Source organism: Sporosarcina sp. FSL W7-1349 (assembly GCF_038003045.1).
GTDB lineage: Bacteria > Bacillota > Bacilli > Bacillales_A > Planococcaceae > Sporosarcina.
This window is the reverse complement of the sequence record NZ_JBBOOK010000001.1, coordinates 1,556,275-1,671,617: the sequence shown is the minus strand read 5'-3', so window position 1 is coordinate 1,671,617 and position 115,343 is coordinate 1,556,275. Positions and strand designations below refer to the sequence as shown.

General features: G+C 48.2%; 105 protein-coding genes and 1 pseudogene (1 of these 106 running past the window's edge). 71 read left to right on the top strand and 35 right to left on the bottom strand.

Annotation, left to right across the window (positions count from 1 at the left end; all coding sequences use genetic code 11):
* The first annotated feature begins 168 nt into the window (after nucleotides 1-168).
* From MKY41_RS08245 to MKY41_RS08210, 8 genes are all read left to right on the top strand, one after another.
* Nucleotides 169-471 (top strand): urease subunit gamma, encoded by a 303-nt coding sequence (locus MKY41_RS08245; RefSeq protein WP_340744576.1) that lies wholly within the window; start codon nucleotides 169-171, stop codon nucleotides 469-471.
* Between the two features lie 23 nt (nucleotides 472-494).
* Nucleotides 495-818 carry an urease subunit beta gene (locus MKY41_RS08240; protein ID WP_340744575.1) on the top strand — a complete coding sequence of 108 codons (324 nt, stop codon included), beginning with the start codon at nucleotides 495-497 and terminating at the stop codon, nucleotides 816-818.
* Nucleotides 815-2,527: an urease subunit alpha gene (ureC, locus tag MKY41_RS08235; protein ID WP_340744574.1), complete on the top strand. Its 1,713-nt coding sequence runs from the start codon at nucleotides 815-817 to the stop codon at nucleotides 2,525-2,527. The genes MKY41_RS08240 and ureC overlap by 4 nt, the downstream gene beginning before the upstream one ends.
* A gap of 10 nt (nucleotides 2,528-2,537) precedes the next feature.
* On the top strand, nucleotides 2,538-2,993 hold the full coding sequence (gene ureE / locus MKY41_RS08230; RefSeq protein WP_340744573.1) for an urease accessory protein UreE: 456 nt from the start codon (nucleotides 2,538-2,540) through the stop codon (nucleotides 2,991-2,993).
* Entirely contained in the window at nucleotides 2,986-3,672 is a 687-nt protein-coding gene (locus MKY41_RS08225; protein ID WP_340744572.1) for an urease accessory protein UreF, read from the top strand. Before ureE ends, MKY41_RS08225 begins: the two co-directional genes overlap by 8 nt.
* 38 nt (nucleotides 3,673-3,710) lie before the next feature.
* On the top strand, nucleotides 3,711-4,322 hold the full coding sequence (ureG, locus tag MKY41_RS08220; protein ID WP_340744571.1) for an urease accessory protein UreG: 612 nt from the start codon (nucleotides 3,711-3,713) through the stop codon (nucleotides 4,320-4,322).
* Nucleotide 4,323: 1 nt separating this feature from the next.
* Entirely contained in the window at nucleotides 4,324-5,154 is an 831-nt protein-coding gene (locus tag MKY41_RS08215) for an urease accessory protein UreD (protein WP_340744570.1), read from the top strand.
* A 280-nt stretch (nucleotides 5,155-5,434) separates the two neighbouring features.
* Complete coding sequence (locus tag MKY41_RS08210) at nucleotides 5,435-5,929, top strand: hypothetical protein (RefSeq protein WP_340744569.1); 495 nt, start codon at nucleotides 5,435-5,437, stop codon at nucleotides 5,927-5,929.
* 63 nt (nucleotides 5,930-5,992) lie between these two features.
* Here the strand turns inward: MKY41_RS08210 and MKY41_RS08205 are convergent, their stop codons facing one another.
* The 7 genes from MKY41_RS08205 to MKY41_RS08175 form a co-directional block, all read right to left on the bottom strand.
* Nucleotides 5,993-7,570, bottom strand: coding sequence for an ABC transporter substrate-binding protein (locus tag MKY41_RS08205; RefSeq protein WP_340744568.1), 1,578 nt, complete (start codon nucleotides 7,568-7,570; stop codon nucleotides 5,993-5,995).
* A complete protein-coding gene (nikE, locus tag MKY41_RS08200) occupies nucleotides 7,567-9,150 on the bottom strand; it encodes an ABC transporter ATP-binding protein (RefSeq protein WP_340744567.1) in 1,584 nt (527 codons plus the stop codon). Before nikE ends, MKY41_RS08205 begins: the two co-directional genes overlap by 4 nt.
* The gene (locus tag MKY41_RS08195; RefSeq protein ID WP_340744566.1) at nucleotides 9,110-9,973 is read right to left on the bottom strand and encodes an ABC transporter permease; all 864 of its coding nucleotides are present in this window, start codon (nucleotides 9,971-9,973) and stop codon (nucleotides 9,110-9,112) included. The genes nikE and MKY41_RS08195 overlap by 41 nt, the downstream gene beginning before the upstream one ends.
* Entirely contained in the window at nucleotides 9,970-10,998 is a 1,029-nt protein-coding gene (locus MKY41_RS08190; protein WP_340744565.1) for an ABC transporter permease, read from the bottom strand. Before MKY41_RS08190 ends, MKY41_RS08195 begins: the two co-directional genes overlap by 4 nt.
* A 52-nt stretch (nucleotides 10,999-11,050) precedes the next feature.
* A complete protein-coding gene (locus tag MKY41_RS08185) occupies nucleotides 11,051-12,523 on the bottom strand; it encodes an MDR family MFS transporter (protein WP_340744564.1) in 1,473 nt (490 codons plus the stop codon).
* Between the two features lie 204 nt (nucleotides 12,524-12,727).
* The gene (locus MKY41_RS08180) at nucleotides 12,728-14,326 is read right to left on the bottom strand and encodes a catalase (RefSeq protein WP_340744563.1); all 1,599 of its coding nucleotides are present in this window, start codon (nucleotides 14,324-14,326) and stop codon (nucleotides 12,728-12,730) included.
* A 183-nt stretch (nucleotides 14,327-14,509) separates the two neighbouring features.
* Nucleotides 14,510-14,653, bottom strand: a complete 144-nt coding sequence (locus MKY41_RS08175; protein ID WP_173426004.1) for a hypothetical protein — start codon at nucleotides 14,651-14,653, stop codon at nucleotides 14,510-14,512.
* Nucleotides 14,654-14,978: 325 nt separating this feature from the next.
* On the opposite strand from MKY41_RS08175, the gene MKY41_RS08170 reads away from it, so the two are divergent.
* The 7 genes from MKY41_RS08170 to MKY41_RS08140 all read left to right on the top strand — a co-directional run bounded on the left by MKY41_RS08170 (nucleotide 14,979) and on the right by MKY41_RS08140 (nucleotide 28,105).
* The gene (locus MKY41_RS08170) at nucleotides 14,979-16,367 is read left to right on the top strand and encodes an aldehyde dehydrogenase (RefSeq protein ID WP_340744562.1); all 1,389 of its coding nucleotides are present in this window, start codon (nucleotides 14,979-14,981) and stop codon (nucleotides 16,365-16,367) included.
* A 173-nt stretch (nucleotides 16,368-16,540) separates the two neighbouring features.
* Nucleotides 16,541-18,025 (top strand): UDP-N-acetylmuramoyl-L-alanyl-D-glutamate--2,6-diaminopimelate ligase, encoded by a 1,485-nt coding sequence (locus MKY41_RS08165; RefSeq protein WP_340744561.1) that lies wholly within the window; start codon nucleotides 16,541-16,543, stop codon nucleotides 18,023-18,025.
* Between the two features lie 996 nt (nucleotides 18,026-19,021).
* Nucleotides 19,022-20,596, top strand: a complete 1,575-nt coding sequence (locus MKY41_RS08160) for a peptide chain release factor 3 (protein WP_340744560.1) — start codon at nucleotides 19,022-19,024, stop codon at nucleotides 20,594-20,596.
* Between the two features lie 299 nt (nucleotides 20,597-20,895).
* A complete protein-coding gene (locus MKY41_RS08155) occupies nucleotides 20,896-23,982 on the top strand; it encodes an efflux RND transporter permease subunit (protein WP_340744559.1) in 3,087 nt (1,028 codons plus the stop codon).
* A gap of 430 nt (nucleotides 23,983-24,412) precedes the next feature.
* Nucleotides 24,413-25,501, top strand: coding sequence for an SDR family oxidoreductase (locus MKY41_RS08150; RefSeq protein WP_340744558.1), 1,089 nt, complete (start codon nucleotides 24,413-24,415; stop codon nucleotides 25,499-25,501).
* A gap of 237 nt (nucleotides 25,502-25,738) precedes the next feature.
* The gene (locus MKY41_RS08145; RefSeq protein ID WP_340744557.1) at nucleotides 25,739-26,494 is read left to right on the top strand and encodes a TerC family protein; all 756 of its coding nucleotides are present in this window, start codon (nucleotides 25,739-25,741) and stop codon (nucleotides 26,492-26,494) included.
* A 261-nt stretch (nucleotides 26,495-26,755) separates the two neighbouring features.
* Nucleotides 26,756-28,105, top strand: coding sequence for a TrkH family potassium uptake protein (locus MKY41_RS08140; protein ID WP_340744556.1), 1,350 nt, complete (start codon nucleotides 26,756-26,758; stop codon nucleotides 28,103-28,105).
* Nucleotides 28,106-28,207: 102 nt separating this feature from the next.
* Here MKY41_RS08140 and MKY41_RS08135 read toward each other — a convergent pair whose 3' ends face one another.
* Nucleotides 28,208-29,965 carry a B12-binding domain-containing radical SAM protein gene (locus MKY41_RS08135; RefSeq protein WP_340744555.1) on the bottom strand — a complete coding sequence of 586 codons (1,758 nt, stop codon included), beginning with the start codon at nucleotides 29,963-29,965 and terminating at the stop codon, nucleotides 28,208-28,210.
* 190 nt (nucleotides 29,966-30,155) lie between these two features.
* Between MKY41_RS08135 and MKY41_RS08130 the strand changes: the two genes are divergently transcribed.
* Together MKY41_RS08130 and MKY41_RS08125 are read left to right on the top strand one after the other, a co-directional pair.
* Nucleotides 30,156-31,583: an ATP-binding protein gene (locus MKY41_RS08130; RefSeq protein WP_340744554.1), complete on the top strand. Its 1,428-nt coding sequence runs from the start codon at nucleotides 30,156-30,158 to the stop codon at nucleotides 31,581-31,583.
* Nucleotides 31,584-31,683: 100 nt separating this feature from the next.
* Nucleotides 31,684-32,124 carry a MarR family winged helix-turn-helix transcriptional regulator gene (locus MKY41_RS08125; protein ID WP_340744553.1) on the top strand — a complete coding sequence of 147 codons (441 nt, stop codon included), beginning with the start codon at nucleotides 31,684-31,686 and terminating at the stop codon, nucleotides 32,122-32,124.
* A gap of 600 nt (nucleotides 32,125-32,724) precedes the next feature.
* Here the strand turns inward: MKY41_RS08125 and MKY41_RS08120 are convergent.
* Nucleotides 32,725-33,396 carry a hypothetical protein gene (locus MKY41_RS08120; protein WP_340744552.1) on the bottom strand — a complete coding sequence of 224 codons (672 nt, stop codon included), beginning with the start codon at nucleotides 33,394-33,396 and terminating at the stop codon, nucleotides 32,725-32,727.
* 47 nt (nucleotides 33,397-33,443) lie between these two features.
* On the bottom strand, nucleotides 33,444-33,632 hold the full coding sequence (locus MKY41_RS08115; protein WP_041073735.1) for a YkvS family protein: 189 nt from the start codon (nucleotides 33,630-33,632) through the stop codon (nucleotides 33,444-33,446).
* A 222-nt stretch (nucleotides 33,633-33,854) separates the two neighbouring features.
* On the opposite strand from MKY41_RS08115, the gene MKY41_RS08110 reads away from it, so the two are divergent.
* The gene (locus tag MKY41_RS08110) at nucleotides 33,855-34,016 is read left to right on the top strand and encodes an aspartyl-phosphate phosphatase Spo0E family protein (RefSeq protein WP_340744551.1); all 162 of its coding nucleotides are present in this window, start codon (nucleotides 33,855-33,857) and stop codon (nucleotides 34,014-34,016) included.
* Nucleotides 34,017-34,319: 303 nt separating this feature from the next.
* Nucleotides 34,320-35,195 carry an NAD(P)-dependent oxidoreductase gene (locus MKY41_RS08105; protein ID WP_340744550.1) on the top strand — a complete coding sequence of 292 codons (876 nt, stop codon included), beginning with the start codon at nucleotides 34,320-34,322 and terminating at the stop codon, nucleotides 35,193-35,195.
* Between the two features lie 39 nt (nucleotides 35,196-35,234).
* On the opposite strand, the gene MKY41_RS08100 is transcribed toward MKY41_RS08105, so the two are convergent.
* Entirely contained in the window at nucleotides 35,235-35,702 is a 468-nt protein-coding gene (locus tag MKY41_RS08100) for a YkyB family protein (RefSeq protein WP_231860307.1), read from the bottom strand.
* Nucleotides 35,703-35,901: 199 nt separating this feature from the next.
* Here MKY41_RS08100 and MKY41_RS08095 point away from each other — a divergent pair, with 199 nt between their 5' ends.
* The 14 genes from MKY41_RS08095 to MKY41_RS08030 all read left to right on the top strand — a co-directional run bounded on the left by MKY41_RS08095 (nucleotide 35,902) and on the right by MKY41_RS08030 (nucleotide 54,473).
* Nucleotides 35,902-37,956, top strand: a complete 2,055-nt coding sequence (locus tag MKY41_RS08095; RefSeq protein WP_340744549.1) for a putative bifunctional diguanylate cyclase/phosphodiesterase — start codon at nucleotides 35,902-35,904, stop codon at nucleotides 37,954-37,956.
* Between the two features lie 165 nt (nucleotides 37,957-38,121).
* Nucleotides 38,122-38,862, top strand: coding sequence for a 2,4-dienoyl-CoA reductase (gene fadH / locus MKY41_RS08090; RefSeq protein ID WP_445683328.1), 741 nt, complete (start codon nucleotides 38,122-38,124; stop codon nucleotides 38,860-38,862).
* 113 nt (nucleotides 38,863-38,975) lie between these two features.
* Entirely contained in the window at nucleotides 38,976-39,212 is a 237-nt protein-coding gene (locus MKY41_RS08085; protein ID WP_340744547.1) for a hypothetical protein, read from the top strand.
* 127 nt (nucleotides 39,213-39,339) lie between these two features.
* Nucleotides 39,340-39,783: a cyclic-di-AMP-binding protein CbpB gene (gene cbpB / locus MKY41_RS08080; RefSeq protein WP_041073738.1), complete on the top strand. Its 444-nt coding sequence runs from the start codon at nucleotides 39,340-39,342 to the stop codon at nucleotides 39,781-39,783.
* A gap of 279 nt (nucleotides 39,784-40,062) precedes the next feature.
* A complete protein-coding gene (locus MKY41_RS08075) occupies nucleotides 40,063-41,553 on the top strand; it encodes an MDR family MFS transporter (RefSeq protein ID WP_340744546.1) in 1,491 nt (496 codons plus the stop codon).
* Nucleotides 41,540-42,433: a LysR family transcriptional regulator gene (locus tag MKY41_RS08070; protein WP_041073741.1), complete on the top strand. Its 894-nt coding sequence runs from the start codon at nucleotides 41,540-41,542 to the stop codon at nucleotides 42,431-42,433. Before MKY41_RS08075 ends, MKY41_RS08070 begins: the two co-directional genes overlap by 14 nt.
* A gap of 120 nt (nucleotides 42,434-42,553) precedes the next feature.
* A complete protein-coding gene (locus MKY41_RS08065; RefSeq protein ID WP_340744545.1) occupies nucleotides 42,554-44,959 on the top strand; it encodes a hypothetical protein in 2,406 nt (801 codons plus the stop codon).
* Entirely contained in the window at nucleotides 44,956-45,885 is a 930-nt protein-coding gene (locus MKY41_RS08060; protein ID WP_340744544.1) for an ABC transporter ATP-binding protein, read from the top strand. Before MKY41_RS08065 ends, MKY41_RS08060 begins: the two co-directional genes overlap by 4 nt.
* A 2-nt stretch (nucleotides 45,886-45,887) precedes the next feature.
* On the top strand, nucleotides 45,888-46,739 hold the full coding sequence (locus MKY41_RS08055; protein ID WP_340744543.1) for an ABC transporter permease: 852 nt from the start codon (nucleotides 45,888-45,890) through the stop codon (nucleotides 46,737-46,739).
* Between the two features lie 15 nt (nucleotides 46,740-46,754).
* Nucleotides 46,755-48,224 carry a hypothetical protein gene (locus MKY41_RS08050; protein WP_340744542.1) on the top strand — a complete coding sequence of 490 codons (1,470 nt, stop codon included), beginning with the start codon at nucleotides 46,755-46,757 and terminating at the stop codon, nucleotides 48,222-48,224.
* Between the two features lie 24 nt (nucleotides 48,225-48,248).
* On the top strand, nucleotides 48,249-49,241 hold the full coding sequence (locus tag MKY41_RS08045; RefSeq protein ID WP_340744541.1) for an AAA family ATPase: 993 nt from the start codon (nucleotides 48,249-48,251) through the stop codon (nucleotides 49,239-49,241).
* Nucleotides 49,241-50,113 carry a DUF58 domain-containing protein gene (locus MKY41_RS08040; protein WP_340744540.1) on the top strand — a complete coding sequence of 291 codons (873 nt, stop codon included), beginning with the start codon at nucleotides 49,241-49,243 and terminating at the stop codon, nucleotides 50,111-50,113. The genes MKY41_RS08045 and MKY41_RS08040 overlap by 1 nt, the downstream gene beginning before the upstream one ends.
* A 15-nt stretch (nucleotides 50,114-50,128) precedes the next feature.
* Entirely contained in the window at nucleotides 50,129-51,886 is a 1,758-nt protein-coding gene (locus MKY41_RS08035; RefSeq protein WP_340744539.1) for a vWA domain-containing protein, read from the top strand.
* Complete coding sequence (locus MKY41_RS08030; RefSeq protein WP_340744538.1) at nucleotides 51,870-54,473, top strand: VWA domain-containing protein; 2,604 nt, start codon at nucleotides 51,870-51,872, stop codon at nucleotides 54,471-54,473. Before MKY41_RS08035 ends, MKY41_RS08030 begins: the two co-directional genes overlap by 17 nt.
* A gap of 503 nt (nucleotides 54,474-54,976) precedes the next feature.
* On the opposite strand, the gene MKY41_RS08025 is transcribed toward MKY41_RS08030, so the two are convergent.
* From MKY41_RS08025 to MKY41_RS07995, 7 genes are all read right to left on the bottom strand, one after another.
* A complete protein-coding gene (locus tag MKY41_RS08025; protein WP_340745658.1) occupies nucleotides 54,977-56,176 on the bottom strand; it encodes an MFS transporter in 1,200 nt (399 codons plus the stop codon).
* Nucleotides 56,177-56,307: 131 nt separating this feature from the next.
* A complete protein-coding gene (locus MKY41_RS08020; protein ID WP_340744537.1) occupies nucleotides 56,308-57,381 on the bottom strand; it encodes an ABC transporter substrate-binding protein in 1,074 nt (357 codons plus the stop codon).
* On the bottom strand, nucleotides 57,378-58,178 hold the full coding sequence (locus MKY41_RS08015) for an ABC transporter permease (RefSeq protein ID WP_340744536.1): 801 nt from the start codon (nucleotides 58,176-58,178) through the stop codon (nucleotides 57,378-57,380). The genes MKY41_RS08020 and MKY41_RS08015 overlap by 4 nt, the downstream gene beginning before the upstream one ends.
* Nucleotides 58,162-58,986: an ABC transporter permease gene (locus MKY41_RS08010; protein WP_340744535.1), complete on the bottom strand. Its 825-nt coding sequence runs from the start codon at nucleotides 58,984-58,986 to the stop codon at nucleotides 58,162-58,164. Before MKY41_RS08010 ends, MKY41_RS08015 begins: the two co-directional genes overlap by 17 nt.
* On the bottom strand, nucleotides 58,976-60,082 hold the full coding sequence (locus tag MKY41_RS08005) for an ABC transporter ATP-binding protein (protein ID WP_340744534.1): 1,107 nt from the start codon (nucleotides 60,080-60,082) through the stop codon (nucleotides 58,976-58,978). The genes MKY41_RS08010 and MKY41_RS08005 overlap by 11 nt, the downstream gene beginning before the upstream one ends.
* Nucleotides 60,083-60,098: 16 nt before the next feature.
* The gene (locus MKY41_RS08000) at nucleotides 60,099-60,641 is read right to left on the bottom strand and encodes a helix-turn-helix domain-containing protein (RefSeq protein ID WP_340744533.1); all 543 of its coding nucleotides are present in this window, start codon (nucleotides 60,639-60,641) and stop codon (nucleotides 60,099-60,101) included.
* Between the two features lie 236 nt (nucleotides 60,642-60,877).
* The gene (locus tag MKY41_RS07995) at nucleotides 60,878-62,326 is read right to left on the bottom strand and encodes a hypothetical protein (protein WP_340744532.1); all 1,449 of its coding nucleotides are present in this window, start codon (nucleotides 62,324-62,326) and stop codon (nucleotides 60,878-60,880) included.
* A gap of 72 nt (nucleotides 62,327-62,398) precedes the next feature.
* On the opposite strand from MKY41_RS07995, the gene MKY41_RS07990 reads away from it, so the two are divergent.
* Nucleotides 62,399-62,719 (top strand): hypothetical protein, encoded by a 321-nt coding sequence (locus MKY41_RS07990; RefSeq protein WP_340744531.1) that lies wholly within the window; start codon nucleotides 62,399-62,401, stop codon nucleotides 62,717-62,719.
* A gap of 155 nt (nucleotides 62,720-62,874) precedes the next feature.
* Here the strand turns inward: MKY41_RS07990 and MKY41_RS20770 are convergent.
* Nucleotides 62,875-63,148 (bottom strand): annotated as a pseudogene (locus MKY41_RS20770) (peroxiredoxin); the annotation flags it as partial.
* Between the two features lie 239 nt (nucleotides 63,149-63,387).
* On the opposite strand from MKY41_RS20770, the gene MKY41_RS07985 reads away from it, so the two are divergent.
* Both MKY41_RS07985 and MKY41_RS07980 read left to right on the top strand, forming a co-directional pair.
* Nucleotides 63,388-63,831 carry a TlpA family protein disulfide reductase gene (locus MKY41_RS07985; RefSeq protein WP_340744530.1) on the top strand — a complete coding sequence of 148 codons (444 nt, stop codon included), beginning with the start codon at nucleotides 63,388-63,390 and terminating at the stop codon, nucleotides 63,829-63,831.
* 440 nt (nucleotides 63,832-64,271) lie between these two features.
* Nucleotides 64,272-64,931: a potassium channel family protein gene (locus tag MKY41_RS07980; protein WP_340744529.1), complete on the top strand. Its 660-nt coding sequence runs from the start codon at nucleotides 64,272-64,274 to the stop codon at nucleotides 64,929-64,931.
* A gap of 64 nt (nucleotides 64,932-64,995) precedes the next feature.
* On the opposite strand, the gene rnjA is transcribed toward MKY41_RS07980, so the two are convergent.
* The 3 genes from rnjA to def form a co-directional block, all read right to left on the bottom strand.
* On the bottom strand, nucleotides 64,996-66,663 hold the full coding sequence (gene rnjA / locus MKY41_RS07975) for a ribonuclease J1 (protein WP_340744528.1): 1,668 nt from the start codon (nucleotides 66,661-66,663) through the stop codon (nucleotides 64,996-64,998).
* 3 nt (nucleotides 66,664-66,666) lie between these two features.
* A complete protein-coding gene (locus tag MKY41_RS07970) occupies nucleotides 66,667-66,876 on the bottom strand; it encodes a DNA-dependent RNA polymerase subunit epsilon (protein WP_041073778.1) in 210 nt (69 codons plus the stop codon).
* Between the two features lie 242 nt (nucleotides 66,877-67,118).
* Complete coding sequence (gene def, locus MKY41_RS07965) at nucleotides 67,119-67,676, bottom strand: peptide deformylase (RefSeq protein ID WP_340744527.1); 558 nt, start codon at nucleotides 67,674-67,676, stop codon at nucleotides 67,119-67,121.
* A 129-nt stretch (nucleotides 67,677-67,805) separates the two neighbouring features.
* On the opposite strand from def, the gene MKY41_RS07960 reads away from it, so the two are divergent.
* The 6 genes from MKY41_RS07960 (at nucleotide 67,806) to MKY41_RS07935 (ending at nucleotide 74,652) form a co-directional block, all read left to right on the top strand.
* Nucleotides 67,806-68,450: a YkyA family protein gene (locus MKY41_RS07960; RefSeq protein ID WP_340744526.1), complete on the top strand. Its 645-nt coding sequence runs from the start codon at nucleotides 67,806-67,808 to the stop codon at nucleotides 68,448-68,450.
* Between the two features lie 268 nt (nucleotides 68,451-68,718).
* The gene (gene pdhA / locus MKY41_RS07955; protein WP_340744525.1) at nucleotides 68,719-69,834 is read left to right on the top strand and encodes a pyruvate dehydrogenase (acetyl-transferring) E1 component subunit alpha; all 1,116 of its coding nucleotides are present in this window, start codon (nucleotides 68,719-68,721) and stop codon (nucleotides 69,832-69,834) included.
* A 3-nt stretch (nucleotides 69,835-69,837) separates the two neighbouring features.
* A complete protein-coding gene (locus tag MKY41_RS07950; RefSeq protein WP_340744524.1) occupies nucleotides 69,838-70,815 on the top strand; it encodes an alpha-ketoacid dehydrogenase subunit beta in 978 nt (325 codons plus the stop codon).
* Nucleotides 70,816-70,852: 37 nt separating this feature from the next.
* Nucleotides 70,853-72,196 carry a dihydrolipoamide acetyltransferase family protein gene (locus tag MKY41_RS07945; RefSeq protein WP_340744523.1) on the top strand — a complete coding sequence of 448 codons (1,344 nt, stop codon included), beginning with the start codon at nucleotides 70,853-70,855 and terminating at the stop codon, nucleotides 72,194-72,196.
* 4 nt (nucleotides 72,197-72,200) lie between these two features.
* Nucleotides 72,201-73,613 carry a dihydrolipoyl dehydrogenase gene (gene lpdA / locus MKY41_RS07940; protein WP_340744522.1) on the top strand — a complete coding sequence of 471 codons (1,413 nt, stop codon included), beginning with the start codon at nucleotides 72,201-72,203 and terminating at the stop codon, nucleotides 73,611-73,613.
* Nucleotides 73,614-73,812: 199 nt separating this feature from the next.
* A complete protein-coding gene (locus MKY41_RS07935) occupies nucleotides 73,813-74,652 on the top strand; it encodes a polysaccharide deacetylase family protein (RefSeq protein ID WP_445683303.1) in 840 nt (279 codons plus the stop codon).
* Between the two features lie 130 nt (nucleotides 74,653-74,782).
* Here the strand turns inward: MKY41_RS07935 and MKY41_RS07930 are convergent, their stop codons facing one another.
* Entirely contained in the window at nucleotides 74,783-76,906 is a 2,124-nt protein-coding gene (locus tag MKY41_RS07930) for a methyl-accepting chemotaxis protein (protein ID WP_340744520.1), read from the bottom strand.
* A 405-nt stretch (nucleotides 76,907-77,311) separates the two neighbouring features.
* On the opposite strand from MKY41_RS07930, the gene MKY41_RS07925 reads away from it, so the two are divergent.
* Nucleotides 77,312-77,590 (top strand): UPF0223 family protein, encoded by a 279-nt coding sequence (locus tag MKY41_RS07925; protein ID WP_340744519.1) that lies wholly within the window; start codon nucleotides 77,312-77,314, stop codon nucleotides 77,588-77,590.
* Nucleotides 77,591-78,000: 410 nt separating this feature from the next.
* Here the strand turns inward: MKY41_RS07925 and MKY41_RS07920 are convergent, their stop codons facing one another.
* Nucleotides 78,001-78,630, bottom strand: coding sequence for a YktB family protein (locus MKY41_RS07920; RefSeq protein ID WP_340744518.1), 630 nt, complete (start codon nucleotides 78,628-78,630; stop codon nucleotides 78,001-78,003).
* A gap of 156 nt (nucleotides 78,631-78,786) precedes the next feature.
* On the opposite strand from MKY41_RS07920, the gene MKY41_RS07915 reads away from it, so the two are divergent.
* Nucleotides 78,787-78,984 (top strand): hypothetical protein, encoded by a 198-nt coding sequence (locus tag MKY41_RS07915; RefSeq protein WP_041073797.1) that lies wholly within the window; start codon nucleotides 78,787-78,789, stop codon nucleotides 78,982-78,984.
* 239 nt (nucleotides 78,985-79,223) lie between these two features.
* Nucleotides 79,224-80,015, top strand: a complete 792-nt coding sequence (locus MKY41_RS07910) for an inositol monophosphatase family protein (protein WP_340744517.1) — start codon at nucleotides 79,224-79,226, stop codon at nucleotides 80,013-80,015.
* Between the two features lie 45 nt (nucleotides 80,016-80,060).
* Here the strand turns inward: MKY41_RS07910 and MKY41_RS07905 are convergent, their stop codons facing one another.
* Complete coding sequence (locus MKY41_RS07905; RefSeq protein ID WP_340744516.1) at nucleotides 80,061-80,246, bottom strand: YlaF family protein; 186 nt, start codon at nucleotides 80,244-80,246, stop codon at nucleotides 80,061-80,063.
* A gap of 101 nt (nucleotides 80,247-80,347) precedes the next feature.
* On the opposite strand from MKY41_RS07905, the gene typA reads away from it, so the two are divergent.
* Together typA and MKY41_RS07895 are read left to right on the top strand one after the other, a co-directional pair.
* Nucleotides 80,348-82,189 carry a translational GTPase TypA gene (gene typA, locus MKY41_RS07900; RefSeq protein WP_340744515.1) on the top strand — a complete coding sequence of 614 codons (1,842 nt, stop codon included), beginning with the start codon at nucleotides 80,348-80,350 and terminating at the stop codon, nucleotides 82,187-82,189.
* A 68-nt stretch (nucleotides 82,190-82,257) separates the two neighbouring features.
* The gene (locus MKY41_RS07895) at nucleotides 82,258-82,593 is read left to right on the top strand and encodes a YlaH-like family protein (RefSeq protein WP_340744514.1); all 336 of its coding nucleotides are present in this window, start codon (nucleotides 82,258-82,260) and stop codon (nucleotides 82,591-82,593) included.
* A gap of 147 nt (nucleotides 82,594-82,740) precedes the next feature.
* On the opposite strand, the gene MKY41_RS07890 is transcribed toward MKY41_RS07895, so the two are convergent.
* Both MKY41_RS07890 and MKY41_RS07885 read right to left on the bottom strand, forming a co-directional pair.
* Nucleotides 82,741-82,944 carry a YlaI family protein gene (locus tag MKY41_RS07890; protein WP_340744513.1) on the bottom strand — a complete coding sequence of 68 codons (204 nt, stop codon included), beginning with the start codon at nucleotides 82,942-82,944 and terminating at the stop codon, nucleotides 82,741-82,743.
* A gap of 13 nt (nucleotides 82,945-82,957) precedes the next feature.
* Nucleotides 82,958-83,458 carry a peptidyl-prolyl cis-trans isomerase gene (locus MKY41_RS07885; RefSeq protein ID WP_340744512.1) on the bottom strand — a complete coding sequence of 167 codons (501 nt, stop codon included), beginning with the start codon at nucleotides 83,456-83,458 and terminating at the stop codon, nucleotides 82,958-82,960.
* A 183-nt stretch (nucleotides 83,459-83,641) separates the two neighbouring features.
* On the opposite strand from MKY41_RS07885, the gene MKY41_RS07880 reads away from it, so the two are divergent.
* The 3 genes from MKY41_RS07880 (at nucleotide 83,642) to pyc (ending at nucleotide 88,753) form a co-directional block, all read left to right on the top strand.
* Nucleotides 83,642-83,923 carry a YlaN family protein gene (locus tag MKY41_RS07880; protein ID WP_340744511.1) on the top strand — a complete coding sequence of 94 codons (282 nt, stop codon included), beginning with the start codon at nucleotides 83,642-83,644 and terminating at the stop codon, nucleotides 83,921-83,923.
* Nucleotides 83,924-84,131: 208 nt separating this feature from the next.
* A complete protein-coding gene (locus MKY41_RS07875; RefSeq protein WP_340744510.1) occupies nucleotides 84,132-85,313 on the top strand; it encodes an FtsW/RodA/SpoVE family cell cycle protein in 1,182 nt (393 codons plus the stop codon).
* The gene (pyc, locus tag MKY41_RS07870; protein WP_340744509.1) at nucleotides 85,313-88,753 is read left to right on the top strand and encodes a pyruvate carboxylase; all 3,441 of its coding nucleotides are present in this window, start codon (nucleotides 85,313-85,315) and stop codon (nucleotides 88,751-88,753) included. Before MKY41_RS07875 ends, pyc begins: the two co-directional genes overlap by 1 nt.
* A 150-nt stretch (nucleotides 88,754-88,903) precedes the next feature.
* Here the strand turns inward: pyc and MKY41_RS07865 are convergent, their stop codons facing one another.
* The gene (locus MKY41_RS07865; protein WP_340744508.1) at nucleotides 88,904-89,818 is read right to left on the bottom strand and encodes a COX15/CtaA family protein; all 915 of its coding nucleotides are present in this window, start codon (nucleotides 89,816-89,818) and stop codon (nucleotides 88,904-88,906) included.
* Nucleotides 89,819-90,211: 393 nt separating this feature from the next.
* On the opposite strand from MKY41_RS07865, the gene cyoE reads away from it, so the two are divergent.
* The 7 genes from cyoE to MKY41_RS07830 all read left to right on the top strand — a co-directional run bounded on the left by cyoE (nucleotide 90,212) and on the right by MKY41_RS07830 (nucleotide 96,741).
* Entirely contained in the window at nucleotides 90,212-91,129 is a 918-nt protein-coding gene (gene cyoE / locus MKY41_RS07860; RefSeq protein ID WP_340744507.1) for a heme o synthase, read from the top strand.
* A gap of 95 nt (nucleotides 91,130-91,224) precedes the next feature.
* Nucleotides 91,225-92,286, top strand: coding sequence for a cytochrome c oxidase subunit II (gene coxB / locus MKY41_RS07855; RefSeq protein WP_340744506.1), 1,062 nt, complete (start codon nucleotides 91,225-91,227; stop codon nucleotides 92,284-92,286).
* Nucleotides 92,287-92,320: 34 nt separating this feature from the next.
* Nucleotides 92,321-94,195: a cytochrome c oxidase subunit I gene (locus tag MKY41_RS07850; RefSeq protein ID WP_340744505.1), complete on the top strand. Its 1,875-nt coding sequence runs from the start codon at nucleotides 92,321-92,323 to the stop codon at nucleotides 94,193-94,195.
* On the top strand, nucleotides 94,195-94,821 hold the full coding sequence (locus MKY41_RS07845) for a cytochrome (ubi)quinol oxidase subunit III (RefSeq protein WP_340744504.1): 627 nt from the start codon (nucleotides 94,195-94,197) through the stop codon (nucleotides 94,819-94,821). Before MKY41_RS07850 ends, MKY41_RS07845 begins: the two co-directional genes overlap by 1 nt.
* Nucleotide 94,822: 1 nt before the next feature.
* Complete coding sequence (locus MKY41_RS07840) at nucleotides 94,823-95,170, top strand: cytochrome C oxidase subunit IV family protein (protein ID WP_340744503.1); 348 nt, start codon at nucleotides 94,823-94,825, stop codon at nucleotides 95,168-95,170.
* 116 nt (nucleotides 95,171-95,286) lie between these two features.
* Entirely contained in the window at nucleotides 95,287-96,264 is a 978-nt protein-coding gene (ctaG, locus tag MKY41_RS07835; protein ID WP_340744502.1) for a cytochrome c oxidase assembly factor CtaG, read from the top strand.
* A gap of 15 nt (nucleotides 96,265-96,279) precedes the next feature.
* The gene (locus MKY41_RS07830; RefSeq protein WP_340744501.1) at nucleotides 96,280-96,741 is read left to right on the top strand and encodes a DUF420 domain-containing protein; all 462 of its coding nucleotides are present in this window, start codon (nucleotides 96,280-96,282) and stop codon (nucleotides 96,739-96,741) included.
* A 42-nt stretch (nucleotides 96,742-96,783) separates the two neighbouring features.
* Here the strand turns inward: MKY41_RS07830 and ytvI are convergent, their stop codons facing one another.
* On the bottom strand, nucleotides 96,784-97,842 hold the full coding sequence (gene ytvI, locus MKY41_RS07825; RefSeq protein ID WP_340744500.1) for a sporulation integral membrane protein YtvI: 1,059 nt from the start codon (nucleotides 97,840-97,842) through the stop codon (nucleotides 96,784-96,786).
* Between the two features lie 141 nt (nucleotides 97,843-97,983).
* Nucleotides 97,984-98,400, bottom strand: coding sequence for a YugN family protein (locus tag MKY41_RS07820; protein WP_340744499.1), 417 nt, complete (start codon nucleotides 98,398-98,400; stop codon nucleotides 97,984-97,986).
* Between the two features lie 358 nt (nucleotides 98,401-98,758).
* Between MKY41_RS07820 and MKY41_RS07815 the strand changes: the two genes are divergently transcribed.
* Nucleotides 98,759-99,835 carry a CAP domain-containing protein gene (locus MKY41_RS07815; protein ID WP_340744498.1) on the top strand — a complete coding sequence of 359 codons (1,077 nt, stop codon included), beginning with the start codon at nucleotides 98,759-98,761 and terminating at the stop codon, nucleotides 99,833-99,835.
* Between the two features lies 1 nt (nucleotide 99,836).
* Here MKY41_RS07815 and MKY41_RS07810 read toward each other — a convergent pair whose 3' ends face one another.
* The gene (locus tag MKY41_RS07810; protein WP_340744497.1) at nucleotides 99,837-100,595 is read right to left on the bottom strand and encodes an amino acid kinase family protein; all 759 of its coding nucleotides are present in this window, start codon (nucleotides 100,593-100,595) and stop codon (nucleotides 99,837-99,839) included.
* Nucleotides 100,596-100,681: 86 nt separating this feature from the next.
* Between MKY41_RS07810 and MKY41_RS07805 the strand changes: the two genes are divergently transcribed.
* On the top strand, nucleotides 100,682-102,118 hold the full coding sequence (locus tag MKY41_RS07805) for a UDP-N-acetylmuramoyl-L-alanyl-D-glutamate--2,6-diaminopimelate ligase (protein ID WP_340744496.1): 1,437 nt from the start codon (nucleotides 100,682-100,684) through the stop codon (nucleotides 102,116-102,118).
* A 90-nt stretch (nucleotides 102,119-102,208) separates the two neighbouring features.
* The gene (locus MKY41_RS07800) at nucleotides 102,209-102,652 is read left to right on the top strand and encodes a YlbF family regulator (protein WP_340744495.1); all 444 of its coding nucleotides are present in this window, start codon (nucleotides 102,209-102,211) and stop codon (nucleotides 102,650-102,652) included.
* Between the two features lie 110 nt (nucleotides 102,653-102,762).
* On the opposite strand, the gene MKY41_RS07795 is transcribed toward MKY41_RS07800, so the two are convergent.
* Nucleotides 102,763-103,674, bottom strand: a complete 912-nt coding sequence (locus MKY41_RS07795) for a glycerophosphodiester phosphodiesterase family protein (RefSeq protein ID WP_340744494.1) — start codon at nucleotides 103,672-103,674, stop codon at nucleotides 102,763-102,765.
* 551 nt (nucleotides 103,675-104,225) lie between these two features.
* On the opposite strand from MKY41_RS07795, the gene MKY41_RS07790 reads away from it, so the two are divergent.
* On the top strand, nucleotides 104,226-104,498 hold the full coding sequence (locus tag MKY41_RS07790) for a YlbG family protein (protein ID WP_340744493.1): 273 nt from the start codon (nucleotides 104,226-104,228) through the stop codon (nucleotides 104,496-104,498).
* Nucleotides 104,499-104,500: 2 nt separating this feature from the next.
* Here the strand turns inward: MKY41_RS07790 and MKY41_RS07785 are convergent, their stop codons facing one another.
* On the bottom strand, nucleotides 104,501-104,887 hold the full coding sequence (locus tag MKY41_RS07785; protein WP_340744492.1) for a DUF7147 family protein: 387 nt from the start codon (nucleotides 104,885-104,887) through the stop codon (nucleotides 104,501-104,503).
* Nucleotides 104,888-104,952: 65 nt separating this feature from the next.
* Between MKY41_RS07785 and MKY41_RS07780 the strand changes: the two genes are divergently transcribed.
* Genes MKY41_RS07780 through coaD form a run of 3 tightly spaced genes read left to right on the top strand, consistent with a single transcriptional unit; the run spans nucleotide 104,953 to nucleotide 107,431 of the window.
* Nucleotides 104,953-106,395, top strand: coding sequence for a hypothetical protein (locus MKY41_RS07780; protein WP_340744491.1), 1,443 nt, complete (start codon nucleotides 104,953-104,955; stop codon nucleotides 106,393-106,395).
* Entirely contained in the window at nucleotides 106,392-106,946 is a 555-nt protein-coding gene (rsmD, locus tag MKY41_RS07775; RefSeq protein ID WP_340744490.1) for a 16S rRNA (guanine(966)-N(2))-methyltransferase RsmD, read from the top strand. The genes MKY41_RS07780 and rsmD overlap by 4 nt, the downstream gene beginning before the upstream one ends.
* Before the next feature lie 2 nt (nucleotides 106,947-106,948).
* The gene (coaD, locus tag MKY41_RS07770) at nucleotides 106,949-107,431 is read left to right on the top strand and encodes a pantetheine-phosphate adenylyltransferase (protein WP_340744489.1); all 483 of its coding nucleotides are present in this window, start codon (nucleotides 106,949-106,951) and stop codon (nucleotides 107,429-107,431) included.
* A 48-nt stretch (nucleotides 107,432-107,479) separates the two neighbouring features.
* Here coaD and MKY41_RS07765 read toward each other — a convergent pair whose 3' ends face one another.
* Entirely contained in the window at nucleotides 107,480-108,367 is an 888-nt protein-coding gene (locus tag MKY41_RS07765) for a hypothetical protein (protein ID WP_340744488.1), read from the bottom strand.
* 240 nt (nucleotides 108,368-108,607) lie between these two features.
* Here MKY41_RS07765 and MKY41_RS07760 point away from each other — a divergent pair, with 240 nt between their 5' ends.
* On the top strand, nucleotides 108,608-109,654 hold the full coding sequence (locus MKY41_RS07760; protein WP_340744487.1) for a SepM family pheromone-processing serine protease: 1,047 nt from the start codon (nucleotides 108,608-108,610) through the stop codon (nucleotides 109,652-109,654).
* Nucleotides 109,655-109,657: 3 nt separating this feature from the next.
* Here the strand turns inward: MKY41_RS07760 and MKY41_RS07755 are convergent, their stop codons facing one another.
* Nucleotides 109,658-110,878, bottom strand: a complete 1,221-nt coding sequence (locus MKY41_RS07755; RefSeq protein WP_340744486.1) for a nucleotidyltransferase — start codon at nucleotides 110,876-110,878, stop codon at nucleotides 109,658-109,660.
* Nucleotides 110,879-111,005: 127 nt separating this feature from the next.
* Between MKY41_RS07755 and MKY41_RS07750 the strand changes: the two genes are divergently transcribed.
* The 6 genes from MKY41_RS07750 to MKY41_RS07725 all read left to right on the top strand — a co-directional run.
* Nucleotides 111,006-111,539 carry a YceD family protein gene (locus tag MKY41_RS07750; protein ID WP_340744485.1) on the top strand — a complete coding sequence of 178 codons (534 nt, stop codon included), beginning with the start codon at nucleotides 111,006-111,008 and terminating at the stop codon, nucleotides 111,537-111,539.
* A gap of 23 nt (nucleotides 111,540-111,562) precedes the next feature.
* On the top strand, nucleotides 111,563-111,736 hold the full coding sequence (gene rpmF / locus MKY41_RS07745; protein ID WP_084212437.1) for a 50S ribosomal protein L32: 174 nt from the start codon (nucleotides 111,563-111,565) through the stop codon (nucleotides 111,734-111,736).
* Nucleotides 111,737-112,244: 508 nt separating this feature from the next.
* A complete protein-coding gene (locus MKY41_RS07740) occupies nucleotides 112,245-113,009 on the top strand; it encodes an enoyl-CoA hydratase/isomerase family protein (RefSeq protein ID WP_340744484.1) in 765 nt (254 codons plus the stop codon).
* 239 nt (nucleotides 113,010-113,248) lie between these two features.
* The gene (locus MKY41_RS07735) at nucleotides 113,249-114,607 is read left to right on the top strand and encodes an acetyl-CoA carboxylase biotin carboxylase subunit (protein WP_340744483.1); all 1,359 of its coding nucleotides are present in this window, start codon (nucleotides 113,249-113,251) and stop codon (nucleotides 114,605-114,607) included.
* Nucleotides 114,607-114,822, top strand: a complete 216-nt coding sequence (locus tag MKY41_RS07730) for a biotin/lipoyl-containing protein (RefSeq protein WP_340744482.1) — start codon at nucleotides 114,607-114,609, stop codon at nucleotides 114,820-114,822. The genes MKY41_RS07735 and MKY41_RS07730 overlap by 1 nt, the downstream gene beginning before the upstream one ends.
* Before the next feature lie 107 nt (nucleotides 114,823-114,929).
* Nucleotides 114,930-115,343: the 5' portion of an acyl-CoA carboxylase subunit beta gene (locus tag MKY41_RS07725; RefSeq protein ID WP_340744481.1), read on the top strand. Its footprint extends 1,137 nt past the window's final position; 414 of the gene's 1,551 nt are visible here — the first part of the coding sequence; the start codon lies at nucleotides 114,930-114,932; its stop codon lies off the right edge, out of view.

The window sequence follows — 115,343 nt, the reverse complement described above, 5'->3', positions numbered from 1 at the left end:
TTTTCTTTTCTTTATCTGTCGCTTATAATAAGATAGCGTTGGAAAAGTCTATTTCCCGGCAATTCGGGGAATACTTTGACAGATTTTCAACACATATTTACAACTCCTGGAAAAAGTCTCGTTGTGGGCTTTTTTTAGTTCGGACAGATTGAATGGAGGTGTTTGGACATGCATTTGCTGCCGCGTGAAGTGGACAAGTTGCTCATCGTTGTAGCGGCTGATTTGGCACGTCGGAGAAAGGACCGGGGCCTCAAGTTGAACCATCCTGAAGCCGTCTCATTGATTACTTACGAAGTGCTGGAAGGGGCCCGGGACGGGAAAACCGTTGCGGAGCTGATGGAATATGGCGCGAACATCCTCTCTCGTGAGGATGTCATGGAAGGCGTGCCGGAGATGATTCCGGACATTCAGGTGGAAGCGACTTTTCCGGACGGGACGAAACTTGTCACCGTTCACCAGCCAATTCGATAATGACTGAGAGGAGGGATGCAGCGATGCATCCAGGACAATACGTTCTGCAAGAGGAAGACATCATCTGTAATGAAGGAAAGGCCGTCTTGATTCTTACTGTGACGAATACCGGTGACCGCCCCATCCAGGTCGGCTCGCATTTTCACTTTTATGAAACGAACCCTGCCCTTCAATTCAACCGGCAAGAAGCGTACGGCAAGCGGCTGAATGTGCCCGCTGGTGCGGCGGTTCGGTTTGAGCCGGGGGATGAAAAGGATATTGAATTGATCGATTTTTCAGGCGAGCGTCGGATCTATGGATTCAACAACAAGGTCGACGGGCCGCTTGATCAGGAGGGTGGATCATGAGCTTCAGAATGACAAGAAAGCAATATGCGGAAATGTTTGGCCCGACGACGGGTGACTCGGTCCGTCTGGCGGATACGAATTTGTATATCCGAATCGAGAAAGATTATACAACATACGGGGAAGAAGTCGTGTTTGGGGGCGGTAAGGTCATCCGAGACGGAATGGGGCAACATCCGCTTGCTACACGCGCGGACGGGACCGCTGACGTTGTCATTACAAACGCGATCATCTTTGACTACACCGGCATCGTCAAGGCAGACTTGGGAATCAAGGATGGACGCATCATCGGTATCGGAAAGGCCGGCAATCCGCTTATCACGAACAATGTCGATATCATTATCGGCGCATCCACAGAGATCATTGCGGGGGAAGGACGGATTGTCACTGCGGGAGCAATTGATACCCATGTTCATTTCATGAATCCGATGCAAGTGCAAGTTGCTTTGTCGTCGGGGACGACTACCCTGATTGGGGGAGGAACGGGTCCGGCAACTGGTTCGAAAGCAACCACCGTTACGCCGGGTGAATGGAATATTCACCGCATGCTAATGGCCGCGGAAGGACTGCCGATCAATGTCGGTTTCACTGGCAAGGGGCACGCAGCGGCAATCGAACCTCTTGCCGAGCAGGTCCGTGCCGGGGTGATTGGCCTTAAAGTACATGAGGACTGGGGTGCCACGAGCTCTTCGCTTGACCATGCCCTGCAGGTTGCGGATGAATACGATGTCCAAGTGGCTCTTCACGCCGATACGCTTAACGAAGCAGGATTCATGGAAGAGACGATGGCTGCGGTCAAGGGACGCGTTCTCCATATGTACCATACAGAAGGGGCCGGCGGTGGACACGCACCCGATTTGATCAAGTCTGCTGGCTATCTGAATATCTTGCCTTCCTCCACAAATCCGACCTTGCCTTATACCGTCAACACGGTCGATGAACACTTGGATATGGTAATGGTCTGCCACCACCTCAATCCTTCCGTACCGGAAGATATCGCATTTGCCGATTCAAGAATACGGCGGGAAACGATTGCGGCCGAGGACATCCTCCAAGATATGGGCGTCTTCAGTATGGTCAGCTCCGACTCGCAGGCGATGGGGCGGTTAGGGGAAGTCACGATCCGGACTTGGCAGGTCGCTGACAAGATGAAGATGCAGCGCGGCCTTCTTCCAGGCGACAGTGAATATGCGGATAATAATCGAGCGAAGCGCTACATTGCAAAATATACGATTAATCCGGCTATCACTCACGGTATAGCCGATCATGTCGGTTCGATTGAAGTCGGCAAGATTGCGGACCTTGTGCTTTGGAATCCTGCCTTCTTTGGCGTCAAGCCTGAAATGGTATTGAAATCCGGTTTTGCCGTGAGTGGATTGATGGGGGATGCGAATGCCTCAATCCCGACACCGCAACCGTACATTATGCGTCCGATGTATGCGCAGTATGGCAAAGCGCTACACGAGAGCTCAATCACATTCATTTCCAAAGCGGCATTTGACGACGGGGTCCATGAAAAACTGGGTCTTCAGAAACGCATCCTTCCGGTCGGCGGCATCCGCAATCTAACAAAGAAGGATATGAAGCTGAACTCGGAAACACCGGATATCACGGTCGATCCGCAAACCTATGAAGTCCACGTCAATGGAGAGCATCTAATATGTGACCCGGTGGACACTGTGCCAATGGGGCAACGATATTTCTTATTCTGAGGTGAATATGATGATCATTGAACAAGTTTTGGCCAATCTGGAGGATTTAGATCCGAAGGAAATTGAAGGCCGGCATATAGAAAAGGTTCTTCTAGAAAGTGACGCGCTTGTCAAGCGCATTCAGCGTGTGAAAACTGACCACGGAACGGAACTGGGCATCCGCCTGAAAGGACAGGGAGACCTGCGGGCGGGGGACGTCCTGCATATGGACGATCGCAATATGATTGTTGTCGATGTGATGACAGACGACTTGCTCGTCATTCGACCGCGTTCCATTGGCGAGATGGGCATGATTGCTCACCAACTTGGCAATCGGCATCTTCCTGCCCAGTTTGAAGGGGATGAAATGCTGGTTCAGTATGATTACCTCGTCGAGGAGCTTTTAGGTCAGCTAGATATCCCGCATGTTCGAGAAAACAGGAAAGTGAAGGAAGCTTTCCGGCATATCGGACATAGCCATGAATAATCGGCTTCTCCCGCTTTTTCAGCTTTGCGACTCGAACCTTCCGACTGGCGCATTCAGCCACTCGTTTGGCCTTGAAACATACATCCAAGCCGGGACTGTAATGGATGCGCCCTCGTTTGAGGAATGGCTAGTGTGCTATGTCCAGGAGCAGCTCGCCTATACGGATGGGCTTGCTTGCCGGATGGCGTATGATGCACTGGAAAGCGGCGAGATGCACAAAATTGGCAGAATCGGCCAGTTGCTCCATATTCAGAACTTGCCGCGGGAAACGCGTCAAGGTACGCGGATGGTAGGGGAACGAATGATGAAGCTGGCAGCGAGTCTGTTCGACCTTTCACTTATTCAGGGATATCAGGAATTGGTCGCTGATCGGCGGACAGTCCCCCATCCGGCCATCGTTTTTACGATCATAGCCCATGAACTCGGCTGCAGTCGGGAGGAAGCTATCCTCTATTATCTTTATTCCTCCATTTCCGGCCTCGTCCAAAATGCCGTGAGGGCGATCCCACTTGGCCAAACGGCAGGACAACATATCTTATACCGGTTCGGGACAGTGCTCCATGAGACCGTTGACAAAATCCTTGGACTTTCAGAAGAGGACTTTGGAATCGTGGCACCTGGCCTCGAGCTCTCACAGATGCAACATGAGCGGGTCAATGTCCGCATTTTCATGTCTTGACAAAACCAAATGTTTTATAGAAAAGGAAGTGTGTTCGTATGGAACCTATTAAAATTGGAGTCGGCGGTCCAGTCGGTGCAGGCAAGACGATGCTCGTCGAGAAGCTGACGCGCCGCCTGCAGGATGACATCAATATGGCGGTCGTGACAAACGATATTTATACAAAAGAGGACGCAAAATTCCTAGTTGCCCACGGCGTACTCGGGGAAGACCGTATCATCGGCGTTGAGACCGGCGGATGTCCGCATACCGCTATCCGGGAAGATGCCTCCATGAACTTTGCGGCAATTGATGAGCTTGTCAGCCGCCATCCAGACGTTGAACTGATTTTCGTTGAAAGCGGCGGAGACAATCTGGCCGCTACATTCAGTCCGGAACTAGTCGATTTTTCGATTTACATCATCGACGTTGCGCAAGGGGAGAAAATTCCACGCAAAGGCGGGCAGGGGATGATCAAATCCGATTTGTTCATCATTAACAAGACCGATCTAGCTCCATTCGTCGGCGCTCGGCTGGAGGTTATGGCAGAAGACACGAAAAAATTCCGAGGGGACAAGCCATTCGTCTTCACGAATTTGAAAACAGAAGAAGGCCTTGATGAAGTGATCGATTGGATCAATCGGCATGCCCTGCTTAAAGGGCTGTCGTGATATGACGAAATGGACAGGGGAGCTTTCTCTTTCCCTCGAAGACCGGGGCGGCAGGACAGTCGCCCGGAATGTCTATTTTCAAGGCGCGTTCAAAGTGATGCGCCCCATTTATCACGATGATTCGGGCATGGTCTGCTATTATCTTTTGAACCCCGGAGGCGGCTATCTCGATGGAGACCGCTATCGGATGGACATCACGGTGGACAGCGGTGCTCGTGTAACGCTGACGACCCAGTCTGCCACCAAAGTATATAAGACCCCGACCGATCATGCGCAACAGGAGACAACGATCACGCTGCGGGCGGGCAGCTATCTGGAATTCCTGCCCGATCCGCTCATCGCTTACCGAGACGCGCACTACCGCCAGAAGAACATCGTTCATATGGAGAAGGGGGCCACTTTCCTCTATACCGATATTTTAACCCCGGGCTGGTCCCCCGACGGAGGCAAATTCACGTATAATACCGTCCAGCTCATAAATGAGATCTACCTGGACGGAGAGCCGGCGATCTTCGATCATATCAAACTCGTTCCCTCCGCCCAGACTGTTAGCGGTCTTGGTTTCATGGAAGGGTATACGCATCTCGGTTCGATGATCGCTGTCGGGGAACAGACGACGGACGAGCTGATCGATGCGCTACATGATCTGCTAGAAAGCACCCGTGGGGAAAAGGAAGTGAAATTTGGGATTTCGCGCCTTGCGGTTCCAGGCTTCAGCATCCGGATCCTCGCCAGCAAGACCGGGCAGATCGAAAAGATGCTGGCTGCTTGCCATCGGAAGATCAGCGAAGAATGGCTCGGTCTTACCCCCGCCTCTTTAAGGAAATATTGAAATGAATCCGGAAGCCGAAATGGCCCCGGATTTTTTTATTGTGTAATTAAAATTATTGACATAAAGACGAAGCATTTTGTATAGAAGTTTTTCCATTTTAGCTTCCTGTCCAGCTGAGAATATCCCGGAATTGATCGGGAAAATGGTTTTGTTTTTCGAGGTGTGGTGTTCTTAGTTGGCCAGTAAATTTCGGAGTAGACGTTCTGCTTTTCATTTGAAAAATAAGTATGATTGCTTTAAGGTGAGGGGAAACATAAATAAGAGAAGGAGGGAACATGCGATGCATGAAAACAATATGCCCGAACCGGTACTTGACAATTTTGAGGTGGAACGGGTCTTCGAGGACCGGCCGCATGCACGTCATGCCTTCACCTTCAGTATCGAAGGCGATGAATACAAGGGCCATTTTCATGACGGCGAAATCCAGTGGCTGCATCCCCATCCCAAGCAACTGATTGGGGAAGATGCTGCCGAAGCGATCGAAACCGCCATTTATAAGCTAATGGAGGAATCAGGCATCCTTATGGAAGTGAAGCACCTCGAAGTAAAGCCTGCATTCGAAGATCGGCTGTATGAGCGTCGGCAATTCACTCTACATGTTCAAGGAGAAGAATTTAAGGGATTGGTCCATCAGGGGGATATCCAATGGTTTCATCCACAGCCTCATCAAAAGATGGAAGAGGAACAGGTCCAGGCACTCGAATCTCAAATCCACGATGAGATCAGCACTTCTTCAGAGCTGGAAGATACGATGCGCATCGATTTAGAAAAATAAATATGATAAAAGCCCGGGGGGACCGTGATACGGATCAATCCCCGGGCTTTTTTGTACTGCGATTCAGTTCTCTTGTTTATCCCACTCCTCGATGTTCCAGAGAACGCCGAAACCGTGATGGCCGAGTGTACGCGTGCTGATGCCGGTCACTTGGTTATTCAATCCGTATAGCGCCTTTAAATAAACGAGGAATGTATACGGCGGGTCTTGTGCCAATTCCTCTTGGAAACGCACATAGAGCTCTTTACGTTCCTCAGGGTCCGTAGCGGTCCGGGCCGCTGTGAGTAACCGGTCCACTTCAGGGTTCCGGTATTTACCGAAATTGTACCGTCCGTCGCCAATCTCGCTGCTATGGAACAGTCGGTAGGTGTGGTCATCGGGATCATATTCACTCCCCCAACCAATGAGTAATGCTTCCTCGCCGTCGTACCGGACCGCATTTTGATCCATCGGCTTCGGTTCGGCAAGGATACCAATCTGCTTGAGCTGCTGGGAGACGACATTGACCAGTGCGACGCGTACCGGATCCTGTGCGGGGGCGACGAGTTCGAATTCGAAGCGCTTCCCGTCTTTCTCCAGAATGCCATCTTCATTTTTCTTCCATCCCGCTTTTTCCAGCAGTTCTTGCGCCTGGTTGTAATCCGGTCCAGTCAATTCCACCTGGGGATTTGCCACCCATGATTTCTGGAGTGGGCCGTATGCTGCTTCTCCTTTCTCCAAAAGGACGCCTTCCACGAGCGCATCCCTATCGACGGCAAGACTGATGGCCTGCCGCACTTTTGGATCCCGGAAAATCTCCAAGTCCAAATTGAACAGGATCGCCCGATAATCGGCAGTCTCTAGTTCATGGATTGCGAATGGATCCGATTCCATTACCGCTTTCAGCTGGGCAGGGGATAGGTGAGCCAGGTCGATTTCTCCCGCTTTCAGCTGCACGAGACGTGTATTGGCATCGGGAATGGCTTTAAAGACAACTTCATCCAGCTTCGGAGTCGGTCCGTAATACTGATTATTCCGCTCGAGAATAATAGTGCCATCGCTTTTCCATTCTTTCAGCTTGAATGGACCGTTTCCGATTGGGTTGCGGTTGAACTCCGTTTCATTCAAGTTTTCACCATCAAGTACATGCTTCGGCACGATGCCGACCTTCAACTTGTCAAGAAGCGGTGGATACGGCCTATGGAGGGTGATCTGCACTTCATGATCGCCTGCTGCCTCCACCTTGGCGATTTCGCCGAATTCACCCGCGATCGGAGTGTTTGTCGAAGGGTCAAGTATTTTTTCCAATGTGAATATCACGTCTTCCGCCGTTACTGGTTCTCCGTCCTGCCAGACAGCGTCTTTCCTCAATTGAAATGTATACGTCAGTTGATCTTCGCTGACGGACCAATTTTCAGCCAGGTCCGGAGTCACTTCATTTTGTTCATTCGGCCTGGTCAACCCTCTGTACAGCAGCGTGTCGATCTCCTGGCTTTCATCAAGAATTGGGTTTACTTTATCGATTTCGGATTCCATACCGTAGACAAGCTGTTTTTTCACAGTTTCCCCCTGATCGGCTGTTTTTCCGCTGCATCCGCTGATTAAGGCGAAGAGTAGCAGGGTTAGGATGCCGACTGTCGATTTCAACAAAAATCTCTTCAACTGTATTCCTCCTGTATAGTAATATCATTCGTTACTTTTCCGCCTGGTATATGCGCTAGTAGACTTTGGGTGAAAGGCTGTCTGGACAAACTCAGTTCCGCGGCCGGTTGTTCATCCACGATTCGGCCATTCTGGATGACGTATATCCTGCTGCACAGGGCCAGGGCCACCCGAATATCATGTGTGATGAACAGGACGGACAGGGCATCCTGCTCACAGAGCGATCGAACAAGGTTTATCATCTTGGCCTGCGTACTCATATCCAAGCTGGCAAACGGTTCGTCAAGGACGAGGAGCTCCGGCTGGACAGCGAGCGCCCTCGCTAATGCAATCCGCTGACGCATGCCACCCGACAGTTCATGTGGATACTTCTGTGCCGTCTCTGGAGGAAGACCTACTTTTTCAAGGAGCGCTTCGATCGCTTGCTGCCGCGTCCGCACATCGACTCTCCTATATTCCAGCCCTTCTCCGACAAGTCGACCCGCTGTCCAGCCGGGGTTGAATGAAGCGGCGGGATCTTGATGTACCCATTGCACTCCATCTGGCCATTTATTTGTTCCTTGCCAGTGGATATGGCCTTCTGAGCAAGGTTCCAGTCCGAGAAGGAGCCGGGAAAGGGTGCTTTTACCTCCACCGCTTTCTCCAATCAGACCGACGATTTCCCCGATGCCGACTGAAAGGGAAGCTCCGTCGACCGCTTGAATACGCCTTTTGTTCAGCAATCCCCCAGATACATAGACTTTGGATACATCATGCGCCTCGATAAGGGGAAGCTCCTTGGACGGGGTATTCGCTTTAATTTCAGGAATTCCTGCAAGTGTTCGGTAATCGTTCAGCAACCGGCGGGCCGTCTCCGACTCAGGATTGCTGAACAGCCGGCGGACCGGAGCATCTTCGACCAGTCGTCCGTTGCTCATAACAAGGATGCGGTTCCCGATATCCGCCGCGACGCCAAGGTCATGCGTGATCATCAACAGCGTTCCGCCTGTCTCTAATTGCCATTCTTTAAGCAAGCGGAGCACAGTCGCCTGGATATGAAGGTCCAGTGCGGTCGTCGGCTCGTCGGCAATAAGCAGCGCTGGTTCCAAAGAAGCCGTCAAAGCAAGCTGAATCCTTTGACGCATTCCTCCGGATAGCTCATGGGGATAAGTGGCAACTACCCGTTCAGGATCAGGCAAGCCCACTCGCTCAAGCCAGCGGAGTGCTTTTTGCTCTGCTTCTTTTTTTTTCAATCCTTCATGTACCGCATATAGTTCCCTGAATTGATGGCCGATTGTCCGGATCGGATCGTAGGAATTCCAAGAATCCTGAAAGATGATGCCGACCCCGCGGCCTAGAAACTGCTTCCGTTTTTGCGTCTGTATGCGCATGACGTCATCCCCGCGAAATCGGACCGATCCTACTGAACGAAATCCTTCGGGCAGCAGGCCAAGGATGGCCCGCGCCGTCATGCTCTTTCCTGAACCGCTATCTCCGATCAAGACTGTAGTCTCACCCTTTTTTAGAGAAAAAGAGAGTTCAGACAGTATTGTTGATTGTTCATTGGCCACTGTCAGGTTGTCGAGTTCCAGTAGATTCATGGACTGTTCCCTCCTTTCTGACGGAGATGGGACGAGGACTCGCCTGCAGCCGGTCTCCCAGTGCATGAATCAGGAAAATTGTGAGCGCAATGCAAAGCCCAGGGAACACGGCCAGCCACCAGGCGCCCGACAGAAGATGGAACTGTGCACCTGTCAGCATATTGCCCCAAGATGGAATGGTCTGTGGAATGCCGAGTCCAAGGAAACTGAGCGTCGCCTCAGCCAATATGGCGTGGCTCGCACTGCTTACTGCTAAGACGATAATAGATGGTATACACTGCGGCAATAGGTGATGCATGAAACTGCGGGCAGGTCCCGCACCCAATTTCATAGCCGCAAGTACATACGTCTTTTGTTTGGTAGCCATAATGTCGGTGCGAACAATCCGGGCCACCATCATCCATCCGGTAACGCTGATGACGAGGATAACGGACAGAAGGCTTTGCGGCATGATGGCCAGAAAACCAATCATCAATAGTAGAGACGGGATGCTGAGCAGTAAATCGGCCAAGCGCATAATCACCCGGTCGGTTATCCCTCCGGCGAGGCCGCTGATGGTCCCTAGAAGGACACCCCAAAATACAGTAAGAATCATGGATAGGAAGCCGACCGCCAGCGAGATTCTGCCCCCATATAGCAGCCGCGCCCAGACATCTCTACCAAGTTCGTCGGTACCGATCGGATGGTCGCCGCTTGGAGGCTGTAACACTTGGTCCATCCGGATTTCAAGCGGGTCATGTGCAGTGAGCAAAGGTGCAGATACAACGATAATCGAAAGAAGGAGGATCGCCGCTAGGACCGGCGATGTCAGGACTCTTCTCATAGTCTCTCCTCCTTGCCTGCCACTTTCTGCCGAAGCCGCGGATCAATCCAGGCTGTGGCAAGGTCGGACAGTAAATTGACGATAATGACAAATCCCATGCTGAGCAAAATGATCGCCAGCAGGACGGGATAATCGTGGGCGAGCGCCGATTTCAGGGCAAGACGCCCCATACCGGGCCACGAGAAAATCGTTTCTACCACAATGGAGCCCGCCAACGAAATGGCGAGCGAAGTACCGGTGTAAGTAATAAGCGGAACGGCGGCGTTGGGAAAGATATGGCTAACCCAAATGCGGTGTTTCGAAATGCCGCGCGCCCGAAGCGCAAATATATGATCTTGTTCTGCAGATAAGGTGAGGTGGTTCCGAAATAGTCGGATATAAAAACCGGCATGAGACAGCGCGAGGACAAGCGCTGGCATGATGAGATGTTTGAGGGAGAAGGTTCCGTCACCCATACCGGAAGAAGGCAGGACACCCATCTGGATTGTGAATAATAGCATCATCATTAGTGCAAGCCAGAAGGAGGGGACCGCCATGAGGATCACGCTGAACAAGAGGACAGTGCGGTCGTAGAATGTGTTTCGCCGGATGGCTGATGTTATCCCAAACAGGAGGGCCAAGCCGATAAGAAGTAATTGCGATGCAATCAGCAGTACTGCCGTTGGATAAAAAGTTCGCATGACGACGGCGTCCGCGGGTTCCCCGGAAAGATAGGAGGCTCCCCAGTTCCCCTGAAGAGCCTGTCCAGCCCATTTAAAATACTGGACGGGAAGCTGTTCATCCAAGCCAAGGTTCACTGCAATCCGCTCCCGCTCCGCATCGGACAGTTTCTGCAGCTGCTCACCATACATTGCCGCTGCGGGGTCTCCTGGCAGAATGCGAATGAATGCAAAGCATAGCAAGCTTCCAAGAAGCAGAACGATGCCGGCTTCCGCGGATCGTTTCAATAAAAAAAGACCCATTTCCGACCTTCTTTCTACAACAGTTTCCGCTCCTATTTTATCATATTCCGGTGCTCGTGGCATTCGAATGCGCCCCAGGCACCGGAAAGCATTGTCCATTTCGGACTGCTATTGATCATACGTCTTTTGGGGCCTCTTCCGGCACTGCCCGATACACGGTGAATGCCAATAGAATGGCCACGAGGGACATGGCGAAGGCGATGAAGTAGACAAGTTCCACGCCCGCCACCATCGCCTGCTGGATTGCGGCAGGGTCCAGCGGGTTTGTTACATCTTTCAGGAAATGGAGCTGCCGGGCATTCATGATGCCGATAAAGACAGACACCCCAATGGCCCCAGCAACGGGCTGTAAGGTGGTCATCACTGCGGTGCCGTGCGGATAGAGCTGCTTTGGCAGCTGGTTCAATCCGTTCGTTTCGGCCGGCATCATAATCGCTGAGATGGAAAGCATCAGCAGGATATATCCGACAACTACGACCCAAAGCGGAGTATCGAGATCCAATCGGCTCATCATAAACATCGTCCCACTCAGTACGAAGGTCGCGGGGATCATCAGCAATCTTGGTCCGAATTTATCGAATAGAGCACCCATGAACGGCGACATCACACCGTTCAACAGGCTGCCCGGCAATAAGACCAATCCCGCCGTCGCCGCCGACAATGCCAAGGGACCTTGCATATAGATCGGCAAAATGATTTCGGATGCGAACATTGCCATGATGATGATTAAAAACATGATGACCGAATGGGTGTACATGGGATATTTGAACACTCGTAAATCCATGACCGGCTCTTGCAACTTAAGTTGCCGGATGGCGAATAAAACAATCCCCGTCAATCCCGCTAGAATAGAGACGATAACAGTCGGGCTGAAGAAACCGGCTTCACTTTCGCCGACAGCACTGAAACCGTAGATGGTTCCCCCGAATCCAATCGTGGAAAATACGATAGATAGAACGTCGATCTTCGGTCGGGTTACTTCCGATACGTTGATCAAATATTTGGATGCGAACACAATGGAGAATAAAGCGAATGGAATCACGGTGATGAATAAAAAACGCCAACCGAGATATTCGACAATGACTCCGGATAAGGTGGGCCCGATCGCCGGGGCGAACATGATGACCAATCCGATAAGCCCCATAACTTTCCCGCGTCGGTGCGGTGGATAGATCAACAGGAACACATTAAAGATGATTGGCATCAGGAGACCAGTCCCGACCGCTTGGATGAGACGTCCGACTAATAGAATGGCAAAAGTGGGGGCCATGGCACTGATTGTTGTTCCGATAGTAAATACGATCATCGTTCCCAAGAACAATTGACGTGTCGTGAACCATTGCAATAACAGGGCGGAAACCGGGATTACAATTCCCATCACTAACATGAATCCTGTCGCCATCCATTGAACAGTGGGCAACGTGATATCAAATTCATGCATGAGTGTCGTGAGTGCGATATTCAGCAAGGTTTCGTTCAATATTGCAAAAAAAGCGCCGATGATCAAGGACAACATGATCGGTATGACTTTGACATTCGGATCGTCGGCCAAGTATTCGTATTTCGTTGGTTGTGTAGCTTCTTTCATAAGAAAACCCTTTCCGAAAATGTAATGTCGGTCCAAAAAAGAAGGGCCTTTTGCGTTTCGTGAGGAACGAAAAAGGCACTCCAACAGCCATTATACGATACTATTGCACCCGGAAGAAGATGTCATTTAAAAAAAGTTGAGAATAACGGAGAAACGCAAAAACAGGCGAAGAAAAGAACTTTTCCTCACCTGTTTTTCTGGCACTTAATAAGAATCTGTCTCGCGGCTGATGTCTTCTGCTTGCTTCGGTGCTTTTTCGCCGTCTTTATTTCCAAGTGGATGTTGACTGGATCCGTCGGCATCTGCTTTTTGCAGTCCTTCCTGAAGACGTCGGCCATATTCTTCGTCTGCTTCCTCTGCAAGTGCGATCATTTTCTTTTGGATGCGCGGATCGCATGTAGACAGGTCATTTACTAGATTGTTTATCAATTCATCTTTTTCCCAATCCTCAAAAGCACGGTACGTTTCGCCGGCCTGCTTTGTGTTGTCGTTGCGGTCGATGGATTCTCGGACGAGGTTTCCTTCTATGCGAGGAGTGTGTTCTTTTCCGTCTTGTTTCGCTTCTTGCAGTCCTCCGAGAATGGACGGTTCATAATTGATATGTGGATTTTGTCCAGGTGCCCGATCCACTTTATACTGCATTTGCCCGCCGCTCTGATTGGTCGCTACTCTCTTTTTCGGGGCATTGATCGGCAGCTGAAGATAATTGGCACCAATCCGATGGCGTTGTGTATCAGAATAGGAAAAGGTTCGTCCTTGCAACATTTTATCATCCGAGAAATCGAGACCATCGATCAGAACACCTGTCCCAAATGCGGATTGTTCGACTTCGCTGAAATAGTCTTCGGGATTTCTGTTTAATACGAGCTTTCCGACAGGCAGCCATGGAAATTGGTCATTCGGCCAAAGTTTCGTATCATCGAGCGGATCGAAATCCAGTTCCGGATGCTCGTCATCACTCATGATTTGAACGAAAAGTTCCCATTCTGGGTAATCTCCGCGCTCAATCGCATCGTATAGATCCTGCGTGGCGTGATTGAAGTTTTTCGCTTGGATTTCCTCCGCCTGTTTTTGCGTCAAGTTTTTAATCCCTTGCTTCGGCTCCCAATGGTATTTAATGAGAACCGCTTCGCCTTCACTGTTAATCCATTTATACGTATTGACGCCGGATCCTTGCATTTGTCGATAGTTGGCTGGAATTCCCCAAGGTGAGTAGATGAACGTTACCATATGGAAGGATTCAGGTGAACTGGCGCAGAAATCGAAAAAGCGTTCACTGTCTTGGATATTCGTAATCGGGTCGGGCTTGAAAGCATGGATCATATCAGGGAATTTGATTGCATCGCGGATGAAAAAAATCTTTAAATTGTTGCCGACCAAATCCCAGTTTCCGTCCTCCGTATAAAATTTTACCGCAAACCCGCGGGGATCTCGAAGGGTTTCGGGAGAATGCCCACCGTGAATCACGGTTGAAAAGCGAACAAATACGGGAGTCTGTTTCCCTTTTTCTTGAAACAATGAAGCTCGTGTATATTTCGAAACTGGTTCATCGCCGACTGATCCATATGCTTCAAAATAACCGTGGGCTCCTGCACCTCTGCCGTGCACGACGCGTTCGGGAATCCGCTCTCTGTCAAAATGACTTAGTTTTTCGATGAAATCGTAGTTCTCCAATGTAGCAGGCCCTCGGTTGCCGACAGTCCGCAAGTTTTGATTGTTCGTGATCGGATGTCCTTGCCGATTGGTCAACGTCATCTCGTTTTCCTCGTTTGTTGTTTGATTTTTGTTTTGATCTTGATTCATTGTCGCATCCTCCTAAAATGTGAATTTCCTATGCTGGGGATATGGTAAGCCTTTCACGATTGTAGATTGATTAAACCATGACAAGTAATGGAAGTATGTCTGAAAAACGGCTTTTCCAATGAAGGGATTGGAAAAGCCGTTTTTTTACTTCGTATGATTGTTTTCGTTGTGAGTAAAGTATAATTACTGAGTCTGTTCTAGCGCTTGGTGTTCATCATCGAAATAGAGGAAAGTTTCTTCGTCGAGTTCAGCAAGTCGCTCTTTATTGATTCCTAACGCAAGGTTTCCCTCAAAAATTGTTTCCCACCAAGTTTCTGTTGTAGTCATAACCATTTCCTCCTCTGATTGGTGTTGTCCTATATTTACCCCTGACTTCGGAAAAGCAAAACGTCAATCATTGAAATAGAATCGGAAGGCCTAATTATGTAAAACGGTAATGGGAGTCGGTTGTCAATCATAGTATATGGAGTTGACGTAGTTCCAAAACTGCGTACTTGGTCGGAAAATTTGTCGAAAAAGACAGTTCTTTGGAAAGATTGACTTTCGGTGACGAGCTGTAAGCGCTTACGATTCTGTGCAGAATGAACTCCTGATTTTGCAGAAAAATAAAAAGAGACATACAATGGAAATACCAAGGAACGGAGGGGATTCCATGAATTTCACAGCGGAACAGGCGGAAAGTCTGATCGCTCATCAGCGGGCTTATTATTTTACGGGCGGAACGCGAAATGCCGCTTTCCGTAAAAAGATGTTGCGACAATTGAAACAAGCGATCGAGTCGAATGAACAAGCCATTTATGAAGCTCTTCATCATGATCTTGGAAAAAGTGATTTTGAAGCGTACGTCACGGAAATTGGGTTCGTCCTCTCCAGCATTTCGTATATGCTGGATCATTTGGACGAGTGGTTACAGCCCGAAGCCGTGAAGACCCCGATCCATCTGCAGCCGGCGTCCAGCCGCATCATCCGAGAACCGTATGGATCGGTTTTGATCATTGGACCTTTTAATTATCCATTCCAGCTCGTTATGGAACCATTGATCGGCGCGATAGCAGGTGGGAATTGTGCGGTGGTCAAACCATCGGAAACAGCGGTCCACACAGCGGCCATTGTGAAAAAAATCATCTCAGAGACATTCCCAACCGAATACATTTGCGTCATCGAAGGAGAACGGGAAGAGACAGCGACGCTTATTCATGCGTCGTTCGATTATATATTCTTCACAGGCAGTGCGGAGGTCGGGAAAATTGTCATGAAGGCTGCGGCTGAGCGATTGACACCGATCACTCTGGAACTCGGTGGTAAAAGCCCGGCACTTGTGGATCAGACGGCCGATTTGGCAAAAGCGGCTGAACGGATTATTTGGGGGAAATTCATCAATAACGGGCAAACTTGCATCGCGCCGGACTATGTTCTCATACATCATTCCGTCCATGAGCAGTTTGTTTCGGAGATGGTCCAAGTATTGCACCGATTCTATGGAAAGGATGCGTCTGTAAGCCCGGATTATGGCCGGATTGTCAATCAAAAGCAGTTTGACCGGTTGGCGAGGATCATCCAAAGGGAACGGGAGCATCTTTTTTATGGTGGAAGCAGTCGCAGGGATGACCTGTATATGGAACCGACGCTGCTTTGTAATGTCGTATGGGACGGTCCAGCGATGGAAGAAGAGATTTTCGGTCCAATCCTTCCAATCCTACTATATGATAATTTGGCTGAAGCCATTCATCATATCCGCCTCTTGCCGAAACCACTTGCGGCTTATATGTTTACGGAAAACAAACAGGCGGCGGAGTACTTTATCGAAAACGTCCCATTTGGCGGTGGGTGCATCAACGATACAATTTCACACGTCGGCAATATCCATCTGCCATTTGGCGGAGTCGGTCCGTCCGGCATGAATGCGTATCATGGCAAAACAAGCTTCGAGACGTTCACCCATGCGAAATCATTGCTGAAACGAAGCACCGCCATCCCAATGCGCATCGCCTTCCCGCCGTATAAAGATAAATTGAAATGGATCAAACCGCTTCTTCGATGAGAGGCGGTTTTTCACTTATTTCAGTAGGGGAAACCCCAGCTGAATAGGGAATTTAGACACACTGCGTCCTGATGGTGCTTTAATTAGGCAGATCCGCTATTGGTGTCTCAAGTGTAATCGGGGCGGAAAAAAAGTATAATGAACGGATGGAAGAGAATGAAAGGAAGAAAAGTATGGATACCGAAAAATTATTTGCTATTTTGCCGAACAAGGAAATTATCGGGGAGCTGCCGGCGACCGTGACCGATATGGCCGTAGATTCGCGCGCGGTCAACGCAGGGGGCGTATTTGTCTGCATCGAAGGCTTCACGGTGGATGGCCATGATTTTGTTGGGAAGGCTGTGGACAATGGGGCTCGCGTCATCGTCGCTTCGAAACCGGTCGACGTGGATCCGGATAAAGTGGCAGTCGTGCTCGTGGACGATACGTCGCGGGCAGTCGGTTTGCTGGCATCCCGTTTCTATAGTTATCCTTCGCGGAAAATGACGATGATTGGCGTCACAGGGACGAACGGAAAGACAAGCGTCAGCAATATCATTCACGCCATTTTACAGGAGAGCGGGGAGCGTTCGGCTGTTTCTGGGACAATCGGGTTTAATTTGGATGGCATTTTATATGAAACCGAGAACACGACGAATGATGTCCTGACGACGCAAGGGATGATTGCCCGCGCGGTGCAGGAAGGTTGTTCGACGATGGCGATGGAAGTGTCGTCGCATGGTCTCGTGGAAGGTCGTTTGGCTGGTGCGGAGTTCGACATTGCCGTTTTCACGAATTTGACGCATGATCATCTCGATTTCCATGGCACGATGGAAGATTACGGGTATGCAAAAGGTCTTTTATTCGCCCAGCTTGGACAGGACTTGGAAAAACGCAAATTTGCGATCCTGAACGCGGATGATGAGTGGAGTGAGCGGATGGGCCAGATGACGCCGTTTCCAGCCTTGACCTATGGAATCCGGAATGACGCGATGTTCCGCGCTTCGGGCATTGTGTTGGCTGCGGACCGCACGACGTTCCGGCTAGCATCCCCTGAAGGCGAATTCGAAGTTGATATGAAATTGATTGGTGAGTTCAGTGTCTACAATGCGTTGGCAGCGATCGCCGCTTTATTCGCAAAAGGGATGGGGACGGAGGAAATTATCGGGCATTTGGAAAAGATCTCTTCCGTCAAAGGCCGGATGGAGAAAGTGGAGACCTCTCTTCCGTTGACGATCTATATCGACTATGCCCATTCACCCGATGCAATCGAAAAGGCGATCCATGCCGTGCTGCCGTATAAGAAGAATAAATTGATATTCGTCATCGGCACGGGCGGAAACCGCGATCGGAAAAAGCGGCCTGTCATGGCTGAAAAGGCATCCGTCGCCGACTATGTCATCCTGACGACCGACGACCCGCGGGACGAGCCGTACGAATCGATTCTTTCTGAATTGGAAGCGGGCATGACCCACGACCGATACGCCTGCATCGGCGACCGGGCAGAAGCCGTCCGCCATGCGGTATCTGTCGCAGAAGAAGACGACATTATCATCTTCGCCGGCAAAGGCCATGAAGATTTCCAAATCATTGGCAACGTGAAGCACCCGCATTCTGACGCATCGATAGCACTGGAAGCCGCCGAGCAGAAATTCGGAGCGGGGCAAATGAAGAAATGACTGAAGGGCTGTCCTTGTCGGGGCGGCCTTTTGGGGTTGGGGTGGTTGGGGTGGGTAGTGGTGTTTCGGGGGCGGGGCAGGGCGTTTCGAGGTTTGGGGGGAGTGTTGTGAACTTGGGGCAGGGCGTTTCGAGGTTTGGAGAAATTGTTGAGGACTTGGAGGGAATCGTTTCGAGGTTTGTGGGAAATGTTGTGGTCTCGGATAGAAACATTTCGAGGCATGAAAGAAATGTCGTGAACTTTGAGGGAAGTGTTTCAAGGGTCGGGGAAAGGTTATAGATCCTTCGTGCTGTTGTTTTACACGGCCCTTGCAGTCCATGAAAGTTCACCCGGGCCCTTACGGTTTCGATCGGAGCCCTTACAGTTCCGTGAATTGTCCTGACAGTTCGGGGAAAAGCCATGAGAGTTCACTTGGGCCCTTACAGTTTCGATCGGGGCCCTTACAGTTCCGTGAATTGTCCTGACAGTTCGGGGAAAAGCCATGAAAGTTCACCCGGGCCCTTACAGTTTCGATCGGGGCCCTTATAGTTCTGTGAATTGCCATGACAGTTCGGGGAAAAGCCATGAAAGTTCACCCGGGCCCTTACGGTTTCGATCGGAGCCCTTACAGTTCTGTGAATTGCCATGATAGTTCGGGAAAAAGCCATGAAAGTTCGCCCGGCCCCTCACAGTTTCGATCGGAGCTCTTACAGTTCCATGAATTGTCCTGACAGTTCGAGGAAAAGCCATGAAAATTCGCCCGGGCCCTTACAGTTTCGATCGGGGCCCTTATAGTTCTGTGAATTGCCATGATGGTTCGGGGAAAAGCCATGAAAGTTCGCCCGGCCCCTCACAGTATCAATCGGGGCCCTTATATTTCTGTGAATTGCCCTGACAATTCCCCGAAGCCCTAACCTTCAACCGACCCTGTGCCTTTCATTCCTAAGGTAAAAAAATGTTGAAATTGGCTTTCAATCTGTCTATGCTAAGAAAAGCAGAACAGAAGGAGATTACATTTATGGATAAACCGATACAAGAAGAAATTGCGTCCCGCCGGACTTTTGCGATCATCTCTCACCCGGATGCAGGGAAAACGACGATGACGGAGAAGTTGCTCTTTTTCGGCGGCGCCATCCGGGATGCCGGGACCGTCAAAGGGAAGAAGACCGGAAAGTATGCGACATCGGACTGGATGGAAATTGAGAAACAGCGGGGAATTTCGGTGACGTCCTCGGTCATGCAGTTCGATTATGACGGGAAACGGGTAAATATCTTGGACACCCCGGGCCACGAAGATTTCAGTGAGGATACGTACCGTACGTTGATGGCGGTCGATGCAGCTGTCATGATGGTCGATTCGGGGAAAGGGATCGAGCCGCAGACGATCAAATTGTTCAAAGTCTGTCGTATGCGGGGCATCCCGATTTTCACATTTATGAATAAAATGGACCGCCAGGGGAAAGAGCCGCTCGATTTGATGGAAGAGCTCGAAGAAGTGCTCGGCATCGAATCGTATGCGATGAATTGGCCGATCGGGATGGGGAAGGAATTCCTCGGCATCTACGACCGGTTCAATAATCGGATCGAGCAGGCGCGAATCGATGGCGATCAACGTTACCTTGCTTTAACTGAAGAAGGTGAGTTGGCGGAACCACATTCAATGAAAGAAACTTCCTACTATCAACAAGCTTTGGAAGATGTCCTTCTATTGAATGAAGCGGGAAATCAATTCGATGAGGAACGGGTGGCGAAAGGTGAATTGACGCCAGTCTTTTTCGGCAGTGCATTGACGAATTTCGGGGTTCAGACCTTTTTGGAAACGTTCCTCCAGTTTGCTCCATCGCCACAGCCGCGTCAGACGAAAGAAGAACAGGAAGTCGATCCATATTCGGATGAGTTTTCCGGTTTCATTTTCAAAATCCAGGCGAATATGAACCCAGCACACCGGGACCGGATTGCGTTCGTGCGTATTGTGTCGGGGGCATTCGAGCGTGGAATGACCGTGACCGTCCCTCGGATTTCGAAGACGTTCAAGTTGACGCAGACAACGCAGTTTCTAGCGGATGACCGGGAAACGGTCAACGAAGCGGTCGCGGGCGATATTATCGGACTGCATGACACGGGGAATTACCAGATCGGCGACACGGTGATCGGCGGGAAGTCCTCTTTCCAATTCGATGCGCTGCCGCAATTCACCCCTGAATTGTTCGTTCGAGTGACGGCGAAAAACGTTATGAAATCGAAGCATTTCCATAAAGGGATTTTGCAGCTTGTGCAAGAAGGGGCCATTCAATATTATCGTACACTCCATACCGAGGAAGTCTTACTCGGAGCTGTCGGTCAGCTGCAATTCGAAGTGTTCGAGCATCGGATGAAAAACGAGTACAACGTGGAAGTCCGGATGGAGCATGTCGGTTCAAAAGTGGCCCGCTGGATTGAAAATGAAGGGGATGTCAAAGAGTCGATGACGGGCCAACGGGCAATGCTTGTAAAAGACCGTTACGATAATCTGGTGTTCCTCTTCGAAAATGACTTCGCAATGCGCTGGTTCCATGACAAATACCCGGATATTCGGTTATATAGTTTGTTGTAATGAAATGCCTGATGAGAGAGGAGACTTTCTTGTCAGGTTTTTATTTTGACTGAGCTTCATAACGTTTTTAGCCGAATGTTAAACGTTAGGTCTCGACTACCTCGCGTTATTGATGAACCTTGAAACATATCAGGGGACTTCAATACATATTATCGTGCCTCGAAACCGCCATCCATCTTACCGCTCCCCGAATATGTCAAATCACCCAATTCCTCGTAATGGGAAGTTCCGAATTGAAGTCGGGTTGTACATTGCATATGATGAAGATAACGTTTTTTCGATGAGAGGGTAGTGGATAGATGAAAATCAGTGATTTTTCAATTAAACGGCCGATATTTACGATGGTGACTATGTTTCTCGTAATCATACTCGGAGCCGTATCTTTTTTTCGTATTCCCGTGACGTTGATCCCTGATTTGAATCCGCCGATTGCGGTTGTGGTGACAAGTTATCCAGGGGCTTCACCGATTGAGGTGAATGAAAAGCTGACCAAGCCGTTGGAGACGAGTTTGTCGACGACGCCCGGCTTGAAGACGATGCAGTCGTCGTCCCAAGAAGGCGCCAATTTCATCTTGCTGATGTTTGATTGGTCTACAGCTATTGATGATGTCCAAATGGATGTCATGCAGCGGATCGATCAAGTACCGGTTCCGGAAGGTTCCCAGAAACCGCGCTTCATGAAGTTCGACCCGGCGCAGTTCCCGGTCATTCAGCTTTCCTTGAGGGCGACGAGCGATGAGGCCGATATCCGCAAGCTGGCTGAGCAGCTCGAGACCGAGTTGCGTCGGACGGAAGGAGTCGCCAGCGTTACCGTATCCGGAGCGCTCGTCGAGGAAGTTCAAATTATCCTGAATCCCGAAAAACTGGAGGCCAATGGATTGGTCCAATCGGATATTGTGCAAGCGATTCAAGCTAACCATGTATCGATGCCGGGCGAGCCGATTGAAACGTCGGAAGGCCAGCAATTGACGACTCGGATCATCAGCGCGTTGACATCGATCACCGATATCCGGAATGTCGCAGTCGGCATGAATCCATTGACCGGTGAGTCGATCACCGTGAGAGATGTCGCATCTGACGTGGCGTTGGTCGAGGCGCGATCGACAACGGAAACGCGGGCCAATGAAGACCCGGCTGTGCTGATGTCCGTGTTGCAGGAGTCGGGGACGAATACGGCGGATGTATCCACGGCGTTTAAACAGGAGTTGGATCATCTTCTTGGTTCGGATGAATACAAAGATATCGAAGCGGATATTTTATTCGACCAAGGGGATTACGTTAAATTGGCCATTGGGAATATTGGACAATCGTTGCTGCTCGGCGGCCTTTTTGCCATGCTTGTTCTGTTTTTCTTCCTGCGGGGCATTAAGAGCCCGATTATCATCGGCATTGCCATCCCGTATTCGGTGATCGTCACCTTCGTTTTGATGTTTTTTGCGGACTTTTCCTTGAACATCATGACGTTGGGGGCGCTCGCGCTCGGAATCGGAATGCTCGTCGACAATGCGATTGTCGTAATTGAAAATATCGAAAGGCATTTAGCGATGGGGAAAGGGCCAAAACAGGCGGCACGGGAAGGGACCAAGGAAATTGGTGGTGCCATCACAGCTTCCACCTTGACGACCCTCGCCGTGTTCGTACCGGTTATTTTCATCAGCGGCCTGATTGGTCAGATTTTTACCGAATTTGCTTTGACCATCTCGTTTAGTCTGTTCGCCTCCCTTGTTGTGGCACTGACTGTTGTCCCGATGATGGCCAGCCGCATGCTGAAGAAGCCGAAAAAGAATATAGAAGCCCGCCGCCGCCGTTCGAAATCGCTGAACAACTTCGAGCGATCGGTCAAATGGGCTTTGAAGAACCGGGCACTTATGTTGATTGCCACGACGGTGCTCCTCGCGGCGGGTGCTTTCGGTTTGACGAGGGTGGGAACCGAATTTCTTCCACCAACGGATGAAGGGTTCGTCAGCATCTCGGTAAAATTGCCGAATGGGGCGTCGATTTCCGCAACGAATGATCTTGTGGAACAAATCGAGACTGAATTGAAACAGCAGGATGACGTGGAAGTGTACGTCAGCTTGGTCGGTGGGACCCAGCAGAATCTGGCGCAAGGCAGCTCGGAATCGAATGTAGCCGAGCTATACGTAAAGCTCGTCCCATTGGATGACCGGGAGCGTTCCGTCTTTGAGTTTGTCGATGCCGTACAACCGAATGTTTTGGAAAAAATCGGAGACGAGGCAGAAGTCAGTTTTAATCTGCAGACGGCATCCGGCTCCACGCCGAATACTCTGACTTTCTCATTAAGTGATACTCATGAGGAACGGTTGGACGAGGCTGTCCAACAATTACATGCTGAATTGGCGTCGATGGATGGCGTTCTGGAAGTGTCAAATGACTTGCAAGATACGATGGAAGAGATCCGGATTGAGGTGAACCGGAGGAAGGCCGCTGAAAACGGATTGACGCCTTATCAGATTGCGCAGACGGTCAATCATGTGACACGTGGGGCATTCGCGACGCAAGTCATTGGAAAGCATGAGGCGGTCCATTCCGTGAACGTGCTCTATGAAGAGAGTTTTCGCAATAGCATCGAGAAGTTGAAAGATCTTAAGCTTCGGACGCCAGCCGGCACATTCATTGCCTTGGATGATGTTGCTAAAGTCAGAGTCGATGAAGGTCCCGTAGCGATCCGGCGGGTGGACCAAGCCCATTCGGTGACGTTCAATGTAAAATATGAATCGTCCCAGACGCTCGGCGGAATGACCAAACAAGTGCAGGAAAAGGTCGATGCACTGGATTTGCCGGATGAAATCGACATGACGTTCGGCGGGGATCGGGAACTGTTTGAAAGTGCGATCGATGACATGTTGTTGGCAATTGTCCTTGCGGTCGTTCTGGTCTATATCGTCATGGCGGCCCAGTTTGAATCATTCAAATACCCGTTCGTCATCATGTTCTCGGTTCCGCTTATGATCATCGGCGTATCTTTTGGCCTGTTCGCGACTAGTACACCGATCAGTGTCACGGCGATCATTGGGATTCTTGTCCTCGTTGGAATTGTCGTGAACAATGGAATCGTGCTCGTCGATTACATCAATCAACGGAAAGAAGCGGGGCTCAGTTCGTTCGATGCCATCATCGCCTCCGTCCGAGACCGGGTCCGCCCGATTTTGATGACGGCGTTGACGACCATTCTTGGCCTGTTGCCGCTTGCACTCGGTCTCGGAGAGGGGACGGAGATGAACCAACCGATGGGGATTGCCGTCATCGGAGGACTCGTCAGCTCCACCTTCCTGACCTTGTATATCGTGCCGATCATCTACAGTTTGTTTGATAAACAAACGCGTAGACGGGTTCAGTCGGTTGAGGTGGAAAGGGAAACGTTGTGAGGTAGGATGTGGGTGTTTTGAGGTTATGTTGGAATGTTGTGAGGTGTGGAGTGGGCGTTTCGAGGTTTGAAGGGAATGTTGTGAGGTAGGACGTGGGCGTTTCGAGGTTCGATGGAAACGTCGTGAAGTCGGGCGGTAGTGTCACGAGGTTTTGCAAGAACAGTGAGGCGATGGTCAAGACCTTCTCAAGGCATATCAGAACATAGCACAACCCGATGCAACTGAACAATAGCTATTAACAGGCGTGGAAAAGCGAAAGTTTCCACGCCTGTTTTTAATGAAGATCATTCTCGGTGAATTGATGCGGCCGTTTTCCCTTTTTCATGAAACCCGCTTGTCCTACATATAATAAAGCCTAAATGCTAGGCTAATTGAATAATCTTCTGTCTATACAAGTGAAATGTTATACTCTGGGAAAAGGGGCGGTGGCATGCGGACTCATTTGTTTACGGGGTTTCCCGGTTTCATTGCAACGCAGTTGATCAAGGGGTTGATTCGCCAACGGGACGTCGATAGGATTTATGCGATTGTCCAACCGGAGCAGATTGGACGGGCAGAGGAGCAGATTGATGCCATTATGGAAGAGTTGGAGGTTGAAATCCCATTTGACTTGTTCGCTGGGGATATCACACAGACCGATTTGGGGCTGGATTCGTCCGCACTTGGCAGCCTTCGGGATCTACCACTTGTCGTCTGGCATTTGGCGGCCATTTATGATTTGGCTGTGGATGCGGAAAGCGCCTGGCGTGTTAATGTGGAAGGGACAAGGCAAGTGAATCGTTTCGTGGCCGGCCATCCGTCCATTATCCGTTATTTATATTTCAGTACAGCTTATGTAGCGGGAAAACGGGAAGGCCTATTATTGGAAACGGAACTGATCCGACCCACGGCCTTCAAAAATCATTACGAAGAATCGAAGTTTGAAGCGGAAGTTCTAGTGGAGTCTTTGAAGCCATCGGTCCCCGTCACAATCATTCGGCCGGGCATTGTCCGCGGCCATTCCCAGACCGGGGAGACGATCAAATTCGACGGTCCTTATTTTTTCATGAATTTAATCGATCGGCTGCGGTGGTTGCCGGTCATCCCGTATGTCGGAAGGACGGAGGCGCGGATCAATGTCGTGCCAATCGATTATATTATCGATGCATCCATCTACCTGTCCAGCCTCGGGGATGCGGCTGGCACGACAGTCCATCTGACCGACCCGTCCCCTCATCCGATCGAAGAGGTGTATCGGGCGATGGTGATCGAATTGACGGGGAAACGTCCCAGGGGCAGGTTTCCACGGCAGCTCGCCGAAAAAGGCCTATCTTCCGTACGTCTTCAACGGAAGCTCGGTGTCGAAGCGCAGACGTTGGATTATTTAACGTGGAATGCCACTTTCGACACGAGTATTGCCGATCGGCTGCTGGAAGGGAGCGGCATCCGGTGCGCTGATTTCATCCAATCAATTCCCGCAATGGTCAGCTTCTATAATGAACATAAACATAACCAGGATCTCCATGTGAAAATAGGATAATCTACGTTTACTTTTCCGGCTAGCGTGGTATAATAAAGCAAAAGTACCCGACAACTTAATAACTTTGACAACATGTCAAAGGGGAGTAGCTATAGGGAAACCTATTTCATAGTCGTCAATACATGGCGTACGCCATCGGTTATGATAGCTGGATATTGATATATTCCGACTTAGCGAGACCTTTGCCTATTATTAGGTGGGGGTCTTTTTAATATGTGAAAAATTGGAGGAATCAATGTGGAAGCGATTTTACTCGAGTACGCGTGGGTATTGCTCGTACTTATCGCCCTAGAAGGGTTGTTGGCAGCAGACAATGCAGTTGTGATGGCGGTCATGGTGAAACATTTACCGCGGCCTCAGCAAAAGAAAGCTTTGTTTTACGGATTGCTCGGCGCGTTTGTGTTCCGGTTTGCGGCGTTGTTCATGATTACATTCTTGGTGAATATTTGGCAAATCCAAGCGCTAGGCGCCGCCTATCTTCTGTTCATTTCCATTAAGAATATTATAGATCAGCGAAAAGGGGATTCCGAGGATCATACGAAAGAACCGCGTCGTCAATCCGGTTTTTGGATGACCGTTTTGAAAGTGGAGTTGGCGGATATTGCGTTCGCCCTCGATTCCATGCTCGCGGCGGTAGCACTTGCTGTGACCTTGCCTGAACTCGGGGATTTCCATATCGGGGGCATCAACGGCGGTCAGTTCATCGTCATGTTGATCGGTGGAATTGTTGGTTTAGTGCTTATCCGGTTCGCAGCACGTCAATTTATCGTCATATTGGATAAATACCCAGCATTGGAAACAGCCGCATTCCTGATCGTCGGATGGGTTGGTGTGAAATTGGCTGTCCTTACGCTCGCACATCCGGGCTTAGGCATCATCGATCCTGATTTTCCGCACTCCACTCTATGGAAAACGACATTCTGGATCGTCTTGGCGGGTATCGCGTTGAATGGTTATTTGGTCGGTGTCCGGAAACATCGCAAACAGGCATAATGGTTTTCAGCCGGTTACATCGCTCTCGGTGTAGCCGGTTTTTTATGTGAAAATAAAAAAAGCGGAAGAATTCTTTTCTTTTTCCGGTTTATTCACTAAAATGGGGAGACGGAAACTGTGTTATCTACATTCAGCGAGTGTCCAATCGCCGACTGAATACAGAGAACGCCTTGGCGGATGTCACGGATTTTTTCGAACTTGCTCGAAAAAATCCGGACGCAATTATGCCATGGCTTAATTGATCGAAAGGGATGGAGATTCATGAAGTTTTCACGGGAAAATCTTAGAAGATTCACCCCTGCTCAAATCATCGTATTCTATTACTTCCTAGCGATTGCCTTTTCGTACCTCTTATTGAATTTGCCGGGGGTATACCTTCCTGGCGTGGAAGTAAGTTTTCTCGATAGCCTCTTTACGGCGGTCAGTGCGGTCAGTGTGACTGGGTTGACGCCAATCAGCATAGCTGGCACGTATTCCGTATTCGGCCTATGCATGCTGATGCTTGTACTGCAACTTGGCGGTATTGGCATCATGTCGATCGGTACATTCTTCTGGCTGCTTGTCAAAAAAAGGATTGGTTTGCGCGAACGGCAATTGATCATGGTTGACCATAACCAGTACAGCTTGGCGGGTGTCGTCCATCTGATTCGTGAAATTGTGAAGATCATCTTTTTGGTCGAGATGATCGGTGGGCTGCTGTTGACGATTTACATCCGACCGTTCTTCGAAACGTTCAGTGATGCGTTGCTACATGGCATGTTCCTGGCCGTTTCGGCAACGACCAACGCGGGATTCGATATTACCGACGCTTCGCTTTTGCCGTATTTCAATGATTATTTCATCCAGACGGTGATCATGGTGCTGATCATCCTCGGAGCAATCGGATTTCCTGTACTCATTGAAGTGAAAAGTTATTTTTCAAACAAGGTTCCGAATTTCCGATTTTCCCTTTTTACGAAAATCACGACAACGACGTTCGGAATCCTTTTAGTCTTCGGGGCACTCATGATTTTCCTTTTGGAATCGGTTCACTCCTTTAAGGGGATGGCTTGGCATGAAAAAGTATTCGCTTCGTTATTCCATTCGGTCTCGTCCCGGTCCGCCGGATTGACGACCTATGACATCACGCAGTTCAGCGAAGCGACCGATATCTTCATCAGTTCCTTGATGTTCATCGGGGCGTCACCAAGTTCGGTAGGCGGGGGAATCCGGACGACGACCTTCGCCATCGCATTGTTGTTCATCATCAATTTTGCGCGGGGTAATCAAGTGATCAATATATTCCATAGGCAGATCAAGCTGATCGATGTGTTCCGTTCCTATGCCGTCATCCTTCTTGCGGGTGCTATGGTGATGGCTGCCCTCCTGATCCTTTTAATCACGGAACCGGGCATTCCTGCAGTGACATTGCTATTCGAAATCACCTCTGCATTCGGAACATGCGGCATGTCACTCGGCATCACATCCGATCTCTCACCGATCGGCAAAGTGATCATCATGATCCTCATGTTCATTGGAAGGGTTGGGCTGATCTCCTTCCTCTACACACTGGGTGGGAAAACGAAAACAATTCATTATCATTACCCGAAAGAGCGTGTGATTATCGGATGAATCAACAAAAGCTGTCCCCACTATACAAAGGGACAGCTTTTCCTTTTCCAAATTAATTGCGCCCAAAATTGTTTGGTCACCTGGTATAAAATAAAACTGGGTTCAGTTCACTACCCGTTCTTCTGTCGAATGAAGATAAAAGAATTCCGGAGCTTCGCCGTGTATGAATAACGTGACGAGATAGCCTTCCTGCTTTTCGACTTGGCCAGTTTCCGTTCCTGCCGGATTCACATAAATCGGTGTGATGAACGTCGATTTGCGGATGTTCCGTTCATGGAGTTTGATAGGAAGCTTCTCGATGTCCAATGGGGTTTTATTCCCCAGAATGTCAGATTCGATCCGTGCCAACTCTTCCGCCTGCATCTCGTTTTGCCACCAGATTTTACGCGGTTGGAATGTATGATGTGCCAAGTAATCGAGTTTCATCAGGCTGCGTACAATGTCCATGTCGGCTTCTGTTTCATTCTCCAGAAATTCATCGAGCCGGGTGAAAAGGTCCGCGAGCTGATGGCCGATCCGGGACCAGCCGCGGTTTTCCCAATAGGTGCCGAATTCTTGGAAGAAATCGAAAGGTGTTGCAAAAACCGAGGTGACCAAGTATTCGATCGTCCTTGGCGTCCGGTTATCATTCCAATATTTCTCCAGGACATCTTCCGTATGTTTGATGCGTAAAATATCATCAAACGACAGTACATTATTTGAAACGATTTCATACGGGGCCGCGTCTACGTATTTATATCCATATTGTTCCGCTTGAATCCGTAGGCCCGTCCCTCGCAATAGCTTTAAGAAGCCGAGTTGCAGTTCTTCGGGGCGCATGGCGAAGACATCATTGAACGTTTGTCTGAATGAGTCATAATCCTCTTCCGGAAGCCCGGCGATTAAGTCCAGATGCTGGTCGATCTTCCCGCCCCGCTTCACCATCGTCACGGTCCGGGATAGCTTTTCGAAGTTTTGACGGCGTTTGACGAGTTCGTTCGTCAAATCATTTGTCGACTGGACGCCGATTTCAAACCGGAATAACCCGGCTGGCGCATTGTCATTCAGAAAATCAATCACCTCAGGACGCATGATGTCACCTGTGATTTCGAATTGAAAGACCGTTCCCGGCAGATGCTCATCAATCAAAAATTGGAACATTTCCATCGCATAGCTTCTGCTAATATTGAAAGTCCGATCGACAAATTTAATCGTTTTTGCACCATTCGCCATCAAATATCGGATATCATCCTTAATGGCTTCCCGATTGAAATAGCGCACACCGACTTCAATCGAGGATAGGCAGAATTGGCAGGAGAAAGGACAACCCCGGCTCGTTTCGATGTAAGTGACCCTTTTGGATAGATCCGGGACGTCTTCCTTGAATCGGAATGGGGAAGGCAGCTCTCGCAAATCGAGCTTCGGTCCGGGAGCCGTGAACTTTAACTGCCCTCCATCCCGATAAGCCAACCCTTGGACGGTGGAGAAGTCGCGATTTTCTGCATAAGCTTCCAACAGTTGTTTAAATGTCCGCTCGCCCTCCCCGATTGCGATAGCATCAATTTCAGGGACGCGTTCGAGCCAGTAATCATAATCATAGGTCACCTCGGGCCCACCCGCGACGATAAGAACGTCAGGTTTCACTGTTTTCAGCAACTGCATGACACGGATGGACTCTTCAATATTCCATATATATAAACTGAAGCCGACAACATCCGGTTGTTTCTGATATAAATCGGACACGATGCTCATCGCTGGATCTTTGATGGTGTATTCGGTGAGAATTGGATCGAATTCAGGCGCAGCATAGGATTTTAAATAGCGGATGGCCAAGTTCGTGTGGATATATTTAGCGTTTAATGTGGTTAAAACAATATTCATTTTTAACTCCTTTTTTCCATTTATATAAAACCAGTTTACTTGACTTGTGAAATATAGTCCTATTCAGCTATATCAATCAGACTGAATATATGGAATAATTTGAACTAGTGAAGTAATGGGCAAAATTGACTTTTCCGCATAATTCAACGGCATTTTTCATACTTTCTTTTATAGGTTAGGAGGAATACGCTTGAAAAATAAAAAGGAAAATGTTGAGATACACCTATCTTTCTTGATTGACAATTCGCCCAACCCAAGCGCAGTAGTCGGTCTTGACGGACTTTTATTACATGTCAACGACGCGTTTCGCGAGCATTTTGGTCATATCGAGGAAGAGATGCTAACAAACATTCTCGCCGATCCTAAGGATGCCCAATGGAATCTTTTTGATTTCCGAGCAATCCCCATAACTCCCCTAGAAACCGACATGAATGTGAAGTTGAAAAGTGGTGCTGAGAAAAAGGTGGAAGTGAAGTTCATGCCTGTTCCGGATCAACAGCAAGTCATCATCGTCCTTGAAATCCCTAAAGAAGTTGACCTGTCCGAAAAGTCGTATTTGCATGCTTTTCGGAATGCCAAATGCTTTATGGTCATTGCGGATCAAGCGGGGACCATCCTGAGTGTGAATGACAAGAACTTGGAATTCGTCAATTTGCCAAAGGGTTATTTTATCGGAAAGCCACTCGATGTACTTTTTCAATTATTTCCAGAACAATCCGATTCCACTCGCCATTATCTCCAAAAAGTGAAAACCTATGGCTGTGCAGAAATGTGGAAACGGTTCGAAAGGTCAAAAGGTGACATCCGCCATTATCATATTACATCTTTTTATAACTTGGATACAGAACAATTTTTAATTCGATTCTATGACCAGACCGAGTTAGTCCATCTGGAAGAGAGATTGGCGCATTCCGACTCGCTTTCAACAGTCGGCGAATTGGCTGCAAGCATTGCACACGAAATCCGAAATCCGATGACTTCGTTGAAGGGGTTCATCCAATTATTGCGCATTGCGACACCCGATGACTCTTTGAAGTATTTATCGGTCATTGATGGCGAAATTGAAAGGATGGAATCGATTTTGAGCGAGATGCTGTTGCTATCCAAGCCGGCGATCGCTAAAAAAACAACCTTTTCATTGGAAGTCCTTGTCAACGATATGATTCAAATTGTCCAACCGAAAGCGCTTATGGATGGAATCACCATCGTCCAAAAGGAAACGGCTTTATCGGATACTCTGATTACCGGGGATGCGGCTAAATTGAAACAAGCCATTCTGAACTTGCTGAAAAATGCGTTTGAAGCGATATCCAACCGGGGAGTGGTGACGGTAAGCATCGATTTGGATGAGAAAAATCGGATTGTGCTAACAATAACTGACACGGGAAAAGGAATGAGCTTGAAACAGATCAATCAGATGTTCCTGCCGTTTGTCTCATCGAAGGCGGATGGGACCGGCCTTGGATTGCCGTTCGTTTTAAAAACGATGGAAAATCATGACGGTGAAATTACGGTCCGCAGCGAAATCGGGTATGGCACCACCATTTCCCTGCATTTCCCGTCTGCGGAAGAACAAATGCCGGTGGATGTTTCGCATGCCCAGAAGGTTGTTTCTTGAATCGATTCTACCATCTTTTCGCTAAGCTTTTTGACATAGAGCGTAGCAAGCCGTTATAATTGGAACGAATCTCGGTGAACGGAAAAAAGGTGGTACGAAAATGAATACAGAAATTGAACGTGCCTTAAAGCTCTATGTGGTCCTCTCAAGATCCAGTAAGGTCATATCTGAAGAGGCGAATAAAACGATTGAGAAGCACGGACTCAACCCGACGGAATTTGCGGTTCTTGAATTATTGCATCATCGCGGCAGACAGCCGATCCAAAAAATCGGTCAGAAAATTTTATTGCGCAGCGGATCGATGACGTATGTGGTGGATAAACTGGAGAAAAAGGGTTTGTTGCAACGCATCTTTTGCGAAGAGGATAAGCGGATCACCTACATGTCCATCACCAAGGACGGTGTAGAGCTGATCGAATCGATCTTTCCCGAACATGCGGAGAACATCCGGTCGATCATGTCAGGACTGACGACGGAAGAGCAGGAGACAGCCATCCAATTACTGCGGAAACTAGGATTATCCGTCAAAAATCTATCATGACGCGCCACAGGTTTATGTGGCGTTTTTTTGTTGCTTCCAAAGGGGATGAATATCGTGAAGAGAGTGAACGTCAAGTTTGGTTTATTTTTATTCGGCAGAAGACTCCCATCACTGTAGATGGAGAGATGAATACAGTTTTTTCTTCTGTCAGCGGGTGTTCAAGCTCCCGCCGAATAAAGATAAAGCCTCCGACGCACAGGACGTGCTAGTGCCGACAATGCCACAGGACGTGGCGTTTTTGTCGGCCGGCGGATGTCACGGATTTTTAAGGGGAGCTTTAGGAGGAAGGCAGTCTAAGTGCGCGACGTCCTGTCGCAACGACTGCATGACCGCCATCCTGTCGGCCTCGAGCTCGAAAAAATCCGGACGCAATCACGCCGAGGCGTGATTGATTCGTAGGTTTTTTTGTTGGGGTCATTGTCTTTGGATATGAGATTTTATTTCCAACCACTCCCTTTGTCTTTTCTGCTATTCTAGCGGGGCTATCGGCTTGGATTGGTAGTTTGTTGGGGAATAAATTATTTGCAGATCGAAATAAGTAGGGAAGTAAATAAAGGCGGCATGGACGATAGGGATATCATTCATGCCGCCTTTTTATATTTATTTCTTTTGAATGGTTTCACCCATACGCAGGAAGTTCTCAAAGTGCTTTTCATCTGGAGAATCATAGATGGTGAGGCGGACCAGTTGGCCGTCCCGCTCGAAAACTGTGCTCGTCACTGTCACGGAATCCGTTTGTGCAGAATAGGCTACAGCATCTTCAATTCCATCGCCTTTCGGCAGTTTAGCTTCGTCTGTCACTTCTGTCGCAGGTTGACCATCTGTCGAAGCGCTGACGACTTCTTTTGTATTTTCCAGGAATTCGTCCATTTCCACTTCGGCTGCATCCATCGTTTCAATGCGCATAAAGATTGCGCTATCTTCATCCACCATCAAGCTGTCTCTTCCCGGCTCTTCGCTAGTTAAGCTATAGCCTGGCAGAACGGCCAAGGCATAATCTTGCTCATCGCTCTCTGTTTGGACGGCATCGGTCAATTCGTCCGTTTGGCCATCAGCCGGTTCACCGGCATCCTCTTGTCCTTCAGTATCGGCAGGTTCTGCTTCCTCTGGTTCCGTTTCTTCTGCAGGTGCCCCAGTAGTCGTATCTTCGACTGCGTTTGTCGGCTCTTCCTGTTGCTCGGCCGGATTTTCGTTGCCGGCCTCCGTTCCACATGCGGCCAGAAGAATCGCGGTTGCAAGTGAAACAGAAAGTAATTTCCATTTGCTTTTCATTGAAAATCCCTCCTTCTACCATATGACGCTAGGCTAGCGTGAAAGTTTCACTTTTCATTTCCGTGAATGATTTTGTACCGTTTATGATTGACGACGGTTTTCTCTTCCAGTTCCAGTTCATCGAAGTTTTCCATGTATGTGAGGTCAACAATGACCGAGTTCTCATTCACTTTTTCCACAATCCCTTGCAGTCCATCTTTGAACTCTATAATATTCCCCACTTCAGCAATATTCATAGATCGCATCTCCTTTACAGTTACCGATTATTAGAGGCGGTTCAAGTTTACCTCTCTAGTTTGCCTTAAAATAGAATGAAGGTAAAGGATTTTCTTTGGAATTGTGCGCAACTGGTCATCTAATTTTCAATGATTTCCATGATATGTTTCTTTGTATGGATTACTGGGTAGGTATATAATTAGGAAATCAGCCATAATTTTGAAAGGTCGGAGGAAATCGGTTTGAATGGTAGCTTAGATGAGAAAATTGAACAGGTTAGAATAGAGATGATCCAGACTGTGGAGCGGCTGGGGATGACTTCTAAAGAAACAATTGAAATCAGTCAAAAGTTGGATGAATTGATTAACCAATCCATTCATCAAAAAAACACGGCCAAATGGTAATGGAGTATTTTGGCGATCAAGTCAGGCAAGCAAGGCTGAGGCATCATAGGTCGGATAAATGGACTTCATCAAAACTTTTTATCGAATAAAAAAGATTTTTAAAAAAATGTTGAAAAAGATGTTTAGGAAGTAAACAAAGCGGGGACATTATAAATGAACACAGCAACATTCTCATTTCCCCCTTTTGTGGACGGAACCCTCTCTGGAGGATCCGTCCTCTTTTTTTTGTCGGAATCGGAGTGGAAAATGTCGGAAACTTTGTTACGATGGGAAGAGGTCAAGAACTAAAGGGGGAATGGTCGGATGGAGAAGAAACGGATCGCTTTCATCGGCACCGGAGTGATGGGTGCCAGCATTGTGAAACATTTACTAGCCGCAGATCATGAAGTCGTGTTGTTCACTCGGACGAAAAGTAAGGCGGATCCACTCGTGAAAGAGGGGGCCAAGTGGGCGAGCACGGTACAGGAAGCGGTAACAGGCGCGGATGTGGTCTTTACGATGGTCGGACTGCCACAAGATGTCGAGGAGGTCTATTATGGACCGGAAGGAGTCTTTTCTGCTGGGGAAGAGGGGCAAGTGCTCGTAGACATGACGACATCAAGCCCTTCTTTGGCCAAACGGATTGAAAAGGATGCACAAGAAAGAGGCATGGCTGCGATTGATGCGCCGGTATCGGGAGGGGATGTCGGAGCGCGGAACGGCACATTATCCATCATGTGTGGCGGAAAGCTGCAAGCGTTCGAAGAGATGTTGCCGATCCTATCTCTATTTGGAAAGCAGATCATCTATCAAGGGGAGCCAGGAGCCGGACAACATACGAAGATGGCGAACCAGATCGCCATTGCGACAAACATGATCGGCGTCTGCGAAGCCATTTCCTATGCACAGCAAGCGGGACTTGACCCGGAAGTTGCGCTGACATCGATTACGTCAGGTGCGGCCGGTTCTTGGTCATTGTCCAATCTAGGCCCACGAATGCTACAAGGCGATTTCGAGCCCGGATTTTACGTCAAACATTTCCTGAAAGACATGGACATTGCACTAAAAGAGGCGGAATCGATGAATTTGGATTTGCCGGGACTTCAAATGGCGAGGGACATGTATAATGAATTGATCGGCCAAGGATATGGAGAAAAAGGAACGCAAGTGCTTTTTAAGCGATATGAAGGACAACAGTGAATGGGTGTCGATCCGCCTGCAAAGGGACGGATCGACTTTTTATTTTCCGTCCAAATAGGAAGAGCGGAAGCCTTGTGTGTTGTTCACCCGACGGACTTTTTGTTTCACAACAGGCCGCTTCGGTTTTTCCTCCCTTTCCGGTTGGAAGCCGAGGAAATGGGTCAAGAGGTTGCGCGCTTCGTTCAAACTCATTCGCTCTTGCGGGTTCCGGGAGTTCCGGTCTTGTTCGCCGAGGTGAGGAAGAGAAAGGAAATCTTCTTTTTCAGGGATGGTATGGAAGAGGAAATCTTGACATTGGACAAGCACCGTGGAATGTTGTTTGCTCTGTTTCGGATTATCGACGAAATGCAGGCCGATCTTCTCCGCCAATCCTTCGCGGATCAGTTTATCGAGCGCCATCTTTTTCAGCGTATATAGTTGCCGATTATCCGTCGCCGTTTTTGCATGCCGATTAACTACATAAATGGCAATGGCCAATTGTCGAACCGATTGATGATTTCGTTTCAATAGAATCCTCCTGTTCATCATGATATTCGTCTAATCCAAACTTTATCGTACCAAAAAGACGAACGAGTGTAAATATTTCGACAAGAAAAGATAAGAAACTGCTATATTTACGGAAGAATTGATAGTATACTAGATTTGGATAGGAGAAAATTCCCTCCTAATTCTTATGTTGAATTCGTACGGTAGGACGGAGGCGCCCATGGGATATTTAGATGCGACACAACCATTTGACCAGATACTGTCATCTTCATTATCCGATAGCCCCTTTCATATGGTGACGCTGATCGGGAAGAATGATCGGGATGAGTTTGACGTTCTATACAGCAATCAATTGGCCCAACAACATTTCCAGCAGTCGGCCGGTGTCCAGGCTTCCGATTTTTTCGGAGACCTATGGAAGCCGATTAAGTCGAAGCTGCGGAAATTGCCTTCTGAAGGCTATAAACAGACAGAAATCGAGTGGAAGAGCGAAGGCGTTTCCACATTGTACGAGCTTTACTTGCAGACCGGTCAGCTGGAATGCGGCGAAGCTATCATCTTTTTGGAAATAAATGAACGGCAAGACTTGGCAACCGAACGGGATAGCCGAACGGAGCTTGAACATAAATATATGTCTTTCATCGACCGCAATTTGGATCCGATTTTCACCATCGGCAGGGACTATACGATTCTGTATTCCAATGAAGCGGTATTCGAATTGTATGGCTACCGGCAGAAAGAAGTGTCGGGGCGATCCATCTTGAACTTGCTGGATGATGAAAAAAAGAGTGAATTCAAATATGTCATTGCCCGGGCATTAGGCGGGGAAACTGTTGAAATGGACGATGTTTCATTCTCCCATAAGAATGGGCATCTGCTCCCTACCTTTTTGAAAGCAATCCCGATTCTGATGGATGGATATGTTAATGAAATCCATCTTCTACTGCGGGATACCTCTTTGCATCAGGAAAACAATGAAAAATTGTATTTTCTGTCGAATCATGACCAATTGACGGGACTTTGGAATCGAAATGCGATGAAGTCCCACTTTGTAGAGGATGCTGCCTATGCGCAACGGGCAGAGGAGAGTTTGGCCTTTCTGCACTTAGGGTTGGATCGGTTCAAATTGATCAATGAATCGCTCGGACATACCGGGGCGGATGAAATTTTGAAGATCGTAGCCGATCGTTTGAAGAAAATTTGCCCGACGACGGCAAAGTTGTATCGCAAGAGCGGCGACGAATTCATCATGACCTTGTCGAATCATACAACGGCCAAGACAGAAAAGCTGTCGCAGCAAATTTTAGGGGATTTCGCCAAGCCGTTTTATTATAATCATCAGGAGTATTTCATTTCGGCTTCACTGGGCATTTCCATATATCCGGAGGACGGCAAGACTCTTGAGGATTTGTTGAGGAAATCGGAACAGGCGCTTCGGTTCGTGAAGCAGCGGGGGCGTTCCCATTACCGATTTTATCAGGATCGCATGAATTCGATCTTCCCGGATGAGGCGCTGATGGAGTCGCATCTCCGAAGGGCAATCGAGTTGGATGAGCTATCGGTACATTATCAGCCGCAGGTCGACTTGCGGACTGGTCAAATTAGCAGTTTCGAAGCATTGCTCCGTTGGAATAACCGAAAATTCGGCTTCGTGTCGCCAGGGCAGTTCATCCCCATTTTAGAGGAATCGGGATTGATCCACGATATCGGCGATTGGGTGCTGGATCAGGTCTGCCGGCAATTGAAGGAATGGCAGAAAAAGAAGTTCCGGTTCGTTCGGATTGCGGTCAATATTTCGCCCCAGCAATTCCGGTTGGAAACGTTCATCGATAAAGTGAAAAAGAAGATCATAGACTATGACATCGCTCCTTCATCGCTGGAAGTGGAGATCACCGAGAGCTCATTGACCGATATGGATGAGACGATCAGTACGCTGAATGAGTTGAAGAAGATTGGCGTGACGATTGCTGTCGATGATTTTGGCACAGGATATTCGTCCCTCAGTTATTTGAAGCAATATCCGATCGATATTATCAAAATCGATCGGTCCTTCATCAAAGATATCGAAACGGATGCCAAAAACGCGGCCATCGCCCGGACAATCATTAATTTGGCGCATAATCTGGGAATGGATGTTATTGCGGAAGGCGTCGAAAAAGAACTGCAAGCCCAAATTCTGTTGGAAGCCAATTGCTATAAAGCTCAAGGTTTCCTCTACAGTAAAGCCGTACCCGCGGAAGTGATCGTGGAAAAGTATTTTTCGGCTTTGGGCTGATTGAAAACGGATGACTCAGAATTAGAGTCGTCCGTTTTTAATTTCCCAAAAGAAAGAAAATTGCATCTTGTTTCCCCTCGTAAAACAATTAGCTTGGTGGTACAATATGAATGAATAGTCATTCACAAAAGGTGAGGGGGAATTAATGTGGCGGATGAAAAAGTAATGATCGTAACGGGCGGTTCGAATGGAATGGGGAAGTATATGGCGAAAAAATTTGTGGAGGATGGGTATCAAGTCATTATAACCGGCAGGGATTTGGAAAGACTAAAAGCAGCACGGCAAGAAATCGGGGAAAGGGTCCATATTTTTCAAATGGATGTGCGCGATTTGGAATCCGTCGATGCAATGGTCGCCTTCGCGGATGAAACATTTGGCCGGATCGATGGATTGGTAAATAATGCTGCGGGGAATTTCATCGTCCGCGCGGAAGATTTAAGTCCGAATGGCTGGAAAACTGTCATTGATATCGTATTGAACGGAACCTTTTATTGCACAAGCGCTGTCGGGAAGTATTGGATTGAGAACGGGCAAAAGGGAGCCATCTTGAATATGCTAGTAACATACGCTTGGGGTGCCGGTGCAGGCGTCATCCACTCTGCGGCCGCAAAAGCGGGTGTCATGTCGATGACACGGACACTGGCGGTAGAGTGGGGCCATCGATATGGAATCCGTGTAAATGGGATTGCCCCTGGCCCGATTGACCGGACAGGAGGGGCGGAAAAACTGTGGGAATCGGAAGAAGCAGCAAAACGGACACTTGCTTCCGTGCCGCTCGGAAGGCTTGGCCAGCCCGAAGAAATTGCGGAGTTGGCATCATTTATCATGTCCGAGAAAGCCGCTTATATGAATGGGGAAATCGTGACCTTGGACGGCGGACAATGGCTCAACCAATTCCCGTTTTGATCGGGTGGCATTCTTCCCCCAGTCCAAAATAACGGGGGATCTTGAAAAACAGTGCATTGCCACGGTTAATTCACCCAGATCAGTGCATCCTTTCGATAAAAGGAGGATGTCTTATGGATATATGGTCAATTCCGTTGGCAATTGTCGTTTTGATAGTTACGGCTATCACCATCTGGTCGGTCCGTAAATGGCAGAGTGGCGACCCTGTAGTGAATGGAAGGGACAGCCAGATTCCCGAAGCGATCGAGGAGCACCCGTTTACCCTGAACCCAATCCTATGGGTGATTCTCGTTGCTGTATTTTTTATAGGAATCGTCATTTTCTATTATGCATTCAGCTCTTCTTATTAGAAGGGAAAACCTCTTCGATTGTGAAGAGGTTTTTGCTTGAAAAGAAGGTTCGGCGGCACTTCTTGTGGTATGATAGAAATGAAGATTCATTTAAGTCTTAGCACAGCTAGAGAAGGAGCCGATTTACATGATTTCTGTAAACAACAGGGATTTTCTTTTTATGCCCGTTTCGGACTATATCATTTCATCTGAGAAAGTTGCGCATGTCCAGGTCGGAAATAATGCAGAACACGCCCTTCTTGTCCTGACGAAAACAGGATATTCAGCGATTCCTGTTTTGGATGCGAAATTCCATCTGAAAGGGCTGCTTGGCATCGGGATGATCACCGACTCCATTTTGGGGCTGGAGCGCATCGAGTATGAACGACTGTCCGAATTGAAAGTCGACGAAATTATGCAAACCGACATTCCTTCGATTCTAACGACGGATCGATTCCAAAAAGGGTTGGACCTTCTGATCAATCATACATTTTTATGTGTGACGGAAGAGGACGGCACTTTTGCAGGGATTTTGACACGACGCGTGATGCTGAAACAGTTTAAAAAATATATCTATTCTGTTCAACAGTAAGGTCCACAGTTATGTAATAGAATCGTATGGAATGGGAGCGATGTTCAAACTTCGCTCAATTATGGCAACGGTTACAAAGGGGTAGCTTCCTGGTGGAAGCGTGTCAAGGATGAAGAGAGACAACATAAGAGGAAAGGCTCCGTGGAGGGGCCTTTTTCTAATGAAAGTGATTTTCCGGTTTGCCGCTCGAGAACGTAGCCAGGAGGCGAGGCCCTTGTAACAAGGGCTATGTGAAAGATACATAAATGGTTGCGGCATTGTTTGGAAGGAGTGATCTTGATGGAAATACAGCAGAAACGGACGAATCGTCCACTTGTTTTAATATCAGTCATGTTGGCCATGTTTGTCGGCGCGGTGGAAGCGACGATTGTCACGACAGCGATGCCTTCGATTGCCGCCGACTTGGGCGGTTTCTCCAGGTATAGCTGGATTTTTTCCGCTTATATGCTGATGAGTACTGTAACGGTGCTCATTTATGGAAAATTGGCCGATTTGTTCGGTCGGAAGCCAATCCTTTTTATCGGGATGGCCATTTTTTTAATCGGCTCGATCTTGTGCGGGTTCGCCGTGACGATGGAACAATTGATCGGCTACCGTTTCTTGCAAGGCTTGGGTGCAGGTGCCGTCATGCCGATTGCCACGACGATTGTCGGTGATATTTACACGACGGAAGAGCGGGCGAAAATCCAAGGGTATTTATCCAGTGTCTGGGGGATTTCCGCGGTTTCCGGCCCGGTGATCGGAGGAATGCTCGTCCAGTATTTGAATTGGAAATTCGTTTTCTGGGTCAATGTGCCATTGGGGGTGCTTGCCATTTTGGGGATTTATTTATTCCTTCATGAACCGGTCCGCGAGAAAAAGGTTTCCATCGATTACAAAGGGGCCATCCTGTTAACGACTTCCTTATCCGTTATTTTGTATTGGCTTGTGGAGGGCGGGCATTCGTTCAGCCGCCAATCCATTTATAGTTTTGCATTGGTCGGAATCGGAATCGTGTTGTTTGCCATCTTTGTCCGCGTCGAGAAGACGGTGGCAGAGCCGATGATGCCGTTTTCGATTTGGAAAAACCCGGTCATCTTGTATGCCAATTTGGTGTCGATGACAACAGGGGTTATTTTGATCGGGATATCCTCCTATTTGCCGACGTTTGTCACAGGTGTGATGGAACAGCCGGCCATCATTGCGGGCTTCACATTGACGTCAATGTCGATCGGATGGCCGATCGCTTCTTCTATTGCGGGTCACTTGCTCATCCGGTATGGTACCTTCCGTGTTTCATTCGTGGGAGGTTTGTCTCTTATCATCGGGACAGGCCTATTTGTTTTGATGAATGCGGAATCCGGTCCGTGGTGGGCTGCCTTGGCGAGTTTTTTCGTCGGTATCGGGATGGGGTTGACGAGCACTTCATTCATCGTCACCATCCAAGGGGCCGTCGTCCACGAACAGCGGGGCTCCGCAACTGCGGCAAATATGTTCATGCGCAATCTCGGAAATACAGTAGGAGCAGCCATTTTCGGCGCTGTCCTGAACGGTTCGCTCCTTTATCAATTCAATAAGCAACAATCGGATTTTCAAGTGGATGACATTAATCTGTTGCTGACTGCCAGCAGCAGGGAAGCTTTGCCAGCGAGCGAACTTCACTCCTTGCAGACGACTCTGGACATTTCATTGCAATGGGTTTATCTCTCGGTGGCTTTGTTCGCTCTGTTAAGCCTGCTTCTCATATTACGGATTCCGCGTGGAAAGGGGTATCACCATGACAACAACTGAATTGGAAATCATCAAAGCACTCGCCGAGGAGGGGAATATGCGGAAGGCCGCAGAGCGTTTATTTTTATCACAACCCGCTCTGTCTCAACGGTTGCAGTCCATCGAGAAGGAGTGGGGGACGCTGCTGTTCCTCCGCTCCCAGAAAGGTCTGGAGCCGACGCCCGCCGGGGAATTGGTCATCCAATATGCGAAGGAAGCGATCGGCAAGCGGGAAGAGACGGTCGAATTAATCGCTTCGATGGCAGATAAAGTGCACGGGACGCTAAAGATCGCCTGCGCCTCCATCGTATGCCAAGCTTGGCTTCCTCAAGTGCTGAAAGACTATGTGAAACAATATCCCGATGCGAAGATATCCCTCATGACAGGATGGAGTTCTGAAATTGTCAAAGCGCTCTATGAAGGAGAGGCGCATGTCGGAATCGTCCGCGGACAGGTAGATTGGAAGAGCCACAAGAAGTATCTGTTTCGCGACAGGCTCTATTTAGTGGACCAGGAAATCCAGACGTTGGATGAGTTAAATGACACCGATCGCCCCTTTGTCCAGTTCAAAAGTGACTCCAATTATCATATGGAAATCCGCAGGTGGTGGCAGCATCATTTCAATCAATACCCGAATCGCCAGATCACTGTCGATCAAATCGAGACATGCAAGCAACTTGCGGTGAACGGGATCGGCTATGCCATCTTGCCATCCATCACACTGACCGGCGACGAAGTGGTGAATAAAGTGCCATTGCTCAATAATGAGGAGGAATTCGAATTGACACGTGATACGTGGCTGATCGGCTATGAATCGACCTTCTCCTTAAAGCAAGTGGACGCCTTCTCCCAAATTGTCCAAACCCACGCGGAACTGATGCAAAGAAATCATGAATATTAAGAAGAGAGAGGAACCTTATTTTCACACTGACGTACTAATTAAATAGAATAAGGATTGTAATGCACCTGGGTTACGGGCGCTTACATCAAAGTGAAATGAGTAGTGACGGGGGTGTTCATGATGTGGAAACGAGTAGCAGTGTGTCTGACGGTATTCATCGGAGGATTACTGTCATTGCCTTCCGCGATGGCAATGGCCGCACCTGCATTGAAAGTGGAAGCGGTGGCCGGCTTCGAGGGCAAGGCGAAATATGGGAAGGGGGCCCCGCTTTCGATAACAGTGGAGAATAGCGGAACGTCCGCATTCCAAGGGGATCTCGTCATCGATGTCCCGTTCAATTACCAGACGGGCAGCGGGGTTGCGATCCCGCTCGATTTGGATGCAGGAGAAACATATTCCTCAACACTTGTCATTCCGGCAATAAACGATCCGGGACATTCTTTTGGGCAGGGTACTGCCAAATCGATTTTCTTGTACGAAGGGGGATGGAAAAAGGGTAAGGAAATCCCTCATAAAGGGGCTCAACTCATCACTACATCGTTGGTAGGGGAAGAATCAAGACTTATTTTGCCGATGACAGATCATGTCGACCGGCTGGCAGCGATGAAGAAAGCTCAATTACCCAATTGGACGGGTGGTCAGTTTGTTATTTCCAATTGGGGCAGCGAAAAGTTTCCGGATGATGGGGCAGCATGGGGTTCCGTTGACTTCATGATTGCCGACGAGTATCCACTTTCCGACTTGTCCAAGAAAAAGCAGGAAGCCATCCTGAAATGGGTCCGTTCCGGCGGCATCTTGATTGTCGGCGGCTCGGAAAATTTGGCAGCCGAAGCGGGTGTTTTCACCGATTCTCTGCCGATGCAGTTGAACGGCAAGAGCGAAACCGATGCCGCTGTCCTCAACGCTTGGGCGGGAACAGGCCAATTGGATGGAACAGTTCCCACTTTCCAAACGACGTTGAATCCGGGAGCTATGCCGCTTCTGGAGGATGGGGACCATGTCCTTGTCGCTTACTCGAAAATAGGGCAGGGACTCGTCTTGCAAACGGCCTTCTCTCTAGGGGACGCTCCGCTTGCCACGATGGGTGGGATGACGGACGTCTGGAATCAATTATTTGCAGCAGGGGAGAAAAATCTCTCCATAACGAATCGGAACTTTGAAAATCCTTCCGAAGCCATTGTACATACGATCGGAAGTGCCAATGACCTATTTCCGTCATTCAAAGTGTCCGCTCCGCTTTTATTCGGAATCATCGTCTTCTATATTATCTTGATCGTCCCGGTGCTGTATTTCATTTTGAAAAAGAGGGATAAGCGGGAATATGCGTGGTGGATCATACCGGCGGTTGCCCTGTTAACGTCCATCGGCATCTTCACATACGGGGCGAAAGATCGGATTGGCCGCGCGCAAATCCAGCATAGCGCTGTATTGAATGTAGAATCAGACGGGGCGTTGACCGGTTATTATGCGGAATCGATTTTATCCAACAAGTCGGGTGATTTTACGTTTACCGCTCCGGCGGGGACGGAATTGTATGCAGAAATGCCAATGGATATGTTCACGTCCAATCTCCCGTCCGTTCACAAACAAGCCATCCTTGAAAAGGATGCTTCCGGTTCCACGCTCCATTTGCGCAATGTCGGCTATTGGAATGTGGCGACGCTGTTCGGAACGTCGGACGTTGAAAAGCAAGGTGAATTCGACGTTGCCCTGACGGTGGAGAATAAAAAACTGACCGGCACGGTGACGAACGGTTTTCCGTTCCCGTTGACGGATCTATCCATCTGGTCGGGAACCCAGCTGATTCCGATCGGGGATATTGGACCGGGGGAGACACTTCGAGTGGATGAAACGCTTAAAAATTCGACTTTAGTGCCGAAGCGCTCCATATATAACCCGTATACCGGATCTGGACGGCAAAATGCGGATGATCTGGACCAAATGCGGAAAGACGGGCTTCTCCAATTTGCGGGGGACTATTTGAGACCGGAAGAAAAGCCTTTCCTGATCGGCTATGCGGATACACAGATCATCCCGGTCCAGTTGAAACAAGGGTCGCCGTCGGTTTCCTCATTGACCATGGTCATGCAGCCGATTACGGTCCAGACTAACTTTGGCGACTCGTTCGAGGTCGATTCCGAGATGCTGTCGATGACACTACGCTCGCAGGAACATCAATTCGAGGCGCATTCGGTCGGCTATGTCCCGGATTATTATTATTTTGAAGAATCGGTATACATCCAGACTTGGCAGCTCCCGGAGGAATTGCGAACAGATGATATTGTCTGGACTGGGTTGGAACTGTCTAAAATCCAGCAAACCTTGTACGAGGCAAGTGTACTCAACGTGAAAACGGGTGAATTCGAGGGGGCTGGTTCCGTCGGTTCCATCACAGTCAACCAAAATGTACAAGATTATATTTCTCCGGATGGTAAAATCACCGTTCGGATGAGTATCAAAGACAGTCGGAATGGAAATGAAGGAAAAGCTCCGGAGCTAATGTTGAACGGCGAGGTGGCAAAATGATTGAAATCAAGGGTCTGACGAAACAGTACGGACAGTTCAAGGCGCTCGACAATTTGAATTTATCTCTTTCGGAAGGGACGGTCTTCGGTTTTGTCGGAGCAAATGGTGCCGGGAAATCGACGACATTCCTCATCCTTGCCACTCTTTTGCAAGCGACGTCGGGCGACGCCGTCATCAATGGGGTGAGCGTCCGGGAGAATCCCGCAGAAATACGGAAGATGATTGGCTATATGCCCGATTTCTTTGGCGTCTATGATCAATTGAAGGCGGAGGAGTACCTTGATTTTTACGGAGCAAGCTATGGAATTCCCACAGCAGAAAGGGAAAAGCTCATACCGCAACTTCTCGAATTAGTGGACTTGTCCCATAAGCGCCATTCGTATGTAGACGCATTATCCCGGGGAATGAAGCAACGGCTTTGTCTAGCCCGGAGTCTCATCCATGATCCGAAGGTCCTCATCCTGGATGAGCCGGCGTCGGGCCTGGATCCACGTGCTCGGGTGGAGATGCGGGATATTTTGAAGACGTTGAAAAAGATGGGGAAGACGATACTGATCTCGTCCCATATCTTGCCCGAGCTCGCTGAAATGTGTGACGAAATCGGCGTGATCGATAATGGACGGCTCATTGCGCACGGCTCGGTCGCGGAAATCCAGGCGAAGCTGCAAGGGGAAAAGGTGATCACGGTCCGTACTACCGGCTCGCCTGACCGGTTAGTTTCATTCCTGGAAGAGGAGCCTTTTGTCTCCCATATCATCAGGGAAGACGAGCAAAAGCATGTCGAGTTTGCGTTCAAAGGAAACGAAGAAGATCAGGTCGCCTTGCTGAATCGGGCAGTGGGCCAGCACATTCCGATCCTATCTTTTACGGAACATGTGACCAACTTGGAAGATGTGTTCATGGAAATTACGAAAGGGGCTGACTGAATATGAAAGCAGGTTTTTCGAATCCGGTTCTCTTCAAAGAATTGAAACTCCGGTTCAGGTCAGCCAAAAGCTTCAATGGTTTATTATTTTATTTGATTGCGATGTGCATCTTTGTTTTCGGTTTTATTTTCACAACGATGAACGTGTCGGGCACTTCCTATTTCCGGCCGGATGAAAGTTTCATATTGTTTGCGTTGCTGTCTTTCATCCAATTGGCGCTCGTCTTGTTCATCACTCCAGGACTGACAGCCGGGACGATCAGTTCAGAACGGGAAAAACAGACGCTTCCGATTTTGTTGACGACTTCCCAAAGCTCGTTCCAGATCATCTCCGGAAAATTGCTGTCGTCCATCGCGTTCCTTCTGTTGCTCATCGTAGCAGGATTGCCGGTTTACAGCTTGGTGTTCCTGTTCGGCGGCATCTCACCGGGACGGTTCGCCTTGGTGTTCTTATTCCTCTTCGTGACGTTGCTCGCCATCGGCAGTGTCGGTGTCATGTTCTCGACTTTGATCCGGCGGACGATCGTATCGATGATTGCGACGTATGGGGTCATGCTGTTTTTGACGATTGTCACCGCGTTTCTGTTTCTCCTTGTCATGCAGGTGACCCGTATGAATTACATGGGGACGGGAATGCCGCTGCCATCGTATATCGGCCATATGCTCGCTTCCATCAACCCGGGAGTTCTCGTGGCATCGCTACTATCCCCTGGAATATCGGAAGGCCTTTCAGAGATGACACAAGTGAAGTTTCCCGTTTGGGTCGGTTACTTGACGTTCTATGTCATTTTGACGATCGGGTCATTGCTCATTTCCGTCACCAATTTACGTGTCAATATGAAACGGACTAAATAAGGAGGAGTTGGACGGATGGACAGTTTGCTTCAATATGTCAGGTCGGCATTGCGGCGTTTGCAGTTCGAGAAATCTGTCCATCGGTTGCAGGGCGTTTTATTCGCCGCCACCGCGACTGCCTTGCTCATCGTGGCGGTGAGCCGCTTGTTCGTTTGGCCCCACTATATGCGGATTGCTGCCATTGCCGCCGGTGTTGTATTGGTCAGCTCCTTGCTCTATCTATTTTATAGGCGAGTCAAAAGAATGGATGCCATCCGAAAGTTGGATGCGTATTTAGCGGATAACCTCTTGCTGACTGCTTTAACGGTGAATGAGGCGGAAACCCACCTGGCATCTGCGCTCGTCCGTTCCGCTGAAACGGAAGTGGCGGATGCTTTTGAACGGTTCAAAAAAAGGGAGAAGCATTATGTAAATGGGAAAATGCTTACCGGCTTCGGAATTGCAACGATCCTCCTTGCCGTTCTGATCCTCTTTCCATCCGAGGCACAGCGTGAAGCGGAAGCCGGTGTCAAAGAAAAGGAAATCGTCGAAGAACTGAAAAAAGAAGTGAAAGAGCTGGCGAAAAAAGAACCGGTCCCCGAAGCGAAAAAGGAATTGGATTCTCTTGTCGACAAGTTGCAGGAGTTGAAAATACCCGAAGAAATACTCCGGGAAGTGGTGAAAAAGCAGAAGGAATTGAAGTTGCAAGAGCAAGATTTGGCAGAGAAGAGCACGGCGGGTGAATCCGATGAAACATCTGCCGATCAGCTATCCGAAGAGGAACTGGAACAATTGAAATCGCTCGCCAAATTAGCCGATGCGCTAGCCCGGAACGTAGGCAAAGCGCAAACCGCGTTGAATAAAATCGGAAAGGCACCGAGCCTGCCGGCGTTGGCTAGTGGGAATCCGACTTCCGAAAATTCATCATCCGGCAATTCAGGAAGCCAAAGTCCGACCGGCGAACCCGGCTCGGCTGAAGGGCAACCGGGCGCAGGCGCTGGGGAAGGAGACAGCCAAAGTGTAGGCACCGGTCAATCCGGTCAGAATCCAAGTTCCGGCCAAGGCACTGGCCAAGGTTCGAATCAAGGACAAGGCAACAGCGGCCAAGGGCAGGGACAGGGGAATACAGGATCGGGGCAGGGAACAGGTCAAGGCACCGGCCAAGGAAACGGTCAAGGAGGAACGGGCTCGGGCTTCGGCGGTTCAGGAACTGGAAACGGCCAAGGTGCCGGGGCGGGGACTGGTTCCGGCGGGCGGACGCTCCTGTCGATCCCGTTCGAACGGATCGGGGAGAAATCAGAACCTTCAATTGTCAAAGGCGAGCACGGAAAAGGTGATTTCATCGAAGAACGGTCAACGGATGGACCGGTGGAAAAAGGATCAATCCGTCCTTATCCGGAAGTGGTCGGCGAGTACAAGGAATCCTATTTGCAAAGTGCGGATAAATTGCAACTTCCCTCCGACCTCCAGAATGTATTATCCGATTATTTTTCCTCCATTGAATAGAAAATCATGAAGGATGTGGGGCATATGCCGTTTACACCGGAGCAGTTTGAAGAAATGAGCGGGAATCTTGGAAGGGTGAAAGAGGAAATCGGGAAGTTCATCGTCGGCCAGGAAGAAGCAATTGAGTTTTCCCTCTATGCCATCCTTTCTGACGGCCATGCGCTGTTGGAAGGGTTGCCGGGACTTGGGAAGACGATGCTCATCCGGACAATTTCCGAAGTGTTAGACCTTTCTTTTTCCCGGATCCAGTTCACCCCGGATCTGATGCCGGCGGACATTACCGGAACGAGCATTTTGGAGCGGGATGAAGCAGGCGGGCAACGATTCGTCTTCCAGAAAGGCCCGATTTTCAGCCAGATGGTCCTCGCGGATGAAATCAATCGAGCCACGCCCAAAACGCAGAGCGCCTTGCTGGAAGCGATGGGGGAAAAGACCGTCACCGTTCTCGGTGTGACACGGGAAATGGCACGTCCCTTTTTTGTTCTGGCGACGCAGAACCCGATTGAAATGGAAGGGACCTACCCATTACCGGAAGCGCAGATGGACCGATTCATCTGCAAGATCCTGCTGCCTTACCCTTCCAAGGCGGAATTGAAGGAAATTACGAAGCGCACGACCGGTTCCCGTCAAGTGGCCATTTCGAAAGTGATGGATACCGAAACAATCGTCCGCGCACAGGAGATGGTGAAAGAGGTCGTCATCGCCGATGAGATGATCGAGTATGCCGTCGACTTAGTGGCGGCTACGCAAGGCGGCGGCGGTCCGGCGGAGGAATGGACACGCTTTGTCCAATATGGAAGCGGACCGCGCGGCTTGCAATCGATTATCCGGATGGCCAAAGCGCGGGCGCTCATGAATGGCCGCTATCATGTATCCATCGCGGATATCAAGACGGTTGCCAAACCCGCCCTTCGCCATCGAATTCTCATCAATTACGATGGAGAAGCGGAAGGAATCGACGTCGATCTTCTTATCGATAAGCTTTTGGATGAAGTGAAGCAAGGGAGCGCCGTGTAATGGGACAGAATCTGTTTCCCGATCAGCTTGCCAAGCGGCTTAGTCCATTGTCGATCGTTTCACGTTCCAGGCGGCTCGGCCATCATAAGGGCACTCATCGTTCCCGGAAGACGGGCTCTTCCCTTGATTTCTCCGATTTCCGGGAATACCATCCGGGGGATGATTTGCGTCATATTGATTGGAATGTCTACGCGCGGACAGAGAAACCGTTCATCAAACAGTTTCTGGATGAACAGGAGATGCGGGTCCATATTCTACTCGATCCGACGAAGTCGATGGGAATAGAGGGGAAATGGGATATCGCTCGGCAATTGGCGATAGCGCTCAGCCATATTGCATTGAAAAGCGGGGACACTGTTTCATTTTCCACGTATTCTGACGACCAGAAAATCTTTTTTCGGAGAAAAGGGGCTATCCACCGGGCTGCTATGACGAAATTTATCACTTCAATCGAGGCGTCCGTGTCATCAAGCGATTTCACGGATCGGGCCCTCGCTTCCATTCCGAAAGCAATGACAGTTCTATTCATCATTACTGACGGATTGGAGGCTACGGATAAGTGGGAGCATCTTTTTCGGCGGCTGCCTGGCATTTGCGGTGATGTCCGGTTGATCACGGTCCATTCTGCAATTGAGCAGTCCCCAGAATACGAAGGGGACGTACGCTTTGTTGACGTGGAAAGCGGGGATGGCGTAGAAGTGACGATGACGAAACAGGCCGTGACCGGTTATTTGAATGAAAAGATGACCCATGAGGCGAAGCTTGCGGCGCTGGCCGGAAAATTTGGCATCCGGCTTTTGCGTGCGGAAGTGAAGGATGGCGTTATGGAAACGGTGACGAAGAAAATGAGGCATGCCGGTTGGGTGCGATAGAAAGGGGACGGCCAGATGGGATTCGATAAGCTGATCAATAGTTGGACGGCAATCTTTCCTCTTGCCGTCCTTCTCTATTATTTTTTTCGGAAACGTTACGAGACGAAGACCATTTCGTCGACATTATTTTGGGAAGAATCAATGCGGGAAATGAAAGTGTCGCCTTACTTGAAAAACTTACAGCGGAATGCCCTCTTTTATTTACAGATGGCTGCGCTGCTTTTATTAGTAGTGGTTCTGTTGGATCCGTTCGTAAAAAAGAGTGGAACGGCCGCGGGGCATACGATTTTCGTTGTGGACACATCCGCAACGATGTTTGCCGAATCGGATGGACAGACCATCTGGGATCATCATAAAGCGTTGATGGAGGAGTTGGCCGTAGAGCGGAAAGGGCAGCCCATCTCGATCATCACGACCGGCAAGGAGCCATCCCTGTTGGTAAGGGAGGAGACGGACGGGGAAGTTATCCGCTCGGAAATCGAGGAGCTGGAAGTCGCTTATGAGCAGGAGCATATGGACCGTGCCATCGAATTTGTGAAGTCGTTCGTCCTATCGGAACCGGCAGATGTCCACATTTTCACAGATGAGCTGGATCGCAATCAATTCACGGAGGCGGATGAAACGATTTCGTGGAATGTCCACAGTTCGAAACTGCCGATTGCGAACCTTTCTATTCTCAATTTTGGAGCGGTTCGCACTACAAATGGCAATGAAGCAATTGTCAAAATTGGCAATCAATCGGATGCCGCTCTCGATGGAATTATACAAATCAAAGATCCGCTGACAGGGGATATAGTGGCGAACCAGAAGTTTTCGATTGAGGCGGAAAAAGAACAGCTTTTGTCGTTCAAAGAGTTGCCTCCGCTCCAGGCATTGACTGCTGAAATGGATGTTAAGGACGACTATGCAGCGGACAATGTAGCCTCTATTCTCCTTGGAAGCGAGATTGGAGAAGCCATCGTCGATAGTCAACTGCATGAGCTGGTGAAGAAGGCGTTCGAGGCAGTGAATTTGGATGTCACGTCGGGGGCAGTGCAGGAGATGGAGGCTGCACGGGAGAACGCGATCGTCGTAACGAACGATGTTTCATTCCTGAAAAAGGGTTCGAAGCCTATCTTGCTCATTGGGCGAAACGATGAGTCGGCGCAACCGGCCGAAGGGCCCGTTTTGACGGAAGATCATCCTCTTTTCTCCCTTGCTGATCTGAGCGATGTCTATGTTGCGGAAACCTATCCGTCTTTCCGGAATTTTAGGACACTCGCAACTGTCGGGGACAAGCCGTTCATCCAGCAATCCAAACGGGGGGACATTGTCATCCTGTCTGATATGGAAATGACCGATTGGCCGTTGCACGCATCGTTCCCATTATTCGTCTGGAGTGCGACCGAACTGCTTGGCTCGGACGCTGAATCACTAGGGGCCTTCACTCCGGAGGAACGGAGAGCGGTACTCGCTGGCGGGGACGGTCTGGAATTGTTCACTTTGCACGATGAATACGTGACGAGTGTGGCGGAAGGTTCGCAGTTTGTCGCACCTTCCATGCCCGGCCTCTATCGGGCGATGGACGGGAGCAACGAGAGTCTATTCACTGTGCAGCTGGAACAGTCAGAGAAGGTGGTCCGTTTTGGTTCCTCTTATCAGATAGGCAGAAACGCGGAAAATGGAGCGGAACAGGAAGGGCACCGTGGAATCGGCTGGATTTTCATCCTGCCTATCCTTCTGCTGTTGCTCGCAGAATGGGAGGTGCAGAGACGTCGTGGATATCCGAATTGAAGAGCCATACTGGTTGCTGTTGCTCATTCCTGCCGCAATTTATATGGGATTCACATGGAAAACGTCGGGACAGCGCCTAGCCGGGAAGGGGACCATCCTCTTTGCCCTGCGTTGCCTAGCGATCATCGCTCTCGTCTTTGCCCTCACTTCCCCGTATTTGACATCACGCGCCAATGAAGAACAGATTTTATTCGTCGTCGACCGCTCCGTTTCGGTTGGAGGGGCACAGGAAAAGGAGGATGAATGGATTGCAGAGAGCCTGAAGGGACGGAAAGAGAATCAGTCGGTCGGCATGTTTTCATTTGCCGGTTCGTTCCGGACTGATGTGAAACTGACAGATTCCGACTTTACAATCCCGGACTTGCCGGAGCTGCCGGACAGGGATGCGACTGATTTGGCGAAAGCGATCGATCTCGCTGCCGCCGTTGCCAAAAACAAAGTTGCGACCCGGATCGTTCTCCTGACCGATGGATTGGAAACGGTCGGTTCAGTCGAACAGCTCTTGCCGAAATATGCAGGGGGGCGGGTGCAAATCGATACGGTTCTGCTAGATCAAGAGAAAACCGCGGACGCTTCGATCGCCCTTTTTGACACCCCTAAAACCGCGTACGAAGGGGAAAAGCAATTGCTCCATGTGGAAGTGGAGTCGTCCACCCGGACAACGGGGGAATTGATCATCACGCAAAACGATGAGGAAATCATACGGGAATCAGTCGAGCTGGAGCCGGGGACAAACCGCTTTTCATTCCGCAATGCAGCTTCAGGAAAAGGTCTATTGAAGTATGAAGCGAAACTGATTGTGCCGGATGATGCAATCCTCGAGAACAATCGAATGCTTGCCGTCACGATGCTGGAACAATCGCCGCGCGTGCTCATCGTTCAGACAGAGCGCAACCCATCGGCGATCCCGAAACTTTTGGATTCCCAATCCATTGACGTGAACGTAATGAATGCGGCTGAGCTGCCAGAATCGCTATCGGGCTATCTTGGATATGGGGCGATCATTTTTGACAATGTCCCGGGGCACCAAGTCGGCGAAAACAAGATGACTGTCATCGAACAGGCTGTGAAAAAATTCGGCGTCGGCTTCATGATGGTCGGCGGAGATGAAAGCTTCGGTCTCGGTGGATATTTCAAATCGCCGATCGAACGGTTATTGCCGGTTGAAATGGAACTGCAAGGAAAAGAGCAGATCCCTTCCCTCGGGCTGGTCATCGTGATGGACCGTTCCGGCAGTATGTCCGGTTCGAAAATCGTCTTGGCGAGGGAAGCAGCGGCGCGATCCGTCGAGTTGCTGCGGGACGATGATACGTTCGGATTTATCGCGTTCGACGATCAAGTATGGGAAGTCATCCCTATCGGTGCAGTTGGAAGTAAAGAAGAGGCAATCGAAAAAATACTGTCCGTTCCGGCAAACGGAGGGACGGATATTTTCCCAGGTCTGCTGAAGGCGTATGAAGACCTGTCGGAAAGTACACTGCAACGGAAGCATATCATCTTGCTCACAGACGGCCAATCTCCGATGCCGCCGGGCTATGAGGAACTCATTGAAGAAGGCAGAAATCAGCAGATTACTTTGTCAACTGTCGCCATCGGGGAGGATGCTGACTGGACTTTGCTGGAAGAGCTCGCAGAAGAGGGCGGCGGCCGATTCTACGATGTCATTGATGAATCGACGGTCCCGGCTATTTTAACAAGGGAGACCTCCATGATGACTCGGACTTACATCGAAGACGATCCGTTCTATATGACAGTGGCCGGCGTCCCTCTCTGGTCCTCGCTTTTTGAGGAAGGTGTCCCGAAAATGAATGCTTATATTGCAACGACTCCGAAACAGACGGCGACGATCGTAGCGGAGAGTCACAAGCAAGACCCGATTCTCGCGGAATGGATGTACGGCCTCGGCCGGACCATCGCGTTCACCTCGGATGCGACTGGAAAATGGTCCGGGGATTTAGCGAGATGGGCGAACTATCCGGAATTTTGGAATACGGCCGCTGCCCGGCTATTGCCGTCCTATCGGGAAGTTCCCTATATCATCACCCATGAAGGGGGAGGGACCTACACCGTGACAGACAGTTCCCGCAAGGCGGCTTTCCTGGATGTCGCGGTTGTCGACGAGAGTGGCGTAGAGGTGCCCTTCACCGCCGAACCGCTTGCACCTGGAAAAATGAGGGTGACGGTGGATGCCGATCCGGGACTCGTCTTCTTCGGCGTTTCGGATGATCAAGGCGGTTTATTCGAAGCTGGTGTTTCCGTCCCCTATTCGGAGGAATATACGTTTTCCAAGCCTAATAAAAGACTATTGGAAAAGATAGCCGATCGGACGGATGGGGAACTGTTGGAGGAGGGGGATGACCCGACCCGGGTGTTTCGGAATCATCCGTTTAAAAGCGGAGAGCAAACCTCGATTGTGGAATGGCTGATCCTTACCGCCTTGCTGCTGTTCTTCATCGACATAACATTGCGGCGGTTCGGATTGTTGAAAGGGATTACCGCGAAACGCAGGGCGGAACCGGTAGTCGAAGAACCAGTGCGCGAACAAGACAGCATTTCGGAATTGTTGAAAGCGAAGAAGAAAAGGTAACTGCTAGTTTGGTTTGGCAGAAGACGACTGCCGATATATTTCTGCAAGCGCTGATAAGCGGTGGGGAGTGCTGATACTTTTCGTCAAGTGCTGATAAATCGTGGGGATCGCTGATATTTTCCGTCAAGTGCTGATAAGTCGCGGGGATTGCTGATACTTTGCGCCAAGTGCTGATAAATCGTGGGGATCGCTGATATTTTCCGTCAAGTGCTGATAAGTCGCGGAGATTGCTGATACTTTGCGCCAAGTGCTGATAAGTCGCGGGGATTGCTGATACTTTGCGCCAAGTGCTGATAAGTCGTGGGGATCGCTGATACTTTGCGTCAAGTGCTGATAAGTCGTGGGGATTGCTGATACTTTCCCTCAAGTGCTGATAAGTCGCAGGAACTGCTGATATCTTCCATCAACCGCTGATCAACCCCAGAGGGACGCTGCTCCTCTCCAGATCAAAACAAAAAACCTGTCCTCCGACGCCATGTGTGGCGCGCGAAGACAGGTTTTCCCTATTTCGTTCGGATTTCAGCAAGCAGCGGGCCGTTCCGTTTGGCCCATGTGAAAGCGAGTGCGAAGCAGATGAACAGAATCACCATTCCGAGGATATAGGGAAAGTTGATATTCACGTCGAAAACGACTCCGGCGAGTGCAGGCCCTACCATGTTGCCAAGGCTCATGTAGGCGTTCATCATACCTGCCGCGTAGCCCTGTTCCTCTCCCGCCAGCTTGGAAATGACCGTATTCACCGCAGGGCGGAGAAGGGAGGTCGCCGTCGAGAAAATAGTGGAGACGAGCAGGACGGTCCAGAACAGGTCGACAAAGATGATGCCGAAAATCGAAAGCGCCGCGATGACCAAGTTGACCAAGATGACGCGCATTTCCCCGAAGCGTTTGAAAAGCCGGTTGATGATGAAGGTTTGCACAATCACCCCGACAAATCCGCCGACGGTTATGAGGATGGCGATCTCAATAGGGGTATACCCGAATTTATGGTCGACGAACAGTGAAATGGTCGCCTGGAAGTTTGCGAGACCGAAAGAAAAGACGAACATGACGATCAGGATGACGAAGTACGGCGTCGTTGTGGATCGTTTCAGCTGTTGGAAAATATTCTCCTTTTTCTTTAAAACATCATCCTTCGCAATCGTAGGCTTCGGATTCGGAAGAATGAACAGTGAGAGCAGTGCTGCAAACAAAGCGGCGCCCGTTGCAAAATAAAACGGGAAAACGAGGCTGACCTTCGACAAGAATCCGCCAATTCCTGGCCCGATCATGAAACCTAACGACATCGAGGCGCCGAGCAGCCCCATTCCTTTCCCACGGTTTTCCAATGTCGTGATATCCGCGACGAAGGCCATCGTCGGCGGGATGAGGAAAGCAGCACCGAAACCGGAGAAGAAGCGGGATACATATAACATCCATAATTGGGTTGATAGCCCGAATGCCAGTTGCGACAATCCGAAAATGACAAGGCCAATCAGGATGATCGTCTTTCTGCCGTGCCGATCCGATAATTCACCCGCGTATGGGGAGAAGATGAACTGGGCCAGTGAAAAAAGTGCGATCAGAAAGCCGAGTGCTCCCCCCGCTACGCCGAATGTCGCGAGGTATTGAGGCATGATGGGCACGATGAGACCGATTCCCGACATGGCAATGAACATATTGAACATTAGAATATATAAAGCAAATTGATTAGACCGTGCCGCCAATAGTACCCCCAACTTTCTCCCCTGTTTTCTATCATTCAAATATAGTACCACATCCAACCTATAAATTCCTTTTTCATAGACTTCTATTCCTTCAAATAAAAGAAGACCCCCGTACTCCGGAGGCCATCTGCTCACTTCATTTCCATCTTGAATTCCAAAAAGAGCTCATTGTAAACGCCGAGCATTTCCAAGCCGAGGTTTTGATATACTTCCAGATGCTCCCTCGTTTCTTCATCTGGATAAAATCGCTCATCCCCTGTCACTTCGGGATCCATCCAATCCAACGCCGTCAAGTTCGGTGTGGAATAGCCGACATAATCGGCATTTTGAGCGGCCACTTCCGGATCAAGCATGAAGTTGATGAACGCGTGGGCCCCTTCGATATTCTTGGCTGTCCGGGGGATGACGATATTGTCGAACCATAGATTCGACCCTTCTTCCGGAACGTGGTAATCGATCTCTTCATTCTCATACATCATATCCGCCGCCTGGCCGGACCATGTCAGCGCCACGGCAGCTTCCCCGTTCACCATCAACTGGGTCACTTCGTCCCCGATGACCGCTTTCACATTAGGACTCAGGCGCTTCAGCTTGTCGGTCGCTTCCCGCAGTTCATCGAGATTGGTGGAGTTCAAGGAATAGCCGAGAGAGTTCAGCCCCATGCCGATCGTTTCCCGTGCGCTGTCAACCAAAATGACTTCCTGTCGGAGGGAAGGGTTCCATAAATCATCCCATTCCTCGAATGTTTGCCCCTCAAGTAACGTCGGATTGAACGCGATTCCGACCGTTCCCCAAAAATAAGGGAGCGAATACCGGTTGCCCGGATCGAACGGCAAGTTCAGGAAATAAGGATCGATATGCTGAAGATTCGGCAACAATTCGCGATCAAGAGGGATAAGCAGATCCTTTTCCGCCATCATTTCGACCATATACTCGGAAGGCATGGAAATATCATAAGAGGTTCCGCCTTGCTCGATTTTCCCCATCATCGCTTCATTCGAATCAAACGTCTCGTAAATGACTTTAATGCCCGTTTCATCTTCAAACTGTTTCAGAAGATCTGGATCGATGTATTCTCCCCAGTTGTAAACCGTGATGACGTCCTTGCCTGAACGGCCGCTGCTATCGTTCAACTTTGAATTAACGAACAGCAGGAGGGCGGAAATGATCAGTATGGCGGCAGCCGCCCGGATGATGTCCTTCATTTCCTCACCCCCGTCAAATCGGTTTTCGCCTTTTTGCCAAGTGCATAGTAGCCGAGTACCAAGGCGACCGTAATGAGGAAGATCAGTCCCGATAACGCATTGATCGTCAAAGTGATCCCTGCCCGTGCCATCGAATAGATTTCGACGGACAAGGTCGAGAATCCATTGCCCGTGACGAAAAATGTGACGGCAAAATCATCGAGGGAATAGGTCAGGGCCAGGAAGAAACCGGCGAAAATCCCGGGTTTGATATAAGGGATGATCACCCTCATCAAGATATCCCTCCGTGAAGCGCCCAGATCCCTTGCTGCATCAATTAGCGAAGTACTCATCTCCTGCAGTTTCGGCAATACCATGATGACCACAATCGGAATGCTGAATGCGATATGGGAAATCAGCACCGATGCAAACCCGAGCTTGACTCCCACAATGGTGAATAAAATAAGGAATGAGGCCCCGATAATGACATCCGGGCTGACAATTAGAATATTATTCAACGACAACACGGCATTCCGCATCGCTTGATTGCGCAGGAAGGCGATAGCCAGCGCACCGAGCACGCCGATTGCAGTGGAGACGAGGGCAGAAAGCAAGGCGACGATGACGGTGTTCAGCAAGATGACGATGAGCCGGGTGTCTTCGAAAACGGCGCTGTAATGTTCCCAAGTGAACGACTCGAAATTCGACATGCCGCCCCCGGAATTGAATGAATAAAAGATCAGATAAAAGATAGGTGCATAAAGAATGATGAAGACGGCAGTCAAATAGAGTTTCGGTAAGCTACTTAATTTTCCCATTGCCTGTCGTCCCCCTTTCGCCGCCACTCGTGATGATCATGACGATGAACATGAATAAGATCAAGAACACGGCAATGGTCGACCCCATGCCCCAGTTTTGCGTGACAAGAAACTGCTGTTCAATCGCAGTTCCGAGTGTGATGACTTTATTCCCCGCGATGAGCCGAGTGATCATAAATAGTGACAATGCCGGGATGAAAACGATCTGCACGCCGGATTTGACTCCATTGATCGTCAGTGGCCAGATGACCCGCCGGAATGTCGTCCACGCATTCGCCCCAAGGTCTCGGGAGGCGTCGATCAAGGCAGGATTCAATTTGTCAAGTGCATTGAAAATCGGCAAAATCATGAATGGAATGAAAATATAGACCGACACGAAGACGAAACTGAAATCGGTAAATAGCAATTGCTGCCTTCCGATTCCCGTCACTTCCATTAACGCATTGAGCGGCCCGTACAGACCGAATAACCCGATGAACGCATATGTCTTCAGCAAAAGGTTGATCCACGATGGAATGATGATGAGCAACAACCAAAGCTGCTTATGCTTCGTCTTCGTCAGGAAATAAGCCGTCGGATAGGCGAACAGCAACGAAAAGAACGTAATGAGAAACGCATACCAGAACGAGCTGATTGTCAATTTCAAGTAGACCGACGAGAAAAAGCTTTTATAATTTGCTAACGTAAAATTGCCTGTTAAATCAAAAAAGGAATAATAGACGATCAAGGCGATCGGCGCAATGACAAATAGCAAGATCCATGCAATATACGGAATCGAGTATAACGGGTGAAACGTTCTATTCTTCATTTGCTGCCACTCCATAGGACTCCAATCGGGCATCGAAATCCTCTTCCGTTTCATTCAAACGCATGACATGAATGTCTTCCGGGGCAAAGTCCAAGCCGATTTTACCGCCGACCTCCGCCTTTTTGGTGGAATGTACAAGCCATTCATTCCCGTCCGCATCGTAGGTGGAGAGTTCATAATGGACACCGCGGAATAATTGGGTATCGACTGTCACCACCAATTTTCCTTTCTGCACGTCGGTAATTTCCAAGTCTTCCGGACGGATGACGATGTCGACTTTCTCATTCGGGTTCAGCCCTTGGTCGACACATTCAAACACTTTCCCGGTGAATTGCACGGAGTAATCTTCGATCATGACGCCCGGAACAATATTAGATTCTCCGATAAAGTCCGCGACGAAGCGGTTGATCGGTTCATCGTAAATATCGAGCGGTGTGCCGGATTGGACGATTTCTCCCGTATTCATGACGAAAATTTCATCGGACATCGCCAACGCTTCCTCTTGGTCATGAGTTACGAAGACGAACGTCTTGCCGAGGCGCTGCTGGAGTTCCCGAAGCTCATACTGCATTTCAGAACGTAATTTCAAATCAAGTGCGGAAAGCGGCTCATCCAGCAGAATCACTTCCGGGTCATTGATGATGGCCCGGGCAATGGCGACCCGTTGCCTCTGCCCCCCGGACATTTCGGAGATGTCCCGTCTTTCATAGCCTTCCAGATTGACGAATTTCAACGCTTCTTTGACCCGACGATCGACCTCTTCTTTTTTCACTTTCTTGATGCGCAGGCCGAATGCCACATTTTCATAGACATTCAGATGGGGAAATAGGGCGTAGTCTTGGAATACAGTGTTCACTTGCCGTTCATTCGCCGGAATGCCGTTGATCTTCTTCCCGTTAAAATAAATCGTCCCTTCCGTAGGCTCGATGAAGCCTGCAATCAGCCGCAGGATCGTTGTTTTTCCGCAACCGGACGGGCCGAGCAATGTATAGAATTTTCCACGCTCCATCTCGAACGAAACGCCATTCAACACCGTCGTATCGGTGCTATATTGTTTCGTCACGTTGTCGAAGCGGATGATCGGTTCAGTCGTCATGGGGGAGGTTCCTCCTTTATAAATAGGATTCGGTCGCAACGAGAATCAATTCGCTCGATCCATTTGCCGCGTTAGAAAGTTGATGGGGTTGCGAAGCATCAAAATAAAGTGCATCCCCTTGTCCGGCCGTATAGTCCATCTCACCGAGTTCCAGTTTCACTTCGCCCTTCAGTACGTAAATGAATGTTTCAGCAGGCGACGGTTCGAACTTTTTAAATTGCCCTTGTTCTTCGAACGTAAGGTGGATCGGTTCCATTTCTTGCTCGTTCGAACGCGGGATGAGCCAGCGAATGCTATAGTGCATCCGTTCATCCCGATAGACGGTTTGATCGTCCGCCGTATAGACAATTTTCATATTCTTTTTCGGCTCGTCGAAAAACTCTTTCGGTGTCGTTCCGAGCACCTCCAGCAAGCTGAAAAGCGTTTCGATGGAAGGCGAATTCAAGTCGCGTTCCAATTGCGAGATGAACCCCTTCGTCAAATCGGTCCGTTCTCCTAACTCTTCCTGGGTCAGTCCCTTTTTTAATCGGAGACTTTTAATTTTCCTGCCAATTTCCATAGGCACCCCTCCCGCGCTGTAGAAGTTTAGTGGAAATGAACTTTAAGTTTACTATAACCTATACAATCTGTATTCAAAAATCAACTGATTTTGTAAATAAATTTTTATGGAAAAATAAACCATGACAGGATACAGCGTTTCATTCCCTGCACTCTCCAAGTGAAAATGCGGAAGCCGTTAAAAATAAAAAGCAGGGGAGGGCTGAATTATGCCCCGCCTCTACTTTTCAAAATCCGTCAAATCGACAGATCATTCTTTTTGGATCTCCATTTCCTTCTCCCCATCTTGAGGAACGTATGGAAAATGAGATAGGCGGATAGGCCGATCCCGCTGATGGCTGTGATGAGGGAGATCCATTCGAAAAACGTATAGGAGGTCACTTTACTCCATTTGAAAGGGTCATCCCAATCATCGATGACGAGATTCATTCCGTAAATGCCCGAGATCACTGTGAAAACGGTCAATACGAAGAGAAGGATGTTCATCCTGCCCGCGTTGCTGTTTTCCTGATTCCGGTATAACTCATTTAATGTGTTCGTCACTTCCGTGAACAAATTGCTAATATTGAATGCTTTCCGGAACATGCTGGAAACCTCTTTTCCTTCTGTCCGGGTGCTGATTTCCTCCGAGTAATACCAAGAAGAAAACAATGTGATGGATTTGATGAGCGATTTTACATATTCATCGTCCTTGTCCCAGTCGATGGAGCTATATTCGAATACGAACCGAAGCAACATGATCTTGTAAAAGTAATGCAGGAGAAGATTGTAATAATGGGTGCCCATGAATTGCGACAGTTCCTGGCGCATTTCATCAGACCGATGGTTTGTAATCTTCATGAACGCATGGTCGGTCGTCACGGTATACGTGTGAGGGGCCCAACGGTCATGCAAAGAATCTTGCAACATTTGCTGAATATATTTAGGATTCGTTGCCGATAGGAAAGGTTCTCCTGTCGGGGTGCGTCCATTGACTTGGCCCATCCGGAACAATTGGTCCTGTGTGATATTTTCATGTTCCCGGGCAAAAAGGAATCCGGAGGTGTACATTCTTTCATCATCGAAATACGGAAGTGATCCATAGTATCCTTGCAGTTTCTCGTCGTGCGGAATCAGGTTCTGGAGGAAAGGACATAATTGGTCGAAGAGAAAACGATGGACAGAAATCGGTTCATCGTTGGACAAAAGGACTTTTGCTCCGCGCTCCTCCCGCACTTTCGGTTCCACTGCCCGGAAATGATGAGTGAAATCAAGGACATCAGAGAGGCTCGTCGTCTCGTTCAACTCGATTCGTAACGTTAAGAATGCGATACCGAAAGGGCCGAGAATGATATCAATACTCCGAACCTTGAAGCGTTGTAGTCTTCTATTGATCCGGAACCGGAAATCCTTTTGGATCGACTTGGAAAAACGATGGAATCCTTGTTCGTGGAGAGAGGGCGGGAAAAGTTTTCGTTCAATGAAAGGGAGGAAATATTGCTCGAACTCTTTGCCACTGACCGCAATGCCTTCGCCGTACATCTCATTCAGCTTCGATGCTTCCAGAATATTGAAATAGGTATAGCCGTTGTTTTGAAGGGTTTCTGAGAAATGCTTCGACTGGGATAAGGTGTAATTCAATGGAAGAACAAAAGATAGATGGGAGCGAATAATATCGATTTCTGTCATATTAACTTTCTTTTCCATCGGATTTCACCCTTCCATATAGGATAAATTATCGATACATGATACAATTATTCGAAAAGGGGGGGACTGGGATTGGGAAAGAAAAAAGTGTTTTTCCTTGATCCAGACGAGCGCAAGTGGACAATGGAAGATCTCGGGCTCAGCTGGGAGACGATTGGACAATCAGTGCACGAAAAAGAGATAGAAGGGATTTTCCTCGCTTATCAAGGCAGAATCCACAAAGGGTCGGAATTATCCAATCTTTGCATGGTCTGCTTAGAATCATTGGCGTACAATGATGAGCACGACTCCGTCTTTTGCCCGACTTGTGACGAATGGCGAGAACCATCCTGCGCCGATCCAGATTGCGAATATTGCTTGGCCAGGCCCAATAGACCTTCTCAGTGTAATTAGGTATCTCTATTCTCGATTCCTCAAATCCGGGTCATGTAAACCTGGCCATACTTATGTCTTTTTTAAAAGTAGTTTTTTGTTTTTCTGATTAAGGAAATTGTTGAAATTATACTTCTCTAGCAATAAATATTTTTTGTTATGCAATCCAATTTGATTTTAAGTTTGCTTTTAGGATTGATGATGAAAAGACCGCACAGTGCAATGCCTTCCTCTTCGACCAATACGCTGTTTTCGTAGGAAACTATGTGATCCGTATCAGTTGCAAACGTATATTTCAATTGCAGTTGTCATTATGTTCTATCTTGATTCAAGTCAAGTGCATGTGGATTTCGTTGTACCTCCGTTCGGCATCAAGTCTTCGAATTCAGCATAACAGTTGGACATCGCTGTAATTTCTGTTGGGCAGACGAAGAACAATATTGTCCATTTCAAATATTGTTTGCTAAACCAATCTCCATTGAAGTTAGTTTTCCTACCATTTATCCAATCATTTCCATTTCTCGTTTTGGCCGTGACGTAGACGAAATAGTTCGTGCACTTTACGCGTTTCAAACTGGAGATCAGACGAAGAAATCCTATGATTGCAATGTAGGCTATGGTTAGGATACTAACTCAATCCCCACGCATAGTATAAGCAGTGGGGATTTTCTTAACAGGGGGATAGGATTATGAAATTACACGAACAGATGCCGGAGTTGGAAGGCGCGACAACTTGGTTGAACGGTAAAAGAACAAAAGCGGACCTAATTGGCCGAAGACCGACCTTGATCCATTTTTGGTCTGTCAGCTGCCGTCTCTGCAAAGAAGTGATGCCGGACATCAATTATTTCAGAGATCGGTACAAAGACGAGCTGAATGTCATCGCAGTTCATATGCCTCGGTCCAAAGAGGATCTGGACTTGGAAAAGATTAAAGCGGTAGCCGCCAAACATAATATTACACAACCGATTTTCGTCGACAGCGAAGTGAAGCTGACGGACGCATTTAGTAATCAATACGTCCCGGCTTACTATGTATTCGACAAAGACGGCCAACTTCGTCATTTCCAAGCAGGTGGAAGCGGCATGAAGGTGTTGGAGAGACGTGTCAACCGTGTACTTGGGAGAAACTAAAAAGAAGACTGAGCCCATGCCCGTTGTGTGAAGCGCCCGCTTGCACGACAGGGCTTTTTTATCGTCTAGGAAATTATAAAATCCTGGACTGTGGATAACTCTACTAATGCAGAAGTTTTACATCTAGCTTGAGCGCCTAGCCCCTTGAGTCGCTTCAGACTTTAAGATAAAGGCAAAGAGCGCCTTTATTAAAAGTCTTCCAGCGCTTGTCGGGGCTGACCAAGGCGCTTGCGCTTTTGTTCTGGTTCAGTTACTCGCTGGCCATCTGAACTCGCGTTGATAACTGCCGCCGGACCGACCGTAACTCGGATCTCCGGCTCATTACTTGAGCCCCGTGCCCATAACTCCCGCTCCACCGCCCATAAACCCCCCACCCTTGAGTACGCGAAAGGGATATGCTACACTTTTTGCATCGTGAATTCGTATGGGGGAATCAATGTATGAAAAAAGAGTTTGTCGTCATCGGGTTAGGTCGGTTCGGTGGGAGCATCGTACGGGAATTGATCAACTTGGGGGCCGATGTGATGGCGATTGATAAGTCCCCCGAACGGGTGGATGAGTATGCGCAGATTGCGACACAGGCGGTTGCAGCGGACACAACAGACGAGTCCGTCCTGAAATCATTAGGCATCCGCAATTTTGAGCATGTCATTGTCGCCATCGGGGAGAACATTCAAGCGAGTATTTTAACCACTTTGATGCTGAAGGAGATCGGGGTGCCGAAAATAACGGTGAAGGCTCAAAACGACTACCATGAGAAGGTGCTCCGGAAGATCGGGGCCGATCAGGTCGTGCATCCGGAACGGGATATGGGCATACGGATCGCCAACAATATGGTCTCCAATAATATCATCGATTACTTGGAATTATCGGAGGAATACTCCATCGCAGAAATCAGGGCGAATGAAAGAATCACAGGATTCTCCCTTATTGACTTGGACATTCGAGCCAGATACGGTGTCAACATCGTCGCCATCAAACGAGGCACCCATATTCTCGTCTCCCCACAAGCAATCGAAAAGATTCAATTGGGCGATGTTCTGATCGTTATCGGCTCGGATGAGGACATCCACCGGTTTGAACGGAAAGCTTTATATTGAATGAAAGCAAAAAACCCGCTCAACGCCAAAGATAGGCGTAGCGGGTTTTTCTAATTGTAGTAACTCAGACTTCCATAATGACAGGAAGCACCATAGGTCTCCGTTTTGTTTTTTCATACAAGTACGGTCCGATGACATCATTGATCTCGCTCTTAAGTCCAGCGATATCCGCTGGGGAATCGGCTAGTTTCTTTTGCAACTGTTTCGTGAGGACTTGCTGCGCTTCGTTGATCATCGTGCCGGATTCCCGCATGTAGACGAACCCACGTGAAATGATATCCGGACCGGAAACAACCCGGTTGCGTTTTTTGTCCACTGTCGCCACGACGATGACCAGTCCATCCTCCGACAGGATTTTGCGGTCCCGCAAAACGACGTTCCCGATATCTCCGATGCCGCTTCCGTCAATATAGACATCGCCAGAAGGGATCCGGCCGGCAACGCGCGCTTCATCTTGCGTCAGCGCCAAGACATCGCCATTGCTCATAATGAAGGTATTTTCCCTCGGTACGTCACAGGACACCGCCAGTTCCGTGTGCATTTTCAACATCCGGTATTCCCCGTGGATTGGCATGAAGAACTTCGGTTTGATCAAGCGGAGCATTAATTTCTGCTCTTCTTGGGAGCCATGTCCTGAAGTGTGGATATTGTTCAAAGGTCCGTGTAGCACTTCGGCGCCCGCGCGGAACAGGGCGTTGATCGTTTTGTTGACGCTCAACGTATTGCCCGGAATCGGAGAAGAGGAGAAGATTACCGTATCCCCAGGATGGATCTGCACTTGGCGGTGTGTGCCATTTGCAATCCGGGATAAAGCGGCCATTGGCTCCCCTTGGCTACCCGTACATAAGATCATTACTTCATTCGCAGGCAAACGGTTCAATGACTGGGTGTCCACAAAAAGTTCCTTCGGCGCATTGATATAGCCTAGTTCACGGCCGATCGTAATGGCGTTATCCATACTTCTTCCGAACACAGCTATTTTACGGCCGAATTTCTCGGCTGCCTCAATGACTTGTTGCAATCTGTGGATATTCGATGCAAAAGTTGCGAAAATGATCCGGCCATCGACATTGCGGAAAATATCATTCAGGCTATCTCCGACTTTCCGTTCCGACATGGTAAAATTCGGCACTTCGGCATTTGTACTGTCGGAAAGAAGACATAGCACCCCTTCGCTGCCGATTTTCGCCATCTTCGACAAGTTTGCCGGCTCTCCGACCGGGGTGAAGTCGAACTTGAAATCCCCTGTGTGGACAATATTGCCGGAAGGTGTTTTGACTACGACTCCAAAAGCATCCGGAATACTATGGGTTGTCCGGAAAAACGATACCGATGTCTTCCGGAATTTGATGATATCCTCTTCATCGATCGGAATCATCTTCGTCGTCCTCATAAGACCGTGTTCTTCGAGTTTATTGCGGAGCAGTCCGAGGGCGAGCTTCCCGCCGTATACAGGTACATTCACCTTCCGCAATAGGTAGGGGATGCCCCCGATATGATCCTCGTGACCATGGGTGACGAAAAGCCCTTTGATCTTATCCACATTACGTTCCAAATAGGTGTAATCCGGAATGACATAATCGATTCCGAGAAGATCGTCCTCCGGGAATTTGATGCCCGCGTCGATCAATATGATTTCATCTTGGAACTGAACTGCATACGTATTCTTGCCGATTTCGCCTAGTCCGCCCAATGCGAAAACCGCTGTTTCATTGTTCTTGATAAATTTCATAGATTAGACCTGCTCAATCTGGAAATCGGGTGATTGTTGCTCATACTCGAGATGCGATCCTTCGAGGCCCTGGATATATTCAATATTATATCCCCGATCTTTCAATTTTTCGCGGACTTGTCTTTCTGATTCCGCTTCGATGTAAAGGCTCTTTGTATTTTCGCGGACTGGTACTTGGAGCATGTTTTCTTGATAAAACACTTTGTAAATCATCGCTTGCTCTCCTTTTTACGTTCGTTTGAAATCGTTCTCTTTATCTTACCATGCGGATTCCCTAAAATAAAGAAAAGCCCACCCGTGTGCAGGGTGGGCGCAAATTGTCTATGCAATTGTTTTTTTGCCAAGGATGCCATTCAGCCGCTTCAACAGTTTTCGTTTCAGGCGCTTGTACATGGCTTCATCACTCCTTGGCGGAATTTTATCATATTCTTAATTTTTTGTCAAGGCGTGGACGGTCAATCCCGCTCAAAAGGAGTCGCACCCGGGATGTCTCGGTATGGATTTTTCGGGTCGATATGATCGTAGAACAGGATTCCGTTCAAATGATCCAATTCGTGTTGGAATGCAATGGCGGGCAGCCCCTTTAATCGTTTTTTGAATTCCTTACCGTCTGGGCCGAACGCTTTCACTGTGATCCTTGCGTATCTCGGGACGAATCCTTCGACATCCCGGTCCACCGAAAGGCAACCTTCTCCTGGTACCAAATAAGTCTTCTCAACAGAATGGCTCACGATTTTCGGATTAATAGCAACGAAACTGATGGGATCTTGCCCTTCTTCCTTAATATGAAGGGCGAACATTCTTTTCGCTTGATCGACTTGCGGAGCGGCTAGCCCGATTCCGGGGCGCAGGCCGTATTTTTCGCTCATTTCCGGGTTTTGACTATTGATGACATATTCGAGCAATTCCCCGCTTAATTTCCGTTCCTCATCGGTCAGTGGGAAATCCACTTCCTCCGCACGTTTCCGAAGAGAAGGATGGCCTTCCCGTATAATATCTTTCATTAAAATCATGAAGAATCTTCCTTTCAGGTCTTTTCCTACTCTATATTATAGTCCAATTGGAAAAACGGTGAAAGAGATTAGCGCAAACTTGATTTTACGGAAGGTGCGTACTATATTGATAGAAATTGAGGTGATGAGATGAGGAAATCGGTTCTCGGTTTGTTCATAGGGTGTACCCTGTTCCTCTTGGCGGGATGCAGTTTTGATAATTCCCCTGAGGAAATGCTGGCTGAAACCCTTTCGAAGATGAATGAAGCCGAGCGGGACTACCGCGATGCGCAAACCGAACTGGCGGAAATTGAAAAGTCGGAACAACAACTATTCCATGAAACGATGAAGCTGTCGCGGGAACAGGACGATGAATTGCAAGAGAATGTCGCTCAATTGGAAGAACAGCAATCCAAAAGGCTTGAAATATTGGAGTCCGAAAAAAAGGCGATGCAACAAGCTCGGACTTTGACGGATGAATTTGCCGCCATCACGGAAAATGCGGAGGATTCCGTTAAAGAAGATGTGGAGAGCCTGCGGCAAGCGATTGACGGACGGTATGATCGACATGATGCCTTCCTCACTTCATACAACGAGCTAACAGCACTCCAGAAGGAACTGTATGAGATGTTGACAGCAGAAGGGACGGACTTCAAGAAGTTGGATGAACAAGTCCAGTCGGTCAATGAGCAGAATGAGAAAGTCCAATCGGCTGTGGAATCTTTCAATGAATCCACCCGCGAAGTCAACGAACTGCGGGGAACCGTGGAGTCACGTTTGCAACAGACAGAATAAAGGTAAAGAAGGGCAGGAACCCGTTTTCCTGCTCTTTTTTTGAGGGCAATTATCGGTATGTAAGGATGGAATCTATTATACTACAGATGGATTGTTGTGTTAATACAGTTTTATATAGACTTTTTTTTCGGAACATTCATATCGACTGAAATACCTTGATTACAATGATTGACCAAATGATTAACTTTAAGTATACTGAAAAAGAGTAAAGTTGTATCAATAAATTCGTTGAATAAACATAATACAGTTACAAAGGAGAGTTGCCAAAATGGCTGCAAAAAAAAATCAGCAGTTTGATCCGGTGGAAACGCTTCACGCGATTGAAGACAAGTTTGAAATGCTCCAGGTTTTGAACGAAGAGGGTGAAATTGTCAACGAGGACGTTAACCCGAATTTATCCGATGAAGATCTTGTTGAATTGATGACCCGGATGGTCTATACCCGAATTTTGGACCAGCGCTCGATTTCATTGAACAGACAAGGGCGTCTCGGGTTTTACGCGCCGACAGCCGGTCAGGAAGCATCTCAATTGGCTTCGCATTTTGCGCTTGAAAAAGAGGACTTTATCCTGCCGGGGTATCGTGATGTGCCTCAAATGATTTTCCATGGCTTGCCGTTACATATGGCGTTCCTTTGGTCGCGTGGCCATTTCCAAGGTGGCATGTTGCCGGAAGGACTCAACGTTTTTCCTCCGCAAATCATTATCGGTGCACAGTATATCCAAGCTGCCGGTGTGGCGCTTGGTTTCCAGAAGCGCGGCACGAAAGCCGTTGCGATGACGTATACGGGGGATGGCGGAACATCCCAAGGCGATTTCTATGAGGGCATCAACTTCGCTGGCGCTTACCGTTCCCCAGCTATTTTTATCGTCCAAAACAACCAATATGCGATCTCGACTCCGCGTGAGCTCCAGACAGCGGCAAAAACACTGGCCCAAAAAGGGGTTGCAGCAGGTATTCCGAGTGTCTTAGTGGACGGTATGGATCCTCTCGCAGTCTATGCGGTGACACGCGATGCGCGTGAGCGTGCAATCAACGGGGAAGGCCCGACATTAATCGAGACGCTTTGCTACCGTTACGGTCCGCACACGATGGCTGGAGACGATCCGACCCGTTACCGTACATCTGATACGGACAATGAATGGGCCAAACGCGATCCGCTGATCCGCTTCCGTAAATACTTGGAAGGCAAAGGTCTGTGGAGTGAGGATCAAGAGAACGAAATAATCGAGCGTGCCAAAGAGGAGATCAAAGAAGCGATCAAGGCCGCCGATGCCGCTCCGAAACAGAAAGTGAGCGATTTTATTAAAATCATGAATAGAGGCGAGCTTCCGTATAACCTTCAGGAACAGCTCGATATTTATACAGAGAAGGAGTCGAATTGACCGATGGCACAAATGACGATGATTCAAGCAATTACCGATGCGATGCGCACGGAGCTTAAAAATGATGAAAACGTCCTCGTCTTCGGTGAAGACGTCGGCGTCAACGGGGGGGTCTTCCGTGCGACGGAAGGACTGCAAAAAGAATTCGGAGAGGAACGCGTATTTGATACGCCGCTAGCAGAGTCTGGAATCGGAGGCTTGGCGATCGGCCTGTCCCTGACTGGCTTCCGTCCAGTCATGGAGATCCAGTTCTTCGGCTTCCTCTTTGAAGTGATGGACTCCGTTAGTGGACAGCTCGCACGGATGAGTTTCCGCAGTGCGGGGACATTTAATGCGCCAGTGACAATCCGCTCGCCATTCGGCGGAGGAGTTGCAACGCCTGAAATGCACGCGGACAGTTTGGAAGGTCTCGTCGCTTCCCAACCGGGGTTGAAAGTGGTCATCCCATCGACTCCTTACGATGCAAAAGGCCTGTTGATCTCGGCGATCCGCGATGAAGATCCGGTCGTGTTCCTGGAGCATATGAAACTATACCGTTCATTCAGACAGGAAGTGCCTGAAGAGGAGTATACGATTCCTCTAGGGAAAGCGGACGTGAAACGTGAAGGTTCCGACCTCTCCATCATTACGTATGGCGCCATGGTGCATGAAAGTTTGAAAGCAGCAGAAGAGTTGGAGAAGGAAGGCTATTCCGTTGAAGTGGTCGATCTTCGTACGATTCAACCACTCGATATTGAAACGATCATCGCATCCGTGGAAAAAACGAATCGGGCAATTGTCGTGCAAGAAGCTCAAAAACAGGCGGGCATCGCCGCGAATGTCGTTTCAGAAATTACGGAACGGGCAATCTTGAGCTTGGATGCACCAGTCTTGCGCGTTACTGCACCGGATACAATCTATCCGTTTGCCCAAGGTGAAAATACGTGGCTTCCGAATGCTAAAGATATTGTTGAAACAGCTAAAAAAGTATTGACGTTCTAATTTGAATGGATCGTCAAAGAGGAAAGGGTGAATTTACGTGGCATTTGAATTTCGCTTACCAGATATCGGGGAAGGGATCCACGAAGGTGAAATCGTAAAATGGTTCGTCGCAAAAGGGGATACGATCAATGAAGATGATACGCTTCTTGAAGTCCAGAATGACAAAGCGGTAGTCGAAATCCCTTCGCCTGTGACGGGGACGGTCGAAGAGATCGTAGTATCGGAAGGGACAGTCGCTGTCGTGGGGGACGTACTGATCCGTATCGATGCACCGGGATATGAGAGCACGTCGAGTGAGGGATCGGAAGGGAAAGAAGAGACCGAGGCGCAAGTCCAGTCCACTGCCGAGGCCGGTCAACCGATCGATAAAGAAGAAGCGCCGAAAGATGACAAGCCGAAAGAAGCGACGGGTGCAGGAGATATCGCCCAAGCTGACGTCGATTCGGATCGACGGATCATTGCGATGCCATCCGTCCGGAAATTCGCAAGAGAGCAGGATGTCGATATTCGTCAAGTTGCGGGTTCCGGCAAAAATGGCCGTGTAATGAAAGAGGATATCGAAGCATTCTTAAGCGGCGACCAAGCACAGCAAGCGGCACCGGCAACTGCGGAAGATCGTGTGCAAGCTGAAACGGCATCTGCAGACAAACAAACCGCGCCTGTCCATTTGGATGGGGATTTCCCGGAAACACGCGAGAAAATGTCCGGCATCCGGAAAGCGATCGCCAAGGCGATGGTCAATTCCAAACATACTGCTCCGCATGTCACTTTATTGGACGAAGTGGACGTGACGGAACTCGTGGCGCATCGCAAAAAATTCAAGGAGATCGCTGCCGAAAAAGGCATCAAATTGACGTATTTGCCATATGTCGTCAAGGCGCTCGTCTCCACATTGCGTGAATTCCCGGAATTGAACACATCGTTGGATGACGAAACACAGGAAATCATCCAGAAGCATTATTACAACATCGGAATCGCGGCAGATACGGATCGTGGCCTGCTCGTGCCGGTCATCAAACATGCAGACCGCAAATCGGTATTTGCCATTTCAAATGAGATCAACGAACTGGCCGGAAAAGCACGGGAAGGCAAATTGGCACCTCAAGAAATGAAGGGCGCTTCTTGCTCGATTACGAATATCGGATCGGCGGGCGGCCAATGGTTCACACCAATTATTAATCATCCGGAAGTGGCGATTTTAGGAATCGGCAGAATTTCTGAGAAGCCGGTAGTGAAAAATGGTGAAATTATAGCGGCACCTATGTTAGCATTATCTTTAGTGTTCGATCATCGGGTTATCGATGGTGCAACAGGGCAAAATGCGCTGAATCACCTAAAGAAATTACTCGGTAATCCAGAACTTTTATTAATGGAGGCGTAAGAAAATGGTAGTAGGGGATTTTCCAATCGAAGTAGACACGCTTGTCGTAGGATCCGGACCAGGAGGTTATGTGGCTGCGATCCGCGCAGCGCAACTCGGACAAAAAGTGACAATCGTTGAAAAAGATAGCTTGGGAGGCGTTTGTCTAAACGTCGGCTGTATCCCATCCAAAGCAATGATCGCGGTCGGCCATCGCTATGCGCATGCCAAAGATTCCGATGCAATGGGAGTCACGGCGACTGATGTGAAATTGGACTTCTCGAAAGCCCAAGCGTTCAAAGACGGGGTCGTGAAAAAGTTGACTGGCGGAGTCGAAGGGCTTCTAAAAGGAAACAAAGTGGAAATCGTCCAAGGGGAAGCTTATTTTGTCGATGGCAACACGGCACGCATCATGGATGAAAATTCAGCACAAACGTATAAATTCAAAAATGCTATCATCGCAACCGGCTCACGTCCGGTAGAAATCCCTAATTTCAAATATTCCAAACGTGTCATCAATTCGACAGGCGCTTTGAATTTGGCAGAGCTGCCTAAGAAGCTTGTCGTGATCGGTGGAGGATATATCGGAACTGAACTCGGTTCAGCATATGCGAATATGGGATCCGAAGTGACGATCATCGAAGGCATGGACGATATCCTTGCGGGCTTCGAAAAACAAATGACACAAATCGTTAAAAAAGGTTTGAAGAAAAAAGGCGTCGAGGTTGTTGTTAAAGCGTCTGCAAAAGGCGTGGAAGAAACAGACAATGGCGTGACAGTTACGTATGAAGTAAATGGCGAAGAGAAGAAAATTGAAGCTGATTATGTTCTTATGACAGTCGGCCGCCGTCCGAATACAGATGAAATCGGTCTGGAAGGGGCAGGCATCAAATTGACAGAGCGCGGCCTTGTCGAAGTGGACAAACAATGCCGGACAAGCGTTCCGAACATTTTCGCAATCGGCGATATCGTCCCAGGCCCACAATTGGCCCACAAAGCTTCTTATGAAGCAAAAGTGGCTGCTGAAGCGATATCTGGTGAAAAATCAGAAGTCGACTACTTGGCAATCCCTGCAGTCTGCTTCACAGACCCTGAATTGGCAACAGTCGGGTTGAATGAAGCACAAGCGAAAGAAGAAGGCTATGATGTCATAACAGGGAAATTCCCATTTGCGGCAAACGGCCGGGCGCTCGCATTGGACGCGACAGAAGGGTTCGTCAAACTGGTGGCTCGTAAAGAGGATGGTCTCTTGATCGGTGCTCAAATCGTAGGCGAAAACGCTTCTGACATGATTGCAGAGCTTGGCTTGGCAATCGAAGCGGGCATGACGTTGGAAGATGTCGCGATGACAATCCACGCTCACCCGACATTAGGTGAAATTTCCATGGAAGCAGCTGAAGTTGCACTTGGTAAGCCGATCCATATGGTTGTAAAATAAAAAATGCTTCAACAAAACCGCTTATTGGGCAGAAGGGTGTCCGATGAGCGGTTTTTTATTATTTAAAGAAAGCGCAAAGTACTTGGACCATAACCTTCTTCCAAGCAAGAGTCCTGCGCTTTTATTCTTCCAAGCTTACATGTGTGAGATTCGGGGAACACTAGTAATCCATATTACTATGTAGGGAAAGGAAGAAAGGGTGATTTACTTGAAAAAAGGATTGTTTCCTATAATGACCGTCATCCTCTTGGTGCTCGCTGGATGTTCCGATGAAGAGCCGGCCCAGCAGGTGACAGAACCTGAGACGAGGGAGACCGAAGAGCCGGATACAGTGGAAGTAGTACCTGCCGACAGACCAGCTGCAGAGGAACCCGACGAGAAGGTGAAGGAAGACGTGAGCGAACCGCTGTACGAAATGAATCCGAATACTTTCTCGATTGAGCCGATCGGGGAAGCTGATCCGCAAGTCGTCCTTTTGACTATTGATGATGCGCCGGATAAGCGGGCGTTGGATATGGCGAAGACGTTGAAGGAATTAGAGGCGTCCGCAATCTTTTTTGTCAACGGGCACTTCATTGACACGGAAGAAAAGCAGGGGGTGCTAAAGGAGATCCATGAAATGGGGTTCCTTATCGGGAATCATACTCAAACGCACGCCAACCTGAAAGAATTGTCAGAAGAGGAGCAACGCCAAGAAATTCTGACAGTCAGCGATACGGTCGAAGAAATCACTGGGGAGCGGCCTCGTTTTTTTCGAGCTCCATTCGGGGCGAATACGGAATTCAGCAAAAGGATTGCTGAAGAGGACGGCATGTTGGTGATGAATTGGTCGTATGGCTATGATTTCGAGAAAGCGTATATGACGCGAGAGAAAATTGCCGAGATCATGGTCAATACGGAACTGTTGCGAAATGGATCGAACCTTCTCATGCATGACCGGGAATGGACGGCGGATGCTTTGGAAGAGATTGTGCTCGGATTGCGGGAAAAAGGGTATGAAATGGTGGATCCGTTGACAATCAAAGGAGTATCGGATTAACATCTTTTTGTTTTAACTTTGGTGGGCATTCAAAGAGACCTTTATTTCAATGAAAAAAATGCACCATCGTAAATGGTGAAAGGGGAGCGTGTAAACAAACCCTTATCACTATTTAGCTAGGTGCATAAAATCATACGTTGAATTGAGTTAGAGTTTGATTCAATTCATCGGCCAGTTTCTTTAATGAAACAGAAGCGTTCGCTATTTCCTCCATGGAAGCCAGTTGTTGTTCAGAGGCGGCTGCCACTTGGTGGGTCTGGTCGGAAGCTTGTCTTGCGCTTTCGGCCATTGCTTCTGAAGTGGCGGCAATTTCCTCCGAGCCGGCTGACATTTCCTCCGCAACTGCAGATAGCTCAATCGTTTCTTTCACAATCATTTCGACTGAAGTGATAATTTGATTGAACACAGTTTCAACTTCATGCATGCGATGAAGACCGCTTTGCACTCCGTGTTCGTTCATTTCCATGGACTCGGCTGCTCGTACGGTATCGGCTTGGATGGCAGCGAGCAGTTGTTGAATATCGCCGGCGGACCCGTTTGTTTCGTCTGCCAATTTACGGACTTCATCTGCAACTACAGCGAATCCTTTTCCATATTCCCCGGCCCGGGCGGCTTCGATTGCCGCATTCAATGCCAGTAGATTGGTTTGCTCTGAAATAGAGGTAATGACAGAGACGATGTCTTGTATTTTATTGGCTTCCTCTTCCAATTGTTCGATGATTGTTTTTGTATCGCTCGTACCTTTTCGAATAACATCCATTTGCTGAACTGCATTATGAACTACTTTTTGTCCATTATTCGCCTTCTCCAGCATTTCATTCGTTATTTCAGAAACCGCGGTCGAGGCATAGGCTACGGTTTGGATTCCGTGTGCCATATCGCCCATTGCCTTTGCGCTTTCCTCGGTACTTTGCATTTGGACTTCAGCAGATTCGGCCACTTTTTCGATGGCTGAGGTCACTTCATTTGCCGCGCGTCTTGTTTCCTCTGTCCGAACATCTACAGATTCCGCGGAGGCTGTTACTTGACTCGCACTCTCTTTGATCTTCCCCATTAGCCCGCCCATCTGTTTCGTAATTGCAATAAAGATTCTCGCCAAGTCCCCGAGTTCATCTCGTCGCTTTAAATGATTTTCGTTTACATTAAGCGTGAAATCTCCATCCGCTATGAGTTGACCGTGGGCTACTGCTCTGCGGAGGACATTTGTTATTCCCTTGGATACGGTGATGATGATAACAGTTAGAATAATGATCAATACGATGTTTGTTATAAGAATCACTCTTGTTAATGCTGTCGCCTTCGCCGTCACTTCATTTATCGGAGCCGCGATAAAGGCACTCCAAGGCGTTTGGACTCCGTCGATTTGAATAGGTGTAAATAAGCGGTACACATCCGTTTGCAAGGCATCGGAAAAGCCGACGATTCGTACAGGTTCCCCTTTATGTACAGCATTTTCGACATCTGTTACATCATCTCTATCTTTCATCGCAGTGCTTTGGAAATAATTCTTCCCGATCAGCTCGTTATTTTGATGAGAGATGACTCCCCCTCTGTTCGACATAAGTCCGGCGAATCCATTGTCATAAAGCCTAATTTTGCTAATATGATCATTCATGGTCTGTAGTGAAATATCGATACCGACCATCCCTACAGTTTTTCCATGAATCGTGATTGGTGAAACGATCGAAGTCATGAGTGTGTCTATGCCGTCAACTTGATAGGAAAACGGTTCGAATATGACATTTTCCCCTGTTTGCAACACATGATCAAAGTTGTCTTTTAATTCACCAGGTTGATCGTAACCGATTATCGGTTCAAGGGAGAACTTTCCGGACTTGTCCCGTGACCAGACCGGAATAAAACGGCCTGTCTCATCTGATCCTGAGGTATTGGCGAACTCCGCATCCTGGTCATCAAATGAATTGACTTCCCAAAGTGTCCAGGTTGTTAAAATACTTGGATCATTTGTTAACAGCTGTTGTAGCAGTATATTGACATCATCCCGTGTCGGGTCCAATTTATTCTCGAACAAGCCCTCGATAGAGTGGGAAATCGTTTGTGCTGCTACTGCATAATGCTCCAGATTGACTTTCAATTCCTCGGCAAGTAGTTCACCGTGCGTCTCAAGCATTATTTCCGCTTCTTCTTTTACCATTGAATGGACCGAAAAAGAAATATAGATTCCCATGCCTAAGAAGAACAGAATAGTCGGTGCCAATATAAACAATAGGAATTTTGTCTGTAGCTTTTTCATTTTATTCACCTCCTTCGTGATTTATATGGTGATTATAGGGTAGGGAACCAGTTGTAGCAATCGAAATTCTGGAAATCATTTGAATAATTAGTGACTATTCTCCTGAAAAGTATAGAGTGTCAGATGTAGAAATGGATACATTTGCAATCGTTCTGTTTTATTATAAGCTTGTAAATAGACCTGATTGATTGGCGGCTGGCGAGTGAAATGGGTTATATGTAACGGAAGGAATTGGTACGGTTAGCAAAGTGAAGGGTATGGCAGATGGCGCTTGACGGTGACAGAGCTTTTCCATCGCATGGCGCAATGAACGAGGGATATAATAAGGAGAAACTTAATTTTGAATCAAATCTACAGTGAGTGTGGGAAGATGAGTAGCATAGATCAAGAGGAGTGTGGCTTGAATTGAATTATAACTATCCGATCAGTACCGATTGGACAACGGATGAAATCATCACCGTGACTGAATTTTACGCGGTTGTTGAAAAAGCCTATGAATCCGGTGTGCCAAGGGAAGCATTTCTCGAAGCTTATCGCCGTTTCAAGGAAATCGTCCCATCGAAAGCGGAGGAGAAAACCTTACTGAAACAATTTGAAGAGGCGAGCGGCTATGCAGGTTACCCAATTATCAAGGAAGCTAAAAGTACAGAAGCAGGAGCTACGATCAAAGGAGTACAGCGATAAGCGCTGTGCTTTTTTTGATGGGAGGATGTTGTGGGAGTGTGGTGGAACGTTGAGAGGTGGGGGGAAATGTTTTGAGGTTGGTGGAGAATATTATGAAGTGGTGGAAACTTTGTGAGGTGGAGGCGAAATGTTTTGAGCTTGGCATGAAACGTTTTGAGGTTGGCTGGATTTGTTGCGGAGTTCATCTAGAATGTTTCGAGGTTTGACGGGAATGTTGTGAGGCATCGGAACGTTGTGAGGTGGAGGCGAAATGTTTCAGGGTTGGCATGAAACATTTCGAGGTAGAGACGAAATGTTTCGAGGTTGGCCTAAATCCCTGTAAAGAGGTGGAAACGTTGGAATGTACTAAAGAAATTCCCTATCGAAAAGGGTCGTCCGCGATGCAGCGGACGATCCTTTTTGCATAAATCTCACTGTCTTCCGATGACGATGTCGTATACGGGTAGGAGACGGTTGATCGTTTCTTCGGCGTATGCCAGGAATTCGGGTTCCGTCATTTTGACTGCCGCTTCCCGGTCCAAGTGGCGGCCGACGAGGAATTCCGCTTTTTTTACGGTTTGTAACCGGTCCAACAATGCTTCGATCCCTTCTTTTCCGGCTTCCCCGATTGCTGTTGCTTCCGGCTTCATATGGTCGCCGGAGACGATATAGTCTGCAGGCAGGTCGGTCAGGACGTTCACTTGTCTGGAAAGCCGTTCGGCAATCCCTTTTTTATCTGGGTTTTCATAGATGACGGCCAAAATGATGAATAGATGCGTCTTCCAAAGGCCAATCTGGAAATGAGGCAACGCTTTATATCCCCTTTTTGCTGGAGCGAAGGCAACCCAGCTGTCGGAAGGGGGATTGACGGTCCGACGCGCATGTTTTGCGACGTGGGGGTAAAATTCATCCGTTCCATGTGAAGAAAGGTGGTCTGCAAATAGCCTTCCCAATAGTTCGAATTTCGGCTGAACCCGAGCTTGTAATGCTTCCATTCTTTTCTCGAGTCCATCGATAGTAAACACATCAAAATCTTTTTCTTCCCAAAAGGACTTGTGCATTATGACTCCTCCAATTCAATATTCACGTTTATCGTAACAGAATTTGGGGAACAATTTTAATAACAAGGCTTACCACTAAGCGAAACCAAAAACGCTGCATATCCTAATGATAACAAATGAAATTCCCATAATTTTAACGGAGAAAGGGTGTTCATCATGAAACAAGTCGTTCATGTAATTAGGAAAGCCGAATTCGAGAAAGAATATGTATCGATGCTCAATCTGGAGCTTGACTACGAGTTAGCGACACTGTTTGACGCAATTGAGGAGAAGGATGAAAAGCAGCAGAAGAAAAGTAAACAGCGCCTTGCGGATATCCATCGGGAGCTGGAGATGTTGAATGGTTTCGCTTAATGTAAGCTGGTTGACCCGAAAAGGCATCCGTGCACGAACTTCGGAAACGGAGAAAGAGTGCAGGGGTGTTTTTTCGTTCTCTTCCATCCGAAACCTTCAGTCGCTTCGGTCTTATTATGCGTTTTTGAAATAAATTCATCCGACACAAGAGTGCCAATGTTGCCATGGGAAATGACGTCCGGCACTTTTTTACTTATGCTATAATAAAGAAAAGGCAGTTAGTTGAGAGGGGCGGAGTTATGAACTGGGGGAGTATCGACCGTTACGCAAAATCCATCATTAAAGAAGCGGGTCATAAAATCCGGAATTCGTTTTTCAGTCATATTGACATCGACACGAAATCGGATGCCAATGATTTGGTTACGAATATCGACCGGGAAGTGGAAGAGTTTTTCATTGACCGCATCAAGCGTGATTTTCCGGATCACCGCATATTGGGTGAAGAAGGGGCAGGCGATCAGGTCACTTCGTTGGATGGGGTCATCTGGATTTTGGATCCGATTGACGGGACGATGAATTTCATTCACCAACGACGGAACTTCGCCATATCGTTAGGGATCTATGCAGACGGAGTGGGGATGCTCGGCTATATCTATGATGTGATGCGGGATGACTTTTATAATGCAGCCAAAGGGGAAGGGGCCTATTTCAACGATGAAAGGCTGCCGCAACTTGAAATCACCCCTTTGCAGGAAGCGGTCATCGGTATCAATGCCAGCTGGGTCGCGCCGAATCGATATATGGATAATGAACCGATCATCCGGATGATCAAGCAATGTCGGGGAACGAGATCCTATGGGTCTGCTGCCATCGAACTGGCCTATGTCTCTTCCGGGCGGATCGACGCGTATCTGTCGATGCGTTTGGCGCCTTGGGACATTGCAGGAGGCATCGTCATTGCGCAAGAAGTGGGGGCCGTCGCGACGACCATGAAAGGCCAGCCGCCGAACTTGCTGTCACAGGACACCTTCATCGTTGCCAGACCGGGGCTGCACGAGGATATTTTGAAAAGCTACATACACTTAAAATAAAAGATGGTTCGCTGGTCGTATCTCCGATCAGTGAACCATCTTTAGTTATAGTAGCCCTTGCTCGCGCATTTTCTTTTTCGTTTTGAATCCATTGCCCATGATGTAAACAAGTGCGAGGATGGCCGCGATGCCTACGAGCGGGCTCCGCATGGCGATAGCCACTCCAATGGCACACATGGCGGCGACGGCTGCAAGTGAATAAATGACGAAGACCCATTTGATGTCTTTCAAAAAAAACCCTCCATCTATTAGATAAATTGTTTTAGTATCGGTATGCTATATGTTATAATAACACAGTTATACGACTGAAAAAAGAATAATGGAGTGAAATTATGTCGAATGTACGTAATGATTTACGTAATATAGCAATTATCGCACACGTTGACCACGGAAAAACGACATTGGTTGACCAACTTTTGAAACAATCCGGGATTTTCCGCTCTAATGAGCATGTGGATGAACGGGCTATGGACTCGAACGATATTGAACGGGAACGTGGAATTACCATTTTGGCAAAAACGACAGCCGTTGAGTATAAAGATAAAAAAATTAATATTCTGGATACACCAGGCCACGCCGATTTTGGTGGAGAGGTGGAACGGATCCTAAAAATGGTGGACGGTGTTATTTTGGTCGTCGACTCGTATGAAGGATGCATGCCGCAAACACGCTTCGTTTTGAAGAAAGCACTCGAAGAGAATTTGAAACCGATCGTAGTCGTCAATAAAATCGACCGGGAATTTGCGCGGCCTGTAGAAGTCGTCGATGAAGTGTTGGAATTGTTCATCGAATTGGATGCGAATGATGAGCAGCTTGAATTCCCGGTTGTGTACGCATCCGGTTTTAATGGAACTGCCAGTCTCTCTCCGGATCCTGTCGACCAGGAAGATACGCTCCGCGTGCTCTACGACGCCATTATCGAACATATTCCGGCACCGATCGACAATCGGGATGAACCGCTGCAATTTCAAGTATCCCTCCTTGATTATAACGATTATGTCGGCCGAATCGGTATCGGACGTATTTTCCGAGGAACGATGAAAGTCGGACAGCAAGTGTCCGTTATGAAACGAGACGGTTCGTTGAAAAACTTCCGGGTGACGAAAATGTCCGGATTCCTTGGGCTAAAACGAATTGAAATCCAAGAGGCCTTCGCAGGAGACTTGGTTGCAGTCTCCGGAATGGAAGACATCGATGTCGGTGAAACAATTTGTCCGGTCGACCATCCGGAAGCTCTACCATCTTTGCATATCGACGAGCCGACGCTTCAGATGACATTCCTTGTCAACAATAGCCCGTTTGCCGGGAAAGAAGGGAAATGGGTCACGGCACGGAAAATCGAAGAGCGATTGGAACAGCAACTGCAGACGGACGTTTCACTTCGTGTTGAGCCGACCGACTCCCCCGATGCTTGGACAGTATCTGGCCGCGGGGAACTTCATTTATCCATCCTGATTGAAAATATGAGACGGGAAGGATTCGAGCTGCAAGTTTCCAAACCGTCTGTTATCGTCAGAGAGATTGACGGAGTGAAATCAGAGCCTGTTGAACGGGTACAGATCGATATTCCGGAAGAACATACTGGATCCATCATCGAATCGATCGGTGAACGGAAAGGCGAAATGCTCGATATGATCAATAACGGCAATGGCCAAGTCCGCCTCATCTTCCTTGTGCCTGCACGTGGATTGATCGGCTATACGACCGAATTCCTTACATTGACGAGAGGATACGGCATTTTGAACCACACCTTCGATTCGTACAAACCGATGGCATCCGGAAAAGTGGGAGGCCGTCGACATGGCGTTCTCGTATCAATGGAGAACGGAACTGCGACGCCTTATGGTATAATGCAGCTAGAGGATCGCGGCACAATGTTCGTAGAAGCGGGAACGGATATCTATGCAGGGATGATTGTCGGAGAAAATACGCGGGATAATGATTTGACAATCAACTTGACGAAAGCAAAACAAGCGACGAATGTGCGCTCTGCTACGAAAGACCAGACCGTCACGACGAAGAAACCACGGATCATGTCTCTGGAGGAAGCGTTGCAATACTTGGATGATGATGAGTATTGTGAAGTCACTCCGAAATCGATCAGACTCCGTAAAAAAATCTTGGATAAAAACGAACGCGAACGGATCCAAAAGAAGAAAAAATTTGCAGAATGATATATAGTGGTAGGTACAGGATTTATAATATGCGTACTATCGCTTTCAGTTAGAAGGGAATGTGCTAAATGAATGGTACTATCGGGGATGCAGAAGCAATTGAAGCTATGTCTCCAGTTGCTCGTTTGATTTTTGAGCTGACGTCATCAACTTCAACTGGGATTTGGTTATTTATAGTTGTTTTCATCCTTTCCGCCATTGTATTTAAGCTGGGTTTTGCCAGGAAGATAAAACCATGGCAAAATATTGTGATCTACAGTTTCCTGTTCTTGGGATGTATAGTTCTGACGTTTTTTGCGATTTATCTTCCTATCGTGGAAGGGATGATTGTCGCGGCGCTCATTTTAATCATCTATCGCGTCCGCAGGCTGAATGAACACAAAGAAGACTCCATCGCATCGTAATGCGACGGAGTCTTTTTTTCAATTTCAGATAAAAATGCAGGTGCCCGGCTCTATCGTTGCTGTTCAGCCCCTTTAGGAAAGACGAGCCTTTCCGGCCATACATTTCAGCGGTTATCGGAGCTGTACAGGCACCTTATGCTTTTCTGGTTAAAAATCTTTTTCAATCGGATGGGTGCTACGCCGGAAGAAAAAGTTTCCTGTCGCGATGCGGGCAATGGTCTTTTCTGCAATCCGGTCGCTGCACCGTTCACACATATACGTATGAATCGGGCGATTCCTCAATTTTTTAGCCAATGGAAGGTCATCGGGAAGCTGCCCGATTTCGTCGCATATGACACATTTGACGCGCATGGCGATCCCTCCTTCAGTCGATTCGGATGGCGTGGATGTTGCGGACGGGGTCGTTTTGATTGGAACCGTCTGTGAATAGAAGATGAACCGGTCCATCTTCACGGAGTGGTTTTCCTTCATCGCTGAATTTGAAAATCAGCCGATCTCCTTCTTCCAAAGGGACAGAAAACTCTTCTCCGTTGGCCAGTTCAAACACAATCGTCTTGGCGTCCTCCGCTGGTCCCGCGATCCGAATGAATTGTTGCAACAGGATGCCGAATGTTCCTGTCAGCATTTTGGTCTTCTCGTATTTCGCCTCGGTTTTCAATGTGGGTGGGAAGGTGGCCCCTTCCATGATTTCACGGGACCAATGCTTGCCCATGTCTTTTTTATATTGTTCCATTTCATCAATGTTGATCTGTTCCTGTGTAAAGTATGTTGTCAGGTCGATCCGCCGGTCATCAAAAATCCAAACTGTCGGATCTAAAGTGATGACATGCTTTACCTTTCCTTGGATCGGAATGATAGATTCCAAATTCGTTTCCTCCTACCTCGCAATATCCTTTCGTTTTTAAGTATACCGCTTTTTCCTATGATTGAACAATGATTTAAAACAGCGCCCAGCGTTCACGGAAGGGAAACACTTGCTTTTTGGCGTCTCAAAAGATACAATTTATTCATAATAACCGATTAGAAAAAGGTTGGTGAGGGCACCCTCATGGATACAGATTTGCAAGAAACATACCAAGAAAAGGCTTTGAAGCAGCTTCAAGCTGATGCCGATAAGATCGCCCAACTCATTAAGGTGCAAATGGACCATCTAACTATGCCGCAGTGCCCTTTATATGAAGAAGTCCTCGATACCCAAATGTACGGGCTATCCCGTGAGATTGATTTTGCGGTGAAACTCGGACTCATTGAAAGGCATAAGGGGAATGAAATCCTGTCCCTGCTTGAAAAAGAGATGACGGTTCTGCACGAATTATATACAAAAAAATAAGCCGAAGACTCAAACTCATCCAAAGTTTGAGTTTTTTGTTTAATTTCGTTCATCACTTGAATGGAATCCTTGCAGGAGCTGAGATTTGGGGAACTCCGGTCACTCCTGACACGTTACAGTAGGGGAAGGTCAATCTTACAATAGACCTGAAAAACTGGAGATTCCCGATAAGGGAGGTCCGCCAATTGATTGAAGAAGAGGTATTGCTATGAAACTTTATATAAGGCGCTTATTGAAGCATTTTGATTTTCCTCTGTTTTTTACCTATCTGATCCTCTGCCTGTTCGGGCTCGTCATGATTTACAGCTCGAGTATGGGGGCTGCCGTGAACCGGTATGAGTATGCTTCCGATCATTACTACCGGAAACAGCTTATTAACCTGGCCATTGCGATACCCGCTTTCTTCATGGCCGCCTTTTTTCCGTATAAAAACTATAAACGAAAAAAATTGATGATCGTCTCTGTAATCGGCATGCTCTGCCTTCTGTTCTCGGTCCATTTCATCGGGTCGGGGGATCACGTCGGAGCGAATAGCTGGATCAAGACGCCGTTAGGCAATATCCAGCCGTCCGAAGTTGCGAAGCTTGTAATCATTGTCTATTTTGCGAGTGTCTTTGCCAAGAAATACGAAGCTGGCACGATTGATAATATTAACAAATCGATCGGACCCCCTATTTTGATCCTCGTGCTTGCTATTATCTCGATCATGTTTGAGACAGATATTGGGACGGCTTTCATTATTATTATCGGTTCGCTCTCCGTCTTGGCCGCAAGCGGAATCAAGAAAAAGACTTTCATGAAATTGAGTGGAATTGTAACGATGGCCATGATTCCCGTTGCTTTGATCATTTTTGTTGCATGGGATTTCGTCATGACGGACTCGAGAAAAGGCCGGTTGCTGTCTTTCTTAAATCCTTTTGATTATTTGCAAGGCTCCGGTTATCAAATTGCAAACGGATATATTGCAATTGGTGCGGGTGGGGTAAAAGGACTAGGTCTAGGAAATTCTGTCCAAAAAATGGGATATTTACCCGAACCGCAGACGGATGTCATTATGGCTGTCATTTCAGAAGAGCTGGGTGTGTTCGGATCGCTTGTTGTAATAGGGGGACTCGGCTTCATCGTACTCCGCGCTCTCTACATTGCCCTACAGACAAAAGACCCACATGCACGGATGCTGGCAGCCGGAATCGGTAGTGTGATCGGCATTCAGACCTTTGTCAACCTAGGAGGCTTGACAGGACTAATTCCTCTTACAGGCGTCCCGCTCCCATTTATAAGTTATGGCGGAACCTCTGTTATTCTGTTATCTTTATCTTTAGGAATATTGATGAATGTGTCAATATTCACTAAATATGAAAAAATGAAAAGAAGAGGGAGTGCCTTGTGATGGAAAAGATTGAGAAAATTCTTGTAGCCAACCGAGGAGAAATTGCAATCCGCATATTTCGGGCTTGTACGGAATTGAACATTCCAACGGTCGGCATCTATTCGACGGAAGATAGTGGGTCATTCCATCGATACAAGGCAGACGAGTCCTACCTTGTGGGGAAAGGGAAAAAGCCGATTGATGCCTATCTGGACATCGAGGGAATCATCGCAATCGCGAAGGATTCCGGGGCGAATGCAGTCCATCCGGGATATGGCTTCTTAGCAGAGAATGAGGAGTTTGCCCGTCGCTTGGAAGAGGAAGGGATCATTTTCATCGGCCCAACTTCGAAGCACCTGGACATGTTCGGGGACAAAGTCAAAGCACGGGAACAGGCGATTCAAGCAGGAATTCCGGTCATTCCGGGGAGTGATGGCCCTGTAACGTCAGTAGGGGATGTATCGGCATTCGGAGAGGAAAATGGCTACCCGATCATCATCAAAGCTTCGCTCGGTGGTGGAGGCCGCGGAATGCGGATCGTCCAGTCTGCGGATGAAGTGTTCGAGGCGTATGAACGCGCCAGATCAGAAGCGAAATCTGCATTCGGTTCAGATGAGGTGTATGTTGAAAAATTTATCAATAAACCGAAGCATATCGAAGTTCAAATTTTGGGGGATTCGTCCGGTAACGTCATTCATCTGTATGAGCGAGACTGTTCGATCCAGCGTCGCCACCAGAAAGTAGTCGAAGTGGCGCCATCGATTTCGTTGGACGATGGATTGCGTAACCAAATTTGCGATGCAGCTGTGAAATTAATGAAGAACGTCAATTATATGAATGCAGGAACGGTTGAGTTCCTTGTTGCGGATGGAAATTTCTATTTCATCGAAGTCAATCCGCGGATCCAGGTGGAACATACCATTACTGAAATGGTGACGGGAATTGATATCGTCCATGCACAGATCCATATTGCAGATGGACAGAACCTTCATGAAGGACCATCCGCAATCCCTGCGCAGGCCCAGATACCGCTATTCGGCTACGCCATCCAATCGCGGGTGACGACAGAAGATCCTTTGAATGATTTCATGCCGGATACCGGGAAACTAATGGTGTATCGTTCCGGCGGCGGATTTGGCGTTCGCCTTGATGCCGGAAACGGGTTCCAAGGGGCTGTCATTACGCCGCATTATGATTCCTTGCTCGTGAAGGTGTCGACTTGGGGCATGACATTCCGCGAAGCGGCCGGCAAAATGGACCGTAACTTGCAGGAATTCCGAATTCGTGGCATTAAAACGAATATTCCGTTCCTTGAAAACGTTGTCAAACATAAAAACTTCTTAACTGGGGACTACGATACTGGTTTCATCGATTCCACGCCGGAATTATTTTTATTCCCTCATCGGAAAGACCGTGGGACGAAGATGCTCAATTATATCGGAAACGTCACCATCAATGGATTTCCGGGTATTGGAAAACAGTCGAAACCACTATTTCATCCAGCCAGAAAACCGAAAGTCGATTTGCTGACGCCGCCACCGGCAGGAACGAAGCAGATCTTGGACGAACGCGGAGCTGAAGGGCTCGTCCGGTGGATCAAGGAACAGGAGGATGTTCTTCTGACGGATACGACATTCCGGGATGCGCATCAATCCTTATTGGCAACGCGTGTCCGGACTGCTGATATTACGTCAATCGCATCCGAGTCGGCCCGTATGATGCCAGACTTGTTCTCCTATGAAATGTGGGGAGGAGCCACATTCGATGTCGCTTACCGTTTCTTGAAAGAGAGTCCATGGGAACGGCTATTGAAGCTGCGGGAGCAGATCCCGAATGTATTGTTCCAAATGCTGCTTCGCGGAGCCAACGCAGTCGGTTATAAAAACTATCCGGATAACGTCATCCGCGAGTTCGTGGCAACATCAGCGCAAGCGGGAATCGACGTATTCCGCATCTTCGACAGCTTGAACTGGATCAAAGGAATGGAAGTTGCCATTGATGAAGCACGCGCCTCGGGTAAAATTGCAGAAGCGGCCATCTGCTATACTGGTGATATTTTGGATGATTCCCGTGCGAAATATACAGTCGAGTACTATAAAGAGATGGCGAAAGAATTGGAAGCGGCAGGTGCCCATATTTTAGCTATCAAAGATATGGCGGGATTGCTGAAACCGGAAGCAGCCTATCGTTTGATTTCTGAATTAAAAGAAACGATTGAGTTGCCGATCCATTTGCATACTCATGATACGAGCGGCAACGGGATTTTCATGTATGCACGGGCCATCGAAGCGGGAGTCGACATTGTCGATACAGCGCTCGGCGCCATGGCGGGGCTCACGTCCCAACCGTCCGCCAGTTCCTTATATTACGCCTTGCAAGGCGGGGAACGTCAAGTGCGGGCTGATGTCAAGTCGTTGGAAGATTTATCGTACTACTGGGAAGATGTCCGGAAATATTATCAGCATTTCGAAAGCGGCATGATGAGCCCTCATTCGGAAATCTATGTCCATGAAATGCCGGGTGGCCAGTATTCCAACCTTCAACAACAGGCGAAAGCGGTCGGATTGGGCGAACGCTGGGATGAAGTGAAAGATATGTATTCCCGTGTCAACTTGTTGTTCGGGGATGTCGTCAAAGTGACTCCGTCCTCCAAGGTCGTCGGGGACATGGCATTGTTCATGGTGCAGAACGATCTGGATGAAGAATCTGTTTTGCTGCGCGGAAAATCGATTGACTTCCCGGAATCGGTCATCGAGTTTTTTGAAGGGTATATCGGGCAGCCATACGGCGGATTTCCGAAGGAGCTTCAAGAAGTCGTCTTAAAAGGCAGGGAACAGATTACGGTGCGCCCGGGCGAATTGCTCGAAGATGAAGACTTTGACAAAATTCGTGCAGAATTGAATGAGAAACTGGAGCGCCCGGTGACAAGCCACGAAATGCTGGCGCACGCGCTTTATCCGAAAGTGTTCGAGGAATATTGCGCAACGCATCAAATGTTCGGAGATGTCTCGGTCTTGAGCACGCCGGAATTCTTGTATGGGATGCGGCTGGGCGAAGAGATCGAGGTGGAGATCGAGAAGGGCAAAACGCTCATCATCAAATTGGTTTCCATCGGGGAGCCGCAATCCGACGCAACTCGTGTCATTTACTTCGAATTGAATGGACAACCGCGTGAAGTCATCATTGAAGATATGAGCATCGAATCCGATACTGTGAAAAAACAGAAGGCCGATCCTCAAAATGAATCGCATATCGCGGCCACAATGCCAGGAACTGTCCTGAAAGTCGCGGTTTCCAAAGGAACGAAAGTGAGACGGGGCGAGCATATGTTGATCACGGAAGCGATGAAGATGGAAACGACCATCCAGGCACCTTTCGATGGAGTCGTGAAAGACATTCATGTCAGCGCCGGAGAATCGATCGCAACCGGCGACTTGCTTATCGAATTAGACCATGCGTAATAAACCAAGCTGCCAAAGTTAGGGTCGACCTACTTGGATTGGGCATCTTACTAGGCGTTCCAGCAAAAAATAAGCATCCGGATAAATTCCGGATGCTTTTATTAATTCGCCTTATTAATGGTTAGTATAAGGTAGTGTGTAACTGACTTTCTATTGTTTGCTATCCTTGCTTCTTGAAACGAGTAGAACCATATACGTCAACAGGCCGAAAAGCAAAGAGATGAATAGGGAGTGTAACAGAGCGATGTAAAGGTTCAACTTGGTCAGAATGACAATCATTCCTGTGATAACTTGCGCCGTAACCAATAGGAAGGCGATGATCCAGCCCCAAAGGATGGCACGTTGGTCCTTGTAATGGCGGAAGGCATGAATAGCGATGATGCCGATCCAGATGAAGATGAGGGCTGCGGCAGTGCGATGCCCCATCTGCACCCATTCATACATATTCCCCGGTAATCCAAACTGTCCGTTGTGGCAAAGCGGCCAATCCGCACAAACGAGCCCTGAATTTGTATGACGGACGAGCGCCCCGGTATAGACGACAATGTATGAGTAAATGGATACGCCGATTGTATGCCATTTCAGCGGTTTGCCAATTCGGATTTTATCCGCATCGAATTTCTGGTCAACCTCGAAAATGAGTAGAGTCAGCAAAAGGACAGAGGCAAATGAAATGAGCGAGATGCCAAAATGTAAAGCGAGGATGAAGTCACCTTGTCCCCATAATACTTGAGCTGCCCCGATAAGTGCCTGTAAGATCAGGAAAAAAACGGCCATGAACGCCAAAAATTTAGTTTCCCGAATATGGCCAATCGATTTCCAAGACCAAATCGCCAAAACGACGATTAAAATCCCGACTGCACCGGTTACGAGACGATGGGAAAATTCGATGAGCACTTCGGGTGTGATTTCATCGGGGATGAGCTGGCCATTACATCCTGGCCAATGCCGTCCGCATCCCATTCCACTGTCCGTCTTCGTTACCAGGGCTCCGCCTAGAAGGATGAGCAACATCCCGACAGTCGAAGCGACCGCGAACCATTTTAAATATTTATTATATCGCAAAAGCAAAACACCTACTTTTAAGTAATGACCATTGATAAAATGGCCCCTGCTTTTTCGATGATAACGAAAAAAAAACGAAAAAACAATGTCCAACGGAGGAATTCAGCACTCCGCCTCTTCATTTCACAAATTGTTCATAAAAAAGAACCTTTAACTTCACAAATGGGTTGGTGAAATGCTTTATCATAGGGAGGGTGAAGGATTATCTGAACACAGCTATTTATGCAGCGAAAACAATTTGACGGATTCAACTATAAGAAAGCATTGTTTGATTCTTGTCGAGTCACCACGGAATTTGGGGAATTTTTGATTATGTATAGAAATTATGCCTAAATTTCGATATAGTTAAATGTATAGCGGTTTTCGCTGACAACTTTGAAAGGAGGGGGGGATATGTCAAACGGTCGAACTATTTCGACGGCGGTCAAACCGGAAATGGAAACGGCATCGGCCTTCAAGGATTTCCTTGCACTCATCAAAATCGGTATCGTCAATTCAAATCTGATTACGACATTCACCGGACTCTTCCTGGCATTTCAATTCACTGGCAGAGGTTTTCTGCATAACCTTGATCTGCTTGTTTATGCGATTGCGGGAACCGGATTGATCATCGCCGGGTCTGCGGCGCTGAATAATCTGATTGATCGTGATATCGACCCGATTATGTCAAGGACAAAATCGAGACCGACTGTGACAGGCCGCTTCAAAGCACCGGCTGTTTTGGCACTCGCACTCACATTCATTGTTCTCGGAGAAATCCTATTGTTCTCGGCATCCATGCCAGCAGGCTTTTGGGGTCTTGCGGGTGTGTTCAGTTATGTTGTACTCTATTCGATGTGGTCGAAACGGAAGCATGTCGCCAATACGATTGTCGGCAGCATTTCCGGTGCAATCCCACCGTTGATCGGATGGGCCGCGGTTGAGCCGTCGCTCGGAGTCGGTGCATGGGCGCTGTTCCTAATCATGTTCATCTGGCAGCCGCCGCATTTCTACGCGTTGGCGATGCGTCGGACGGAGGAGTACCGGGCTGCGAATATTCCAATGCTGCCGGTTGTAAAAGGATTTGCCAGGACGAAGAAGTCGATGCTCGGCTGGGTTCTTTTGCTGTTGCCATTGCCATTTTTGCTCATGCCTTTAGGAATCGGTTTCATAGTACTTGCAACGTTGTTGAACCTTGGATGGCTTTATCTGGCTCTTAAAGGGTTCAAGGCGGAAGACGACCTGAAATGGGCGACTTCCATGTTCATCTATTCACTGAACTACATGACAATCTTGTTTGTAGCCATGATTATCTTTTCTATTTTTATCTAACCGGAATTCTTTCTTAACGCAGGAATTCACATAGAGAGGTCATCAGTCCTCAAAATTAGAAAAACATTTTTTAGAAAGAGAGGTATCATTAAGCGATGATGAAAGGACTCAAAAAGTGGCGTCTCTTTTCTCTTTTGGCAGTTCTGACAGTGTTCCTTGCCGGGTGCGGACAAGAAGAGATATCCACGCTCCTTCCCGCCGGTCAAGTCGGAAGGGACCAATTCAATTTGCTGCTATTGTCATCAGCAATTATGTTACTCGTTATCCTTGTTGTCGTTACCATCTACGTGATTGCTCTAGTTCGTTTCCGTCGTTCCAAATTTGGCGAGAAACATATTCCTGAGCAAGTTGAAGGAAGCCACACACTGGAACTGGTATGGACAATCATTCCGATTCTTCTGATCCTGCTCTTAGCCGTCCCTACGGTTTACTACACATATAAATTAGGGGATGTAACGGCGATGGGTGCTGTAGATGATGAAGGGAATGCAGAAAACCTTGTTGTCGACGTGACAGCAAAACTATATTGGTGGGAATTCGAATATCCTGACCTCGGGATTGTGACGGCTCAGGAATTGGTTGTTCCGACTGATGAAAAAGTGTACTTCAATCTGATTGCCGCGGATGTTAAGCACTCGTTCTGGATTCCAGCAGTCGGCGGTAAGCTCGACACGAACGTTGAAAACGTTAATAAATTCTATTTAGTATTCGAAAAAGAATCAAAAGATCTAAAAGATGGTGTGTTCTACGGGAAATGTGCTGAACTTTGCGGACCATCACACGCACTTATGGACTTTAAAGTAAAAACTATGCCGCGTGCCGAATTTGATCAATGGGCAGCTTCCATGCAAGCAACTGCGGATAACCAAGTGGTTGCAAATCCACAAGGTGAAGATGTGTTCCAACAAAGCTGTATCGGATGTCACGCAGTATCTGGCGTGGGTGAAACTGGCGCGCAAGGACCAAACCTTGCAACTTTCGGTGACCGTAACCGCATTGCTGGATTCATGGACCATACGGAAGAAGATCTGAAAGACTGGATCGTGGATACACAAAAACATAAACCTGGCAACAAAATGCCATCTTTCCCTCAACTGAGTGATGCGGAACTAGATGCACTTTCCGAGTATCTCATGGGCTTATCTGTTGAGAAATGATTTGTAACGTGAATTTGTAGAGGAGGTAAAAGTAGTGAGTTCAGTTGCTCAAAAAAAGGGTTTTGGCGCAACGTTGTGGGACTGGATGACAACAGTCGACCATAAGAAAATCGGGATTCTATATTTCGTGGGCGGAGGCTTCTTCTTCGTACTCGGCGGTATAGAAGCGATGATTATCCGTTTGCAGCTATTAAAACCGAACAACGATCTTGTCAGTGCTGGGCTTTTCAATGATCTGATCACGATGCACGGTACGACGATGATCTTCCTTGCGGCCATGCCGATATTATTCGGTTTTATGAACGCGATCGTGCCTCTTCAGATTGGAGCACGGGACGTTGCGTTCCCATTCATTAACTCGTTAGGTTTCTGGATGTTCTTCTTCGGAGGATTATTCCTTAATATTTCATGGTTAGTTGGCCAAGTGCCGGATGCCGGATGGACGTCTTATGCGTCATTATCACTTGCATCTGAAGGACATGGTATTGACTTCTATGCAATCGGTCTTCAAATAGCCGGTGGTGGTACGTTAATGGCGGGAATCAACTTCCTGGTCACCATCATTAACATGCGTGCTCCGGGTATGACTTACATGCGTATGCCATTGTTTACATGGACTACGTTCGTCGCATCAGCAATGATTCTATTCGCTTTCCCTCCACTTACAGTCGGATTGTTCTTCTTGACATTCGACCGTATGTTCGGTGGAAATTTCTTTGATCATCTCAATGGTGGTAATACAATTATCTGGGAGCATATTTTCTGGATTTTCGGTCACCCTGAGGTTTACATTCTGATTTTGCCGGCATTCGGTATTTTCTCTGAAATCTTCTCGACGTTTGCACGGAAGCGCCTGTTCGGTTATCCGTCCATGGTATTCGCTACGGTACTCATCGGGTTCCTCGGTTTCATGGTTTGGGCTCACCATATGTTCACAGTAGGTCTTGGACCGACTGCGAACGCGATCTTTGCGGTTGCAACAATGGCGATTGCCGTACCAACTGGGGTTAAGATCTTTAACTGGTTACTTACTATGTGGGGCGGCAGTATCAAAGTTACGACTCCGATGTTGTATGCTCTAGGTTTCATTCCATCATTCGTCATGGGTGGAGTTACAGGTGTTATGCAGGGTGCGGCTCCGCTTGACTATCAATTGCATGACTCCTACTTTATCGTTGCCCACTTCCACTACGTTATCGTCGGTGGGGTAGTACTTGCGATTTTGGCAGCTACTCATTATTGGTGGCCAAAAATGTTCGGTACGATGCTGAACGAAGCACTTGGTAAAATTACATTCGTATTTTTCTTTATCGGTTTCCACATGACATTCCTGATCCAGCACTGGTTAGGATTCTGGGGAATGCCGCGCCGTGTCTGGACGTTCATGGACGGACAAGGCTGGAACACTGCAAACTACATCAGTACGATTGGTGCCCTTCTCATGGCAGTTGGGGTTATCGTACTCGTCATCAACATCGTGATGACTTCTGTAAGAAATGTGAAAGTTGGAAATGACCCTTGGGGCGACGGACGTACGCTTGAATGGGCAATCGAATCACCTCCAGTCTTCTACAACTTTGCTGCAACACCACTTGTACGTGGACTTGACACAGTGTGGATTGAGAAACAGGAGGGGAATGAATCAGGCCTCACAGCTGCTGAGCCTGTTACGGATATCCATATGCCGAACGGTTCCATTATTCCGTTCCTCATGACACTTGGATTATTCATTGCCGGATTTGGTGCGATGTTCCGTACCGAAACTTCATGGGGCTTGGCGGTTCTCATTTTCGGTCTTGCTTGGACATTCGTTGCGATGGGAGTACGTTCCTTGAAAGACGATTTGGGCTTCTATGTTAAGAAAGAAGACATTCTCAATGATCTAAAACGCAAAGGGGGTCAAAACTGATGGCTTTGAATACTAAATTCACCCCTGAAACGTGGCCGGATCACCCGGAGAAAGCGACACTTGAGGCAAAGAACAAGTTTGTCGGTTTCTGGCTCTTCCTTGGAGGGGAAACCATCCTCTTCGCAACTCTGTTCGCAACATATGTTGCATTGAAAAACAAAGGGCCAAGCGGCTTTGAATTCACCACTCAGGGACTTTATGAGTTGCCTCTTGTCTTCGTCATGACAATGCTCCTTTTGACATCGTCCTTGACGAGTGTATACGCAATGTATCATTTGAAAAACTACAACTTCAAGAAAATGCAGCTTTGGCTTGGAATCACAGCCTTCTTGGGCCTTGGATTCTTGATGCTTGAAGTATATGAGTTCTCTCACTATGTGCAACTTGGTTTCACGTATGGCAGCAGTGCGTTCAGTTCTTCGTTCTATACGTTAGTCGGAACACACGGTTTCCACGTGGCCGTCGGTCTAGTTTGGATTACACTGTTGATTTTCCGTAATGCCAAACGCGGCCTAAACTTGTACAATGCGACGAAGTATTATACTTTCTCGCTGTACTGGCACTTTATCGACGTTGTCTGGGTGTTCATCTTCACTGTAGTCTACTTGATGGGAGTGGTAGGTTAATATGGCGGACATTCAAGTCTACAAAAAGTCTCCTGCTGAAATGGAATTAGGGCGGCGACGTGGAAAGCAGGCTATGCGTGCGCAGGTCATGATGTTTTCATTGATGATCTTCCTCACATTGCTTTCATTCTCCATGGTGGTTGCATTTGAATCCGGAGTTGTCGGATTTTCCAAATTCTTCATCATTCCGATAATCATGTTATTCGCTGCCGTCCAAGTCGGTTTACAATTGTATTACTTCATGCACATGAGTGAAAAAGGGCATGGCATTCCACAAATGTTCATGTTCACAGGCGCATTGCTTGGCTTCCTCATTCCGTTGACTTTCGTCACAATTGTATGGTGGTAATGCTAGACGGAAAGCCTAGGGAAGAATAATCTTCCCTAGGCTTTCTTTTTGTGCGTCATTGCATTCTGTATGTCGAGAATTGGCAATTTGTCATAGTTCATTCATTGTGTTCATTGATGGTACGATTTATAATGGAGAAAGACTTTAGTGAAGGAGCGATGGCAATGTTGCCTTTGAGCATATTCGGATTTCGCGCATTGTGGAGTCCTTGGTTTTTCTTATCGATCCTTGCCGCGGTGGTTTTATATTTTTTATTGACCAAGAAATGGAGACATAAGTTTGATGGGGAGGAGCCGGTGACTCGGAAGGAGATTGGCTATTTCCTTGCCTCGATGGTCTTGCTCTATATCGTGAAAGGCTCGCCGATGGATTTGATGGGCCATATTCTATTCTCGGTTCATATGGCGCAAATGGCTATACTTCTTTTGATAGTTGCTCCTTTTTTAATCATCGGAATCCCAGACTGGATTTGGAAAAAGGTATTGGATATCAAGATCGTGGGTAGAGCAATGCGCTTCTTTACGAATCCCGTCCTGAGCCTTATTCTGTTTACCATTATGTTTTCCTTGTATCACTATCCGTTTATTTTGGATCAAGTAAAACTTAGCATTATCTTCCATGCACTGTTTACCATCACATTATTCATCTTTGCTATCTTTTTATGGTGGCCGATCGTCAATACACTGGAAGGACAGCCTAAACTTCATGGATTGAAGAAAATCGGTTACGTCATTCTCAGTGCTATTCTGATCACACCGGCCTGTGCTCTCATCATCTTCGTGGATGTCCCTGTTTATGACACGTATAGCAGTGGAGAAGCATGGCTGCAAGCGATGGCTCTTTGCGTACCTGGAAGCACCCTTGCCGGACTTTCGGGACTAGGCATTTCAGGCCCAGAATTATTTACGAAAATGCCTACAGTGTATGATCAACAATTGGGCGGCATTTTGATGAAAGTCATTCAGGAACTTATTTATGTAGTAGTAATTGGTAAAATATTTATTAAATGGTATAAAGAAGAACAGCGAGATGCCGATGAAATAACTAAAAGAGATTTACTGGAACGTCAAAAATTGACGATGCACGGCTCTTGATAGGGGAGAAGTAATATGGATGTCCCATTACTGCCAACAATCAGCACCTTCTTCATTGTTCTGTCGGCGGTGCTGGTTGCAATCGGGTGGTATTTGATTCGGAAGAAAAAAATTGAAGCGCATAAGAAGACGATGCTGGCGGCCGCGGTTTCGGCGCTGCTCTTTTTCATCATTTACCTTTCTCGGACGGTGTTTGTCGGGAATACCGCTTTTGGCGGACCCGAACATTTAAAAGTGTATTATACGATATTTCTTATCTTTCACATCTTTTTAGCGACAACGGGGGCCGTTTTCGGCATCGTCACGATTTACACGGGCCTGAAGCAGAATTTGGTGCGTCACCGCAAAATTGGCCCTGTTACGAGTGTCATCTGGTTTTTCACCGCCATTACAGGGGTGGCTGTCTATCTTCTTCTCTATATTTTCTATAAAGGCGGGGAGACGACGTCGGTTTTCAAAGCGATATTAGGATTGTAAACAAAAAACACGTGACCCATACGACGGGTTCCGTGTTTTTTATCATATTCTGAAGCTGAGTTTGATGATTCCTGCTTCCCTTGCTGTTGTAAAAAGGATGACAATAAGTGGCCCGAGGAAAAAGCCGAGGAAGCCAATCAGCTTCAATCCGATGAACATCGCTATTAATGTCGGAAGCGGTGATAACCCGATCTGGGAACCCATTACCTTTGGTTCGACCGTTCTTCGGATGATAAGGAGAATAGCCGCTAAAATCGCTAACTTCGTGCCCATGGCGACATCCCCGCTTATGTAATGATACAGTGACCATGGCGCCAGGATAATAATCGACCCGAGAATCGGAATGACGTCAATGATCCAGATGACGAGTGACATGACAACGGCGTATTTCGGTGAGATGATGAGCAGCCCTATGAATGTCACCGCTAAAATGATGAAACTGACGAGAAGCTGGGCTTTCATGAATCCGAAGATGACAGTGTTCAGCTTCGTGATCATATATCGCACTTTTTCGGCTGTAGATGTTGTCAAATGCCTAAAAAGCATCTTTTTAAGTTCAGGCAATTCAAGCATGAATAAAAAGAGGGCTATCAGATAGACGAGCAAAGCGACGAGGAGATTAGGAATATCAGTCATCAGGTCCATGATCCGTTGGTAACTTAGCAAGTCCAATACCGAATCCCGGATGGATTCAAAAATATTTTTGAACTCTTTTTGGATCGCTTTGACTACATCGTCCGGCATGCCTGCCGTATACTGAAATAACTTATTCTGTGTATCAATCCATAACCCCGACATGGAATTGAAATAATTGGGTGCTTCTTTTGTAAAATGGATGATCTTCCCAATGAGGCGAGTCACCGTATAATATAGAATGGAGGTGACGATAGCGAGGATGAAAATGAATACCGAGATGACGGAAATTTTACGGCTCCATTTGAATCTTTTTTCTGCCAGTCGGACAAGAGGATCGATCAGTAAAGCTGTAATCAGTGCAAAGATGATCGGTAAGGACACCGGCACGATGAACACGAATAGTAAAATAACCAAGATGATGCTCAAAAAAATAATAAAGTTTCGTTTCGTAAGCCATTTTGCCAACCGTCATTCCCCCAAAAATATTCACTATTTTAATTATACCCAAAAGAGGAAGAATTGAATAGGAAGAGACAAGAATTTCTAGAAAACGTATGAGTAGAAAAAAACCGGAGAACAGGACGCTCTCCGGTGACATGAATCAAATTATTTTGTTAAAGCTGGTTTCTTTTCTTTCTTAGCTTCCTGCACTTCTGTTGCCACTGTCAAATTATACGGTTTTAGATCTGCATTCACCGCTTTTAACGTAGCAGCGCAATCTTTCAGCAGGCTGGCTGGAAAATGTTCTTCTTCCCCGTATTCAACACCAAATGGGTAGTAGTACTTTCCGATAACCGGTTTTTTCAGTTGGATGATCGCATCGCGTGCATCTACATCCCCTTCAGTTGCTACGCCGAATACGCGTAAATAATATGTGCCTTCTTTCACAACATATTTTTTATCGTATGTGACACGTTCATAATCCCATTGTCCAGCACGGATCAAATCATGTTTCAGCATGATTTCGTCCAGTACGTTGACGTCTGCAAGAATATTTTCAATGTCTGTATTTTCAATATACATTGTTACATCCTCCTTATATATAATCCAGCCATTACCCTATACCTATTAATAATAGAACAAAACGAATCTAGTTGCAATGACAACATTGTGTCAGCAAATATTGGACGGAGAAAAATAATTTACTATTTAATCTATATCAGGCAATACCGAAGTATAATAAAAGAGAGCCATTATTCGCTCAAAAAAGTCATTTTGAAATTCAAACTATTTACTGTCCAATTGAGAATAAGGTATACTGATGGTTTACTCCATCCTGTATTTTGTCTTATCCTATAGGCAATTGCGGAGTATATTTTGAGAAAATCATTTGATTCTGTGAATTGTTAAAATATTACACAAGGGGAGCGGGACGCCGTTTATGAAAGTGATTTGGAGAATTGGAGTACTTTTGATCCTAGTCCTTGCCTTTCTTTATTATATGGATGATCGTGTATTGGAAAATGAATTGTTGGAATCCCCAGTCAACCATGGAAACCCGATTCCAGTTCCTCCTTCAGGGGAAGAATCGAGGATGGATGCTTTAGCCCGCCCGACGAAAGGGATTTCCACATTTGTCGGAAAAAAAGCGGATGCGTTGGTGGAGGTTTTTGGAGAACCGGACCGAAAGGAGCCATCCGGCTATGGCTTCCATTGGTGGGTGTACAGGGGAGCAGACCGGTTGATGGCTGGAGTCCAGGATGGCGTAGTCATGCAAATTTATAGCGCCGATGTGAAAGCTGATGTCACCCCGTTTACTATCAGTCAACAAGTCGAAGAGATTCGACGGTTCACTATTATGGAATCGGAAGTGAATGTCAAGGTCGACAATAATATTTATACTTTTACTCTTAATAGCGATGATATGAAAAACCGTGTGTTAGTTCCATATGAGGGGGTCTATGCACAGCTTTATATCGATGATGTGGATGGTGCATTGGAGGCGGTCCGTTTCATCGATCCCATTATGTTAGTCATCCAGCAGCCTTATGACATGGCGTATATGGGCAATATGGTTACAGCGGAACGACCATCTTCCATGGTTCAAATGGAAGTGAATCATGCGATGGAACTTCAGATTTTCGAATTGACGAACCATTATCGAATCAAACATGACCTACCGGAGCTCGTGTGGGATGAGCAGCTCGATGTTGTAGCGAGTGAACATAGCAAGGACATGGCCATTGAAAATTATTTTTCCCATGAATCTCCTGGGACCGGCAATTTGGCCAACCGACTCAAGGCGGCTGACATCATCCATAAGAAAGCGGGAGAGAACATCGCCTTCAATTATGTAGATGCGATTGAAGCCGTCCACGGTTGGCTCAATTCTCCGGCCCATCGGAATGTTCTGCTTGATAAGGATTTCACCCATATCGGCACCGGTGCCTATGGAAAATACTATACACAAGATATGATCCGCAGAGTTGCGGAGGAAACTGAGCCAGAAGAGGAATGAATTACGGCAATACCCAAGTTCCCTCTTCCGGATTGCAAATGCCCCTTATGTAAAGGGGTGTTTTTTTGTCCAAAGCGTGCATGGCCGCCCGCTTCTGAATGATTGGCTTTTCACAATCGAGCAGCGGCAAAAAGTCCTGTAATGAAATTTTGTCCAGTTTTTTTGCGGTGGCTACTTGTTTTGGATCATCTGTCATGACTCCGGGTACATCTTTATAAAACGTCACATGATGTGCTTGTAAAGCGGCCCCTAGAGCAATGGCGGTCAAATCGCTGCCCCCCCTGCCGAGTGTCATCACTTCGCCTTTGTCATTGACTCCTTGAAATCCGGGAATGATCAGGCAGCGGCTTTCTTCGAATCCATCGAGGATCGGAGATGTATCAATCGATTCAATGGCAGCATCGCCGAATTCACCGCTAGTCGTGACACCGGCCCGATTCCCATGCAGCACCAGATTGGGGACTCCCGCCGCCTTCAATTCTGCTGAGAGGACGGCAGCGGCGATCAGTTCCCCACAAGATGCCGCTAGATCACGGGCTTTCATATCCGATGAAAAAGCAGTTGTCAGTTGCAAGAGGCTATCTGTCGAGTAGGGATCATGCATCCGCCCGATAGCGGAGACCACGACCAATACATGACGGTACTTATTTAAACCATCCCTTATATGCTCGATGCATGCGGCTCTCATCTGTTCATCTCTCATGGCGATTCCGCCGAATTTCTGGACGATCATATAGACCCCCAACTTTCTTCGTGACATTCATACCTTCTTGTTCATACGATAAAGTATGTTCGCTCTCAATATATTCGTGTTTTTCGAAAATGTTCGGGAAGGGGAGAGGGGTGTTGCATGTAACGGAGCTTCTAAAAGATTGGCCTTGCACAGTCACGGGGGGGCGCCCCCGGGTTCAGGTCACGGGCGTTACAGAACGGGCCGCCAATGTCGGGGAAGGGTTCCTCTTCGTCGCTAGGAAAGGGAAGCGGCAAGATGGAGCCAGTTATATAGAAGAAGCGATACAAAAAGGAGCTGTTGCTATCGTTGTCGATCGACCCTCCTTGTCGGAGCTTCCGCTGAATGTGCCGATCATCACAGTACCGGATTGCCGGAAATTCCTTTCCTATGCAAGTGCCCGGTTAGCAGGCAATCCGTCTGAAAGGTTGACGGTCGTGGCGGTGACCGGGACGAATGGCAAGACGACCGTCACCCATTTCATCGGGCAATTATTGCAAGGGCTTGGCATCCGATGTGCCGTGATCGGTACGATCGGCATTTTCATCGAAGGGCGCCGAATGGAGTATGACTGTCCGGAAATGACTACGCTGCCCGCTGAATACTTGCATCCTTTATTGGCGTATTGTGAAAGCCGGGGGGTAACTCATGTCATCTTGGAAGCCTCCTCCATCGGCTTGGCCAACTCGCGGCTTGCACATTGTGAAATCGACGTCGGCCTCCTATTGAATATCGGCCAAGACCATTATGAGGAACATGGCGGCAGGGAAGCTTACATTGCCGCCAAAGGACGATTGCTACATCAAGCCCATGCCATCATTGTCAATCAAGATGATACGCAATGCCGTCAAATGGCAGACGCTTCGGAACGGCCTACTCTCTATTTTGGCGCGGCTGCCATGCTCGGCTATTCGACAGATCTGATCCTTCAAAAACTTGCCATCCCGGGCCATTATAATAGACTGAACGCCATTGCAGCGGCAAGTGCACTCATCGCTCTCGGCTATACGGTTGATGACGTTGCCGACCAAATAAGTATGTTGGCATTGCCGGAAGGAAGGTTACAGCGCCTGGAGCAGGATGGAGTCCAGGTATTCATCGACTATGCCCATACGCCGGATGCACTTGAAGCTGTCCTGCAAACACTGTCGACCATTTGCTACGGAAAGCTGATCACTGTCTTCGGTTGTGGGGGAGAACGGGATAAGGGGAAACGGGCGGAGATGGGAGAACTGGCTGTCCGCTATTCATCTCTCGTTTTCATCACGACCGATAATCCGCGCAATGAAGATCCGGTACGCATTGTACGGGATATCAAGGAAGGGTTCGGCGGGGACTGTTCGACAGTCGAGGCGGTGCTGGATCGGAAAGACGCCATACGCCAAGCGATTTTCCGGGCCGCTCCCGGAGACATTGTCTTAATTGCCGGAAAGGGCCATGAAAAATACCAGCAGACCGCAACCGGTGTCCTTCCTTTTTCGGATGTGGCCGAGGCGGAATGGGCTCTCTCGGAAAAAACGTATGAAGGGAAAGTGGAAGGCGGATCGAGGTGACAATGGAAACATCCTGAAATTCCGGGCGGCAATAGATGCACATGCGTCTCGAAATCTGGTATGATGGACGGGATGGGAGGCGATGATTGTATGATGATGACCGACGAATGGCTCGCCATCATCGAACAGATAGATGAACTTGCTGATATGCTGCGGCATTCAGAAGTAGTGGCCGAGTACCAGCAGGCCTACGATCGGGTCTATTCGGATCCGGATCTAGTCCAGTCAATCAGGAAGTTCACCGAGATGAAAGAACGATATGAAGAGGTGCAGCGGTTCGGGAGATACCACCCGGATTACCATATAGTGATGAAAACGATCCGCCAGCAAAAGCGGGAGCTTGACTTGAATAAACAAGTCGCCGCCTTGCGACTGGCAGAGAACGATATCCAGCAAGTGTTGGATGAAATCGGGCTAAACATGGCCCATGCCGTTTCAGAGGCGGTGAAAGTGCCGACCGGCAACGCCTTTTTCGCAGATTCCTCCTGTGGAACGGGTTGCGGAACCGGTGGAAGCTGTTCCTGTTCGGCTTGAGGAAGAGGGCTGCCTGTTAAGGGCGGCCCTTTTCTTTGTACTAAAATATCCCACAGGCTTCGGTGTATGAAAAGAAAGGGCTCTCCGATTTTACGGACAGCCCTTTCTTTTCATTCGCCCCCATGCTCTTGCACGATTTCCAGGGCTAGCTCTGGATTGTCGACAATAAAGCCGGCCGCGCCGGCATTCAGTAATTTTGTAAAGGTTTCCCGATCTGTAATGGCCTCAAAATAAATCGGGATGTTCAATCTGGAAAGGAACTGGACGAAGCTATCGGATCCGTAGTGGAAAAGGGCCTTTTTATCGGGGACCCTGAACAGGTCGGCCCGCGGATTGTAGAGATGGCCGAATCTGCTTGCATAGGCCGCATACGCTTTTTTCACTTCGTTCTCCCCGGCGCCGATGGCAATCTTATGCTGTGCATATAAATTGAAACGATCAGTCTGCTCGTCATACGGGCTAGTTACCGCAATCCGATCCTCTACTCCGATTTCGTCCAACAGACCCCATAGCTTCGACGGCATGAGGCTTCCTTCATATGTATCCGGTGCATCTACCAAATTAATCATAACGAACATATGGGGGAATTGTTCCAGAATTTCCCGAAGGGTGACAACTTGTTCCCCTTGGTCACGGTATTTAAAAATTCCATTGTCATCAGAAAATCCATAGCCGGCGTCCGCCGCTTTTAATTCAAGTAGCGTAAAATCAGACACGTTGCCGGACAAATCCGTTGTCCGATCGACGGTTTCATCATGGAAGAGAATGATTTCTTCATCCTTTGTCAGCCGGGCATCGATTGCAAATCCATGGACACCCAATTCGGCGGATTTTGTGAATGCTGCCATTGTGTGTTCCGGTGTGTCCACAAGACCGCCCCGGCGTGCCAGAATGATCGGGTTTTCAAAATCGAGCGCTTTCTTTCCTTCCCGTGGAACTGGTTTTGCCACGACTTTGGAAGCGGCCCAAGCTGCAATACCGGCAGCCCCCACTGAAAGTGCAACCTTTGTTTTCTTCCCCATTCAGGAACCTCCTCAATTTACATATCCTTATTTCATTATAGGATAAAAGATTGGTACTGTCAGCCATATTTGGACACAAAGCAGTTGGAATCCTGGATGATGGCGGGAAGGAAGGGCCTCGGTTTTACAGGGCATTGAATGGGTGAGAGGTTATGGTTCGTGATTTCCCGTCTCTATAGCCAGTTCTCTTCGCAAATTAAAAAATTTTACTTCGTTCACCTCGGATACCATCCAACTCTCCAAGTTTGTCCAGTATTAAAGCCAATTGTTTTTCCATCCGTTCATCCTTTTTTTATCCACGGATTTCCAGCCCTTCAAGCCGATTGTGCAGCTTCGTACACAGTCGATTGCCGTTCCCTAAATTATACAGACCAGTCCTTTTTCGTAAGATGGCAAATCTTCTTTCCCTACACCACCTGTGCTAAGTTGATGAATGTCCACGTTCCGGCGTGGCCCGTTCCGGTTTTCTGTGAGCAAAAGTTGGAAGATGTTCGGTTGCAGGCCTTTTCGGACCTATGGTATTGTATGTGTTAGGAAAAGAGGGGAAATCTATGGTTGATCGACAAGGAGTAATTGTATATCTCCATCATTTAAGACAGGCAAAATCATTCCGTAAATACGGTCATGTCCATTATATCTCTCGCAAGATGAAATATGTGGTCCTCTATTGCAATCAGGAGGATGTCGATGGAGTCATCGGCAAGATCGAGCGGTTGCCGTCCGTGAAAAAAGTGTTGCCTTCCTATCGGCCATTCATTAAGACGGAATATACGAATGCCAAGCCTGATAAAGCGAAAGAATATGATTATAAAGCCGGTTTATAAGCTCATTGCAGCGGAGGCAATAAATGGTTCAGGCGCAAGATGCCGATGACATATTGATAGAACAGTTCTTGCTCGGCAAATTCTGAAGAGTTCTTTAATTCGATGGCGACAGGCTGGCTTCCGGCTTGCTGCGCTGCTTCCTGGAACAGGGTGATCCGTTTTGAATCCCGGTCTGCAATGCCTTCGCGGCAAATGTAGATTGGCATGAAATTGCAACCGCTGGCCGGTCGGAACGAGGCGGCCAGTGAAAACGCCTTGCCGGTTGCTGTATTGGAAGCCAACAAATAGGTGTTATGTAAACGGTGCCCGTTGGTATGGATCAATTCACAGAGTTCGTAAACATCACCATACCCTTCGCCGAGTTCGATAAATCGCTGATGCAAAATCATAAGGAACACTACCTTTCTGAATATGGAATACCGTATTCATCATACCATGCGACGGGGTGTAGAACTTGAAATTTATTGTTAGGACGGTTGTAATTTTGTTGATTGTGGATGCGCTTCTTATATATATGCATTACAGTCAGAAAGAAGGGTCGGACGCGGAAGCTGCGGGCATCCGGGAAGTTAAGCAGGAGATTGAGTTGGTGAACCGTCCGGATGGCCTTCACATCCGCCACCATTTTAGCAACTTATCCTCGGATCGATACGAAATCGTCTGGCCTGAGAAAAGTGTGACCCGCTCCTGCCATTTAGAAGAACCGACTTCCTGTGACCGGTTGGATGAAAATTTGACCGGGCTATCAGAAGGGGAAGTGCCTGTCCAGTCCATTTCCTATGTGATCCCAAAGGAACAGGCCATGAAGGGAACCGCCCTCTTCCGAAACACCTTTGCAGAGCTTCGGGGGGCAATCGTGTCAACGACCCGCTTCCATCTGACGGATGAAACAGGGATTGGCGGCTTATGGGTCAATGGCTTGAAACGGATTGGGCATAAGGAGATGGAACATATCGATTATTCCTATTACCGGGGGGCAGGTAGCATATCCGATCTTTATTGGCAAAAAGAGAATTCGCCTTTGGTATTTAAGGGAGATCGCTTATCCGTCTACGGGAAAAGCGGGACGGAGGTCAATTTTGAGAGCGCGAATGCGGCGTTGGAGGAAGTGCAGGTGCCTCATTCCACCGTTATTTTGGGGAAGGAGGGACAAGTCATCCGTTCGGGGCGTTTCATCATCACACCGAATCGAAATATCGGCCGTGCCACGGACCTTTTTATGGCAAGCAGCATGGATGGACGATTTCAACTGCCGGCAACCGGACCGACCCTTGCCGAAGTGCTCGCTTCCATTTTGAGCGATAAGCCGACAGGTTCATCCGAAGCCCGGGCCATGTACCAAACACTGCAGGAATCGGTTACAGAGGATGAGATGGCCGCTTTGCAAACCAAATTACATAAGAAAACAGGGGAAAAGATGAATGGGGCCGCTCTTGATGACCTGATAGGCGAAGTAACGGGATTCGGTACTTCCTATTTTGAGAAAAGCCTCAAAGACGGTTCCGCCGATCATCCATTCCTCGTGGAAGATCTCCGGACTGTCACGTTGAATGGAGAGGCGCTCCCGGAACTGCGCGTCCTGCTGAAAGACGGGAAGATCCTTTATCCCTCGAAGACAATTTTACGCAAGATCGGCTATACGATCGACAGCAACGAACGTTCCATTTATATAAAAAGCGACCAACGGAATTTCAGGTTTCCGAGAAAGGATCCTTTTTACGTGTATAATGAACAGAAATTCACGGTCAATTCCATTCCTTTCGAACTGTTGGAAGGGGATATCTATTTCCAAGAAGAGGCATTCAAGCGTCTATTTTTGCTGAGCATCGAGAAGAAAGAGGAGCAGATTGATATTGTGCCGATTGCAAATCTGTTGGAGGAGGTTCAACCGAAATGAGGATCGTAGCAGGATCTAGGAGAGGAATTCCGTTGAAGTCGTTGCCGGGAACGGGAACACGTCCGACGTCAGATAAGGTGAAAGAGTCCCTTTTCAACATCATCGGCCCCTATTTTGACGGCGAAACCGTGGTGGAGCTGTTTGGCGGCAGCGGCTCTTTATCGCTGGAGGCGTTGTCCAGAGGTGCCGAAAAGGCTATCGTTTTTGAAAAGAATCCGAAAGCTTGTGCAATCATCCAAGCAAATGCGGAAAAATGCCGTTTCTCCGACCAAGTACATATTCATCGGGCAGATGCCCGAAACGCAGTTAAGATTTTGGAATCGGGTGGGGGGAGAGTCGATCTGCTTTTTATCGACCCGCCTTACGCCCAAGAAAAGCTCTATGGGCTGGCAAACGGACTAGTCGAGGCTGGTCTGTTGTCTGAGAGGGCTCTCATTATTTGCGAGCACGAGAAAAAGATGGAACTGCCGATGTCCTATGGTTCATTTAAACAAATTAAAAATGTCGTCTATGGAAATACAGCCATAACGATATTCGGGAATGAGGGGTAAATGTGTCAAAAATTGGAGTTGTGCCGGGGAGTTTCGATCCGCTGACGAACGGACACTTGGATATTATCAAACGGGCAGCCAAAGTATTCAGTCAGGTCAAAGTGGTAGTCATGATCAATTCATCGAAAAATCCGTTATTTACGGTGGAAGAGCGGGTTTCCTTGATAGAAGAAGTGACCGCTTCCATTCCGAATGTGACAGTCGACTCATCGACGGGGTTGTTGATCGACTATGCGGAAAGTGTAGGGGCGGCTGCGATTGTCCGAGGGTTGCGCGCCGTTTCCGACTTTGAATATGAAATGCAGATCACATCGATGAACCGCTATCTGGACGAAAGCATTGAAACATTCTTCATCATGACGAATAATCAATACTCCTTTCTAAGTTCCAGCATGGTGAAAGAAGCTGCTAAATATGGTGGAAAAATTTCAGGGCTCGTCCCTCCTCGGGTGGAGGAAGCACTAAGACAAAAATTCAATGCGTAATGCTAAATGGTTATGATGAGACTGCTCATCATAACCATTTTCACTTCCTCAGTAAATAAGATAAAACAGGAACGGGACGAGGAGGAAGCTCCAGACCCTTCCTAACACATAGGGCATCAACGGGAGACGGGCTGCGTTTGCAATGACAAATACCTGCATATGAATGCTCATCCCATTTAATGATAAAATGGCGGCGATGAGAAATGGGAAGAAGGCATACCCGTAGAAATGGTCAGTAGCGGATTGGACGCCTGATGTCATTTCAAAAATGGATAGCGCAATCGTCTTAGTAATGCCGAGATCGACGGTGAATGTGGCGGTGGCGACTGATGACAAGACTGTTCCAAGGGAAGAGAAGAAAATGACCGTGGTGGCAACGAGTATGATGATCGAAGAGCTCTCTTTGATGGCATCCAGCAAAGGCAAGCCGGTTTCTCGAGATTTGGGCTCGTCATTCGGTTTTTCTTGGGATTCATCTTTTCGCATGAGAAATAAAGTGAGCATGAAAAAAAGGATATTCGATAAATGAGTGGCGGCCAGCAATTTCCATCCTGCCCCGACACTGCCAAACAATTCTGTCCCGACGAAACCGATGACGAACATTGGACCGGGTGCATGGCAGGCGGCTAAGAGCAGGCCGCTTTGCCTCCTCGTCAATTCCCCGTTTTTCTTCATTTCGGATACGGTCACAGCCCCGACCGGGAAACCGCCGAACGAGCCAAGAATATAAGCCTTCACGAATTTTTGCCATTTTGAAGTCCGCCTTGCCCGAACCGGTATTTTTAGCAGCCATTGGGTCAAAATGATATAGGGCAGTAAATACGGAAGGAGCGCATGGACGAACAGTTGAGCGCCGAATTCCGCTCCTTCGTGAGAAATGCCGGGTTGCAAGATGAAAAGGATGATCAGTCCCCAGATGATCGCAATGGTTGCCATCTGACTACGATCGGGGTGCCTGAATGTGACGGTTCATGCACTTGCTCCTTTCTGAGAGTAGGTAGAAAGCTGAGGATGGAAATAAAACTCTTTGTCCGGCCGTTTTATCAATGCTAGACTGGAATAGTGCCAGCCAAAGGAAAAATAATCCGGCTACTTGGCAGGTGAAAAAACATTTTTACTGATCTTGGCTTATATATATGTCCAGAACGAACAGGCTATTAACGGAGGTGACCATTGATGAGAATGAAACGGCTTGGTTTGCTGCTAGCCATCCTTGCCATCCTGGCCGCAGTGCTCTTATATCCGATGGATACGTACATATCGAAGCCTGGCGGTGCTTACGAACTTTCCCCATTTGTCAAAGTTCAGGGAGGGGATGAAGACGATATCGGCACATTCAGCTTGATGACCATTTCCGTGTCGAAAGCGACGCCGGCCACCTATCTCTACGCGAAGTTCTCCGACTATCAAAAGCTCTTGCCTTCCTATAAAGTGCGGCGACATGGGGAGGATGACAAAGAATATACGACGCGGCAGAAAAAGCTGATGTCTGATTCGCAATTCAACGCAATCCATGTTGCCTATCAAAAAACAGGGTTTCCACTGAAAGTTGATTTTGACGGGGTTTTCGTCATGATGGTCTTGCCGGGTGGAGCCGCGGACGGGAAATTGGAAGTTGGAGATAAAATCCATGCGGTAGATGGGGTTCCTTTGAAGGAAACTGGGCAATTTGCTTCTTTGATTGCCGATAAGGGAGAAGGGGATGACGTTCATCTGACAATAGAACGGGAAAAGGAAGAGAAGCTTATCGCCCTATCGATGAAAGAGATTCCGGATAACGATGGGCGTGTCGGGCTGGGCATCCAGTTTCAAGAGGACCGGACGCTGACAACGGATCCAAAAGTAGATTTCCATACAGCCGATATCGGCGGCCCTTCGGCAGGGTTGATGTTCACTCTTGAAATTATAAACCAATTACTGGACGAGGATTTGACGAAGGGGTACAACATTGCAGGAACCGGTGAAATGCTGGAAGACGGGACGGTCGGACGGATCGGCGGGGCCGATTTCAAAGTCGTCGCGGCCGACCGGAAAGGCGTGGAAATTTTCTTTGCCCCGGATGACGATTTGCCTGACGAAGTGCGGGAAGCGAACCCGGGAATCATGACAAATTACGAGGAAGCGGTGAAAATGGCGGAAAAAATCGGCACGAAAATGAAAATCGTGCCAGTGAAGACGGTAGATGATGCCCTTGCTTATTTGCAGACGCTAGAAGAAAAATAAATCCTACGGAATGATGATAGGGGGGTGCTTGTAATCGGCCCCTAGACGGGAGTGGGCTGTCCCGCCTCCAATCCCCAAAGCGTACATGTCCGACGCCTTGCAGTCCATGGCGAGGGACGGATCGGAATAGGAGGCTGCCTTGCTGACGATGGGCAGCTTCATCTTTTTCTTGAATTGATTCAAATACCGCTGTCCCGCTTCCGTCATGCCAAGTAGCCGCAAATAGGAAGGAGCCTCGATTTCATTGCGTAATTCATATGTGTAACCGGTAAAAATATGCGTTAGCATGCGTTGGATCCGGGTCCACGTGTACCGTTTGGATTTCACTTCATTCATGAACGGTTCGAATTCGCCGTGTTCTGCGGCAGCGCGGTATAAGAGGTTCTCGATGCCCTCTGTAATGTCTGCAATCCGGGAAAGTCGCTCGGGCCCCTCGCGGAGGATGATGACGCGAAGCAATGGGTAGAACGAAGGCCAAGCGCCGAAAGACTGCTGTTCCTCCTGCCAGTCCACCAGGCCGGTCCGAGTCGGTTCTGGGATGAAACCCGAAACCGCATCCAGTGCTGCCATTTCAAAAAAGGATTTACGGATTCCGGTTGCGCTCGCAATCGAATTGCCAACGACCGCCTTGTCATGATAGCCCGCTATAATGCGCGGGATGGTGACCGCCTTCATGGAAGATCCAAGCGTACGGGCGGCCTCCATGTATTGATACCCTAAAATATTATTCGGTTTGGTCAAATCCACTACTGATTCGCCGGAATCGGACAGGCGGACGGTCTGGCGGTACGCTTCATTCAACGCTTGTGGATAACTGACCCCCTGTTTCACGGCGGTCTTCACCGTTTGTTCATAATCCTGTCCTGCGCGCTCGATGAGGTCCAGCGCCCTTTCGAATGCCTGGATATCTCCGTCTTCGCTTCCGAAACAGTAGGCGTCGCAATGGGCGGCGTCCAAAAGTGTGATGGCTCCGCGTGCGAACTCGGGCGCATGAGCTGTGGCGAAGGCGTAAGGCAATTCGAATACGATATCGACATGGTTTTCCAGCGCCATCTTGGCCCGCGTCCGTTTGTCGACGAAGGCGGGCTCTCCCCGCTGCAGGAAGTTTCCGCTCATAACGGCTATGATAATATCGGCATCCGTCCGGTTTCGTGCCTCCGTTACATGGTGGAGATGACCATTATGGAATGGGTTATATTCGACGACGACTCCTGTCGCTTTCAAAGCGGTCCCTCCTTTGCTACAATATAGGATAATTATAACGTATTCCGTGTCACCGGTGACAAGAAAATATCTTGACATCCCTACAGCCACATTATATAATCAATTTTGTTGTCTTGAGGTGATAGACATGAAATGGTCCATCCATCAATTACAGAAATACAGACAAGGTCCGATGCCACTTGACGAAGCGGTTGACCTTGCATCCGTCAAAAAACGGAATCCGGAAATCCGGGATATTTCGCCTGTCCATGTGACCGGCAGCTGCTCCATCGGTTCAAAAAAGCTGACATGCCGATTTCATTTGGAAGGGACAATGACCTTGCCTTGTTCACGGACTTGGGAAGATGTCGAGTACCCGTTTTCCATTGAAACCGACGAACAATTCAGTTGGGACGAAGCCACCTTGGCAACGGACGATGAAATTCATCCGGTTGTGGGGGAGGTCATCGACCCGACGCCTCTTTTCGAGGAATTGCTCCTATTGGAAGTCCCGCTTCAAGTGTTCAGCGAGAATGCAGACGAAATGAAGCAAACCGAAGGAAAAGGCTGGTCCTATACGACGGACGACGAATTCCAAGCCCGGCTCCAGGAAGAACAGGAAACCAAAGTGGATCCAAGACTTGCCGATCTGGCCAAGTTTTTCGAATCCAAGGATGAATAGGCAATTATAAGGAGGTGCCCCCAATGGCAGTACCAAAAAGAAGAACTTCCAAAACAGTAAAACGCCAACGCCGTACTCATTACAAACTACAAGTACCTGGCATGACGACATGTGAAAACTGTGGCGACATGAAGTTGGCTCACCGCGTATGTAAATCATGCGGTCACTACAAAGGGAAAGACGTCGTAGGCGAATAATCAAGATTTGTCTATAGATAAGGCCTACGTCTTATTAGAAGACCACCGAGAGACCATGGCTCCCGGTGGTTTTTAATTTGGCTGGATGTGCTGGACTTTTGCGGTGTTTTGGACGCTTTTGAAGGTATTTGCCAAACTTCATAACGTTCCGATCAAACCTCGCAACGTTTCCCAGAAACCTCATAACATTTCTCTCAAACCTCGCAACGTTTCCCAGAAACCTCATAACATTTCTCTCAAACCTCGCAACATTTCCTTGAAACCACTCAACATCATCGACCAACCTCTCAACATTTCGTCCACCTCCAAACGTTTTTACCAAACTTCATAACGTTCCACTCAACCCCCACAATAATTCCCTAAAACCTCGCAACACTATCGCTCGACCTCCAAACACTTTCACTCAACCCCGAAACGTTTCCGACCCATCCCCATCCCACAAACCGTTCCCTAATCTTGGTAACCTATGGTATTCTAAAAAGGTATACAGAAAGAAAGGGTGGATGGGATGTCATATAAAATCGAGATCAATGAAGGGATTGCGACATTCACGATCGACCGGCCGGAGCGGATGAATGCGGTCAATTATGAGGTGATGGACGGCTTGGAAGAATTCCTGGACCGGATTTCGGACAATCCGGATGTGGGGTACGCGGTCATCACAGGCGCGGGGGATCGGGCGTTTTGTTCGGGCGGCGATTTGTCGGAGTTCCATGGCATGCAGACCGCCGAGGAAGCTTATCCCATGTTGAGCCGCATGGCTGGATTGCTTTACCGGGTGGCGACTCTCCCGATGCCGGTCATCGCCTTGGTGAATGGTTCGGCAGTGGGCGGCGGTTGTGAAGTGGCGACTGCTTGTGATTACCGGATTGTCTCTTCCCAAGCGAAAGCGGGGTTCATTCAAGGGACGCTTGCCATCACGACCGGCTGGGGCGGAGCGACGCTGCTTTTCGAGAAGGATGGAAAGCATGACCGTGTGTTCCGGCTCTTATCCGAAGCAAATATCCGCACGGCTGAGCAAATGCTGGAGGCGGAGTGGGCGACTGAATTATATGATGGCAGTGCTGAGGAAGGATTGGCTCAATTTCTTTCCAAAATGTCGAAAATCCATCCTTCTGTCCACCGGGCGTACAAGACAGTGGCAATCCGCAAATGGACAGCGGATTTCATGCGCGACCGCATGTTGGAGGAATCCCGCCAGTGCTCCATTTTATGGGCGAGTGAAGCCCATCATGAAGCAGTGCGGCAATTTCTAGCGAAAAACGGAAAATGATTTACAACTGAACTTTCCATTCCAGATGTATTCCATTTTTTGAATCAAATTCAGACAAGTTCCATTAAAATATTCTAACTTTTAAAAAACCTAAAAACCTTGTAAAATCAAGGTTTTTCATAGTTTGATGATTGACTCTTCCGAAATATTTTCATACAGAGGTTGAAAACGGTTTCAGTCATCGTATAAACTAAAGGGGGAAGAGAAAGTTCACTAGTAAACGAAATGGGGGATTTACTATGGATAAAATATTGATTGCAAATCGTGGGGAAATTGCACTCAGAATCATCCGGACATGTAAACGTCTCGGGATCGAAACAGTGGCGGTCTATTCGGAGGCGGATAGCGAAATGCCTTTTGTCCAAGAAGCGGATGAAGCCTTTCTGCTAGGACCTGCCCAAGTGCAGCAGTCGTACTTGAAAGCGGATGACATTATTGATATCGCTATCCGGACAGGCGCTAAAGCGATTCATCCTGGGTATGGTCTCTTATCGGAAAACTCCGAGTTTGCCCGCAAGGCGGAGCAAGCAGGGATTACATTCATCGGACCGGACGCCGATACGATCGATAAAATGGGGGATAAGATCGGCTCGCGCGTTACGATGCAACAGGCAGGGGTGCCCGTTGTCCCGGGAACCGACGAAGGCGTGGCGACGGTGGAAGAAGCCATTCAAGCAGCCGCAGAAATCGGTTATCCGATTATGTTGAAGGCGAGTGCCGGCGGTGGGGGAATCGGCATGGTGCGCTGCGAAGATGAGCAAGCACTCACTCAACATTTTCAATCGGTAAAAACACGTGCGAAGGCGTATTTCGGGGATGATGTCGTGTTTCTTGAAAAGTTCATCGCGAATGCCCGGCATATCGAAGTACAAATATTCGGGGACGAACATGGTAATATTGTCCATCTTTTCGAACGGAACTGTTCGGTTCAAAGGCGTAATCAGAAAGTGATCGAGGAATCTCCTTCTCCGCATTTACCGGAGGATGCGAGAAACCGGCTTCATCAGGCGGCAGTCGATGCTGCCCAGGCAGTGTCCTATAAAAACGCTGGAACAGTCGAGTTCATAGTCGATGAAAACAATGATTTCTATTTTCTAGAGATGAATACAAGGCTGCAAGTCGAGCACCCGGTCACGGAAAAAGTGACGGGCTACGATCTCGTTGAATGGCAGTTGGAAGTGGCAAAGGGCAACGAACTTCCTGTGAAAAAACAACAAGAAATCACATCGACAGGACATGCGATTGAATACCGTATCTACGCGGAAGACCCGGTCAAATTCATGCCTTCTCCAGGGCCAATCAACAAATTGGACTGGAAGGGCCAGGATAATGTCCGAATTGACTCCGGATATGTGGAGGGCGGGAAAGTGACACCTTTCTATGATCCGCTCATCGCGAAAGTGATCGTCCACGCTTCGACTCGTGAAGAGGCAATTGCGAAATCACAAGCGTTTTTGAATGAGGTCGAAATTGAAGGTCTGAAAACGAATATTCCGTTATTCACCGCGTTTCTTCAGTCCGAGGAATTCCAAGCGGGTGATTATACAACGGCCGTGTTGCCGGGTTGGTTGGAAAAACAAAAGGAGAGTGTACAATAATGGCAGAATTGAAATCATCAATGGCGGGGACCGTCTTTACAGTGAACGTATCAGAAGGGGAAGAAGTGACAGTAGGACAAGTCGTCCTTGTCTTGGAGTCTATGAAAATGGAGATTCCGGTGGAAGCGGAAACGGCTGGCAAAGTGGCATCTATTCAAGTCCAAGTCGGCGATTTCGTCAATGAAGAAGACGTTCTTCTGACAATTGAGGCGTAATAAGAATCCATATAGAACACTCTGATCCAAGGTAAGAATGTGTCAGCGTAATTGATGTAAGGGAATGGCATCATGGGGAAACATTTGAATGAAAGGGGTTTATCGATATGACGAAAGTGACAGAGCAACCGGCATACAACGAGAAATTGGAAGAACAGCTGAAGCAGATCTTTGCCGGGGGGCATCCTAAGTATCATGAAAGTCTGAAGAAGCAAAATAAAATATTCGTCCGCGATCGTCTGCGTTTATTATTCGATGATGGCGAGTATACGGAAGACGGCCGCTTCGCAAATTGTGAAGCGGGGGATCTGCCGGCGGATGGCGTCGTCACGGCAATGGGGAAAGTGAACGGGCAGACCGTTTGCGTCATGGCGAACGATTCGACGGTGAAAGCGGGATCGTGGGGAGCCCGTACCGTTGAAAAAATCATCCGTATCCAGGAAATTGCGGAGAAGAACCGGGTTCCGATGCTCTACCTCGTCGATTCGGCAGGAGCGCGCATCACGGATCAGTTGGATATG

What these genes read in the sequence shown, in the direction of transcription:
- MKY41_RS08245 (WP_340744576.1), top strand. Translation starts at nt 169, where the DNA reads ATGCATTTGCTGCCGCGTGAAGTGGACAAGTTGCTCATCGTTGTAGCG.
- MKY41_RS08240 (WP_340744575.1), top strand. Translation starts at nt 495, where the DNA reads ATGCATCCAGGACAATACGTTCTGCAAGAGGAAGACATCATCTGTAAT.
- ureC (WP_340744574.1), top strand. Translation starts at nt 815, where the DNA reads ATGAGCTTCAGAATGACAAGAAAGCAATATGCGGAAATGTTTGGCCCG.
- ureE (WP_340744573.1), top strand. Translation starts at nt 2,538, where the DNA reads ATGATCATTGAACAAGTTTTGGCCAATCTGGAGGATTTAGATCCGAAG.
- MKY41_RS08225 (WP_340744572.1), top strand. Translation starts at nt 2,986, where the DNA reads ATGAATAATCGGCTTCTCCCGCTTTTTCAGCTTTGCGACTCGAACCTT.
- ureG (WP_340744571.1), top strand. Translation starts at nt 3,711, where the DNA reads ATGGAACCTATTAAAATTGGAGTCGGCGGTCCAGTCGGTGCAGGCAAG.
- MKY41_RS08215 (WP_340744570.1), top strand. Translation starts at nt 4,324, where the DNA reads ATGACGAAATGGACAGGGGAGCTTTCTCTTTCCCTCGAAGACCGGGGC.
- MKY41_RS08210 (WP_340744569.1), top strand. Translation starts at nt 5,435, where the DNA reads ATGCATGAAAACAATATGCCCGAACCGGTACTTGACAATTTTGAGGTG.
- nikE (WP_340744567.1), bottom strand. Translation starts at nt 9,150, where the DNA reads ATGAATCTACTGGAACTCGACAACCTGACAGTGGCCAATGAACAATCA.
- MKY41_RS08195 (WP_340744566.1), bottom strand. Translation starts at nt 9,973, where the DNA reads ATGAGAAGAGTCCTGACATCGCCGGTCCTAGCGGCGATCCTCCTTCTT.
- MKY41_RS08190 (WP_340744565.1), bottom strand. Translation starts at nt 10,998, where the DNA reads ATGCCACGAGCACCGGAATATGATAAAATAGGAGCGGAAACTGTTGTA.
- MKY41_RS08185 (WP_340744564.1), bottom strand. Translation starts at nt 12,523, where the DNA reads ATGAAAGAAGCTACACAACCAACGAAATACGAATACTTGGCCGACGAT.
- MKY41_RS08180 (WP_340744563.1), bottom strand. Translation starts at nt 14,326, where the DNA reads ATGAATCAAGATCAAAACAAAAATCAAACAACAAACGAGGAAAACGAG.
- MKY41_RS08175 (WP_173426004.1), bottom strand. Translation starts at nt 14,653, where the DNA reads ATGACTACAACAGAAACTTGGTGGGAAACAATTTTTGAGGGAAACCTT.
- MKY41_RS08170 (WP_340744562.1), top strand. Translation starts at nt 14,979, where the DNA reads ATGAATTTCACAGCGGAACAGGCGGAAAGTCTGATCGCTCATCAGCGG.
- MKY41_RS08165 (WP_340744561.1), top strand. Translation starts at nt 16,541, where the DNA reads ATGGATACCGAAAAATTATTTGCTATTTTGCCGAACAAGGAAATTATC.
- MKY41_RS08160 (WP_340744560.1), top strand. Translation starts at nt 19,022, where the DNA reads ATGGATAAACCGATACAAGAAGAAATTGCGTCCCGCCGGACTTTTGCG.
- MKY41_RS08155 (WP_340744559.1), top strand. Translation starts at nt 20,896, where the DNA reads ATGAAAATCAGTGATTTTTCAATTAAACGGCCGATATTTACGATGGTG.
- MKY41_RS08150 (WP_340744558.1), top strand. Translation starts at nt 24,413, where the DNA reads ATGCGGACTCATTTGTTTACGGGGTTTCCCGGTTTCATTGCAACGCAG.
- MKY41_RS08140 (WP_340744556.1), top strand. Translation starts at nt 26,756, where the DNA reads ATGAAGTTTTCACGGGAAAATCTTAGAAGATTCACCCCTGCTCAAATC.
- MKY41_RS08135 (WP_340744555.1), bottom strand. Translation starts at nt 29,965, where the DNA reads ATGAATATTGTTTTAACCACATTAAACGCTAAATATATCCACACGAAC.
- MKY41_RS08125 (WP_340744553.1), top strand. Translation starts at nt 31,684, where the DNA reads ATGAATACAGAAATTGAACGTGCCTTAAAGCTCTATGTGGTCCTCTCA.
- MKY41_RS08120 (WP_340744552.1), bottom strand. Translation starts at nt 33,396, where the DNA reads ATGAAAAGCAAATGGAAATTACTTTCTGTTTCACTTGCAACCGCGATT.
- MKY41_RS08115 (WP_041073735.1), bottom strand. Translation starts at nt 33,632, where the DNA reads ATGAATATTGCTGAAGTGGGGAATATTATAGAGTTCAAAGATGGACTG.
- MKY41_RS08105 (WP_340744550.1), top strand. Translation starts at nt 34,320, where the DNA reads ATGGAGAAGAAACGGATCGCTTTCATCGGCACCGGAGTGATGGGTGCC.
- MKY41_RS08095 (WP_340744549.1), top strand. Translation starts at nt 35,902, where the DNA reads ATGGGATATTTAGATGCGACACAACCATTTGACCAGATACTGTCATCT.
- fadH (WP_445683328.1), top strand. Translation starts at nt 38,122, where the DNA reads ATGATCGTAACGGGCGGTTCGAATGGAATGGGGAAGTATATGGCGAAA.
- MKY41_RS08085 (WP_340744547.1), top strand. Translation starts at nt 38,976, where the DNA reads ATGGATATATGGTCAATTCCGTTGGCAATTGTCGTTTTGATAGTTACG.
- cbpB (WP_041073738.1), top strand. Translation starts at nt 39,340, where the DNA reads ATGATTTCTGTAAACAACAGGGATTTTCTTTTTATGCCCGTTTCGGAC.
- MKY41_RS08075 (WP_340744546.1), top strand. Translation starts at nt 40,063, where the DNA reads ATGGAAATACAGCAGAAACGGACGAATCGTCCACTTGTTTTAATATCA.
- MKY41_RS08070 (WP_041073741.1), top strand. Translation starts at nt 41,540, where the DNA reads ATGACAACAACTGAATTGGAAATCATCAAAGCACTCGCCGAGGAGGGG.
- MKY41_RS08065 (WP_340744545.1), top strand. Translation starts at nt 42,554, where the DNA reads ATGTGGAAACGAGTAGCAGTGTGTCTGACGGTATTCATCGGAGGATTA.
- MKY41_RS08060 (WP_340744544.1), top strand. Translation starts at nt 44,956, where the DNA reads ATGATTGAAATCAAGGGTCTGACGAAACAGTACGGACAGTTCAAGGCG.
- MKY41_RS08055 (WP_340744543.1), top strand. Translation starts at nt 45,888, where the DNA reads ATGAAAGCAGGTTTTTCGAATCCGGTTCTCTTCAAAGAATTGAAACTC.
- MKY41_RS08050 (WP_340744542.1), top strand. Translation starts at nt 46,755, where the DNA reads ATGGACAGTTTGCTTCAATATGTCAGGTCGGCATTGCGGCGTTTGCAG.
- MKY41_RS08045 (WP_340744541.1), top strand. Translation starts at nt 48,249, where the DNA reads ATGCCGTTTACACCGGAGCAGTTTGAAGAAATGAGCGGGAATCTTGGA.
- MKY41_RS08040 (WP_340744540.1), top strand. Translation starts at nt 49,241, where the DNA reads ATGGGACAGAATCTGTTTCCCGATCAGCTTGCCAAGCGGCTTAGTCCA.
- MKY41_RS08035 (WP_340744539.1), top strand. Translation starts at nt 50,129, where the DNA reads ATGGGATTCGATAAGCTGATCAATAGTTGGACGGCAATCTTTCCTCTT.
- MKY41_RS08020 (WP_340744537.1), bottom strand. Translation starts at nt 57,381, where the DNA reads ATGAAGGACATCATCCGGGCGGCTGCCGCCATACTGATCATTTCCGCC.
- MKY41_RS08015 (WP_340744536.1), bottom strand. Translation starts at nt 58,178, where the DNA reads ATGGGAAAATTAAGTAGCTTACCGAAACTCTATTTGACTGCCGTCTTC.
- MKY41_RS08010 (WP_340744535.1), bottom strand. Translation starts at nt 58,986, where the DNA reads ATGAAGAATAGAACGTTTCACCCGTTATACTCGATTCCGTATATTGCA.
- MKY41_RS08005 (WP_340744534.1), bottom strand. Translation starts at nt 60,082, where the DNA reads ATGACGACTGAACCGATCATCCGCTTCGACAACGTGACGAAACAATAT.
- MKY41_RS08000 (WP_340744533.1), bottom strand. Translation starts at nt 60,641, where the DNA reads ATGGAAATTGGCAGGAAAATTAAAAGTCTCCGATTAAAAAAGGGACTG.
- MKY41_RS07995 (WP_340744532.1), bottom strand. Translation starts at nt 62,326, where the DNA reads ATGGAAAAGAAAGTTAATATGACAGAAATCGATATTATTCGCTCCCAT.
- MKY41_RS07985 (WP_340744530.1), top strand. Translation starts at nt 63,388, where the DNA reads ATGAAATTACACGAACAGATGCCGGAGTTGGAAGGCGCGACAACTTGG.
- MKY41_RS07980 (WP_340744529.1), top strand. Translation starts at nt 64,272, where the DNA reads ATGAAAAAAGAGTTTGTCGTCATCGGGTTAGGTCGGTTCGGTGGGAGC.
- rnjA (WP_340744528.1), bottom strand. Translation starts at nt 66,663, where the DNA reads ATGAAATTTATCAAGAACAATGAAACAGCGGTTTTCGCATTGGGCGGA.
- MKY41_RS07970 (WP_041073778.1), bottom strand. Translation starts at nt 66,876, where the DNA reads ATGATTTACAAAGTGTTTTATCAAGAAAACATGCTCCAAGTACCAGTC.
- def (WP_340744527.1), bottom strand. Translation starts at nt 67,676, where the DNA reads ATGATTTTAATGAAAGATATTATACGGGAAGGCCATCCTTCTCTTCGG.
- MKY41_RS07960 (WP_340744526.1), top strand. Translation starts at nt 67,806, where the DNA reads ATGAGGAAATCGGTTCTCGGTTTGTTCATAGGGTGTACCCTGTTCCTC.
- pdhA (WP_340744525.1), top strand. Translation starts at nt 68,719, where the DNA reads ATGGCTGCAAAAAAAAATCAGCAGTTTGATCCGGTGGAAACGCTTCAC.
- MKY41_RS07950 (WP_340744524.1), top strand. Translation starts at nt 69,838, where the DNA reads ATGGCACAAATGACGATGATTCAAGCAATTACCGATGCGATGCGCACG.
- lpdA (WP_340744522.1), top strand. Translation starts at nt 72,201, where the DNA reads ATGGTAGTAGGGGATTTTCCAATCGAAGTAGACACGCTTGTCGTAGGA.
- MKY41_RS07930 (WP_340744520.1), bottom strand. Translation starts at nt 76,906, where the DNA reads ATGAAAAAGCTACAGACAAAATTCCTATTGTTTATATTGGCACCGACT.
- MKY41_RS07920 (WP_340744518.1), bottom strand. Translation starts at nt 78,630, where the DNA reads ATGCACAAGTCCTTTTGGGAAGAAAAAGATTTTGATGTGTTTACTATC.
- MKY41_RS07915 (WP_041073797.1), top strand. Translation starts at nt 78,787, where the DNA reads ATGAAACAAGTCGTTCATGTAATTAGGAAAGCCGAATTCGAGAAAGAA.
- MKY41_RS07910 (WP_340744517.1), top strand. Translation starts at nt 79,224, where the DNA reads ATGAACTGGGGGAGTATCGACCGTTACGCAAAATCCATCATTAAAGAA.
- typA (WP_340744515.1), top strand. Translation starts at nt 80,348, where the DNA reads ATGTCGAATGTACGTAATGATTTACGTAATATAGCAATTATCGCACAC.
- MKY41_RS07895 (WP_340744514.1), top strand. Translation starts at nt 82,258, where the DNA reads ATGAATGGTACTATCGGGGATGCAGAAGCAATTGAAGCTATGTCTCCA.
- MKY41_RS07890 (WP_340744513.1), bottom strand. Translation starts at nt 82,944, where the DNA reads ATGCGCGTCAAATGTGTCATATGCGACGAAATCGGGCAGCTTCCCGAT.
- MKY41_RS07880 (WP_340744511.1), top strand. Translation starts at nt 83,642, where the DNA reads ATGGATACAGATTTGCAAGAAACATACCAAGAAAAGGCTTTGAAGCAG.
- MKY41_RS07875 (WP_340744510.1), top strand. Translation starts at nt 84,132, where the DNA reads ATGAAACTTTATATAAGGCGCTTATTGAAGCATTTTGATTTTCCTCTG.
- pyc (WP_340744509.1), top strand. Translation starts at nt 85,313, where the DNA reads ATGGAAAAGATTGAGAAAATTCTTGTAGCCAACCGAGGAGAAATTGCA.
- cyoE (WP_340744507.1), top strand. Translation starts at nt 90,212, where the DNA reads ATGTCAAACGGTCGAACTATTTCGACGGCGGTCAAACCGGAAATGGAA.
- coxB (WP_340744506.1), top strand. Translation starts at nt 91,225, where the DNA reads ATGATGAAAGGACTCAAAAAGTGGCGTCTCTTTTCTCTTTTGGCAGTT.
- MKY41_RS07845 (WP_340744504.1), top strand. Translation starts at nt 94,195, where the DNA reads ATGGCTTTGAATACTAAATTCACCCCTGAAACGTGGCCGGATCACCCG.
- MKY41_RS07840 (WP_340744503.1), top strand. Translation starts at nt 94,823, where the DNA reads ATGGCGGACATTCAAGTCTACAAAAAGTCTCCTGCTGAAATGGAATTA.
- ctaG (WP_340744502.1), top strand. Translation starts at nt 95,287, where the DNA reads ATGGTACGATTTATAATGGAGAAAGACTTTAGTGAAGGAGCGATGGCA.
- MKY41_RS07830 (WP_340744501.1), top strand. Translation starts at nt 96,280, where the DNA reads ATGGATGTCCCATTACTGCCAACAATCAGCACCTTCTTCATTGTTCTG.
- MKY41_RS07820 (WP_340744499.1), bottom strand. Translation starts at nt 98,400, where the DNA reads ATGTATATTGAAAATACAGACATTGAAAATATTCTTGCAGACGTCAAC.
- MKY41_RS07815 (WP_340744498.1), top strand. Translation starts at nt 98,759, where the DNA reads ATGAAAGTGATTTGGAGAATTGGAGTACTTTTGATCCTAGTCCTTGCC.
- MKY41_RS07810 (WP_340744497.1), bottom strand. Translation starts at nt 100,595, where the DNA reads ATGTCACGAAGAAAGTTGGGGGTCTATATGATCGTCCAGAAATTCGGC.
- MKY41_RS07800 (WP_340744495.1), top strand. Translation starts at nt 102,209, where the DNA reads ATGATGATGACCGACGAATGGCTCGCCATCATCGAACAGATAGATGAA.
- MKY41_RS07795 (WP_340744494.1), bottom strand. Translation starts at nt 103,674, where the DNA reads ATGGGGAAGAAAACAAAGGTTGCACTTTCAGTGGGGGCTGCCGGTATT.
- MKY41_RS07790 (WP_340744493.1), top strand. Translation starts at nt 104,226, where the DNA reads ATGGTTGATCGACAAGGAGTAATTGTATATCTCCATCATTTAAGACAG.
- MKY41_RS07785 (WP_340744492.1), bottom strand. Translation starts at nt 104,887, where the DNA reads ATGATTTTGCATCAGCGATTTATCGAACTCGGCGAAGGGTATGGTGAT.
- rsmD (WP_340744490.1), top strand. Translation starts at nt 106,392, where the DNA reads ATGAGGATCGTAGCAGGATCTAGGAGAGGAATTCCGTTGAAGTCGTTG.
- MKY41_RS07765 (WP_340744488.1), bottom strand. Translation starts at nt 108,367, where the DNA reads ATGGCAACCATTGCGATCATCTGGGGACTGATCATCCTTTTCATCTTG.
- MKY41_RS07760 (WP_340744487.1), top strand. Translation starts at nt 108,608, where the DNA reads ATGAGAATGAAACGGCTTGGTTTGCTGCTAGCCATCCTTGCCATCCTG.
- MKY41_RS07750 (WP_340744485.1), top strand. Translation starts at nt 111,006, where the DNA reads ATGAAATGGTCCATCCATCAATTACAGAAATACAGACAAGGTCCGATG.
- rpmF (WP_084212437.1), top strand. Translation starts at nt 111,563, where the DNA reads ATGGCAGTACCAAAAAGAAGAACTTCCAAAACAGTAAAACGCCAACGC.
- MKY41_RS07740 (WP_340744484.1), top strand. Translation starts at nt 112,245, where the DNA reads ATGTCATATAAAATCGAGATCAATGAAGGGATTGCGACATTCACGATC.
- MKY41_RS07735 (WP_340744483.1), top strand. Translation starts at nt 113,249, where the DNA reads ATGGATAAAATATTGATTGCAAATCGTGGGGAAATTGCACTCAGAATC.
- MKY41_RS07730 (WP_340744482.1), top strand. Translation starts at nt 114,607, where the DNA reads ATGGCAGAATTGAAATCATCAATGGCGGGGACCGTCTTTACAGTGAAC.